This window comes from Brevibacterium sp. Marseille-P9724, from assembly GCF_902500275.1.
GTDB lineage: Bacteria > Actinomycetota > Actinomycetes > Actinomycetales > Brevibacteriaceae > Brevibacterium.
Map to the genome: position 1 here is coordinate 1 of NZ_LR722995.1, position 115343 is coordinate 115343.

General features: G+C 63.2%; 102 protein-coding genes and 2 tRNA genes (1 of these 104 running past the window's edge). 44 read left to right on the plus strand and 60 right to left on the minus strand.

The genetic code is table 11. From position 1 onward, the window contains the following. Window positions 1-165 precede the first annotated feature (165 nt). Window positions 166-549 carry a MerR family transcriptional regulator gene (locus GC119_RS07665; RefSeq protein ID WP_062019803.1) on the minus strand — a complete coding sequence of 128 codons (384 nt, stop codon included), beginning with the start codon at window positions 547-549 and terminating at the stop codon, window positions 166-168. Between the two features lie 196 nt (window positions 550-745). Between GC119_RS07665 and GC119_RS07670 the strand changes: the two genes are divergently transcribed. Further along, window positions 746-2269 carry a SulP family inorganic anion transporter gene (locus tag GC119_RS07670; protein ID WP_151952828.1) on the plus strand — a complete coding sequence of 508 codons (1524 nt, stop codon included), beginning with the start codon at window positions 746-748 and terminating at the stop codon, window positions 2267-2269. 94 nt (window positions 2270-2363) lie between these two features. Here GC119_RS07670 and GC119_RS07675 read toward each other — a convergent pair whose 3' ends face one another. Then, window positions 2364-2606, minus strand: a complete 243-nt coding sequence (locus tag GC119_RS07675; RefSeq protein WP_151952829.1) for an LLM class flavin-dependent oxidoreductase — start codon at window positions 2604-2606, stop codon at window positions 2364-2366. A 103-nt stretch (window positions 2607-2709) separates the two neighbouring features. Between GC119_RS07675 and GC119_RS07680 the strand changes: the two genes are divergently transcribed. Continuing rightward, window positions 2710-3837 carry a DNA recombination protein RmuC gene (locus tag GC119_RS07680; protein ID WP_151952830.1) on the plus strand — a complete coding sequence of 376 codons (1128 nt, stop codon included), beginning with the start codon at window positions 2710-2712 and terminating at the stop codon, window positions 3835-3837. 42 nt (window positions 3838-3879) lie between these two features. Here the strand turns inward: GC119_RS07680 and GC119_RS07685 are convergent, their stop codons facing one another. Continuing rightward, window positions 3880-4935, minus strand: coding sequence for a 4-hydroxy-3-methylbut-2-enyl diphosphate reductase (locus GC119_RS07685; protein ID WP_151952879.1), 1056 nt, complete (start codon window positions 4933-4935; stop codon window positions 3880-3882). Between the two features lie 119 nt (window positions 4936-5054). Here GC119_RS07685 and xseA point away from each other — a divergent pair, with 119 nt between their 5' ends. After that, window positions 5055-6377 (plus strand): exodeoxyribonuclease VII large subunit, encoded by a 1323-nt coding sequence (xseA, locus tag GC119_RS07690; protein ID WP_151952831.1) that lies wholly within the window; start codon window positions 5055-5057, stop codon window positions 6375-6377. Beyond that, window positions 6370-6612 (plus strand): exodeoxyribonuclease VII small subunit, encoded by a 243-nt coding sequence (locus GC119_RS07695; protein WP_151952832.1) that lies wholly within the window; start codon window positions 6370-6372, stop codon window positions 6610-6612. Before xseA ends, GC119_RS07695 begins: the two co-directional genes overlap by 8 nt. A gap of 73 nt (window positions 6613-6685) precedes the next feature. Here the strand turns inward: GC119_RS07695 and GC119_RS07700 are convergent, their stop codons facing one another. Further along, window positions 6686-7255: a DUF4245 domain-containing protein gene (locus tag GC119_RS07700; protein WP_151952833.1), complete on the minus strand. Its 570-nt coding sequence runs from the start codon at window positions 7253-7255 to the stop codon at window positions 6686-6688. 99 nt (window positions 7256-7354) lie between these two features. Between GC119_RS07700 and glpX the strand changes: the two genes are divergently transcribed. Genes glpX through GC119_RS07715 form a run of 3 tightly spaced genes read left to right on the plus strand, consistent with a single transcriptional unit; the run spans window position 7355 to window position 10538 of the window. Beyond that, window positions 7355-8485 (plus strand): class II fructose-bisphosphatase, encoded by a 1131-nt coding sequence (glpX, locus tag GC119_RS07705; protein WP_226829362.1) that lies wholly within the window; start codon window positions 7355-7357, stop codon window positions 8483-8485. Further along, window positions 8485-9138: a carbonic anhydrase gene (locus GC119_RS07710; protein WP_151952834.1), complete on the plus strand. Its 654-nt coding sequence runs from the start codon at window positions 8485-8487 to the stop codon at window positions 9136-9138. The genes glpX and GC119_RS07710 overlap by 1 nt, the downstream gene beginning before the upstream one ends. Continuing rightward, window positions 9135-10538 carry a class II fumarate hydratase gene (locus GC119_RS07715; protein ID WP_151952835.1) on the plus strand — a complete coding sequence of 468 codons (1404 nt, stop codon included), beginning with the start codon at window positions 9135-9137 and terminating at the stop codon, window positions 10536-10538. The genes GC119_RS07710 and GC119_RS07715 overlap by 4 nt, the downstream gene beginning before the upstream one ends. 175 nt (window positions 10539-10713) lie before the next feature. On the opposite strand, the gene uppS is transcribed toward GC119_RS07715, so the two are convergent. Continuing rightward, window positions 10714-11517: a polyprenyl diphosphate synthase gene (gene uppS, locus GC119_RS07720; protein WP_070777432.1), complete on the minus strand. Its 804-nt coding sequence runs from the start codon at window positions 11515-11517 to the stop codon at window positions 10714-10716. A gap of 157 nt (window positions 11518-11674) precedes the next feature. On the opposite strand from uppS, the gene trhA reads away from it, so the two are divergent. Continuing rightward, entirely contained in the window at window positions 11675-12460 is a 786-nt protein-coding gene (trhA, locus tag GC119_RS07725; RefSeq protein WP_070777405.1) for a PAQR family membrane homeostasis protein TrhA, read from the plus strand. Window positions 12461-12534: 74 nt separating this feature from the next. On the opposite strand, the gene GC119_RS07730 is transcribed toward trhA, so the two are convergent. Both GC119_RS07730 and mca read right to left on the minus strand, forming a co-directional pair. Further along, entirely contained in the window at window positions 12535-12861 is a 327-nt protein-coding gene (locus GC119_RS07730; protein WP_151952836.1) for a hypothetical protein, read from the minus strand. After that, window positions 12861-13859, minus strand: coding sequence for a mycothiol conjugate amidase Mca (gene mca, locus GC119_RS07735; RefSeq protein ID WP_070777429.1), 999 nt, complete (start codon window positions 13857-13859; stop codon window positions 12861-12863). Before mca ends, GC119_RS07730 begins: the two co-directional genes overlap by 1 nt. 93 nt (window positions 13860-13952) lie before the next feature. Here mca and GC119_RS07740 point away from each other — a divergent pair, with 93 nt between their 5' ends. Further along, window positions 13953-14360 carry a DUF4307 domain-containing protein gene (locus tag GC119_RS07740; protein ID WP_070576618.1) on the plus strand — a complete coding sequence of 136 codons (408 nt, stop codon included), beginning with the start codon at window positions 13953-13955 and terminating at the stop codon, window positions 14358-14360. 90 nt (window positions 14361-14450) lie between these two features. Then, window positions 14451-14942, plus strand: coding sequence for a transcription elongation factor GreA (greA, locus tag GC119_RS07745; protein WP_070576621.1), 492 nt, complete (start codon window positions 14451-14453; stop codon window positions 14940-14942). Window positions 14943-15037: 95 nt separating this feature from the next. Here the strand turns inward: greA and GC119_RS07750 are convergent, their stop codons facing one another. After that, a complete protein-coding gene (locus GC119_RS07750; protein ID WP_070576624.1) occupies window positions 15038-16348 on the minus strand; it encodes an AI-2E family transporter in 1311 nt (436 codons plus the stop codon). 121 nt (window positions 16349-16469) lie between these two features. Here GC119_RS07750 and GC119_RS07755 point away from each other — a divergent pair, with 121 nt between their 5' ends. The 3 genes from GC119_RS07755 to GC119_RS07765 all read left to right on the plus strand — a co-directional run bounded on the left by GC119_RS07755 (window position 16470) and on the right by GC119_RS07765 (window position 20064). Next, the gene (locus tag GC119_RS07755; protein WP_151952837.1) at window positions 16470-17417 is read left to right on the plus strand and encodes an SGNH/GDSL hydrolase family protein; all 948 of its coding nucleotides are present in this window, start codon (window positions 16470-16472) and stop codon (window positions 17415-17417) included. Further along, complete coding sequence (locus tag GC119_RS07760) at window positions 17414-18106, plus strand: Maf family protein (protein WP_151952838.1); 693 nt, start codon at window positions 17414-17416, stop codon at window positions 18104-18106. The genes GC119_RS07755 and GC119_RS07760 overlap by 4 nt, the downstream gene beginning before the upstream one ends. 173 nt (window positions 18107-18279) lie before the next feature. Then, complete coding sequence (locus GC119_RS07765; protein ID WP_151952839.1) at window positions 18280-20064, plus strand: acetyl/propionyl/methylcrotonyl-CoA carboxylase subunit alpha; 1785 nt, start codon at window positions 18280-18282, stop codon at window positions 20062-20064. Window positions 20065-20224: 160 nt separating this feature from the next. On the opposite strand, the gene GC119_RS07770 is transcribed toward GC119_RS07765, so the two are convergent. After that, window positions 20225-21649 (minus strand): NAD(P)H-quinone dehydrogenase, encoded by a 1425-nt coding sequence (locus GC119_RS07770; protein WP_070576635.1) that lies wholly within the window; start codon window positions 21647-21649, stop codon window positions 20225-20227. Window positions 21650-21924: 275 nt separating this feature from the next. On the opposite strand from GC119_RS07770, the gene GC119_RS07775 reads away from it, so the two are divergent. After that, window positions 21925-22173, plus strand: coding sequence for a WhiB family transcriptional regulator (locus GC119_RS07775; protein ID WP_019175610.1), 249 nt, complete (start codon window positions 21925-21927; stop codon window positions 22171-22173). A gap of 135 nt (window positions 22174-22308) precedes the next feature. Here GC119_RS07775 and GC119_RS07780 read toward each other — a convergent pair whose 3' ends face one another. Together GC119_RS07780 and GC119_RS07785 are read right to left on the minus strand one after the other, a co-directional pair. Continuing rightward, a complete protein-coding gene (locus GC119_RS07780) occupies window positions 22309-23787 on the minus strand; it encodes a sensor histidine kinase (RefSeq protein ID WP_151952840.1) in 1479 nt (492 codons plus the stop codon). Then, window positions 23784-28700 (minus strand): NAD-glutamate dehydrogenase, encoded by a 4917-nt coding sequence (locus tag GC119_RS07785; RefSeq protein ID WP_226829364.1) that lies wholly within the window; start codon window positions 28698-28700, stop codon window positions 23784-23786. The genes GC119_RS07780 and GC119_RS07785 overlap by 4 nt, the downstream gene beginning before the upstream one ends. A 69-nt stretch (window positions 28701-28769) precedes the next feature. Between GC119_RS07785 and GC119_RS07790 the strand changes: the two genes are divergently transcribed. Beyond that, a complete protein-coding gene (locus GC119_RS07790) occupies window positions 28770-29237 on the plus strand; it encodes a DUF2505 family protein (RefSeq protein WP_083304262.1) in 468 nt (155 codons plus the stop codon). Window positions 29238-29306: 69 nt separating this feature from the next. Here the strand turns inward: GC119_RS07790 and GC119_RS07795 are convergent, their stop codons facing one another. Genes GC119_RS07795 through GC119_RS07805 form a run of 3 tightly spaced genes read right to left on the minus strand, consistent with a single transcriptional unit; the run spans window position 29307 to window position 31619 of the window. Then, window positions 29307-29723 carry a DUF6912 family protein gene (locus GC119_RS07795; RefSeq protein ID WP_070576646.1) on the minus strand — a complete coding sequence of 139 codons (417 nt, stop codon included), beginning with the start codon at window positions 29721-29723 and terminating at the stop codon, window positions 29307-29309. Between the two features lie 4 nt (window positions 29724-29727). After that, on the minus strand, window positions 29728-31002 hold the full coding sequence (locus tag GC119_RS07800) for an AAA family ATPase (RefSeq protein ID WP_070576649.1): 1275 nt from the start codon (window positions 31000-31002) through the stop codon (window positions 29728-29730). Then, a complete protein-coding gene (locus GC119_RS07805; protein ID WP_070576652.1) occupies window positions 30999-31619 on the minus strand; it encodes an SAF domain-containing protein in 621 nt (206 codons plus the stop codon). Before GC119_RS07805 ends, GC119_RS07800 begins: the two co-directional genes overlap by 4 nt. Before the next feature lie 145 nt (window positions 31620-31764). Here GC119_RS07805 and GC119_RS07810 point away from each other — a divergent pair, with 145 nt between their 5' ends. Continuing rightward, window positions 31765-31983, plus strand: coding sequence for a helix-turn-helix domain-containing protein (locus tag GC119_RS07810; protein WP_070576656.1), 219 nt, complete (start codon window positions 31765-31767; stop codon window positions 31981-31983). 6 nt (window positions 31984-31989) lie between these two features. Here GC119_RS07810 and GC119_RS07815 read toward each other — a convergent pair whose 3' ends face one another. Continuing rightward, window positions 31990-32481, minus strand: a complete 492-nt coding sequence (locus tag GC119_RS07815; RefSeq protein WP_070576659.1) for a hypothetical protein — start codon at window positions 32479-32481, stop codon at window positions 31990-31992. Between the two features lie 128 nt (window positions 32482-32609). On the opposite strand from GC119_RS07815, the gene GC119_RS07820 reads away from it, so the two are divergent. Both GC119_RS07820 and GC119_RS07825 read left to right on the plus strand, forming a co-directional pair. Beyond that, window positions 32610-33422, plus strand: a complete 813-nt coding sequence (locus tag GC119_RS07820; RefSeq protein WP_151952841.1) for a LysM peptidoglycan-binding domain-containing protein — start codon at window positions 32610-32612, stop codon at window positions 33420-33422. Continuing rightward, window positions 33419-33859: an Rv3235 family protein gene (locus GC119_RS07825; RefSeq protein ID WP_070576666.1), complete on the plus strand. Its 441-nt coding sequence runs from the start codon at window positions 33419-33421 to the stop codon at window positions 33857-33859. The genes GC119_RS07820 and GC119_RS07825 overlap by 4 nt, the downstream gene beginning before the upstream one ends. A 76-nt stretch (window positions 33860-33935) precedes the next feature. On the opposite strand, the gene secA is transcribed toward GC119_RS07825, so the two are convergent. The 6 genes from secA to mtrA form a co-directional block, all read right to left on the minus strand. Continuing rightward, on the minus strand, window positions 33936-36611 hold the full coding sequence (gene secA / locus GC119_RS07830; protein WP_070576669.1) for a preprotein translocase subunit SecA: 2676 nt from the start codon (window positions 36609-36611) through the stop codon (window positions 33936-33938). Between the two features lie 215 nt (window positions 36612-36826). Continuing rightward, window positions 36827-37495: a ribosome hibernation-promoting factor, HPF/YfiA family gene (gene hpf, locus GC119_RS07835; RefSeq protein ID WP_070576672.1), complete on the minus strand. Its 669-nt coding sequence runs from the start codon at window positions 37493-37495 to the stop codon at window positions 36827-36829. A 50-nt stretch (window positions 37496-37545) separates the two neighbouring features. Beyond that, a complete protein-coding gene (locus GC119_RS07840) occupies window positions 37546-38256 on the minus strand; it encodes a ComF family protein (RefSeq protein ID WP_151952842.1) in 711 nt (236 codons plus the stop codon). 2 nt (window positions 38257-38258) lie between these two features. Further along, window positions 38259-39947, minus strand: coding sequence for an LpqB family beta-propeller domain-containing protein (locus tag GC119_RS07845; protein ID WP_070576678.1), 1689 nt, complete (start codon window positions 39945-39947; stop codon window positions 38259-38261). After that, on the minus strand, window positions 39944-41662 hold the full coding sequence (mtrB, locus tag GC119_RS07850) for an MtrAB system histidine kinase MtrB (protein WP_070777078.1): 1719 nt from the start codon (window positions 41660-41662) through the stop codon (window positions 39944-39946). Before mtrB ends, GC119_RS07845 begins: the two co-directional genes overlap by 4 nt. Then, window positions 41659-42339, minus strand: a complete 681-nt coding sequence (gene mtrA, locus GC119_RS07855; protein WP_070576684.1) for an MtrAB system response regulator MtrA — start codon at window positions 42337-42339, stop codon at window positions 41659-41661. The genes mtrB and mtrA overlap by 4 nt, the downstream gene beginning before the upstream one ends. 120 nt (window positions 42340-42459) lie before the next feature. On the opposite strand from mtrA, the gene GC119_RS07860 reads away from it, so the two are divergent. Genes GC119_RS07860 through GC119_RS07880 form a run of 5 tightly spaced genes read left to right on the plus strand, consistent with a single transcriptional unit; the run spans window position 42460 to window position 47858 of the window. Beyond that, window positions 42460-43518 (plus strand): hypothetical protein, encoded by a 1059-nt coding sequence (locus tag GC119_RS07860; RefSeq protein ID WP_070576687.1) that lies wholly within the window; start codon window positions 42460-42462, stop codon window positions 43516-43518. Further along, the gene (locus GC119_RS07865; protein WP_151952843.1) at window positions 43515-44189 is read left to right on the plus strand and encodes a DUF4129 domain-containing protein; all 675 of its coding nucleotides are present in this window, start codon (window positions 43515-43517) and stop codon (window positions 44187-44189) included. Before GC119_RS07860 ends, GC119_RS07865 begins: the two co-directional genes overlap by 4 nt. Beyond that, the gene (locus tag GC119_RS07870) at window positions 44186-45388 is read left to right on the plus strand and encodes a DUF4350 domain-containing protein (protein ID WP_070777076.1); all 1203 of its coding nucleotides are present in this window, start codon (window positions 44186-44188) and stop codon (window positions 45386-45388) included. Before GC119_RS07865 ends, GC119_RS07870 begins: the two co-directional genes overlap by 4 nt. Then, complete coding sequence (locus GC119_RS07875; RefSeq protein WP_151952844.1) at window positions 45385-46566, plus strand: AAA family ATPase; 1182 nt, start codon at window positions 45385-45387, stop codon at window positions 46564-46566. Before GC119_RS07870 ends, GC119_RS07875 begins: the two co-directional genes overlap by 4 nt. Continuing rightward, window positions 46566-47858 carry a DUF58 domain-containing protein gene (locus GC119_RS07880; RefSeq protein ID WP_151952845.1) on the plus strand — a complete coding sequence of 431 codons (1293 nt, stop codon included), beginning with the start codon at window positions 46566-46568 and terminating at the stop codon, window positions 47856-47858. Before GC119_RS07875 ends, GC119_RS07880 begins: the two co-directional genes overlap by 1 nt. A gap of 78 nt (window positions 47859-47936) precedes the next feature. On the opposite strand, the gene GC119_RS07885 is transcribed toward GC119_RS07880, so the two are convergent. Beyond that, window positions 47937-48932, minus strand: coding sequence for a stage II sporulation protein M (locus tag GC119_RS07885; RefSeq protein WP_070576701.1), 996 nt, complete (start codon window positions 48930-48932; stop codon window positions 47937-47939). 53 nt (window positions 48933-48985) lie between these two features. Between GC119_RS07885 and GC119_RS07890 the strand changes: the two genes are divergently transcribed. Further along, window positions 48986-49807, plus strand: a complete 822-nt coding sequence (locus tag GC119_RS07890; RefSeq protein ID WP_070576704.1) for an RDD family protein — start codon at window positions 48986-48988, stop codon at window positions 49805-49807. Between the two features lie 39 nt (window positions 49808-49846). On the opposite strand, the gene manB is transcribed toward GC119_RS07890, so the two are convergent. Further along, entirely contained in the window at window positions 49847-51295 is a 1449-nt protein-coding gene (gene manB, locus GC119_RS07895; RefSeq protein WP_070576707.1) for a phosphomannomutase/phosphoglucomutase, read from the minus strand. After that, window positions 51292-51609 (minus strand): DUF3499 family protein, encoded by a 318-nt coding sequence (locus GC119_RS07900; protein WP_070576711.1) that lies wholly within the window; start codon window positions 51607-51609, stop codon window positions 51292-51294. The genes manB and GC119_RS07900 overlap by 4 nt, the downstream gene beginning before the upstream one ends. Window positions 51610-51673: 64 nt before the next feature. Here GC119_RS07900 and GC119_RS07905 point away from each other — a divergent pair, with 64 nt between their 5' ends. Continuing rightward, a complete protein-coding gene (locus tag GC119_RS07905; protein WP_151952846.1) occupies window positions 51674-52030 on the plus strand; it encodes a hypothetical protein in 357 nt (118 codons plus the stop codon). Window positions 52031-52129: 99 nt separating this feature from the next. On the opposite strand, the gene GC119_RS11215 is transcribed toward GC119_RS07905, so the two are convergent. Beyond that, window positions 52130-52573, minus strand: coding sequence for a WhiB family transcriptional regulator (locus GC119_RS11215; RefSeq protein WP_305366933.1), 444 nt, complete (start codon window positions 52571-52573; stop codon window positions 52130-52132). A gap of 348 nt (window positions 52574-52921) precedes the next feature. On the opposite strand from GC119_RS11215, the gene GC119_RS07915 reads away from it, so the two are divergent. The 5 genes from GC119_RS07915 to GC119_RS07935 are packed head-to-tail and all read left to right on the plus strand — an operon-like array spanning window position 52922 to window position 56854. After that, window positions 52922-53710 (plus strand): 2-phospho-L-lactate transferase CofD family protein, encoded by a 789-nt coding sequence (locus GC119_RS07915; protein ID WP_070576714.1) that lies wholly within the window; start codon window positions 52922-52924, stop codon window positions 53708-53710. Continuing rightward, window positions 53710-54738, plus strand: coding sequence for a coenzyme F420-0:L-glutamate ligase (locus GC119_RS07920; RefSeq protein WP_151952847.1), 1029 nt, complete (start codon window positions 53710-53712; stop codon window positions 54736-54738). The genes GC119_RS07915 and GC119_RS07920 overlap by 1 nt, the downstream gene beginning before the upstream one ends. A 33-nt stretch (window positions 54739-54771) precedes the next feature. After that, window positions 54772-55374 (plus strand): hypothetical protein, encoded by a 603-nt coding sequence (locus GC119_RS07925; RefSeq protein WP_151952848.1) that lies wholly within the window; start codon window positions 54772-54774, stop codon window positions 55372-55374. Window positions 55375-55416: 42 nt separating this feature from the next. After that, window positions 55417-56187: a CoA transferase subunit A gene (locus GC119_RS07930; protein ID WP_070576723.1), complete on the plus strand. Its 771-nt coding sequence runs from the start codon at window positions 55417-55419 to the stop codon at window positions 56185-56187. Between the two features lies 1 nt (window position 56188). After that, the gene (locus GC119_RS07935; protein ID WP_070576726.1) at window positions 56189-56854 is read left to right on the plus strand and encodes a CoA transferase subunit B; all 666 of its coding nucleotides are present in this window, start codon (window positions 56189-56191) and stop codon (window positions 56852-56854) included. 154 nt (window positions 56855-57008) lie between these two features. On the opposite strand, the gene manA is transcribed toward GC119_RS07935, so the two are convergent. From manA to GC119_RS07960, 5 genes are all read right to left on the minus strand, one after another. Next, a complete protein-coding gene (gene manA / locus GC119_RS07940; RefSeq protein WP_070576729.1) occupies window positions 57009-58241 on the minus strand; it encodes a mannose-6-phosphate isomerase, class I in 1233 nt (410 codons plus the stop codon). Between the two features lie 104 nt (window positions 58242-58345). Next, a complete protein-coding gene (locus GC119_RS07945; RefSeq protein ID WP_070576731.1) occupies window positions 58346-59794 on the minus strand; it encodes an LCP family protein in 1449 nt (482 codons plus the stop codon). Window positions 59795-59808: 14 nt separating this feature from the next. Beyond that, window positions 59809-60954: an acyl-CoA dehydrogenase family protein gene (locus GC119_RS07950; RefSeq protein WP_070576734.1), complete on the minus strand. Its 1146-nt coding sequence runs from the start codon at window positions 60952-60954 to the stop codon at window positions 59809-59811. An 11-nt stretch (window positions 60955-60965) separates the two neighbouring features. Then, a complete protein-coding gene (gene purE, locus GC119_RS07955; protein ID WP_070576736.1) occupies window positions 60966-61487 on the minus strand; it encodes a 5-(carboxyamino)imidazole ribonucleotide mutase in 522 nt (173 codons plus the stop codon). 13 nt (window positions 61488-61500) lie between these two features. Continuing rightward, complete coding sequence (locus tag GC119_RS07960; protein WP_151952849.1) at window positions 61501-62649, minus strand: 5-(carboxyamino)imidazole ribonucleotide synthase; 1149 nt, start codon at window positions 62647-62649, stop codon at window positions 61501-61503. A 107-nt stretch (window positions 62650-62756) separates the two neighbouring features. Between GC119_RS07960 and GC119_RS07965 the strand changes: the two genes are divergently transcribed. Next, window positions 62757-63269, plus strand: a complete 513-nt coding sequence (locus tag GC119_RS07965; RefSeq protein ID WP_151952850.1) for a GtrA family protein — start codon at window positions 62757-62759, stop codon at window positions 63267-63269. Here GC119_RS07965 and GC119_RS07970 read toward each other — a convergent pair. Together GC119_RS07970 and GC119_RS07975 are read right to left on the minus strand one after the other, a co-directional pair. Next, window positions 63228-64391: an alkaline phosphatase family protein gene (locus GC119_RS07970; RefSeq protein WP_151952851.1), complete on the minus strand. Its 1164-nt coding sequence runs from the start codon at window positions 64389-64391 to the stop codon at window positions 63228-63230. The genes GC119_RS07965 and GC119_RS07970 overlap by 42 nt on opposite strands. 90 nt (window positions 64392-64481) lie before the next feature. Further along, on the minus strand, window positions 64482-65069 hold the full coding sequence (locus tag GC119_RS07975) for a DUF5998 family protein (protein WP_070576748.1): 588 nt from the start codon (window positions 65067-65069) through the stop codon (window positions 64482-64484). 70 nt (window positions 65070-65139) lie between these two features. On the opposite strand from GC119_RS07975, the gene GC119_RS07980 reads away from it, so the two are divergent. Next, window positions 65140-67809, plus strand: a complete 2670-nt coding sequence (locus GC119_RS07980; RefSeq protein WP_151952852.1) for a GNAT family N-acetyltransferase — start codon at window positions 65140-65142, stop codon at window positions 67807-67809. 176 nt (window positions 67810-67985) lie between these two features. Beyond that, complete coding sequence (locus GC119_RS07985) at window positions 67986-70577, plus strand: DNA topoisomerase (ATP-hydrolyzing) subunit A (RefSeq protein WP_226829368.1); 2592 nt, start codon at window positions 67986-67988, stop codon at window positions 70575-70577. 52 nt (window positions 70578-70629) lie between these two features. Here the strand turns inward: GC119_RS07985 and GC119_RS07990 are convergent, their stop codons facing one another. Both GC119_RS07990 and GC119_RS07995 read right to left on the minus strand, forming a co-directional pair. Further along, window positions 70630-72000, minus strand: coding sequence for an adenylate/guanylate cyclase domain-containing protein (locus GC119_RS07990; protein WP_070576757.1), 1371 nt, complete (start codon window positions 71998-72000; stop codon window positions 70630-70632). After that, window positions 71997-72815, minus strand: coding sequence for a biotin--[acetyl-CoA-carboxylase] ligase (locus tag GC119_RS07995; protein ID WP_193215640.1), 819 nt, complete (start codon window positions 72813-72815; stop codon window positions 71997-71999). Before GC119_RS07995 ends, GC119_RS07990 begins: the two co-directional genes overlap by 4 nt. 76 nt (window positions 72816-72891) lie before the next feature. Here GC119_RS07995 and GC119_RS08000 point away from each other — a divergent pair, with 76 nt between their 5' ends. Next, on the plus strand, window positions 72892-74478 hold the full coding sequence (locus tag GC119_RS08000) for an acyl-CoA carboxylase subunit beta (protein WP_070576764.1): 1587 nt from the start codon (window positions 72892-72894) through the stop codon (window positions 74476-74478). Next, window positions 74475-74672, plus strand: a complete 198-nt coding sequence (locus GC119_RS08005; protein WP_070576769.1) for a hypothetical protein — start codon at window positions 74475-74477, stop codon at window positions 74670-74672. Before GC119_RS08000 ends, GC119_RS08005 begins: the two co-directional genes overlap by 4 nt. An 87-nt stretch (window positions 74673-74759) precedes the next feature. On the opposite strand, the gene GC119_RS08010 is transcribed toward GC119_RS08005, so the two are convergent. After that, window positions 74760-75929, minus strand: coding sequence for an MFS transporter (locus GC119_RS08010; protein WP_083304263.1), 1170 nt, complete (start codon window positions 75927-75929; stop codon window positions 74760-74762). A gap of 105 nt (window positions 75930-76034) precedes the next feature. On the opposite strand from GC119_RS08010, the gene GC119_RS08015 reads away from it, so the two are divergent. Continuing rightward, window positions 76035-77711 carry a DUF885 domain-containing protein gene (locus GC119_RS08015; protein WP_151952855.1) on the plus strand — a complete coding sequence of 559 codons (1677 nt, stop codon included), beginning with the start codon at window positions 76035-76037 and terminating at the stop codon, window positions 77709-77711. A gap of 71 nt (window positions 77712-77782) precedes the next feature. On the opposite strand, the gene GC119_RS08020 is transcribed toward GC119_RS08015, so the two are convergent. The 6 genes from GC119_RS08020 to GC119_RS08045 all read right to left on the minus strand — a co-directional run bounded on the left by GC119_RS08020 (window position 77783) and on the right by GC119_RS08045 (window position 84378). Next, window positions 77783-78142 carry a hypothetical protein gene (locus GC119_RS08020; RefSeq protein ID WP_151952856.1) on the minus strand — a complete coding sequence of 120 codons (360 nt, stop codon included), beginning with the start codon at window positions 78140-78142 and terminating at the stop codon, window positions 77783-77785. 1 nt (window position 78143) lies between these two features. Then, a complete protein-coding gene (locus GC119_RS08025; protein ID WP_070576778.1) occupies window positions 78144-78968 on the minus strand; it encodes a Bax inhibitor-1/YccA family membrane protein in 825 nt (274 codons plus the stop codon). A gap of 118 nt (window positions 78969-79086) precedes the next feature. Next, window positions 79087-80286, minus strand: coding sequence for an NAD(P)/FAD-dependent oxidoreductase (locus tag GC119_RS08030; RefSeq protein ID WP_070576780.1), 1200 nt, complete (start codon window positions 80284-80286; stop codon window positions 79087-79089). Between the two features lie 59 nt (window positions 80287-80345). Beyond that, on the minus strand, window positions 80346-81545 hold the full coding sequence (locus GC119_RS08035) for an NAD(P)/FAD-dependent oxidoreductase (protein ID WP_070576782.1): 1200 nt from the start codon (window positions 81543-81545) through the stop codon (window positions 80346-80348). 41 nt (window positions 81546-81586) lie between these two features. Further along, a complete protein-coding gene (locus GC119_RS08040; protein ID WP_070576785.1) occupies window positions 81587-82672 on the minus strand; it encodes an inositol-3-phosphate synthase in 1086 nt (361 codons plus the stop codon). A 122-nt stretch (window positions 82673-82794) separates the two neighbouring features. Further along, entirely contained in the window at window positions 82795-84378 is a 1584-nt protein-coding gene (locus tag GC119_RS08045) for a peptide chain release factor 3 (RefSeq protein ID WP_070576788.1), read from the minus strand. A gap of 80 nt (window positions 84379-84458) precedes the next feature. Between GC119_RS08045 and GC119_RS08050 the strand changes: the two genes are divergently transcribed. After that, window positions 84459-84845 carry a hypothetical protein gene (locus tag GC119_RS08050; protein WP_070576791.1) on the plus strand — a complete coding sequence of 129 codons (387 nt, stop codon included), beginning with the start codon at window positions 84459-84461 and terminating at the stop codon, window positions 84843-84845. A gap of 62 nt (window positions 84846-84907) precedes the next feature. Here GC119_RS08050 and hrpA read toward each other — a convergent pair whose 3' ends face one another. Next, a complete protein-coding gene (hrpA, locus tag GC119_RS08055; protein ID WP_151952857.1) occupies window positions 84908-89089 on the minus strand; it encodes an ATP-dependent RNA helicase HrpA in 4182 nt (1393 codons plus the stop codon). Between the two features lie 167 nt (window positions 89090-89256). Between hrpA and GC119_RS08060 the strand changes: the two genes are divergently transcribed. After that, window positions 89257-90186 carry an AEC family transporter gene (locus GC119_RS08060; protein WP_070777053.1) on the plus strand — a complete coding sequence of 310 codons (930 nt, stop codon included), beginning with the start codon at window positions 89257-89259 and terminating at the stop codon, window positions 90184-90186. A 78-nt stretch (window positions 90187-90264) separates the two neighbouring features. Next, a complete protein-coding gene (locus tag GC119_RS08065; RefSeq protein ID WP_070576799.1) occupies window positions 90265-91617 on the plus strand; it encodes a TIGR01906 family membrane protein in 1353 nt (450 codons plus the stop codon). Between the two features lie 81 nt (window positions 91618-91698). Here the strand turns inward: GC119_RS08065 and ppk2 are convergent, their stop codons facing one another. Then, complete coding sequence (ppk2, locus tag GC119_RS08070; RefSeq protein WP_070576801.1) at window positions 91699-92601, minus strand: polyphosphate kinase 2; 903 nt, start codon at window positions 92599-92601, stop codon at window positions 91699-91701. Between the two features lie 145 nt (window positions 92602-92746). On the opposite strand from ppk2, the gene GC119_RS08075 reads away from it, so the two are divergent. Both GC119_RS08075 and GC119_RS08080 read left to right on the plus strand, forming a co-directional pair. Beyond that, a tRNA-Leu gene (locus tag GC119_RS08075) sits at window positions 92747-92820 on the plus strand. 255 nt (window positions 92821-93075) lie between these two features. Then, on the plus strand, window positions 93076-93594 hold the full coding sequence (locus GC119_RS08080; RefSeq protein ID WP_151952858.1) for a hypothetical protein: 519 nt from the start codon (window positions 93076-93078) through the stop codon (window positions 93592-93594). A gap of 221 nt (window positions 93595-93815) precedes the next feature. Here GC119_RS08080 and GC119_RS08085 read toward each other — a convergent pair whose 3' ends face one another. The 9 genes from GC119_RS08085 to mfd form a co-directional block, all read right to left on the minus strand. Continuing rightward, a complete protein-coding gene (locus GC119_RS08085; protein ID WP_151952859.1) occupies window positions 93816-94127 on the minus strand; it encodes a hypothetical protein in 312 nt (103 codons plus the stop codon). A 405-nt stretch (window positions 94128-94532) separates the two neighbouring features. Further along, the gene (locus GC119_RS08090) at window positions 94533-95891 is read right to left on the minus strand and encodes an NAD(P)/FAD-dependent oxidoreductase (RefSeq protein ID WP_070576813.1); all 1359 of its coding nucleotides are present in this window, start codon (window positions 95889-95891) and stop codon (window positions 94533-94535) included. Between the two features lie 24 nt (window positions 95892-95915). Continuing rightward, the gene (locus GC119_RS08095; RefSeq protein WP_070576896.1) at window positions 95916-97160 is read right to left on the minus strand and encodes a S8 family serine peptidase; all 1245 of its coding nucleotides are present in this window, start codon (window positions 97158-97160) and stop codon (window positions 95916-95918) included. A gap of 11 nt (window positions 97161-97171) precedes the next feature. Further along, on the minus strand, window positions 97172-98125 hold the full coding sequence (locus GC119_RS08100) for a Ppx/GppA phosphatase family protein (protein ID WP_070576816.1): 954 nt from the start codon (window positions 98123-98125) through the stop codon (window positions 97172-97174). Continuing rightward, window positions 98122-98622, minus strand: a complete 501-nt coding sequence (locus tag GC119_RS08105; RefSeq protein ID WP_151952860.1) for a DUF501 domain-containing protein — start codon at window positions 98620-98622, stop codon at window positions 98122-98124. Before GC119_RS08105 ends, GC119_RS08100 begins: the two co-directional genes overlap by 4 nt. Further along, window positions 98619-99035, minus strand: a complete 417-nt coding sequence (locus GC119_RS08110) for an FtsB family cell division protein (RefSeq protein ID WP_070576822.1) — start codon at window positions 99033-99035, stop codon at window positions 98619-98621. Before GC119_RS08110 ends, GC119_RS08105 begins: the two co-directional genes overlap by 4 nt. A gap of 288 nt (window positions 99036-99323) precedes the next feature. Then, window positions 99324-100604, minus strand: a complete 1281-nt coding sequence (gene eno / locus GC119_RS08115) for a phosphopyruvate hydratase (RefSeq protein WP_070576826.1) — start codon at window positions 100602-100604, stop codon at window positions 99324-99326. Between the two features lie 54 nt (window positions 100605-100658). Beyond that, complete coding sequence (locus GC119_RS08120; protein ID WP_151952861.1) at window positions 100659-101399, minus strand: MazG nucleotide pyrophosphohydrolase domain-containing protein; 741 nt, start codon at window positions 101397-101399, stop codon at window positions 100659-100661. Beyond that, window positions 101396-104941, minus strand: coding sequence for a transcription-repair coupling factor (gene mfd / locus GC119_RS08125; RefSeq protein ID WP_151952862.1), 3546 nt, complete (start codon window positions 104939-104941; stop codon window positions 101396-101398). The genes GC119_RS08120 and mfd overlap by 4 nt, the downstream gene beginning before the upstream one ends. A 131-nt stretch (window positions 104942-105072) precedes the next feature. Here mfd and GC119_RS08130 point away from each other — a divergent pair, with 131 nt between their 5' ends. Then, window positions 105073-105765 (plus strand): rhomboid family intramembrane serine protease, encoded by a 693-nt coding sequence (locus tag GC119_RS08130; RefSeq protein ID WP_151952863.1) that lies wholly within the window; start codon window positions 105073-105075, stop codon window positions 105763-105765. A 1-nt stretch (window position 105766) separates the two neighbouring features. On the opposite strand, the gene pth is transcribed toward GC119_RS08130, so the two are convergent. The 5 genes from pth to GC119_RS08155 all read right to left on the minus strand — a co-directional run bounded on the left by pth (window position 105767) and on the right by GC119_RS08155 (window position 109834). Next, the gene (gene pth, locus GC119_RS08135; RefSeq protein WP_151952864.1) at window positions 105767-106348 is read right to left on the minus strand and encodes an aminoacyl-tRNA hydrolase; all 582 of its coding nucleotides are present in this window, start codon (window positions 106346-106348) and stop codon (window positions 105767-105769) included. Window positions 106349-106441: 93 nt separating this feature from the next. Then, window positions 106442-107101, minus strand: coding sequence for a 50S ribosomal protein L25/general stress protein Ctc (locus GC119_RS08140; protein WP_151952865.1), 660 nt, complete (start codon window positions 107099-107101; stop codon window positions 106442-106444). Between the two features lie 197 nt (window positions 107102-107298). Further along, window positions 107299-108273 carry a ribose-phosphate diphosphokinase gene (locus tag GC119_RS08145; RefSeq protein ID WP_070576842.1) on the minus strand — a complete coding sequence of 325 codons (975 nt, stop codon included), beginning with the start codon at window positions 108271-108273 and terminating at the stop codon, window positions 107299-107301. After that, window positions 108270-109718 carry a bifunctional UDP-N-acetylglucosamine diphosphorylase/glucosamine-1-phosphate N-acetyltransferase GlmU gene (glmU, locus tag GC119_RS08150; RefSeq protein WP_070576845.1) on the minus strand — a complete coding sequence of 483 codons (1449 nt, stop codon included), beginning with the start codon at window positions 109716-109718 and terminating at the stop codon, window positions 108270-108272. Before glmU ends, GC119_RS08145 begins: the two co-directional genes overlap by 4 nt. Window positions 109719-109762: 44 nt before the next feature. Next, window positions 109763-109834: transfer RNA gene (locus GC119_RS08155), tRNA-Gln, on the minus strand. Between the two features lie 74 nt (window positions 109835-109908). On the opposite strand from GC119_RS08155, the gene GC119_RS08160 reads away from it, so the two are divergent. Continuing rightward, entirely contained in the window at window positions 109909-110304 is a 396-nt protein-coding gene (locus GC119_RS08160) for a hypothetical protein (protein ID WP_151952866.1), read from the plus strand. Between the two features lie 103 nt (window positions 110305-110407). Then, window positions 110408-112804, plus strand: coding sequence for a DNA helicase PcrA (pcrA, locus tag GC119_RS08165; RefSeq protein ID WP_151952867.1), 2397 nt, complete (start codon window positions 110408-110410; stop codon window positions 112802-112804). Window positions 112805-112813: 9 nt separating this feature from the next. Here pcrA and GC119_RS08170 read toward each other — a convergent pair whose 3' ends face one another. The 3 genes in view from GC119_RS08170 to purN are tightly spaced (at most 22 nt apart) and all read right to left on the minus strand, a layout consistent with a single transcriptional unit that may run on beyond the window. Then, on the minus strand, window positions 112814-113173 hold the full coding sequence (locus GC119_RS08170) for a hypothetical protein (RefSeq protein WP_070576851.1): 360 nt from the start codon (window positions 113171-113173) through the stop codon (window positions 112814-112816). A gap of 20 nt (window positions 113174-113193) precedes the next feature. Beyond that, on the minus strand, window positions 113194-114744 hold the full coding sequence (gene purH, locus GC119_RS08175) for a bifunctional phosphoribosylaminoimidazolecarboxamide formyltransferase/IMP cyclohydrolase (RefSeq protein ID WP_151952868.1): 1551 nt from the start codon (window positions 114742-114744) through the stop codon (window positions 113194-113196). Between the two features lie 22 nt (window positions 114745-114766). After that, on the minus strand, window positions 114767-115343 hold the 3' portion of the coding sequence (gene purN / locus GC119_RS08180) for a phosphoribosylglycinamide formyltransferase (RefSeq protein WP_151952869.1). 32 nt of this gene lie beyond the right edge of the window; only the last 577 of its 609 coding nucleotides appear in the window; the start codon falls outside the window, past its right edge; its stop codon occupies window positions 114767-114769.

Consider the following 115343-nt stretch of genomic DNA (forward strand, 5'->3'; position numbering starts at 1 on the left):
TCGGCATCGGGCGCTGGCTCGTGGTCTCCGTGGGTCTCGCCGGGGCCGGCTACGGGCTCTTCGCATCCGTCCGCTCGGCCGCCGGTCTCGTGGAGACGTGGAAGGGCCGCGGGTTGCCGAAGTGGCCTCGCTGGCACAGATAGCGCATCGTGTGTCTGCTTCGACTCAGTCCGAGGAGTGCGCGGCGAGCAGGCCGATGAACTCGTCAGCGGCGTCAAGCTGCTTGGCAAGCTTCGCGCGGCGTTCATCCGCGTCGGTGCGGAAATCGTTCAGCGCCCGCCGGGCGCTCTCGGCGGCAGCACCGACGCCATCCGCGCCGTCGAGCGCCCGGAGCAGGTCGCCCATCTGATCGAGCGAGTATCCCAGTGGCTTCATGCGCCGGATCAGCAGGAGTCTGCCGAGATCGCCCTCAGTGTAGAGCCGGAACCCGCCCTCGGAGCGTCCGGAGGGCGTCAAGAGTCCGATCTCGTCGTAGTGGCGGATCGTGCGCTGCGACAGAGCTGTCCGCTCAGCCAGCTCTCCGATGTGCATCATTCCCGCTTCGGGCACGGAGGCCTCCTCATCTCATCGTCTCAGTTCGACACAACTCTCACGTTACGTTAGTGTTGACTCTCGTGTCCACATGAGCTGGACATGCCTCCGCCGTGGCGATCTATCACCAGGCGAAGCCGCGCGTTGTCGCGCACCACCAGACATTCTCCGCTCTCGGCCTGAGAGCGCCGCCCTGAACAGATGGAGGTACCGCATGGCCGTGCCCACTGCGACCAAAGAAGACAAGGGTCGGTACCGGCCCGAACCGTCGGTGCTCACCGCACTGAAGACCCCGCGCATCCTCACCCGCGAAGTTCTCGCAGGCCTGGTCGTGGCGCTGGCGCTCATTCCTGAGGCGATCTCGTTCTCGATCATCGCGGGCGTCGATCCACGTGTGGGCTTGTTCTCCTCATTCGTGATGGCAGTGTCCATCGCGTTCCTCGGTGGCAGACCCGCCATGATCACCGCGGCGACGGGCGCTATCGCTCTCGTTATCGCCCCCGTCGCCCGCGACTACGGCTTGGACTACTTCATCGCGACGGTGCTTCTGGCTGGGGTCTTCCAGATCCTCCTCGCCCTCTTCGGAGTCGCCAGGCTCATGCGATTCATCCCGCGCAGCGTCATGGTCGGCTTTGTCAACGCGCTGGCGATCCTCATCTTCATGGCACAGGTGCCCGAACTCATCGGCGTGCCCTGGATGGTCTACCCCCTCGTCGCGGTCGGGCTGCTGATCATGGTCTTCATGCCGAAGATCACCAAGGTCATACCGGCCCCACTGGTCTCGATCGCTCTGGTGACCGCCGCCGTGGTCGTCTTCGCGATCAACGTACCCGCTGTCGGCGACAAGGGTGAGCTGCCGCGCAGCCTTCCCGAGCTGTTCATACCGAATGTGCCGCTGACATGGGAGACTTTCACGATCATCGCGCCGTTTGCCCTCGCGATGGCGCTGGTAGGCCTGATGGAATCGATCATGACGGCGAAGCTCGTGGACGATGTGACCGACACCCACTCAAACAAGACCCGGGAGAGCTGGGGGCAGGGCGTCGCGAACCTGCTCTCCGGCCTGTTCGGCGGCATGGGCGGCTGCGCGATGATCGGGCAGACCATGATCAACGTGAAGGTGTCCGGGGCCCGCACCCGCATCTCGACGTTCCTCGCAGGTGTGTTCCTCTTGGTCCTCATCGTCGCCCTCGGCGACATCGTTGCGATCATCCCCATGGCGGCGCTGGTCGCGGTGATGATCATGGTCTCCGTAGGTACCTTCGACTGGCACTCCATCAAGCCCTCCACCCTGCGCCGGATGCCTAAGAGCGAGACGACCGTCATGGTCATCACCGTCGCCGTCGTCGTCGCCACCCACAACCTCGCCGTCGGTGTCGTCGTCGGCGTGTTCGTCGCCTCTGTGATGTTCGTGCGCCGCGTCGCCCACCTCATCGACGTAAAGCGTGAGATCACTGAACATGATGGCGCTCGGATCGCGCATTACACAGTCGAGGGTCAGCTCCTGTTCGCCTCCAGCAACGACCTCACCACCATGTTCGAGTACGCCGACGACCCTGACCGAGTCATCATCGACCTCACGAGATCCCACATCTGGGATGCCTCCACCGTCGCGGCGCTCGACGCAATCGCGACCAAATACGAACAGCACGGCAAGGCGGTCGAGTTCGTCGGGATGAACGAGTTCACGACTGCGTTCCACGCCCGGCTCACGGGAGGACTCGGCAACGGTCACTGACAGGGGCTCGGGTGGGCCAGTCGGTCACGTTGGGGGCAACCGCGGCGCAGCCGCGGGCGGCAGCCGCTATCCAACGTCACAACCCCGATATGCGCTAACGCAGGTCGATGACACCGGTGCCGACTTCGATCTTGCGCGTCTTGGCCGCAATCGTCGCCAGCAGCGGCATGGGCGAACCCGACTGCGGCGCAAAGTGGTGAACACGGAAATAGGCGCCGTTGACACCAAAATCGTCAGCACCCTGCGCGATATCAACCGCGTCAGTGAGCATCTGTTTGGCATCAAGGTCACTGCCCGGCGCGTAATGCCCGAAGCTGAGGAATCCAAAAGACTTCATGCCGGCCAAAGAAAGTTGAACCTTTGACTATTCCCCGTGGATTGAATCTGATCCGAAAACAGCTGTCCCTGGTTATGTCAGTGCCTCAGTGCACACTGAGGACATGACTACAGCAGCACTCATAACCGCCGTCGTCGCAGCGATCGTCTTCCTTGCGCTCGGTGCTGTTATCGGCTACCTGTTCGGATCAGCACGCACCCGCTCGGAAATGTCCACCAGGCTTGCTCGAGCGGAAACAGCCCGGCAGCTTCTGACTGACCGTTCCGAAGCACTGGAGGCTGATGCGCGCCTAGCCGGTGAGCTCACCGGTGCCGTCGGACCACTTGCCGCCGGGGTGCGCCGGCTGCAGGAAGACCTCACGGAAACAGAGCGTCAGCGCATCGAACAGATGACCAAGCTGAGTGAACAGCTCACTCACCTCAGCCAGCAGAATCGGGATCTTCGCGAATCCACCGGACGGCTGGGCCAGGTGCTCAACGCAACCTCATCCCGCGGTGCGTGGGGTGAGGTTCAACTGCGCAGGATCGTCGAATATGCAGGCATGCTTCCACACGTCGACTTCGACACTCAGGTCAGCGTCACCACAGCAGATTCCGCGCTCCGCCCCGACATGGTCATCAGCCTGCCCCACGGCGGGACCATCGTCGTCGATGCAAAAGCACCGCTGTCAGCACGCCTGCGGGCAGAAGAGAACGGCAAGCCCGCCGCAGACGAACACGCGCGCGCTTTTCTACGGCACGTCGACTCGCTGGCATCAAAGGAGTACTGGAAGCAGTTCGCCGCTTCCCCCGACTTCGTCGTCTGCTTTGTGCCCAGCGATTCTCTCCTGTCAGAGGCCGCGACCGCTTACCCACAGCTCATCGAACAGGCAATGTCGCGCAATGTCGTCATCGCCTCCCCTTCGACCCTCCTCGTGCTGTTGAAGACCGCGGCCATGGGCTGGAGGCACGAAGCCATCAGCAGCTCCGCAGAAGAAGTCCTGCAGTTGGGCCGAGAACTCTACGACCGCGTGGGGACCCTTACCGGTCATGCAGCTCGGGTCGGCACCGCACTGCAGCGAGCGGTCGGTGATTACAACACGTTCATCGGGTCCTTTGAAAGCCGGTTCCTGGTGACCGCACGGAAGTTCACCCACACTGGCCTGAGTACCGAGGACATCGATGCCCTCCCCGGTCTCGACGCCGCCGTGCGCAAACCCAGCGCAGACGAACTCAGCCGGCCAGATCACTGATCTGGTCGGCTGAGCGGCAGGCTGTGTGAGGGTTAAGAAAGGTCAGCGCAGGTCGTGTTCGCGGTCCGCGCCGTCCTTCTTGTTCGACGTCTTGTGGCCAGCGGCCTTGAGGTCCTTGCGCAGTTCGCGCGGCAGCGAAAACATCAGATCCTCAGTGGCGGTCTGCACTTCTTCAACATCCGTGTAGCCGTACTCGGCCAGCAGCTTGAGCACACCCTGCACCAGAATGTCCGGGACAGAAGCACCGCTTGTCACACCGACGGTGGCGACACCGTGGAACCACTCTTCGTCGACCTCACGGGCGAAGTCCACCCGGTGTGCGGCCTTCGCTCCGGCTTCCAGCGCAACTTCGACAAGACGCACTGAATTCGACGAATTCGCCGAACCCACAACAATCACCAAATCCGCCTGGGGTGCGATCTTCTTCACCGCAACCTGACGGTTCTGCGTGGCATAGCAGATGTCGTCACTCGGCGGGTCCTGCAACTGCGAGTAGCGCTCGCGCAGAATATCGACCGTTTCCATTGTTTCGTCGACCGACAGAGTGGTCTGCGAAATCCAAATGAGCTTCTCGGGATCACCCAGATCGACCGCGCGGGCTTCATCTGGGTTCTGCACGAGAACAATATCGTCGGGCGCTTCCCCCATCGTGCCCTCGACCTCTTCGTGGCCTTCGTGGCCCACAAGCACGATCAGGTACCCCTCTTTGGCAAAGCGAATGGCTTCGCGGTGCACCTTGGTCACCAGAGGGCAGGTGGCGTCAATCGTTTCCAGATTGCGCGCAGCCGCCTTGGCGTGCACCTCCGGAGAAACACCGTGGGCAGAGAACACCACGCGCTTGTTTTCGGGAACATCATTGGCGGAATCAACGAAGATCGCGCCGCGCTCGGTGAGAGTCTCAACAACATGGCGGTTGTGGACGATCTCCTTACGAACATAAACGGGCTCACCGTAGTGTTCAAGGGCACGTTCAACGGCGATCACAGCACGATCAACGCCCGCACAATAACCGCGGGGAGCCGCCAGCAGAACCTGCTTAGCGCCCTCGGGCTGTCGAATTTCACTCGGCTCTTTGCGCACACGAGGCATGGCCGGCATAGGAACGCTCACAGTACTCACACCACCATTGTAAGAAAGCGCCTATGAGAATTCGGTGTCAGCACCGGACGCTAGACTTCCCGACAACCCCAAGCGACGACAACAGAAGCGGAGACGGCGTGGCACAGCGCATCAGCGGAACCCCGGGAACTCTCGGCGCAGACACCCCGCGTCCGCTGCCCGAAATGGCAGGCGACACCACCGCGGACAACCCGTGGCCCCTTGCTCTTCTGTCACGCAAAATGAAGGAATACATCGACCGCATGTCCACCGTGTGGGTCGAAGGGCAGGTCATCCAGTTCAACCGGCGCGGCCGCGTCAGCTACTTCACGCTGCGCGACCTCAACGAAGAAATGTCGCTGCCCGTGCAGGTCTTCAACGACGTCCTCGAAAGGCTCGAATCTCCCATCGAAGAAGGCTCCCATATTGTCGTGCAGCTCAAAGCCGACTTCTGGGGCAAAGCCGGACGCCTGTCAATGCGAGCACGCGACATCCGCCCGGTAGGTCTGGGTGAACTCCTGGCCCGCCTAGAGCGCCTGCGGCGCCAGCTGGCCGCAGAGGGCCTTTTCGACTCGGCGGCCAAACAGCCGCTGCCGTTCCTGCCGGGCAGAATCGGCTTGATCACCGGACGCAACTCCGATGCCGAAAAAGACGTTCTGCGCAATGCGGCACTGCGCTGGCCTGCCGTGCAGTTCGAAGTGCGCAACACAGCTGTCCAGGGCACAGCAGCGGTCGGGCAGATCGTCAGCGCACTGCGGGAACTCGACAGTGACCCAAGCGTTGACGTCATCGTCATAGCCCGCGGCGGAGGCAGCATGGAAGACCTCCTGCCCTTTTCAAATGAAACGCTCATACGCGCAGTCTCCGAAGCTGCGACACCTGTGGTTTCTGCCATCGGCCACGAAGCCGACAGCCCCATCCTCGACGAAGTCGCCGACCTGCGCGCGTCCACACCGACCGACGCCGCCAAACGCATCGTGCCGGATGTCCACGAAGAGAACATGAAGATCCTCCAGGCGCGCGCCCAACTGGACGGAGCGCTGGAAAGGTTCATAGCCCGCGAACTGACAGCGCTGGAATCCGTGCGCTCCAGACCGGTGCTTGCCGAACCGCAGCAGATGATCAGCACGCGCCAACAGGATGTCGAAAGCTGGCGTGAACGCGCCTGGCAGCTGGGCAGTGCGGCAGTTCAGTCCGGCTTGGCCGAAGTACAGCACCTGCGCACTCAGGTTCGTTCGCTCTCACCGCTGAACACCCTTGCTCGCGGATACGCCGTGGTGCAGAAGGCAGACGGCGCCGCCGTGCGCACAGCAGAAGAACTCGCGCGCGGCGATCACCTGACCATCACCGTCGAACGCGGCGTCTTCACCGCCGACGTCACCGAAATCACCAATACCGACGGCCCCGGACGGCCCACAGAAGGAAACGATTCACATGACTGACAGCAACACTGCACCGACCGATCTCCAAGAGATGAGCTACGAACAGGCTCGCGAAGAACTCGTCACGGTGGTTCGCACGCTCGAAGGCGGCAATCTGCCACTGGAAGAATCACTGCGCCTGTGGCAGCGGGGAGAAGAACTCGCAGACAGGTGTCAAGCGTGGCTCGACGGTGCCCGCGAAACCCTCAGCAAAGCCCAGGCCAAACGCGAAAACGGCGCAGAAGCAGCTGAATAACAACCGCGATCGACGGCAACGAGCCGTTCGCTGATCCTCAGTCACCGCGCTGGCAATCAGCCTTGGGCCGACCTCAGCTGTTCAGATGCTCGACTGCCTGCTCCGCATAGGCGTGATAGCTCTCCCACCGGGCTGATCCCTTGAAGACGATCGTCGTACCACCGATCTTGCCGACAAGCGCCTGCTGGGTGAGGTCCTTCGATTCGTATTCAGTGAACGTCACCCCGTCGATCTTGGATTCCCCGCGCTCAACAGCACCGTCGAGAACAGAAGTCAGCCAATCATCGTCGCCCTGAGACTGCCGCACAGAAATCCACTGATCCTGCGGACCGACCATCGACACGTACCACGTGTCGGTCTCCGGCCGACCCATCTTGGTGAAGTGAGCGTCGTTGGCTTTCCAGTCCTCAAGCAGCTGCGGGGTGTAGACGCTGAAGCCGGCGTGATCTTCGGCTGTCTTGCCAATCGACGTGACATCGACATCGCGCGTGGGGTCGCCCTTCGGCTGCGGAGCGAGCATAAGAACAGCGAACACAACTCCGAAGCAGATGACCAGGGCGATGATCATGTTGACCCAGTTCGACTTCAGGCGAATCTGGCGCATTTCTTCCCGCGAACCGGGAACGGGCTTCTTCTCAGACACGCCCCCTATTGTCTCTGAGTGCAAGACCGAGCGCACACCCACCCGCCGCTTCGCCCAGCTGAGTTCGCTGTGTCACAGCCGGGTGGCACAATAAGCTGTATGAGCACCAGCGAAACACCGGCAGACAACCCGACTGTCAAAAACCACCACAACGGCGGGCGGGCTTCCGCCCCTCCCCAAGCCGTCACCGACGAATGGACCCAGCGCCTGCGCACACAGGCCGGAGAACCCGACCGCAACCTCGCTCTCGAACTTGTCCGCGTCACAGAAGCCGCCGCAATCGCCGCAGCCCCGTGGGTAGGCCGCGGCGACAAACTCGCCGCTGACGGCGCTGCGGTTGCCGCTATGCGCAACGTCATCTCCACCGTCACCATGAACGGAACCGTGGTGATCGGCGAAGGCGAAAAAGACGAAGCCCCCATGCTGTACAACGGAGAAGCCGTCGGCAACGGCGACGGTGCTCTGTGCGATGTCGCGGTTGACCCCATCGACGGCACAACGCTGACCGCCAAGGGCATGCCGAACGCCATTTCCGTTATGGCGGTTTCCGAAGACGGCTCCATGTACGACCCTTCGGCAGTCTTCTACATGGAAAAGCTCGTAGTCGGCCCCCAAGCTGCCGACTACGTTGACCTCCGCCTGCCGGTGGACGAAAACATCCGGCGCGTTGCCAAGGCCAAGGGCAACCCCGGCAACCCGTCCGCCGTCACCGTCGTCGTCCTCGACCGCCCCCGCCACAAAGACCTCATCCAGCAGATCCGCGACGCCGGGGCACGCGTCAAGCTCATCTCTGACGGCGACGTCGCAGGCTCCATAGCCGCCTGCCGGCCCGGCACCGGAATCGACATGCTCATGGGCATCGGCGGAACCCCCGAAGGCATCATCTCCGCGTGTGCGATCAAAGCGCTCGGCGGTGTCATTCAGGGCCGCCTGTGGCCGCAGGACGAAGCTGAACGCCAGGGCGCAGTCGACGCTGGTCTCGACGTTGACCGGGTGCTCAGCACGGACGACCTCGTAACCGGCGACAACACGTACTTCGTCGCCACCGGAATCACCGGCGGCGACCTCCTGAGCGGCCTGCGCTACGAAGGCAAGCGCGTTGTCACCGAATCACTCGTCATGCGCTCGAAATCCGGCACCGTCCGCACCGTCATGGCCGAACACCTCTTGGAGAAGACCCACTCCTACGAAGAAGCGGCCAAAGAAGCCGCTGAGCGAGGACTGGTCTGATGCCCGCACGCGATATGACTCCGCAGCAGGCGCTTGAACACCTCATGGAAGGCAACAAGCGCTTCGTTGCCGACACTCCGTCGCACCCCAACCAGAACTCCAAGCACCGCAGCACGCTGACCGACCACCAGCACCCGTACGCAACGCTGTTCGGCTGTGCCGATTCTCGCGTTGCCGCCGAAATGATCTTCGATGTCGGGCTGGGCGAAATGTTCGTCGTCCGCACCGCCGGCCAGGTCACAGACGCGGTCACCATCGGCAGCCTCGAGTATGGTGCATCCAACCTCGGCACTCCCCTGCTGATCGTGCTCGGCCACGACAGCTGCGGTGCGGTGACAGCCGCGGTCGAATCCCTCGAAAGCGGTGAAACGCCCAACGGATTCGTCTACGACGTCGTCTCACGGCTCCTGCCGACCGTCATCCACGCTCGCCGGGACGGCTTCGACGACATCGGCGGCGCTGTGCACCAGAACACCGTCGACACGGTGCACCTGCTGTACGAACGCTCTCAAATCCTCAAAGAGCTGGTCGACTCAGGCCAGCTCATGATCGTCGGCATGACCTACAAGCTCAAGGACGGCCGCGCGAAGATCGTCGCTCAGATCGGCGGCGAAGCGGCCACAGACAAGCAACTCACGGAGGCAGCACAGTGACAGAATTCCGCATCGAACACGACACCATGGGCGAAGTCAAAGTCCCCAAGGACGCCCTCTACGCCGCACAGACCCAGCGCGCCGTAGAGAACTTCCCCATTTCGGGCAAAACCCTCGAAACCGCCCACATTGCAGCTCTCGGCCAGGTGAAGAAGGCCGCAGCCCGGGCCAACCAGGAGCTCGGCGTTCTTGACGCCGAACGCGCCGACGCGATCGCCCAGGCAGCTGACGAAGTCATCGCCGGCAAGCACAACGGCGAATACCCCATCGACGTGTTCCAGACAGGTTCGGGAACCTCGTCGAACATGAACACAAACGAAGTCCTTGCGACCCTCGCCACCCGTATCCTCAAGGACAAGGGCATCGAGGTTCACCCCAACGACCACGTCAATGCCTCGCAGTCGTCCAACGACGTCTTCCCCACCTCGGTGCACGTTGCCGTCACCGGCGCACTGGTCAACGACCTCATTCCGGCTATGCGCACGCTTGCCGAATCGCTGGAGAAGAAGGCCGAAGCCTGGAAGGACGTCGTCAAGGCCGGCCGCACCCACCTGATGGACGCAACCCCTGTCACGCTCGGCCAGGAATTCTCCGGCTATGCAGCACAAGTGCGCATCGGCATTGAGCGCATCGAAGCCTCGCTCCCCCGTGTAGCCGAAGTCCCGCAGGGCGGCACCGCCACCGGCACCGGCATCAACACACCCGATGGCTTCTCCAAGCGCGTCATCGAACTGCTGGCAGAACAGACCGACCTGCCGATTACGGAAGCCCGCAACCACTTCGAAGCACAGGCCAACCGCGACGGCCTCGTGGAAGTCTCCGGCCAGCTGCGCACCATCGCCTACAGCTACATGAAGATCAACAACGACCTGCGCTGGATGGGTTCGGGCCCCAACACGGGCCTGGGCGAAATCCACATTCCCGACCTCCAGCCCGGTTCGTCGATCATGCCCGGCAAGGTCAACCCGGTCATCTGCGAAGCAGCAATCATGGTTTCGGCTCAGGTCATCGGCAACGACACCACCATTTCGCTGTCCTCGACCAACGGCGCCTTCGAACTCAACGTCGGCATCCCGGTCATGGCTGCGAACCTGCTGGAATCCATTCGCCTGATGGCCAACACCTCGACCGTCATGGCCGAAAAGATGATCGACGGTCTCACGGTCAACGAAGAGCGCGCCCGCTTCCTCGCCGAAGCATCGCCTTCGATCGTAACCCCGCTGAACAAGGTCATCGGCTACGAAGCAGCTGCGGCAATCGCCAAGCACGCTGTGGCCGAAAAGATGACGGTCAAGGAAGCAACCATCGACCTGGGCTACGTCGAGAACGGCACCATCACGGAAGAAGAGCTCGACAAGGCTCTTGACGTGATGACCATGGTCGGCAACTACAACCGCTGACCCACTTCTGGGCAAGCCGATCTCGGCAAACTCAGACCTGACAGCAGATCAGGCGCCCACCGGCTTTGCGTGAAGCCGGTGGGCGCCTGTCTCGTGCAAGCTGGGCTGTCCTGACTCCAGGGGATCTTGGGCGCTGTCAGGGGTCGACGCTGGGTGAACAGTCTGGGTGTCCCCGTCAGCGACCAAAGCGCCGCGAACGGTTCGAAAAATCGCGCACCGCACGCAGAAAGTCGGTTTTGCGAAAAGCCGGCCAGTAGGCTTCGCAGAAGTAGAACTCCGAATAGGCGCTCTGCCACATCAGAAAACCAGACAGCCGCTGTTCGCCCGAAGACCGGATGATGAGGTCCGGGTCCGGCTGCCCCTTGGTGTACAGGTGCTCTGACAGCTTTTCTTCGGACACATCGTCAATTGCGCTGCTGAGATCACGGCCGGATTCAAGTTCGGCTTTGAGATAGGAACGCACAGCGTCGATGATTTCAGCGCGCCCGCCATAGCCGACGGCGATGTTGACCGCGACCCTCGACGCTGTTTCAGACGCTCCGCAGGATCGTTCCTGCGCCGCCTGCAGTTTGCTGCGCAGGGCACAGGGAAGAAGCTCGAGGTTTCCCACAAGGTTGACAGAGTACCACTCGGTATCGGCGATTTCGTCAACGAGATCGGCGATGATCTCGGTCAGCGCCGCAACTTCTTCTTCCGCCCGGGCCAGATTCTCCTTGGACAGGACGTAGAGAGTCACCATCTCTACACCGACTTCATCGCACCAGCCCAAGAACTCAATGATCTTCTGCGCACCGGCCCGGTGACCCTGTTCAGTCGTTGCGCCGAATTCGCGCGCCCAGCGGCGGTTGCCGTCGGTGATGACGCCGATGTGCCGTGGAACCGCGGTATCGGGCCGCAGCGCATTGACCATGAGCCGGTTGTACAGCCAGTGCAGCAGGCCCGTAGATGAACCAGCACGCGGTGTTTTCGGTGCTTTCATCGTTCGGCCTTTCTCCCTTGCGGACGGTTCATGCTCATCGTCTTCCACTCGTGGCATCCGCGGTGTGTTTTTGGGTGCGTTCTTAATCTAATAGATAGCAGGGATCGCTTTGCGGGATCCCCACCCTTCTGTCAGTCCTGAAACCTAGGCTTCCCCCATGAAGCATTCGACCGCCGCCTCCGCCGTTGTCCCGGACGATCTTGCCCACGGAGAAACACTGGCCTCCAGTCGGCGAGAGTCTGTCTCGCGCAGCCGCATTGTGCGCCGTCGGCGAGCTTTCCTGCGCACCGAACTGGGCCGGTTGGCCGGACAGAAGAAAACGTCGTGGCGCGGGTGGATTCACGTCGGAGCTTTTCCACTGGCTGTCATCGGCGGGCTTGCCGCAGTCATTTTGGGTCCCACAGTTCCAGTCCGCCTGGGTGCGGCCGTCTTCGCCCTGACGGGCATGCTCTTGTTCGGCACTTCGGCGGTGTATCACCGCGGGCCGTGGCGTATGCGCATCCGCCTGCTCCTGCGCCGGTTCGACCACGCCAATATCTTCCTCATCATTGCCGGAACCTACACCCCGCTGGCGCTGCTCCTGCTGCCAAGTGACAAGGCGCTGATCCTGCTGACCGTCATGTGGGTCGGCGCGGCCGCTGGTGTTGCCTTCAGACTCATCTGGACGTCAGCGCCGCGAGCGCTTTTCGTGCCGGTCTATGTGGGCATCGGCGTCGCCGGTGTGGGCTATGTGCCCCACATGTGGATTGAGAACCTCGCCGCGGGGATCCTCGTGGTGATCGGCGGTGCGTTCTACATTGCCGGTGCTGTCATCTACGGGCTCAAGCGCCCCAACCCTGTGCCGGGTGCTTTCGGCTTCCACGAAATCTTCCACGCCTGCACCGTGGTGGGCTATGGCTGTCATCTGGCGGCTATGCTGACCGCCTCCGTCATGGCCATGTGAAAGGTCTGGGGTCGCTGCAGTCGCAACGGCCCCGGACGTTTTCGGCCGATCGCTGACGAGGCGCCTGCCGGCTTTCAGTCCTGTGTTCGGGAATCTTCTTCGGGTTCGGGTTCCTCGCTGGCGTCGTCCTGCTGGTCTTCCGGTCCTTTCCAGTCGGGACGGGCCGCCTGCTGTCCTTCGAGGTCGCCGTCTTTGCGCAGCGGAATGGTGTATTCGACCCGTGCGCCGTCACGTGCGCGGATGCGGCGGATGCGGCGAACTGCGTCGCGCATGAGGAAGATCGTCGCGACCACGACTAGGGCGGTGGCGACAAAGCCTATTGTGCCGGGTGTGACGAGCACGGGGTCTGGCATTTTCGGCGGCTGGTTTTCTGCCGCGGCGAAGACGATGAGGTTCGGCATCATTCTCCTTGGGGTTTGTGGGCGGGTTCGACGATCTCAATTCCTGCCTCACGCATGGCGGCAGCCAGATCTCCCGGCTGCACAGTGGTGCCGTTATCGAGCGTGATTCCCTCAAACAGGTCGTGTTCGGAGAAGTCGCCGAAGTCGCCTTCCCTGCCGGTGTTGTCGACAGCGAGTTCGAACTCTTCTGTTGGCCAGTACTGCTGGGCCAGCATCTGCACTTCAGAAAAGAATCCGCTGTTGGGATCGATCTGGGTGGCGTGCGCGCGCAGGGCTTCGGCCGCAGTTTCCAAAAAGGCGCCGGCGGGAATCGAGGCGGTCAGCCGGTAGTCGCGCTTGTCTGCCGATGTGCGGATCCGCTCCTGCCGTTCTTCGCTCAGCGGTGATTCAACGCCGAGAGCGGTCATAACGCTGTGGATGCGCATCCACTTGGCCGGGGTGAGGTCCATGTTGTAGTAGACCTTCGGCACCTGCCATGCGCCACCCAGCTCTGGGTTGCAGTCAGCGTCGGCAGCCATCCGAACTGCCAGCATTGTGGCTTCGTGGGTGCGGATGTGGTCCGGGTGAGGGTATCCGCCGAGTTCGTCATAGGTGGTCACCACGTGGGGGCGCAGTTGGCGGATGAGGTGGACCAGGGGTCGGGCCGACACTTCGGTTGGGGCCGTCCAGAACGTTCCGTGGTCGATATCGTCAAAACCGCCTTCTGGCAGGCCCGAATCGACAAAGCCGATCCACTTGTGCTGGGCACCCAGACGCTGTGCGGCGCGAGCCATTTCATCGCGGCGCAGACCCGCGATGTCGCGGATGGCGGCAGGACTTCCGTCCAGAGCGGGATTGAGAATCGACCCCGCTTCTCCACCGGTCATCGTAGCGATTGTGACGTCCGCTCCAAGTGTTGTGTAGAGCGCCGTCGTCGCACCTCCCTTGGACGATTCATCATCAGGGTGAGCGTGCACGGCAAGCATGCGCAGCTGCGAATACGGCGCGGTTGATTTCACGTAGACCTCCATGAGGGCGCGGGCTCGCTCCCGGCGGAAATGACTCCTCTAGACTAGTACGTCGAACATGAACGCTTGGCAGAAAGGTCGGCTGTGAGCGAAAGGTACGGGGGGCGTGCACCCGGCTATCGAGGTGCACAGCTGAACAGACGCACGCTGCTCATCATTGCCGGCATCATTGCTGTCCTGATCACAGCCGGAGCTGCCTTTTTCGCCTTTCGACCGGCGGGCGCACCGACTACGGCATCCGATGTCGCCTTTGAAGCCGTCGATTCCAATCGGGCGATCGTGGAATTCAACATCCGGCCCGACCGCAGCCGCGATTCTGTGTGCTCTGTGGTTGCGAAGAACGACTTCGAGGCCGTGGTGGGATACCGCGAGGTGACGATCCCCGCAGCACCTGACACCGCCTCGTCAGACCTGTTTCATCAGGAAGTCAGTGTCAACACAACCCAGCTTGCAGTGCAGGGGCACTTAGAAACCTGCTGGTTTGTCAGCTAAAATGACGTGATAACCATCCCGGGTCCTCTGCGGACCCGGGATTTCACTTAGACATGCGCTGCACGGTGCAGCGCCTAAGGAGGAAACATCATGGCTGAAGAAAACGTCGGCGACAAGACGTGGCTGACCAAAGAGGCCTACGAGCGCCTGACAAAGGAACTCGAACACCTCCAGGGCCCCGGCCGAGCAGAAATCGCGGAGCGCATTGACGCTGCGCGCGAAGAAGGCGACCTCAAGGAAAACGGCGGCTACCACGCTGCGCGCGACGAGCAGGGTCAGATGGAGGCCCGCATCCGCCAGCTCGAAGAGCTGCTGCGCAACGCCGAAGTCGGCGAAGCGGACGCGGACGACAAAACCGCAGGACCCGGCAAGCTGATCGTCGTTGAGATGAACGGCCGAAAGATGGAGTTCCTGTTGGGTTCGCGCGAAATCATCTCGGAAGAAGACAAAGTCGAAGTGTTCTCCGAACAGTCGCCTCTGGGCCAGGCGGTCAACGGGGCGAAGGTCGGCGACGACGTCGAATACGAAGCCCCCAACGGCAGGAAGATCACTGTCACCGTGAAATCGGCGAAGGCGTACTGATCACCTGACACGCCGGAAGGCTCAACCTTTCTGAAGACGAAGACGGCGGGAGCAGACACTGTGTCTGCTCCCGCCGTCTTCGTCTTCAGCCCGACTCACCCGGAGGCTTCACTCTGTTTGAAATCGGAGATGATGACAGTGCGCCTCTGACTATCGGGGGTTCTGGCCGCAACACCCGGTGAGGTTTCGCCCGGCAGGTTCGGCCCCTCCCCGGACGCGATCACGCCTTCGCGCCGAGCATCGGCGAGCATCTGCTGGGAGGACAGTTCGGCCAGGTATCCAATAGCCGCAGACACGGAGGCGACAAGCGGCACAGCGAACAGTGCGCCGACAATGCCGAACTGATAGGAGCCGACGGTCACAGCAAGGACAACGGCAAGCGGGTGGACCGACACGGCCTTGCCCATGAGGAACGGCTGCAGCACGTTGCTCTCCACCTGCTGCACCAGCAGAACGATGCCGAGCATGACGATCGCGTGCACGAAGCCCTTGGCCACGAGAGCCAAGAGGACCGCGATGATGCCCGTGGCGACAGCACCGACAAACGGGATGAATGACGCCAGGAAGATCAGCACAGTCAGCGGGATGACAAGCGGCACACCCAGAATGAGCGCACCGATGCCGATGCCCAGAGCATCGACCGCCGCAACGATCACCTGGATCCGGGCGTACTGGCCCAGTGCCATCCAACCTCGGAAGGCGGCACCCAGTGCCGGTTCCCGTGCCGGAACCGGCAGCAGGCGGGTGATCCAGCGGGTGATCCGGCTGCCTTCGAGCAGGAAGAAGAAGGTGGCGAACAGCGAAATCAGCAAACCGGCGAAGAACGTGCCGACACTCGAAGCGGCGCCGAGAACACCCGTTGCGATCTTGCCCTTCTGAGCACTGAGAAATTCATTGACCTGCTGTGTTGCATCGGCAACAGTCTGCGCGATCACCGTCGAATCCAAGCCCAGCGGGTTCGACTGAATCCAAACGGCAATAGCGTCGACACCCTTCATGGTGGTCGACGTCAAGTCGATGATTCCGGCGACAAGCTGCTGGCCGACGAGCGCGAGCAGACCCGCTACCACCAGGATGAAGCTCAGAAGCACCGTCGCGGCGGCGGCCGTCCGGGGCCACTTGTGCCGAGCCAAGAAGTTCACCAGCGGCGTCAACAGGGCTGAAATCAGCAGAGCGACAAGCAGCGGAATGAGAACGTATGTGATCTTCGACAAAAGCCACAGCAGAACGGCCACCGCCGCCAATACAACCAGCGAGCGCCAGCTCCAGGCCGCAGCCAAGCGCAAACCGCGTGACACAAAGGGAACATAGCTTCGCGACTGCAGCCGGTACGCATCTGCCAGCGCGGGATCCGTCAGCTGCTCGGCAGCTGCCCCCGGCTGGTCTTTGGGGCTCTTCTTCGTCATGGGACCAGGCTATATCCTGTGCGCCCTTCAGCGCTCACGCCCGGCCGAACCGACGGCACTTACCGCAAACACGCTTTCGCGCGGAAACAGACCCTTCGTCGAGGGCAGATAGAGTGGGATCGTGAAGAACAGCTGGAAAGCGATACTCGCAGTCGGAACCACAGCCGGTGCCGCTGCAGGAGCCGGAACGGGAATCCTGCGGGCTCAGTCCAAACGAGTCCGCCGTGCATTCCGCGCTGATGCGCAGCGGCGCAAATATCCCCACGCTGCCGTTGTGTGCGACGACGGGACCCGAGGCCCTCTCAGCACCGAGGACAGCGAACTGCCAGCAGTTGCCGTCATTGGGGATTCGTGGCTGTCGGGAATCGGCCTGGAGACCGCTGATGACCACCCCGCAGTGCGCATTGCCCGCGGTTTTTCGGCCTTGACGCAGTCACCGGTCCGCCTGCGCAGCCTCGCTGTTCCCGCTGTCGGAGCGACCGCGATCGCCGCACAGGTCTCAGAGCTCTTGGCCGATCCGACCATGGAGCGCACACCCGGAGGCTCCCAGCTTCGCCTTGCTGTCATCTCAATGGGCACCGCCGATGTCGTCCACCCGGTCAAGGGCACCATCGGCCTGCCGATTCTCACCAACGCCATCAACCGCCTGCAGGTCGAAGGCAACTACAGGGTGCTCGTTCTGACCACACCCAATCTCGGCAGCCTGCCGGGACTGCGCAATCCTGTGCGCACGGTCCTGCGCCGCTCGTCGCGTGTTCTTGCCGGGTCCCAGACCGTTGCGGCCCTGTCGACGAACGCGGTCCCCATCAGCCTCACCCACTTGCTCTCCGGGACATCGCGTATGAGCCTCCTGGCCCCAGAGGGTCGCTATCCGTCGCGCTTCGGCAGCGCCCAGATCGCCTCGGCAATTGTCACAACAGCTGCCCGGGTCATGGATTTTCCCACTGCGATCGCACAGCAGTCCCAGCCGTCGTCCACTCCCCCGGCACCCACATCTGCCTTGCAGAGGCAGGCCGCCCGGGCGCCTAGGAGCTGTGCATCTGCAGAAGAACAGGACAGCGCCGAATGACCGCTGTGATCCTCGCGTCCGGGTCGCCTTCCCGACTGTCGATTCTGCGAGCCGCCGGCATAGAGCCGACCGTGATTGTCTCCGGTGTTGACGAAGATGCGGCGCTGAGCCTCGCTGCGCAGAAAGCGGGCCGCGAACTCACCACCGCCGAGCAGACAGCCGTTCTGGCATCTGCCAAAGGCCGTGCGGTCATCAGCGAACTCACTGCTGAAAATCTGCCGGGCAAAGCGGGAGAACCCGTTGTTCTCATCGCCTCTGATTCCATGCTTGAGCTCGACGGGCAGGCCGTCGGCAAGCCCCACACCCCGCAGCGCGCCCGCGCACTGTGGCGGACAATGGGCGGACGCACAGCTCACCTGCACAGCGGAATATTCATGGCCCGCCTGGAATGTCCGACCGGCGGAAGCGCACCGAGAGTCGAAGACTTCACGGAGGCCGTGGGATCGACGCTCATCACAACCGCTGAACTCACAGATGCCGAAATCGAGGCCTACGTGGGAACCCAAGAGCCTCTCGAGGTGGCTGGCGGGCTGACAATCGACGGCTATGGAGCCGCTTTCGTCACCCGAATCGAAGGCGATCACACCAACGTTCTGGGCATGTCAGTACCCCTGCTGCGCGATATGTGCCGACAGCTGGGCGTCGAATGGCACTCCCTGTGGAACCGGGCCTCCGGTGCGAGCGTCTGATCGCGGCTGAAGGCGGGTGTCACGGCCCGGGCAGAGTAGGCCAGCCCACAGCAGACACGCACACCCAATGCTTGCGCCAAAAGCTTTTCCATTCATTTTGTCACCAGCACACAAACCATTAGTGCTCATCACTAGATTTGCTGTGTCTATCCCCGACCCTCTCAGGAGAGCGAATGTCGCCGACCTTTTCCGCAACGGTGAAAACCAAGCCGTTCACGCGGGTGCTCATCGCCAATCGCGGTGAAATCGCCCTGCGGGTTGTCCGGGCGTGCCACGATCTCGGTCTGACCGCGATCGCCGCCTACACAACACCCGATTCGGACGCCGACTTCGTCCGCTACGCTGACGATGCCTGGCTCATGCCCGGCAGCGGTGCGGCTGAAACCTACCTCGACATCGACTCCATCCTCACAATCGCCGAACGCTCCGGCGCTGAAGCCGTCCACCCCGGCTACGGGTACCTGGCAGAAAGCCCCGAATTCGCCCAGGCGGTCATCGACGCGGGCCTCGTGTGGGTCGGACCTCCCCCGGCAGCCATCGCAGGCCTTGCAGACAAAGCCAACGCCCGCGCTGTGGCGCGTGAAGTCGGCGCACCCACCACGCGCGGATCCAACGGACCGGTGGAGAGCGTCGACGACGCCCTCGCCGTAGCCGACGAGATCGGCTACCCCGTTGTCATCAAAGCCGTGCACGGCGGCGGCGGGCGCGGCTTCCGCACGGCGGCCAGCCGGGCCGAACTGCCCCACGCATACGAATCCGCCGGCCGCGAAGCCAAAGCCGCTTTCGGCCGCGACGACGTGCTGGTCGAACAGCAGATCCTTCGTCCCCGCCACATCGAAGTCCAGGCGATCGCCGATGCCGCCGGGCGTGTCCTCATCGGGTCGACGCGCGACTGCACTCTGCAGCGCCGCAACCAGAAGATCATCGAAGAAGCCCCTGCACCGTTCCTCAGCGACGAACAGGTTGCCACTCTTGAAGAGGCAACCACGAACATTCTGCACGCCGTGGGCTATGTGGGCGCTGCCACCTGTGAGTTCCTCATGGGCGACAACGGCACGCTGTCGTTTATGGAAACCAACGCCCGTATCCAGGTCGAGCACACCATCACGGAAGAGGTCGCGGGCATTGACCTCGTCGCATGGCAGCTGAAGATCGCCCAGGGCGAATCTCTGCCCGAATCCTTCCCCGCCCCCCGCGGCCACGCCATCCAGTTCCGCATCAACGCAGAAGACCCCGCCCAGAACTTCTTCCCCGCAACCGGCAAGATCACCGCTCTGCGCGAGCCTGCCGGACCCGGCGTGCGCATGGACTCCGGAGTGGAAGTCGGCCGTTTCGTCACCTCGGACTTCGACCCCATGCTCGCCAAGCTCATTGTGACCGGCGAAGACCGCCAGCATGCACTCGCCCGCGCCCGCCGCGCACTGAGCGAATACGTACTCGAAGGGGTCGCAACGCTTCTGCCGCTGCACCGGGCCTTGGTGAACGAGCCGGCTTTCGCAGACGACTTCTCTGTGTCGACCGAATGGCTGCAGACCGAGTACGTCCCGAACTTCGACATCCCCGCTTCAACGCAGGCCGACCAGGGTGCCGAAAGCAGCTCGGTCGATGTTGTCGTCGAAGTCGACGGGCACCGCCTGACCGTCAAAGTTCCCAAGGAGCTGGCGGCGGCCGGCAACACAGCCGCTGCGACCGAACGCCCCGCCCGTCGCCTGCGCCGCAAGGGCTCACGGCGGGCAAGCGAATCGGCTGAGCTGGCAGCACCCATGCAGGGCACCATCGTGTCCGTCGAGGTGGCTGCCGGCGATTCAGTGTCCGAAGGTCAGACGCTGGCTGTCATCGAGGCCATGAAGATGGAGCAGCCCCTCAAAGCCGCCCGCGAAGGCGTTGTGAGCGACGTTCTCGTGGAGGCTGGCGCTTCCGTCAAGTCTGGAACAACACTCATCACCTTCGCTTCCTAAGCTCTGCCCGCTGAGTCTGCGCCCGAGGTCGGCAAGGCACCTGATGCCGCAGGCAGCAGTTGAATCGCAGGGCCACAGACAGCAGCAGAGCCGCACTTTGTGTGCGGCTCTGCTGCTGTCTGCTGTAACCGCCGCTGCGGTACGGCTCTGCGGCTGAAACTCAGAAGTCCAAACCTGCCGAGTGGTGCAGGCGGCGGGCGGCTTCTGTAATCGACCCGGACAGCGACGGGTACACGGCAAAGGAAGCTGAGAGCTGATCGACGGTCAGGCGGTTCTCAACAGCAACCGTGATCGGCATGATCAGTTCGGATGCCTTCGGGCCGACGACAACGCCGCCGAGTACGGAACCTGATCCGCGGCGGGCGTAGATCTTCACGAAGCCGTCCTTGATGCCCTGCATTTTTGCCCGCGCGTTGGTCGGCAGCGGCTGCAGCAGCTCTTCGACATCGTGGCCGGCTTCGGCCATCTCCGCCTGAGTGAAGCCGACCGTTGCGATTTCCGGTGCCGTGAAGACGTTGGAGGCCACATTGCGCAGCTTCAGCGGCATAACGGCGTCGCCGAAAGCGTGCCACATGGCAATGCGGCCCTGCATGGCGGCAACCGAAGCAAGCGGCAGCACGGGTGTGCAGTCACCCGCAGCGTAGATGCCCGGAACTGTTGTGCGCGAAACCCGGTCAACCACAATGTGACCGGAGTCTTCGAGTGCGATTCCGACGTTGTCCAAGCCGAGGTCATCGGTGTTGGGGATGGAGCCGACCGCCATGAGGCAGTGTGAGCACTTGACCTTGCGGCCATCTGCCAGTTCCACCGTCACACTGTCGCCGTCGCGGGTGACTGACGCCGCCCGCGAACGGCTGAGCACGTTCATGCCGCGGCCGCGCAGAGCGTTTTCGAGCACTTCGGCGGCGTCCTGGTCTTTGCCCGGCAGCACCTGGTCTCGGGAGGACACGAGGGTGACTTCGCACCCGAGCGCCTGATAGGCCGAGGCGAACTCGGCACCCGTCACACCGGAGCCGACAACCACGAGGTGCTCGGGCAGTTCATCGAGATCGTACAGCTGCTTCCAGGTGAGGATCCGCTCGCCGTCCGGCTTGGCGGAATCGAGTTCGCGCGGGTGCGCGCCGACGCTGAGCAGAATAGTGTCGGCTTTGAGCTGGTATTCGGTGCCGTCGGTTTCGGTCACGTCGACAAGATCGGGCCCGGCCAGCCGTCCGCGGCCCTTGATGACTTTGACACCGGCTTCGTGCAGTCCGTGCTTGATGTCAGTCGCCTGAGCGTCTGCAAGCCGTTTGATTCGCGCATTGATTCTGGCGAGGTCGGCACCCAGGACGGAGTCGTCTGAGTCTCCGGACTGAACGAGGCCCAGGTGCGAAGCCGATTCCATCTCAACCATGAGCTCGGCAGTTGCGATCAGCGATTTCGAGGGAACAACGTCGGTCAGAACTGCCGAACCGCCGGTGCGGTTGCTTTCGACCAGCATGACTTCACCGCCCATCTGAGCGGCGACGAGAGCGGCTTCGTATCCGCCGGGACCACCGCCGATGATGACTACACGGTTCTGCGAGGGATCAAGCACATTCTTCACAGGTGCATTATGGCAAACGCCCGGGGTGGCCTAACTGACCGGTCCGCGCGTTCCCGGCAAACAGCTCCGACCATCACTCTGCGGCCAACCTGAGTTGTCATGGAGTTCACACAAGAAACCCCTTGTGCACGAGTGCGCCATATGTGACCCTTGAAACAGGCTGTGAGCTACAGGCCATTCGAAGCACCCTCGCTCCCTTATTCAACACCTGGAACAGGTGCGCTTCGTCGCCCTCACCAGCCGCCTGCCTAACGGCAACCGTACGAAAGGACACCATGGACTGGCGCCATCGCGCAGCGTGCCTCAATGAGGACCCGGAACTCTTCTTCCCCATCGGAAACACAGGGCCGGCCCTGCTCCAGATCGAAGAGGCCAAAAGTGTATGCCGTCGTTGCGAAGTTGCTGAAACCTGCCTGCAGTGGGCCCTTGACTCCGGTCAGGACGCCGGTGTGTGGGGCGGTATGAGCGAAGACGAACGCCGTGCCCTCAAACGCCGTGCAGCCCGCGCACGCAGAGCACGCTGACAACAGACAAAGCGAGCGGGGACTGAGGTTTCAGTCCCCGCTTCTGCATTTGCACGCAGCTGCTCTCAGAGTTCCTTCGCTGCTCATCGTGATCCTCTGATGCTCTCAGAGTTCTTCCGCCCCGCGCAGGTGTCGCTACGAACCTTCGCGCAGCGGGACGTCAATGACTGCTTCTGTTCCCCCGCCGGGGCGCGGCCGCCACTCAATGGTCCCATCCAGGTTGGTTGTGATGAGCGTGCGGACAATCTGCGTTCCAAGGCCGGAGCCCGGTCCGCGCTCATCTGAGATCCCCACCCCGGTGTCAGCGACGATCACCTCGAGGCGGTCGTCGTAGCGGCGGGGTGTAACAGTCACCGACCCCTCAACCGTCTCTTCGTCGTCAAAGCCTCCGAAGCCGTGTTCAACCGCGTTGGTGACCAGTTCTGTCAGCGCCAGTGCAAGCGAAGTCGAATCAGCCGAGCTGATCGGCCCAAAGCTGCCGCGTCTGCTGACGGCCACCCGGATGTTCGGCGAAGCCAGCTCGGGGGTCAGGCGCAGGCCCTTGTCGACGATCTCATCGAAATTGACTTCCGTTTCTATTCCCTGCGACAGCACGTCGTGGACAACCGCGATCATCTCAACCCGGCGCATAGCCTCCGACAGCGATTCTTTGGCATGCGGAGATTCTGCCCTCCTCTGCTGCAGGCGCAGGAGAGCCGACACTGTCTGCAGGTTGTTCTTCACCCGGTGGTGCACTTCGCGAATCATGGCGTCACGACTGAGCAGATCGCGTTCGCGCCTGCGGATCTCCGAAACATCGCGCAGCAGAACCAGCGCACCCGTTCGCACACCGCCGCGAGAAAGGGGAATAGACCGAAGCGACACTGCTACCCGGCCGGCTTCGACCTCCGTTCGCCACGCGGCCCGACCGGTGAGTACCAACGGCAGCGCCTCGTCGACAGGCCGCTGCTGTTTGATCAGGCCCGATACGATCTCAGCCAGGTAGCGGCCCTCGATATCACCTTCGTGCCCCAACCGGTGCAGCACCGAAATCCCATTGGGCGAAACATACCGAACCCTGCCCTCGCGGGCGAGAACAGCCAAACCGTCGCCCACCCGAGGTTCACCTCGGCGAGCAGCCGAGGGCGCCTCGGTTCCAGGGAAAGAGCCTTCGGCAACCATCGCCATGAGAGTCGATCCGCACAGGCGATAGTTCCGCTCCAGACGGCTCACGCCCCCGCGCCGCACGCCCTGAGTGTGGCGGGTCATCAGCGCAATCGTGCGCCCGTCGCGCCTGACCGGCACAGCTTCGACCTCCGCCAGATCGCACTCGTCTTCGTGGGAGGCCACAATCCGGTTCTGCGCGTAGGCGCGGGACAGCAGATCGTGCACCCCGGGCTCAGCGCGTTCGCCCACCTGGTCGCGGTGAAACACAGTCGCCCCGGTGGTGGGCCGACAGTGCGCGATGATGCGGAAGCTCTCGTCGCCGTCGACGCTTTCGGGAACCCACAGCACGAGGTCGGCAAACGACAGGTCGGCTATGAGCTGCCAATCCCCCACCAGCAGGTGGATCCACTCAATGTCTTCCTCACCGCGAATCGACGGGGCAGCCTGCAGCTCCTTTGAGAAGGTCATCGGACTTCAGACTGGAACTCGGTGGAGCGGACGACCGAGCGCAGCATGCGCAGCAGAACCGAAATCGGCGCCTGGCCCGGGTCGTCAATCCTGTTGATCTCCTCAATGAGCCCTACCACCTGCTCCATGCTCGTGCGGTTGGTGTACTCCCACTGCTCCATGCGCTCCACTGCGCGGTCTTCCAGCGTGGGCGCGGTGGTGTGTGAGACATCGAAAACAGACACCACGATGCCGTGCAGGGCCTGGTAGAACTCATCGCGCGTTGCAGCGCGTGCCAGTGCTTTCCACCGGCTGCTGCGGTCGAGCCTGCCGATCATCTTCAGAAGCGAAGCCGCTTCGAAGCGGGCCGACATGCCGTAGTAGACGGCCGCCACGTCAAGGGCCGGGCGGTCCACGCGGCTGGCGATCTGCACGATGTCCAGAAGTGAGAACTCATCGAGCAGCCCGGCAGCCCGAGCCGCGACGTCCTCCGGAACACCCTCATCGACGTAGGCCTGCTTGTTCGCTTGGTAGTCGGACAGGTCCTTGCCCTGCAGCACCGACGGCATGAGCTCACGCAGCTGAGCGACGGTCGCCTGGTAGTACTCGAGGGCCCTGAGCACATCGAATTCGCCGGGAGCCTGCTGAATGAGCCAGCGCGAAGCGCGGTCCAGCAGTCTGACGGCGTTGTACTGCAGGCGCTTCTGCACATCAACGGACACCCGGTTGTCGAGTGTGCGGATGTCATCCAGGTGCGCCTCAAGGCTGAACAGCTCATTGACGACGGTGTAGACGCGCGCCGCGTGCGCGATTGTCGTTCCGGTTTCCTCCAGCAGGCGGTAGAGGTAGCTGATGCCGCCGAAGTCCACGATCCTGTTGACGAGGTTCGACACCGCGATCTCGCGGGCCAGCGGATGAGATTCGATGATGTCGGAGAAGCGCTCAGCCGCTGATGGTGGGAAGTAGCTTGCGAGGTACCGGCGCATAAACGCCTCATCCGGCACAGCGGAATTGAAGATCTGGCTGCCGGCATCCATTTTGACGTAGGCCAGCAGAACGGCGGTTTCCGGCGTTGTGATGCTTCCACCCGCGTCGTGGCGCTGGGTCAGTTCGGCGTCTGTGGGCAGCGCTTCGACTTCGCGGTCGAGCCCGGCGTGCTCTTCGAGGTAGGCCATGAGCCGTTCGTGTGTCTGCGTCATAGACCGGGCGTTCCACGCGGCATCGCCGAGCGCGGCGTTCTGCGCGTAGTTGTGTTCGAGCACCGACCGAGCGACGTCGTCCTGCAGCGAGCGCAGCAGCCCGCTGCGGTCTTCGCGGGCCAGTGAGCCTGCCGCAATGGCCTGTTCCAGCAGCAGTTTGATGTTGACCTCGTGGTCGGATGCGTCGACGCCGCCGGAATTGTCGATCGCGTCGGTGTTGATGCGCACCCCGCTGCGGGCGGCTTCGACGCGGCCGCGCTGAGTGCAGGCGAGGTTTCCGCCCTCCACCACGACGCGCGCCTGCACGTCGGAACCGTTGATGCGGATGGCGTCGTTTGCCTTGTCGCCCACGTCGAGGTCGGTTTCTTCCGACGCTTTGAGGTAGGTGCCGATGCCGCCGAAGTACACGAGGTCGACCGGAGCGCGCAGGACTGCGCGGATGAGGTCATCCGGCGAGGTGGAGCCCGGCTCAATCCCAAGGGCCTCGGCTGCCTCCGCACTGACCGTGATGGCCTTCGCACTGCGGGAGAACACGCCGCCGCCGGCGGAGATGAGCTCTTGCGAGTAGTCCTTCCACGATGAGCCGGGAAGATCGTACAGCCGCTTGCGCTCCTGGAAAGAAGCGGCAGCGTCTGGGTTCGGGTCGATGAAGATGTCGCGGTGGTCAAACGCAGCAACCAGGCGGGTGTGGGGTGTGCGCAGCATTCCGTTGCCGAAGACGTCCCCGCTCATATCGCCGACACCGACGACGGTGAAGTCATCTTCATCCGTGTTGACCCCGAGCTCACGGAAGTGGCGTTCCGTGGACTTCCAGGCACCTCGTGATGTGATGCCCATTTCTTTGTGGTCGTAGCCGTTGGACCCGCCGGAGGCGAAGGCGTCGCCCAGCCAGAAGCCGCGGGCTGTTGAGATCGCGTTGGCGACATCGGAGAAGCGGGCGGTGCCCTTGTCGGCGGCGACGACGAGGTAGGCGTCTTCGCTGTCGTATACAACAGTGCGTTCAGGGCTGACAGCCGTGCCGCTGCCGTCGAGGTTGTCGGTGATGTCCAGCAGTGCGCCTATGAACTCTTCATAGGCGGCCTGACCGGCGGCTGCGCGGGCTTCGGGGTCGCCCACCGGCAGCCCCTTGGGGTAAAAGCCGCCCTTCGCACCGGCGGGAATGATGAGAGCGTTCTTGACCATCTGGGTTTTGGCCAGGCCGAGAGCTTCCGTGCGGAAGTCATCGCGCCGGTCCGACCAGCGCAGACCGCCGCGAGCCACAGCGCCGAAGCGCAGGTGCACGCCTTCAACCCGCGGCGAATATACCCACGTTTCGATCTGCGGGCGCGGCAGCGGCAGGAAGCCGAGCTCTTCGGGCAGCAGTTTGAACGCGAGCGCCGTGGGCAGGGCGCCGTCGGCCGGGTGGTAGAAGTTGGTGCGCACCGCGGCCCGAATAAAGGCCAGCATGGAGCGTACGATGCGGTCCTCATCGAGGGTTGCCAGACCGCGCAGGCCTGCCTCCACCCGGTTATCGTGCTCACTGACCGCAGTTTCGCGATCACCGGAGAACTCGGGGTCGAACTTTGCGGAGAACAGGTCGACCAGGCCGCGGGCCAAGTCGGTGTTCGCTGCCAGCACGCGGGCAATGTAGCTGTCGGAATAGGCCACCGAGGCCTGCCGCAGATAGCGGACGATCGAGCGCAGAAGTTCGACTTCGCGCCAGTTCAGGCCCGCCAGCAGCAGACGGTCGAGGTTGCCGTACTCGCGCTCTTCCATCCACCCGGCCAGGTAGGCATCTTCCAGCCGGCCGAAGTCGGCCTGCGTGATGGGTGTGGGGAACTCGATGCCGAAGTCATACAGGTAGCGCTGCGTGCCGTCGCCGAGTGACAGGCGGTACGGACGTTCGTCGATGATGTCCCCGCCCATGGACGACAGCAGCGGCAGCATAGTCGACAGCGATGCGGGCTTGCGCTTGTAGAACAGCATGCGCACCCGGGTCAGTTCGGCGTCTTCCGGCAGTGTTTCCGGGTCGATGCCGCTTTCGCGCAGATGCTCGGAGTCCGGTTCGAACCGCATGAGTGCGCTGCCGAGCCGTTCGCACTCTTCAAAGCGGGCAATGTCAGTCAGAGCATCGTGCGGCGTGTAGGACTCTTCGTAGGCTCCTGGGAAAGCATTGCCCCACAGGGCGACTCGGGCTTGGTCGCTGTGGGATACGCGCGTGCCGGAAGGGGCGAGGAATTCCTGCACGTCTTCGCTCCAGGACCGCACGGCCCCGCGGATCCGGGCGGCGACTTCTGCGGAGTCGACCGCGGGCAGCGGCTCACTGCGGGCAGCCCGGGCGGTGAAGTGCAGACGAGCCAGCGCCGAAGAGCTCAGCTGGACGTCGAAGTCCACGCTCTCAGCCCGATAGCGCTGACGCAGAACTCGCTCTACACGTTTGCGGGAGGCCGTGTCGTAGAGGTCGCGCGGAACATACACGAGCACGGAGACGAAGCGTTCGTAGTCGTCACGGCGGATGAACACGCTGGCTTCGCGCTTCTCCTGCAGATTGACCACCGGCAGGACGACCTTTTCGATGTCCTCGACTGACGACTGCAGGATTTCATCACGCGGGTAGCTTTCAAGCACCGACAGCAGTTCGTCGCCCGAATGCGATTCGCGCGACATTCCGGAACGTTCGATGATCTCTCGGGCTTTGCGGCGGATGACGGGAATGTCAAGGACTGACGAGGTGTACATCGACGAGGTGTACAGGCCGACAAAGCGCTTTTCGCCCACGATCTGCCCGTTCTCGTCAAAGGTTTTCACCCCCAGGTAGTCCATGTAGTCGGGGCGGATGATGTGGGAGCGTGAGTTCGCCTTTGTCAGGACGAGAACGTGACGGTCCTCTGCATGTGCCGCAACGGCTTCTGACAGAGGTGAGGTGGTGGCGCTGCGCATAGCGGAAATGCCCAGCGCGGTGGCTTCAATGGGTTCGAGAACCGACTGGCCGTCGATGTTCTTCAGCCGGTACTCGCGGTAGCCCATGAAAGCGAACCGGCCGTCAAGCCACTCCAGGAGTGCCGCGGCTTCGCTCGCTTCGTCTTCGAGGTCGTCTGCCGGCGGATTTTCGCGCAGCCGCTGAGCGATTTCCCGAGCTCGGTCCCGCATGGCCGGATAATCGCCGGTGGCAGCGCTGAGCATGCTGACAACACTGGCGAGAGTCTCCTGCAGCTGGGCGAATTCCTCTTCAGGGATCCGGTCGATTTCAATGTGGATCCACGATTCGACGTTCGTCTGCCCGCCGTCGCCTAGTTCAGCCGAGATGATCGGCAGGGCCGATGTATCGGTTGTGGTCTGCTGCAGCTGTGCCGGGTCAATGACCTCAAGCGTGCCACCGGTGCGCACGGTCCGCAGGATGGGGTGGTGCACAGCCCGGATGGCGTAGCCGAGGCTGGAGACCTTATTGACAATCGAGGACAGGAGAAACCGCTTGTCGCCGACGACGATGTCGATGATGGTGCGATTGCCCGTGTAGTCAGGATCGTCAGCGTCAGGGTTGTGAATGTCAATCTGCGGTGCTTCGCCGTCGAAGCGCCCGGCAACACCGAAGTGGTAGTCGAGGGTGGCCGCGAGCACTTCCGGACCGTACACCTCGAAATCGCTTTCGGTGACATTCGGATAATACGCGCTGACAAGGGCTGCTGATCCGGGATTGCCGGACAGCTGCTGCCAGCTCTGTGCGATTTCGGCGGTGTAGGCCTGCGTCACGCTCATCACCTCATGAGTGGTCTAAAGCTTTCGGTACCACTCTAGGTCGTCAACGACGATCGGTATATTTGCCGAATGAAGAAAATCCGAGTGAGTGAACGACTCCGGGCCGAAACCACCTCAGTGCGCTCGATCCTGGCTTCCCCGCACAGCTGGCAGACAGCAGAGGGCTCCACCGCGACGGCCGAAGCCGGTGATGCTGGAACGGTCGTGCGGGCCCGTGCTTCACTGGCCTCTTTTGACCTTCCCGATGCGGCAGCCGCCTTTGTGAGCAAAGCCGCCAACCTGGAGCAGACGATCACAGTGCCCGACGCATTCCCGGATGAGCCGGCCGCCTACGCGGCTGAGATCCCGGGTGTGCCGCTGCGGATCACCGCCGATGTCACGGCTGAGGGGCTCGGCGATGGGCATTCGCTCATCACGGTCGACGCCGAGGCGGAATCGTCAGTCCCGCTGCTGGGCGGCATGATCGAAGAAGCCGCGGCAGCCGCCGTCGAACGGGTTTTCCGCGACCGGCTGGCCTCAATCGCCAAAGCCGGCTGAGGTTCTGACCGACGGGCGGCTTCTCAACCGGCGAGCGGAAGTCTGAGGCCGACTGATTGAGACCGGCGGTCAGGCGCGGAAGTCTGCAAGCAGGTGGTCGATCTCAGACGGCGCATACCACAGCAGGTCCTGCTCGATCAGCTCATCTTCCGTGCTGCTGTGCCGTAAGTGCTCATCAACATGAAAGCTCACAACGGCGGCCGCGGGAAGACTCGCTGTGCTCACCGCGATCTGATCATCCACGTTCGAAGCTCCGCCCACCTCAACATCGGCAGCCGCCACAATCCTGGCGGTGCCGCTGGAAGCCGCAGAAGCGGCTGCCGCTGTCGCCGCAGCTGTCATCGCGCGCCACTCGGCATAGTCAAGGTCATCCCCGCGCAGGGCCGCGGCCGAATCTGTCAGGAAGAACACGGTTCGCTCCCCCAGGTTCGGCCAGGCGGCAGCGAATTCTTCGAAGTCACAGGCTGTGTACACGCGCTTCTTCATACGCCTATTGTCCAATGGCGCTGGGCTCAACAGCACCGGCCCCGGTATCGCGGAGTGATGAACGCAGCAGATCGGCAAGCCCCCGCCGGCGGTTCCGTCCCGTTCGCCTGCGGGCAGCCGGTGCCAGTCCCAAGGTCCTGGCGAAGTCCCACAGGGCGATGCTCAGAGCACTCTTCGGCGAGGCCTCGATGATTGTGGTGCCGGAGAGGACAGCACGGTCGAGCGCATCGCGCGCATCCGGCAGAAGAACCGGAGATTCACAGCCGACAAAGCGCATCAGCGTCTGCTTGATCCGCTGCTCGGGATCGGCCCCGACAGCGCTTTCGCGCACACGATTGACCACGGTGTGCAGTTTCTTTGCCCGTCGAGCCCGCTCACTTCCGAGGACATTCATCAGTCGCACAAGCGCCGGCGGTTCCGCCGCGCCGACCACGATCAGGTCATCAGCGGAATCAAGTACCGCCCGGGTTGCCGCATGCCGGTCGTAGAAGGGATCCGCGAGAGGATCATCCGGGTCGATGCGGGCCGCAACATCGACAATGACAGCCGAATAGCGTTTGGCAAGCTCCTCCAGAACAGCTGTCAGCGCTGCGGCCCGCACCTCCGGCCACCGGTCAGCGCGACTGAGCCCGGTCACAACGTCAAAGCCCGGCCGGACACGCGCAGTGCAGCGCGAGATGACGGCCTCGTCAAGAGATTCTGCACTGCGGCACAGCGCAGCAATCTTCGACGCGTCGTCCAGCAGCCCCAACATCACCGCCTGAGAGGCGTGCACCGTGTCAGCGTCCACCAGAATCGTCGAAGCCGCCCGCGAACTGATGTCGGCAAGTGCTGCCGCAAGCGTGGACCGTCCAGGCGCACCGTCAGCGCCCCACACCGCGACGATCCGCCCCGGACTTCCGCTGTATACCGGGGCAGCCGTCGGCGGTTCGGGAATATCAGCCGGTTCGGCAAGCGCGCAGGCGCGCACCGCATCACACAGGGCTTCTGCCGGACAGCCGGCCTCCACCTCGGCAGCCACGCCCCAGTCGGACACCAGCCCCGAACCGTAGCCCAGAATCCGAACGCCCAAACGCCGAGCCCTGTCCCGAAATTCGGCGTCCACGCCCGGAAAATAGCGGCTGACCACATAGACTTCGGCCGCACCGGCCGACATCGCGGCAGCCAGTTCGACCGCATCGGCAGGACGGGAGCGGACCGCAATGTCGCCTGCGGCAGAAAGCGCCGCCGCCGCGGAGCTTTCAAACTCGACATCGACCGCGACAACAACTGAAATCATGGGCTGTCCTTCGGAATCGACACCACCGACAGGTGATCTTCTGCCGCAATCGCCTGCAGAACCTTCTGCAGGCTGTCATTGGGCACAAAGACCTCGACACTCACCCCGGAGTTGACCGCAAAGCCCCCGCCCTCACGCTGAACAGAAAGAACTGCGGCATTGCGCAGAACAGCCTGGGGCTCTCCCCTGTCCTTGCGCATGTCGACTGCCCACACATCAACCCGGGAACCGGCCTTCACATCTGCCGGCAGGGACTGCTGGAGCAGCAGGGAAACCCGACGACCGCCCAGGCTGTCACCGGAACCGACCTGAGAGGTCGGCACGAGGTCCCCGGCAGCGATAGGGCTGAGAACAGTCTGGCCGATGAGGTCGTCATCAGCAGCGCGCTTGTAGCCGCCGCTGTCTTCTGGCAGACGAACCTCAACCGGACGGATGTTCTCGCGAGTGATGACAGTTCCCGGTGCCAGCGGTTCCGCAGCCGCCCACACCGTCGTGGTTTTCGCAACGCTCGTCACGACAAACCACGTGGCGACAACAGATGCGACAAGTATGAGAACAGCTACGAGAACGCGCGGATCGCGAAGCTTGGGAGCGCGAAAGCGAGGTGCAGTGTGCATCAGATCTCCATTGATCGATTTTTCTGCCGTTACATGTATTTTGCTACCATTTGATGCAGTTTGCGGGATATTCTTCTTTGAATATACACGGACGCACCATCCGTGCCCACCCCCTGCGCTTCACCACCAGTCAAAGGAGCTCAGAATGGTCGTCGAAACCCGTTTCCTCCCACTCACCGACGTTGCAGAGATGCTCAGCATTTCGACCGCCGGAGCGCGCAACCTCGTCCGCTCCGGCGAACTGCGGGCCATCAAGGTCGGCGGCCGAGGCCAGTGGCGCGTGGAGAAGTCAGAAATCGAAAACTACATTCAGCGCATGTACGCCCAAACCCAGCAGGAGATCGAAGCCGGCACCGACATGTGATCGCCGCTAGCGCAGAACCCTGACCACAGAGATCCGGCGCAGAGGCACCAGCTCAAAGACTCCCCGCCTGCGCAGCTGCAGGTAGTCTCGGGCCACAGCGTGCAGCAACCCTTCAAGGCTCGCCCCGGCGGTTTCAACGCGCACCTGTGCCCGCTGCGCACACCACTGCCCCAGTATCGACCGCGCCGAACGCCAACGTCCCTGCGCCGCGTGTTCGCGCGGTCTCAGAGCAGCCCCTTCAACCGCTGCAAGCATCACGAGAACTTCGCCCTCAAGACAGCAGCACCCCTCGCCGACAGACACCAGTGTGCCGGAAACAGCGCCGGAGGCAGTGCGCAGATGAACGTGCTGACCGACGGCACCGGCCAAGCGCTCAACAAAGGTGACCTCGTAGAAGCTTTCAGCAACAAGGTCACCGTATTCACCCTCGCGTTCGCGGGCTGCCTCAGCGGCAGCCTGGCCCTCGAGATCGGCAAAAAGCTCATCAAAGCGGTCCATGAATACATTGTGCCGCGAGTCACAGAATCCAGCCATTGAGCAAAAACTTTAATCGAAGTTATTCGAACATCGTTGCACTTTAGTTCCTTTGATGTATTTTAATATCAGCTGATCACAAAGGAGTGACTATGAAGCCAACCGAACTTCACCTGGGAGCGTCCGCCCTGCACCTGCTCATCTGCATCGCGCTGCTGACAGCAGGGCCCTCTCTGGCAGACCGAGCCCTGAACGCAGACATCGGCGCAGCAGCAGTCGTGACAGCCCTGTGCGCGGCCGCACTCGCCGGACTTCGCCTGCAGCTGTCCCTGGCACTCATCGCGGCCGCTCGCGCCTTTGACCTCATCGGCCTGCCGGGTGCCGCAGCGCTTGCGGCCGGAGCACGCAGAGTCGCCCCCGCCGCATTGAAAGCATCGGCAGCTTCCATGACGGCAGTCGTTCTCGCAACGAGCACAGCCCACGCCGCACCAAGCCAATCCGCACCTGCGCAGAGCTCATCAACAGCACCCCAGACTGTCGGCGCACACAGCGCAACACCACCTCCCCACTGGCCGACAACACCGCCGGGAGACACCCCCTATCTCGACACTCGCACCGACGCTCCGGCAGACCCCAGCTGGCCGACACAGCCGCCTGAGTCGAGTTCGCCGGGCTCACAAGCGCCAGATTCACAAGCGCCGGAAACACCGACGCGCAGTTCACAGCCAAAGGAGAGTCCACGTGAAACTCGCGAAACGGCAGAGGCGAAGACCTCGCACAAAGCCGGCGCGCCCCATCGCGTAACAGTCGCAGAGGGCGACAGCATCTGGAAGATCGCACTCGCTCACCCAAAGCCCGGACAGTCAACAGCTGAGCGCGTCAATGCCATCAGTCGCGCCAACGCAGACGTGCTGAACGGCAACCCCGACCTCATCTATCCCAACACCGAACTGGAGCTGCCATGACCGCCGAACCGCTCACCCTGACCCGACCCGCCGGAACCCGCGTTCGCGCACCGAAGAAACCTCTTCCAACGCCGAAAGAGCAGACAGCTGCTGAAAAACAGCGCGAAGCGGAAGCCGCAGCCGCCTTTGTCCGCTCAATCGTCACCGCTTTGACCGAAGTCGAATACGGCGTGCGGACCCTGCAGTCCATTGAACGGTGGCTCGCCCCGGAAGTCCGCAGCGCCATCGTATCCTCACTGCGAGTGCGCCGGACCCTGCGCGCCGAACAGCCTGTGGACTACATCCGGGGAATCGGCCGCCCGCGCCTGAGCAGTCCCGCACCGAACGTCATAGAGGCCGCTGTCTCCATCGCACTGAGGCCCCGGACGAAAGCGTGTGCGCTGCGGTTGGAAAAGAACCGCGGGCGATGGATTGTCCGCGAATATCTGACAGGCTGACACAACAGGGACGGCCTGCTCATAAACCGAGCCTCGCGCTGCAGCGCGAGGCTCGGTTTATGAGCAGGCAAAAGACTCAGCGGCGCCTTCTCCTTCTGCGGCGCTCAGCGCGGTTGACACCGCCGCTGTCTTCATCCGCAAGGCCTTCAGAGCGCTTCTCACCTTCGCCGGGCTCGCTGGGGCCGGCCAGCGTCAGCTTCGGCAGCGTCGTGCGCAGCGCGTCGGACTCGACTTCGACCTCGTCGCTCTGGACCGTCTTGACCTGCACCTGCAGTTTGTTGACAAGGCGCGTGGCGTCTTCTTTGATGCCGTCCTGCATCCTGGTGAACATCTCAAAGCCCTCGCGCTGATACTCCACGAGCGGATCGCGCTGGGCCATAGCCCGCAGACCGATGCCGTTCTTGAGGTAGTCCATTTCGTACAGGTGCTCGCGCCAGCGCTTGTCAATAGTGGTCAGCAGAACGCGGCGCTCCAGCTGGCGCAGCGCTTCCGAACCGAGTTCGCGTTCGCGCTTTTCGTAGGCAAGTTCGGCATCCGCCTGAATTTCTTCGAGGATCTTTTCGCGGCTAAGGCTGCCCTTGCCGCCGGCGTCCTCGTAGAGATCTTCCGGGGTGATGGAAGTTGCGTAGAGATCCTGCAGGGCAATGAACAGCTTGTCCATTTCCCAGTCTTCGGGATCACCCGCCGTTGCACCGTCAACGTAGGCGCGCAGAACATCGTCGCGGAAGTCGTGAATCTGGTCTGCGAAGTCGTCGCCTTCGAGAACGCGCTGGCGTTCGTCGTAGATCACCGTGCGCTGGCGGTTGAGAACGTCGTCGTATTTCAGGACGTTCTTGCGCTGTTCGGCATTGCGCTGCTCAATCTGGTTCTGCGCGGACAGGATAGCGCGGCTGACGAACTTCGATTCGAGCGGTTCGTCTTCGGGAGTGTTCGCAAGGGCGAGTGCCCGTTCGGCGGCACCGGCTCCGAACAGGCGCATAAGGTGATCCCGCATAGAAAGGTAGAAGCGCGATTCACCGGGGTCACCCTGACGGCCGGAGCGTCCGCGCAGCTGGTTGTCAATACGGCGCGATTCGTGGCGTTCAGTGCCCAGAACATACAGCCCGCCGAGCTTGCGGATTTCTGCTGCGGCTGCTTCCACCTGTTCTTCGGCTGCTGCGAGGACACCCGACCACTGGGCTTCGTACTCTTCGGAATGCTCAGCCGGATCGAGGCCCCGCCTTTCCATTTCCGCAACCGCAATGTGCTCGGCATTGCCGCCGAGCATGATGTCGGTACCGCGCCCGGCCATGTTGGTGGCGACCGTGACGGCCCCCTTGACACCCGCCATCGCGACAATCGATGCTTCACGCGCGTGGTTCTTGGCGTTGAGGACCTCGTGGCGAATGCCCCGCTTGGCCAGAAGCGATGACAGGTACTCCGACTTTTCTACGCTCGTCGTGCCGACGAGCACCGGCTGGCCCTCTTCGTGGCGTTCGGCGATGTCTTGGACGACAGCGTCGAACTTCACTTTTTCGTTGCGGTAGACAAGGTCGGGCTTGTCCTCCCGCAGCAGCGGCTTGTTCGTGGGAATCGGCACCACGCCGAGCTTGTAGGTCGAGTTGAATTCGGCCGCTTCGGTTTCGGCGGTGCCGGTCATGCCCGCCAGTTTGTCGTACAGGCGGAAGTAGTTCTGCAGAGTGATCGTCGCGTGCGTCTGATTCTCAGCCTGGACTTCGACGTTCTCCTTGGCCTCCAGCGCCTGGTGCAGGCCTTCGGAGTAGCGGCGGCCGGGCAGAATACGGCCGGTGTGTTCGTCGACGATCATGACTTCGCCGTCAAGCACAACATAGTCCTTGTCGCGCTTGAACAGCTCCTTGGCCTTGATCGAGTTGTTGAGGAAGCTGATGAGCGACGTGTGGTCTTCGTCGTAGAGGTTGCCGATTCCGAGATAGTTCTCCACCCGCTCGATGCCCGGCTCGAGGATGCCGACTGTGCGGTTCTTTTCGTCGACTTCGTAATCGCGGTCAAGTTTAAGGCGCTTGACGATCGTGGCGAATTCGCCGAACCAGCGGTTCGCGTCGCCTTCTGCCGCGCCCGAAATGATCAGCGGAGTGCGTGCTTCGTCAATGAGGATCGAGTCGACCTCGTCGACGATCGCGAAGTTGTGGCCGCGCTGAACCATGTCGGCGACTTCCAGCGCCATATTGTCGCGCAGATAGTCAAAGCCGAATTCGTTGTTGGTGCCGTAGGTGATGTCAGCCGCATACTGTTCGCGGCGCTGGGCAGCCGGCATATTCGACATAATGCAGCCGGTTTCCATTCCGAGGAACCGAAAAACACGCCCCATGAGGTCAGACTGGTAGCTGGCCAGGTAGTCATTGACCGTCACGACGTGCACGCCTTTGCCCGTCAGAGCGTTGAGGTACGAAGGCGCTGTCGCAACGAGAGTCTTGCCTTCACCGGTCTTCATTTCGGCGATGTTGCCCATGTGCAGAGCCGCACCGCCCATGAGCTGAACGTCGAAGTGCCGCAGGCCCACCGTGCGCGCTGAAGCTTCGCGAACTGCCGCAAAAGATTCGGGAAGCAGCTTGTCGAGGCTTTCGCCGTCGGCAACGCGAGCCTTGTAGCGGTCTGTTTCTTCGCGCAGCTGCGCGTCTGTCATAGCGCTGTACTCGTCAGACAGATTGTTGATCGCCGTGGCGTAGTTCCGGAGCCTCTTCAGGGTGCGTCCTTCGCCAATCCGAAGCAGCTTCTCAAGAATGTGGGCCACGTTTCTCCTCTGTCCGTTTCAGCGCAGCGAATCTCGACATGCGTCAGATAAGTCTAACGCGCAGACGTACGGCTGTCGCGCGGCCAACCCGCGGCAGCGCCCGTCAGAGTTTGCTCAGCGCTTCGCGACCGGCGGTCGCAGTGCAGCCGGAGCAGACAAGAAGCGCGGCGGACGCCCGGTGGCATCCGCCGCGCACAAGCTGCAGAAGTGGAGTATCAGCTGCTCTGCGAGTCTTCCAGCGCAATCACGCCGTAGCTCCATCCCCGCCTGCGGTAGACAACCGAGGGCTGGGAGGTGTCCTGGTCTATGAACAGGTAGAAGTCGTGCCCGACCATCTCCATGCGGTTCAGAGCCTCTTCGATGCCGATCGGCTCAGCCGGGAAGGTCTTCTCGCGCAGCACCACCGGAGAATCACCCTCGGCCCGGATGCGGCCGTTGGTGGGGTCTGCATCATCGACGTCTTCTGCCTCATCCACAGCCGGTTCGCTGTCTTCGGCGGGCGCGGGAGCCGCGGGCGCGTCGACAACCGGCATGTCAGCAAAGACTTCGCCGGTCGATTGGCGGCGGTGTCCGCCCTTGCGCGAGATCTTGCGCCGGTCGCGAGCACGGCGCAGACGCTCAAGGAGCTTCGCCCACGCAAGATCAAGCGCTGCGTACTTATCGGAAGCGTGCGCTTCGGCGCGCAGAACCGCTCCCCTGCTGAAGACGGTGATCTCCACGCGGACGGCTTCGTCCGGGCGGCGCACGCTTTCTTCGTGGGTGATGTTGACTTCAACGGCCTGGGCATCAGGACTGAGCTTTTCAGCCTTGGAGATCTTGTCCTCGATATGAGTGCGGAAGCTGTCCGAGATAGCAAGACCGCGTCCCTTGACGACGATGTCCATTGTGCTCTCCTTTGACGTCGGAAAACCATCAAAAACGATGGTCACCTTCATTAAAGCGCATTCGGCACCGGCTGACGAGAACTCCCCCGTGCGATTCCGATAACCGCGAGTCCATCCGGTGTGCACCCGGCGTTCATCAGCGCCCGAGTCGTCTCGGCACCCGTGGCCCCCGTGGTCGAAATATCGTCGACGACGATGACCTTTGCCCGCCGGTTCCAGTCGCCGACCAGGCTCGCGTACTCACGTGCAACGGCGTGGGTGCCCTCGACATTCGCCTTCCGCGCCGCACTGCCGAACCCCACCTGATCACGGTGACCGCTGACGGTCAGCACTTCCGCGCACCCGGCACTCACACCGTCGGATCGCAGCATCTGCGTCGCAGATTCAGCACACGCTGCGACGTGATTGCCTCCTCGTCTGCGCACCGCCGCCGGCGAAGAGGGCACCGGCACGAGGATCACAGGGCGACCATCCACCGGGCTGTCCTGAAGCGCGTCGACAACAGCACGCGCCAGCAGCAGACCCAGGACTGCCACGATGTCGCGTCTGCCGTGCTCCTTATACGCCACGAGCACGTGCCGGAGCACACCGTCGTACACGCCCGCACCGCTGACAGGCAGTCGGCCAAAGCGCGGCTGACTGCGCAGCACAGGACCGTCAAGGGCCTCTATGCAGTCCCCGCACAGCGACACGGTCTCAATCCCACACCCGGCGCACACGCGCGGCAGGAGCAGATCGGCGATGTCGGACAGCAGCTTCACAGTCAGCCCGGGTACATGGGATTCCAGGCCTTTGCCCCGACAACCCTCTGCCACGTCCCTGACGTATACGTGTACACAACGCCGTTGTCAGAGCCGACCCGCATGCTGCCGAGGTCCCCGGCTGCTGAAATCGTCAGCCCGTCGGCAATTGCTCCCAAGCCCACGGAGGGCCCGCCAGTCCACAGGCGATGCGCGTTGGCCGCGGCTTCATCTTCCGACAGCACCGCCAGGAACGAGCTTCCGGCCCAGCTGAAGTCCAGCACCTGTCCGAATTTCTGGCCGACCGGCAGCGGATCACCCGCGCTCAAACGATCGGGCTTGCCTTCGCGGGAGCGGACAATTCCCACAACGTCGATGCGAGTGCCCCCAGCACCGGAAGACAGCACAGCCAGCCGACTGCCTTCACGGGACACCGCGATTCGCTGTACCGTGCGATCTTTGGCAAACGGCATTGCCATTGACACGAGTTCTCCGGTTTTGCCGACAGCCCGGATCTCCGCCGACTTCGCTTCGACCGTGTACACCCATTCGAAGCGGTCGACGCTTGGGCTCACGAAGCCGTGTCCGGTGATGAGGGTTTCGACATCTTTTTCTGCGCTGAAGCGCTCAATCTGCTTGCGGTTTTCGCTCGTGTAGTAGTAAGACTGACCGTCATAGGACTGAGCCGGAAGAACTTTGTCCGACACTTTCGGCGAGTTTTCAACCGGGTCAAAGGAATTGCCCGCGACCCTCGCGATCCTGCCGCTGGAAACCACCACGGCGGCTGCGTCCACCGGCAGGTCAGCAGACACATCGGAACCCGAGGTGATGTTCGACTGGGGTGTTTGGACGCGAACGTCCGAAATCGAGGTGTTTGCGCGCATGGTTTGGGAAATCTGCGAATACAGGCGTTTGCTCGTCGTGTCATCGAGATCGCCGACTTCCTGGGACAGGCCGACGTCGACCGTGCCGCCCTCAGCGGTAACGACGGAGGGTTCGAGTGTGGTTCCCTCCGGCACGGCGGAGATGACTGCGCCGCGCAGATGTTCCCCGGGGCCCTTGAGCAGCTGGCGGGCCACTTCCGTCAGCGTGCCGTTGCCGCGGACAAACCACCGAACGTCCGGCACGAGATACGAATAGTCCTGCGTGAAGAAGTACAGCGGGTAGGCCTGGAAGATCCGGTTGAAGTTCGCTTCGGACAGCACGATGCCGTCGGGAGCATCCGAAATCCGCCATTCGCCGTTGACCTGGCGCAGGCTGAACTCCAGCTTCGTTTCAGTGCCGGAGGGGCTGTCGCGGTAGACGTGGGAAGAGTCGAGGGAAGCCTGCACGGGAACCGCAAACGACACATTGCGCGAATTGGTCGTCACAGAGGCCGTGAGGCTTTCAAGTGACAGGCCCGCTTCGACAATCGACACGTTTTTGAGCGGACTCCATTCACCGGCAAGGTCATCGGTCAAAAAGGAACGGGCCACCGCGAAGCTGCCGGATGAGCTCGAACCGGCAGCCAGGAAGCCGCGCACGATCGAGGCGGGGCTGGCCCCCGGTGCAGGACCGTCTGGGTCTGTGCGGGACTGGACGTCGTTCTCGGATTCCTCCACCGCGGCCGTTCCGATCTGCCCTCCGTGGGGAATGGTGGCGCATCCGGCTGCGCTGAGAGTCAGCAAGAAGGCGCTTGCAGCAGCCGCGAACCGTCGGAGGCGACTGGTCATGACTGTTCTCCGTCCTCATCTGCCGCATCGGCCGGTGATGCGGTTTCGACGACAATCGGTATCGACCCCGTCTGCACGCGCACAGAACCGTCCGAGGTTGCCGGCCCGGCAATGAGCGCGGGCCCGTGTGCGGGAGCATCCGCGGGAGGCAGCGGAAGCGGGGACGATGTGATTTCGGTTCCCTGCCTGCGCGGAAGGGTCAGGCGGAAGCAGGCGCCGTCGCCGGGACTTCCCCACGCTTGGAGCCAGCCGGCGTGCAGGTGCGCGTCTTCCAGCGCAATCGCCAGGCCCAGGCCGGTGCCGCCGAGTGTGCGCCGGCGGGACGGATCTCCGCGCCAGAACCGGTCGAACACGTGCTCGACCTGCTCGACGGTCAGCCCAACACCGTGATCGCGGACGCTGATCGCGCAGGATTCTGCGTTCGCGGCCACATACACATCGATGTTCTTCTTTTCGCCGTGTTCGATCGCGTTGACGACGAGGTTGCGCAGGATCCTGCCGATGCGGATCTGCTCGACTTCCGCTGTCACCGGCGTCGACGGCGTGTGCATGACGATCTGACTGCCCGCCTGCTCAGCCACGATGGTCAGCCCGTCGACGACGTTGGACACGATTTCGGTGATGTCCTGTTCCTTGGTCTCAAGTTTGACGAAGCCGGCGTCGTGCCGGGACACTTCGAGGAGGTCGGACAGGAGCAGTTCAAAGCGCTCCACCTGCGATTTCAGCAGCTCAACGGAGCGCTGTCCGGTTGTGTCGAGTTCGTCTTTTTCCGCGTACAGCATTTCCGTGGCCGCGCCGATCGTGGCCAGCGGTGTGCGCAGTTCGTGAGAGACATCGGATACGAACTGGCGCTGTAAGACGGTGAGCTCTTTCATGCGCACAATCTGATCCTGCAGGGTGTCCGCCATGTCATTGAAGCTTCGGCCCAAGGCGCCGAGCTCGTCATGGCTTGTGACTGTGACGCGCTCGTCGAGGTCGCCGTCGGCCAAGCGCAGTGCGGCCCGTGCTGTTGAGCGAATCGGCGAAACGACAAGCCCGGTGACAAGCCAGGCGACGGCCACGACGAGGACGACCATGACGATCCCCGCGACTGTGAGCGCACGCTGAATGAAATTGAGCGTATTCTGCTCCTCCTGCAGGTCGGCGACGACGTACAGGTCGAATTTGCCGCTTCCCGGCAGAGAAACAGACTGTGCTACCACAATGCCGGGCGAGCTCTTCTGCCCCGGCAGGGTGATCGACTGGTACGTCTGGGTTCCCACGGGAGTTTCCTGTGCTTTGGTGAGAAACGCCTCGTCGAGTTCTGATGGGCGCACGGGCTCCTGGCCGTACGGAAGGGCGATGATCGGCGCGACAGAACGTCCGCGATCCCGCGGTTCCAGGGCAATGCTGCGCAGCGGAGTAGACGATCTGACCATCATGGAGCGCAGCTGGGTGTTCACGGTTTCGCTCAGCTGGGCAATGCCCTCGGATGTCGCGGTGGATTCAAGCTCCGAGGCATAGCCTGCCGTTTGGGAGGTGATCGACTGGAGTTTGGCTTCAAACAGGCCGCGGGCGATTTCCCGCGACACGTACGAACCGACCAGCAGAACCGCCGCAATCGACAGGATGAGCGTCAGCGCAACAACGCGCACCTGCAGGGAGCGGCGAAACAGCCGAACGGCGAGCAGATAGGCTCGCAGCCCCAGCCGACGGGCGGTCGTCCAGAGTCTCACGCAGCGTGACCGGCCCGATAGCCCACACCGCGAACGGTGACGACGATTTCCGGGTTTTCAGGGTCGCGCTCGATTTTGGAGCGCAGACGCTGTACGTGCACGTTGACCAGGCGAGTATCCGCCGAGTGCTGATAGCCCCACACTTCTTCCAGCAGCTGTTCGCGTGAGAACACCTGCCACGGTTTGCGGGCCAAGGCGGTCAGCAGGTCGAACTCCAGGGGGGTGAGCGAAATCGGCTCGCCGCCGCGAGTCACGGTGTGGCCGGACACGTCGATCGTGACGTCGCCGACGGTCAGGTGCTCAGGCGCGGTCGGTTCGCTGATCCGCAGCCGTGCGCGCACCCGGGCGATGAGCTCCTTGGGTTTGAACGGCTTGGGCACGTAGTCATCGGCCCCTGCTTCGAGGCCGGCGACAACATCAACCGTGTCGGATTTGGCGGTGAGCATGATGATCGGAACATCGGATTCCCTGCGGATCTCGCGGCAGACCTCCATTCCGTCTTTGCCCGGCAGCATGAGGTCAAGGAGCACGAGGTCGGGTTTGGATTCGCGGAATGCGCCGAGAGCTGCATCGCCCGTCGCGCAGAAATCAGGTTCAAATCCTTCTGACTTAAGCACAATGCCGATCATCTCAGCCAGCGCTGTGTCGTCGTCTACCACAAGAATCCGTGCGTTCATAGCCTTTATTGTTCCCTACCCACCAAAGGTTTTCACTTCGGCCCGCCGATTTTCGCGCAGCCTGATCACGGGAAGCTGTGGAATGATGGGCTGGTCAAAAGCTCATCACGCAGGAGTGAAGTGTTCACACAGAACAGCCCCGACTGGGGTCTGACCGTCGACTGGTCGACGGGCCAGCGGGTTCCGGCCAAAGCCCGCCGCAGGCCCCAGTGGTCTCCCCCGCCTGTCCCGGGGATTCTGCCCAAACGCCCGCTGGGCTTCTTCGAAGTGCTCGATGGCGGCTTCCGCCTGATGCGCAGCCTCCCCGGACTGACCTACGGCAGCGCCGGCATTGCAGCCGGGCTGGCAGCGAGCGTGTTTGCACTCGCCGGGGCCATCACGTGGTACTTCGGGCACAGCTTCTTCACCAAGCTCCTCGACTCATCCGAGGAGGCTCTGAGCGGTCTGAGCTTTGTGGTGCAGATCGGCGCGGGAATCGTCGAATACCTCACCCTGGCTGCTCTCATCGTCTTCAGCGGACTGGCGAGCATCGGCGCCCGCGAAGCATTCTTCGGCCGCACAATGTCACTGCGCCAGGGGTGGCAGCACCTCCGGGGATCCCGCCGAACGCTGTTCGGCGCTGCACTGCTGATGGGCACGGCCCACCTGATTGTGCTCGCGGTGTTCCTTGCCGCAGCAGTTCTTGCCGGCGCAGTGGGCGGAACTGTGATCGGCCTGACCCTGGGAACGGCTCTCGTCCTTGTCTGGTGGGCGCTGACGGTGTTCTTCGGCATTCGCCTGAGTCTGACGGGATGCATCATCACCCAGGAGCGAGTGGGGATCTTCTCCGCAATCGCCCGGTCCTGGAAGATGACCGGCCGCGGCTTCCTGCAGGTGGCAGGCCAGACCGTGTTCGGCTTCTGGCTGGCCAATCAGGTCATCGGCATCATCGCCACACCGGCTTTCATCTACTTGGGAGGCGTCATCGGCGTGCTCTCGATTCTGATGCTCGGCGGCAGCGAGCTCGAGGGGCCGATTGTCGCCGCTGTTCTCGGCACCATCTTCACGGGGCTGTTTCTGGCAATCGGCGTTCTCCTCTACGCCTACCGGGCGGCACTTCTGTCAACCGTCTACTTCAACCTGAGGATGCGCACAGAGGGCTATGACCTCGTCCTCCTGGCAGAAGCGGAGGAAGTATGAGCCGACTGCAGCAGCCCACCCCGGAGCAGGGCCGGGAGTGGGCCGAACGCGAACTGTCTGATCCGCGCTACAGCGAGGTCGACATTTCTTTCTTCGGCAAGATCAAGCGCATGCTCGACCTGTTCTTCCAGAGGCTCGCGGACAGCGTTGAAAGTGCCCAGTCTCCGTGGTTCATCATCGGCGTCATTCTGTTCACAGCAGCCGTTGTGGGCTTCGTCATCTGGCGGATTCGCCGCGGCACCGACGACGACTTCTCGAAGCAGCTTTTCCAGATGGACGCCGAATTCAGCGGCGTCGAACCCTGCGTGTTCCGCAAACTCGCACACGAAGCGGCCGAGAACGGCGATTGGGCGGACGCCGCTGCCAACCAGATTCGCGCAGTCTTCGCAGAGCTGAACAAGAAGCGGATCATCGACGTCGAGGCCGCCTCGACCGCAGCGGAACTGGCAGCCGCGGCTTCCGCGGCAGTGCCGGCTATGAGCGACAAGCTGAATCAGGCCGCCTCGCTGTTCGACCGGATCGTCTTCGGCAGCCACTCCGCAGACGAAGCCGACTACCGCTTTGCCGAGCAGATCGACTCCGCAGCTCAAGCGCTGCGCGCGCCCGCTCAGGAAACAGCTGACGCGGCTGAAACTGCCGACTCTCGCAATTCCCAGCAGGTGAGCGCATGAGCGCCGCACTCGACGTCGCGGTCCGCGGCACGCGTTCAGCCGGCCCCGGACGCAGCCTGAAGTCTCTCGGCCGATCAGCCGGCCTGTGGCTCGTGCTGGTGGCTGTTCTCCTCATGGCCAGTGCGGCCATCACACTGACCTCCGCGGAACGAGACGAAAGGCGTTCCGGGCACTACGACAGCTTCGCCGCAGACGGCACCCACGCCTACGCCAAACTCCTTGAGGACCACGGCGCCAAGCTTAAAAAGACCGAAAACTTCGACACGGCCGCAGAAGCCGCTGCCACGCCGGGCACGACGGTCGTCGTCATCAACCCGGACGACATATCCGTCGACAGCAGGCAGAAGATGACCGCGGCAGCTCAAAAAGGCGGCCATGTGATCCTTTCAGCCCCGTATGACATGGGCGGCTGGGGAAACACCATCCACCCGACAGAGGAATTCGCGGCCCCCGACGACGTTGCGGGTTCCCGCGAACCCGCCTGCGATTTCCCCACAGCCCAGAAGGCGGGCCCGGTCAGCGCACCCTTCAATCATTACTACTCGACCCACAAAGACTCGGTGAAGTGCTACTACCGCCCCGACATGGGCAAGCAGGCCTCCGGCCTCGTCCAGGCTCCGGTCGGCAAGGGCACTATGACGGTGCTGGGCAACAGCAGTTGGATCGGCAACGACGAGATCGCCCTGCACGGCAACGCATCACTCGTCATGGGCCTTGTTGCGGATGCAGATTCCGTCGTCCTGTTCTGGCCGAATCCCGATGACTTCATCGACTCCGATATCCAGGAGACCCAGGATTTCGTTCCCCAGTGGGTGTACTTCGCAGTCCTGTGGATCGGCGTGCTCACACTGGTGGCTCTGCTGTGGCGCGGACGCCGCTTCGGCCCGTTGGCGGCTGAGCACCTGCCGGTGACTGTGCCGGCAAAGGAAACCGTGACCGGACACGCGGGTCTTCTGCAGCGTGCCGGAGCCCGACCAGAAGCCCTGCGGCCCATTCAGCAGGCCGCGATCATCGCACTGGCCCGCAAACTGAGCATGTCCGCTTCGGCTCCCGCGGATGACGTCTGCCGCGCGGTCGCGGCCAAACTGGGCGAAAGCCCACAGCGCATTGAACACCTTCTGCTGCACGCAGAACCGACATCAGACGCAGAACTTGTCAGCCTGGCTCAGGCCATCAGCGAACTCGAAAGGCGACTATGACAAACCAGCACGACCCCAGCGCTCCCATCCCGGACATGCCGGAAAACCAGCCCGGCACACAGCAGCCCGGCGCACAGCCGTCCGGTTCGGTACCTGCCCCCGCCGGCTCCGCCTCGGCAGCGGCTGCCGCCCAGCAGAACCCCCAGGCGAGCGCTCAGCAGACCCGTGTCCAACCCGCCTCGTCGCTTGTTGACCGCCTGGCCCAGGACCACCAGCTGACGGACGTCGACCACGAACTGCGTGCCCGCTTCGGCGCTGTCAGCAGCGCCACGGCCAACGCGGTCGTCGGTCAAGGCCACGCCACGCACGCTCTGCTCATTGCGCTGCTCACGGGCGGTCACGTGCTGCTGGAAGGTGTTCCCGGTGTCGCCAAAACGCTGCTGGTGCGCGCCCTGTCGCACGCTGTTGAGCTCGATCACGCGCGCATCCAGTTCACCCCGGACCTCATGCCCAGCGATGTGACAGGTTCGACCATCTACGACGCCAAGACCGGCGACTTCGAGTTCCGTCCCGGCCCGGTGTTCACCAACATCCTCATCGCCGACGAAATCAACCGCACCCCGCCGAAAACCCAGTCAGCGCTGCTCGAGGCAATGGAAGAGAAGCAGGTGTCGGTCGACGGCAACACGTACTCCCTGCCGAAGCCGTTCCTGGTTGCCGCAACTCAGAACCCCATTGAGTACGACGGCACGTATCCGCTGCCGGAAGCTCAGCTGGACCGCTTCCTGTTCAAGGTCCAGATGAACCTGCCGCAGCGCGATGCTGAGCTTGACATCCTGCAGCGTCACGCCGGCGGCTTTGCCGCAGACAAACTGGCCGATGCCGGTGTGACCCCGCAGATCGACGCCGAGGGCATCCTCGCCGCCCGTGAGCGCGTGGCAGATGTCTACTGCGCCCCGGAAGTGCTCGGCTACATCGTCGACCTGGTGCAGGCCACGCGCCAGGCCCCTTCGCTGGAACTGGGTGTGTCTCCCCGAGGTGCTACGCGTCTTCTGTCTGCCGCGCGGGCTCACGCGTGGCTGTACGGGCGAGCGTTCATCACCCCGGACGACGTCAAGTTCCTCGTGCCGATCTCCTTCCGCCACCGTGTGCGCCTCAACCCCGAAGCGCACATGGACGGTCTCGACGTCGACGATGTTCTCGAATCGATCGTGTCGACGGTTGCGGTTCCGCGCTGATGGTTCTCACGTGGCGCACCATGGTCTTCGCCGGGATCGTCGGCGTAGGCGTTGTTGCCCTGCAGACGACCACGGCCGCGCTCATCGGCATCACGGTGCTGCTGGTAGGCATTGTCGTCGACCTGATCATCACGCCGTCCCCGCGCAGGATTGAGGCGGCGCGCACTCCCGGCGGCAAGGTTCGTCTGGGCCAGGAAACGTGGGCGGATCTCACCCTGCACAATCCGACCAGGCGCACGTACAGGCTGTACCTGCGCGATGCGTGGTCGCCCAGTGCCGGTGCAGAGAACAACCGGGACCGCTGCCGTCTTGCCGCGGGGGAGTCGCACGTGCGCCGGCAGACGCTTAAGCCCACGCGCCGCGGCTGGCTGTCAGCTGACAAGGTCACACTGCGCAGCTTTTCGGTCTTGGGGATTGCCGGCCGTCAGGTGTCATTCGATGTTCCGGCCCAGGTTGCGATCACTCCCCCGTTCCTGTCGCGGCGCCACTTGCCGTCGCGACTGCACCGCCTGCGCGAAATGGAAGGCCGCACGGCACTCATGGTGCGCGGCATGGGAACCGAGTTCGATTCGCTGCGCGAATACGTGCCGGGTGATGACGTGCGCTCGATTGACTGGCGGGCCACGGCGCGCGCCCAAGAGGTCATGGTCAAAACGTGGCGGCCCGAACGCGACCGCCGCGTGGTGATCGTCATCGACTCCGGCCGCCTGGCGGCGAAGCGCTCGGCTGAGGGCACCCAGTTCGACACGTTCGTCGAAGCCGCCATGCTGCTGACGGCTTTGGCCGGATCAGCCGGCGACCGAGTTGACGTGATCGTCGCCGATGCGCGCATCCGCACCGCTTTCGGCCCCCTGGCCAGGGAAAAGGCCATTCCGCGCTTCGACGAAGAGATCGCGGACGTCTTCCCCAGCCTGTACGAGTCCGACTGGCAGGTCATGGCCTCGGAAGTCCTCAAGCGCTGTTCCACGCAGGCGCTCGTCGTGTTCCTCACGCCCCTGGATGCCATCACCATTCAGGAGGATGTTCTGCCCTCGCTGCCGCTGCTCAAGCGCGGCCATCAGATTGCCTTCGCCTCGGTTTCTGATCCGCAGCTGCAGGACATGGCCGACGAGGTCTATTCACCAGCTCAGGTGTACCGGGCCGGTGCGGCACAGCGGGAAATGCTCAATCAGCGTGCGCTGAGCCGCGCAATGTCAGCAAGCGGCGTGTACTCGCTGACGGAACCCGAAGAGAAGCTCCCGCCGGCGCTTGCGGACCTCTACATCCGGCTCAAGGCGCAGGGGAAGCTCTGATGAGCGGCACCTCGTGAATTGACGTACGAGGTGCCTGCCGCCGTGGTCAGCAGACCACGGCTTTGACTGTGGTCAGGCTTACTGGACGGTGACGGTACGGTAGCCGGCGCGCTCCTCTTCGAGGTCCCCGTCGAGACCCGCGAGGTAGGCGGGACGGCCCAGCGCAATCGTGTAGGCGACGATGCCGATGGTGAGTACGGCTCCGAAGATCATCTTGATTCCGAAAGGCATGTAGGACGGGGTGATGAAGCCCTCGATGAGGCCGGACAGGAACAGGAAGATTACGAGCCCCATGGCAACTGTGATGAGCGAACGGCCCTCTTTGGCCACAGCCTGACGCCGCGTCATGTTCCGCGGAATGATCCAGGACGTGAAGATCTTCAGCCCTGCGGCAGCGGCAATGAGGATGCAGGTGATCTCCGGGACACCGTGGGGCAGGATGAACTTCCAAAAGTCCTCCGCATAGCCGGCGTCATACATGATGGCCGCCGTCACACCGGTGTTTGCGGCGTTGCTGATGATGCCGGCGATGACATAGAACCCCGTGATCCCGAGCACCACCCACTGCACGGCAATCCAGGCGTTGTTGACCCACACGCCCACGGCGAAGACCGAATTGGGGTTTTCACGGTAGTAGGCGACGAAGCCGCGTTCGGCAATCTCGCGCCGCGCTGCTGGCGGCAGCATGTAGTCAAGCAGACCGGGGGTCGTGGCCGCCCAAATGTGCGCGCCCACGGCAACACCGGTGAACAGCACGAAGACGCCCACAAAGTACCAGCGCAGCGAATACAGTGCCGCCGGCAGCGACTGCCCGAAGAAGCGCATGGCCGTCGACTTCGCAGAACCGGGAACAGAGCCGAAGTGAACCCTCGCCTGCAGAACAACCCTGCTCAGGTAGACCGCGACGTCTGATTCCGGAGCGACCGTCTGCAGGTGCGACAGGTCTTTGTTGGCCCTGCGGTACAGGCGGTTGAACTCTGCCACCTCGGGGCCGGACAGGCGAGACTTCTTCGAAAGGCGCTGCAGCTCTTTCCAGTCCGGCGAGTTCAGTGCGGCCAGCAGAATGGGATCCATGAAGACCAGATTAAGGCATCTTGACCCGGCGGCGAATATGCGAGGATATAAGGGTGAGCAGACTCGTCACCGGTGAGGCCATCAGCCTGAGCATCCGCCCCGCTTCCCTCATGGCGCGGGCTGGCTCGTGCGCCATCGATTTCCTGATCTACATGATCGTCAACATCGCCTATCTCATCGGGCTGGCCTACTTCCTCGGCAGAATCGGCACCTACCAAAGCGAAATGCTTGCCGGGACAATTGCGTTTCTTGCCACAATCTTCACGATCGTGGGCGTGCCCTGCATTGTCGAGTACCTGACGCGAGGCCGTTCGGTCGGCAAGCTCGCCCTCGGCCTGCGGATTGTCCGCGACGACGGAGGCGCTCTGGCTTTTCGCCACAGCCTCATCCGCGCGCTCCTGTGGCCGTTTGAGATCCTGGGCTCCGGCGGCGGCGTTGCGGCTCTCGTGGGCCTGTTCTCTGCAGACACCAAGCGCCTGGGCGACCACCTGGCGGGCACCATCGCCATCAGCGAACGGGCGAAGCTGCCCGCGGCGCGCACCAATCACGTCAAACCCGAACTGGCGGCTTGGGCGCGCAGCGCCGATATTTCGCCCATCCCTGCACCCCTGCAGCACCGCGCCGCGCAGTTCCTCACCACGGCGCACATGCACACAGAAGAATCCAGGTGGGCCCGCTCGGTCGAAATCGCCGATGAGCTCAACAACTACGCTGCCCCGGCACCCCCGATGGGCACCCTGCCCGAAGAGTTCATTGCCACGATCGTGGAGTTCCAGCGCTGGGAGGGCTACCGGCGCGCACAGAAGGCGCAGAAGGCCAAAGAGGTCTTCGCCAGCCGCATGGACAGGCTGCCGCACGGCTTGCGTCTGCAGTAGGAACTGCTCCGCGCCGTCGCTGCGCGCCCCGGGTGCGGCTTAGCGGCGGATAATGGCCAGAGCGGCAGCGACGAGTTCGTCTGTGTGCTGCTGGCTTGAGGCTTCCACGTTCAGCCGCACCAGCGGCTCCGTGTTGGAGGTGCGCACGTTGATCCAGAAGTCCTCACCGTCGAGTGTGATCCCATCGAGCCGATCAATCGTCACCGGGCCGAACTCACCGCGTTGGCCGGCCTCGGCCACGGCGTCCAGCACGGCCTGCTGATCTTCCACCCGCGAATTGATTTCACCGCTCATGGGTCCCGGCGCATAATCGGCGGCGAGCTCGCTCAGCGGCTTCCCGGAATCGTGAACGGCTGCAAGAACGTGGCCTGCGGCGAGCAGACCGGAATCCGCCCCGAAGAAGTCGCGGAAGTAGTAATGGGCGGAGTGTTCGAAGGCGAAAACCGCGTTGTTGGCTCGCATGGCCTGTTTGATGCCCGAATGCCCCACGGGCGTGCGCACCGGTTTTCCGCCTGCTTGTTCAACCCATCGCACTGATGAACGCGAAGTGAGCAGATTGTGCAGCACAACCGGCTGCTCGTCAGACCGAACCCGGCGGATTTCATTGACCGCGGTCATCGCCCCTATCGCTGAGGCCGAAACCGTGTCGCCGTTTTCGTCTACGAAGAAGCAGCGGTCGGCGTCACCGTCAAAGGCCAGACCGATAACCGGCTGGTTCGATTCCCTGCTGGCTGCGACAACGGCTTTCTGCAGGTCGACCAGGTTGGCCGGGTCAAGCGGATTGGCGGGGTGGTGTGGGAATGTGCCATCGGGCTCCATGTACATGCCGCGCACGGTGATGTTCAGTGCATCGAGGCCTGCCGCACTGCCGAGCACCTGCGGAACAGTCAGCCCGGCCATACCGCTGCCGGCATCGACGACGACCGTGATGTCCCCCACCCGTCCCAGGCCCGTGAGGGTGCGGATGCGCTGGGCAAAGCCCTGTACAACCCGATGCGCAAGCTCTTCGTCGACACCGAACGCACTGTCGACAGCCGTCGTAGAGGCTGTGCTGTTCGGCCGCTGCGGTGCGGAGTCCAACAGCTCCAGCGCCGCGCCCAGGAGGTCGGCTCGCGACACTCCCGATGCGCCGGGGCCGCACACTTTGATGCCGTTGTATTCGGCCGGGTTGTGGCTGGCAGTCACCATGAATCCGGGAAGACCGAATTCGCCGGAGGCGAAGTAGAGCTGATCGGTCGATGCCATGCCGATGTTGCGCGGCTGTAGTCCTGCCTGCTGGCTGCCGGCTGCCAGCAGGTAAGCAAAGCGCGGTGAGGTTTCCCGCATGTCGTGGGCGATGAGGATCTGCGAGCTTCCCCATTCCTCCCCTGCGGCGCGGGCGACGGCCCAGCCGAACGCGAAGATGAAGTCGTCGGTGAGTTCTTCTCCGACAAGCCCGCGGACGTCGTAGGCGCCGACGGTGCGGCGTTCACGTGCAAATCGGTTCATGTGTCCTCGATGATCGTCAGGTGCCCGCGTTTGCGCCCGTCGGGCGCTTCGGGTTCGGCTTCGCGAACGGCGTCTGCGATTGCCAGGAGGTCATCGCGGGTCCGCTCAATGGGCGGTCCCTCGGTTTCCAGGCGAATGATCTGCCACTCACGTGGCGGGGTGATCCTGTCGGAGTGAACTTCGCACAGGTCGTGAGCTCCCGGTTCGGGCTGCTGGGAAAGAGGACCGATGACGATGCACGCCTCGGAATGAACATAGGTCAGCGTGCGGTTGGCGGGCAAGGGACAGCCGAGCTTGGAACAGGTGCGAAACACACAGGCAGTGTAGTACAGCCGCAGCTGCTCTTGATCGTCTACGCTGGGCCGGAAGGGAGGGCCCGTGTCCAGGCATCGTGATTTCCGCGGTTCGACTCTGCCGCCGCACGCTCCAGCGTCTGCACCCCGTTGGGAGCAGCTGGAGCGGGCTGGGGCGGAGCTCCTGGCTGAACTGCTTACTGCCCGAGGCGTCGGCGCCGCAGACTATGAGCTGCGGTTGCGCTGGGTTCCGCCAGCGAGCCAACAGGGGCTGACAACATCGATGGGGCTTGCCGCTCTTGCCTACGAGAGAACACAGGAAAGCCCCGGAATCATCGAGGTGAACTATCTTCCGCTGCGCGCACTGGCACCCACGGCTGAACAGCGGGGCCAGATTCTCGATGCGGAGCTGACCGAACTGGTAGAGCTCATGTTCGGCTGATGCCTGTTGTTGAGCACAGGCCGCGCCCGCCGGGGCTGGTCAGGTTTGACAAAAGGGGCGACGGCCTGCGCCTCGCCCCTTTTGCCAAATCCGTGGAGTTCACACGACCTGCTTCTTCACACGTCGCCGTTCCCGTTCTGACAGCCCGCCCCAGATTCCGAAGCGCTCGTCGTTCGACAGCGCGTATTCGAGACATTCTGCGCGGACCTCGCAGGAAGCACACACCCTTTTGGCTTCGCGGGTGGATCCGCCCTTTTCAGGGAAAAAAGCCTCTGGGTCCGTTTGGGCGCACAGGGCCTGGTCCTGCCAGTCAAGACCTCCGTCGCCTTCGCCCAGCAGAAGAGCCAGCGGACTGATGCTCGAAATGCCTGCATCGGGTCCACCGGAAATCGGCTTGAGCTCGGTAGGATCGACAGACAGCGGGTCCGGAACGAAGGACGGGGATGAGTGCGCGGGATCAACGAACCAGTCCTCAGCCGCGCGCTCGGTGACGCTGGGAGCCGGACGTTGCGGAGAACTCTTGTATTTGCGCGCTTCTGACACGTGCTTCCCCTTTCTACGACCGTCCTTGCGGGACGTGCCGTAGTTAAATTACACGTGTGTCATTCCGCTTTAGTCAAGCGCACTCGTGTTATTTCGCCCACTCGACCCCCAATAATAGAACGGATGTTCCCACCTGGCGAGCAGTTGAAACACAATATATGGACGCCCTTCCGTTCCCGTACCACAATCTGTAGGGTGGGTGAAGTTTTTTCATGAATTTTCATTTTTTCTTCGTCTCGAAGCCCGAAAAGACGCCAGATCGGCGGAAAACAGCGCCGTTGCGACACGCCCAAAAGAACATCCAGTGCCGATTCGGCGCGCGCTGACGCCGGATGACATGATGACCTCATGAAGATCACCGTCCTGCCCGTCACCGACGGACTCACCCATGTGATCGCCGATGTTCGCCAGGCGGGAATGCAGCACACCGCAGCTGAGCTCACGGTGGTTGCATCTACGCTCACCGATGTCACCGTCCACGGACTGCGATTCTGCCCCGACATCGACGCCTGCCTTATACCCCCGACCTCCCCCGTGCCCGGCGGGGCAGCCGCTGAACTGGCCGCATTCCGGGTAGATGCGGAGTGGTTCTCCATGAACGACCGTCAGCTGGCAGCAGCCGTTCTGCGCAGCCGACTCATGGGCTTAGGCTACGGGCTGAGCGCAGTCACGCAGGCTATGACCAAGCGCTACGCCCCGGACTTCACGGTCCTGCCCCTGACCGACACCGCGGTCGAAACCATGGCCGTCGTTTCCGGCCCGCAGTCTGACGAAGCCTGGCCGGCCCGCCGCTACATTGCACAGCGCCGCACCGACGCCAAGCGCATTGTCCGCTCCGGATTCGACGACGCCAAGGCGGCGCCGGGTGTTCTCAAGTCGATTCGCGAAGCCGATGTCGTCATCTTCGCCGTCGACGAACGGCCTGAATTCACGGCGGCACCGGCGCTCAGCCTGCCGGGGATGGTGGACGCGCTCTCAGGCACCCGCGCCCGGGTTCTGACAATCGGCGCTGATCGGCTGGACGAAGAAACACGCGCCCTGCTCGGCGGTGAAGAAGCCGATGCGAAACTTGAGGAGCTCCTTGCCGAGGCCGCATCAGCGCGCCCCGAGGACGGACTTTCCACGGTGTGGGGCTGATGGCACGCACATCGCTTGCCACGGCATTCGGAATCGCCGCGAGCTTTCCGCCCAACCCTTTGGACACGGACCGTGCTGCAGCCCTGATCGCTGCCGACATCGACAGGGTTCGCGTGGAGATCCGCGACGATGACATCATCGCCGTGCGCGCAGACTTCGTCTCGACATGCCAGGGCCGGGTGCTGCAGGCAGGCAGCCCGGAGGTCGAGGCGAGCACCGCGGCAAGCACGCGCACGCTCGTGGCATCGCGGTCGTTCAACGGCGCACCCGTGCGCCTGACGCTCACAGTCAACGGCACCGTGGAATTCAACGGCGGTCACCGCACATCGGGCGAGGCGGTGATCGCACCGGTGCACAAGCCGCACCGGTGGGCCGCCGATGCCTGTGCCTGGCTGCGCTCCTATTTCTTGGCCGATATCGGGGTCGTCATCTTCCAGGACCTCCCCCACCCCTTCCGTCACGGACAGCGGGCGGCGAGCCTCGCCTCGTACGGGGTCGTCGGCCAAAGGATCGCCGACCACGCGGCCGGGACCGCAGCGCTGACAGCCGAGGATTCAACACTCGCGATCATTCGCGCACACAGCAGCCGCCCCGTCGTGTCGGACGCGGCCGCCGAACGTCCCGCTGAGAGCTTTGACGAAGTCGGCGGCCTGGCCCCGTGGTTCCGCCTGGGCTGGGTTGAGGCGTGCCAGAGTGCTCTGGGCGCCCACCCGGAGGGCCTGAGGCCGCTGTCCGGCACACACCACGAGGACATCCTCGCCCACGTCAGCCGCGCCATTGCGACCGTCCGGTCCGGACCGGCTCGCGTACCCGGGGAAGAATGTTGGCGCTTTCTGCCCATGGGCTCCGGCGCCCGCGTGCTCATCGAACCGGCCACCAGTGCCGCGGTGACAGACCCTCGCGCCGCATTGGGTCTTGGAGCCCTTGTCGAGCGCTTCAATTCAGCCCTATGGGTTGAGGGCCTGGGCGCCGACACCGAGGTGCGCACCGACGGCGGCGGTGCCGATGTGCGCATAGTCGTGCCCTGATCAGCCCTGTTTGCCAAACACCCCAGGAGGACCGTGTTCGCTTCGTTCATCGCTCAGCTCGCCGCCCGCTCTGAACCGGCCGTCCGCTGGTCTGGACCGACAGGACACCTGGAGCTGACCGGCGCCGTCTTCGCCAACTGGATCTATAAGTCCACCGCTCTGTGGGAGGACTTCGGCGTGGCCGGACTTGTGGTCGTCACAGACGGCCATCTGCACTGGAGGGCTGCGGCCGGCCTGCTCGCAGCATCCGGCATGGGTCTGCCGGTGTCCGTACTCGACCCGGACACGCCGGGTCCCGATCACCCTCACGCCGCTCTTGTGCCCGCAGGTCTGGAGAATGCGGAGGCCGCTTTCGCCGCCGACGAGGTATTCGTCTACGCCACAGAACCCCTGGCACTGACCACCGATGTGCCCGCAGACTTCCTCGACTTCATCACGGAGGTCCGCTCCAGGCCAGACGTGGTGCCGCTGGCTGAAACACGGCAGCTGCGTTTGGACTTTCCGGGTCGGCAGCTGCGTGTTCCGGTCCCGACCGAGCCGGGACCTGACGCTGTTCTTACGGCCGCGCCGACTGACGATGAGGAGCTCACGGCCGCGCTGCGAGCTCTGCTGGGCGCAGTCCTCACCCTGGGCTGAACGCTTTCGGAAGGCCTCGGCGGCACGTGGTAGGTTTTCAGCATGGACAAAGAAGTTTCATCACCCGCTGAGGCGGTTGCAGACATTTTTGACGGCGCCAGCATTGCCGTAGGCGGCTTCGGAGTCGTCGGAATTCCCGAATATCTCATTCGCGCACTGCGTGATCAGGGCGCAAAGAACCTCACGTGCGTATCCAATAACGCGGGCACCGACGGCCGGGGCCTTGGCATTCTGCTTGAGAGCAAGCAGATCAGCAGAATGATCTCCTCATACGTCGGCGAAAACAAGGAGTTCGCCCGCCAGTACCTGTCCGGAGAGCTCACCGTCGAACTCACCCCGCAGGGCACCCTGGCAGAAAAGCTGCGGGCCGCCGGTGCAGGAATTCCCGCTTTCTACACCATCACGGGCGCAGGAACCCAGGTGGCCGAAGGCGGAATGCCGTGGCGCTACGACTCTGACGGCAATGTCGTCGAATCCTCCCCCGCAAAAGAAGAGCGCACGTTTGAGACCTTCGGCGAAGAGCAGACCTATGTTCTCGAAGAATCTCTGCCGTGCGATTTTGCTCTGGTCCACGCGGCCAAGGGCGACCGTCACGGCAACCTCGTGTTCAACAAGTCTGCGCAGAACTTCAACCCGCCTGCCGCCCAGGCCGGGCGCATCACAATCGCCCAGGTCGAAGAACTCGTAGAGCCGGGCGAGATCGACCCCGCGGATGTTCACCTGCCGGGAGTCTACGTCCACCGGGTGGTCAAGCTCAGCCCGGAAGAAGCCGCTGACAAGCCCATCGAAAAGCTCACGGTGCAGGAGGACTGACATGGCACTGACACGCAACCAAATGGCTGCCCGCGCCGCTCAGGAACTCGAAGACGGCAGCTACGTCAACCTCGGCATCGGGATGCCCACCCTGGTCCCGAACTATGTTTCCGACGATGTCCAGCTGGTCCTCCAGTCCGAAAACGGCCTGCTGGGCGTGGGCCCCTACCCCACACGCGAAACCGTCGACCCGGACCTCATCAACGCCGGCAAGGAGACTGTCACCATGCGCCCGGGCGCGGCCTATTTCGATTCGGCGCAGAGCTTCGGGATGATCCGCGGCCGCAAAATCGATGCGGCGATTCTCGGAGCCATGCAGGTCGATGAGAAAGGCGACATCGCCAACTGGATGATCCCCGGCAAGATGGTCAAGGGCATGGGCGGGGCAATGGACCTGGTGCACGGCGCCAAATCCGTTTTCGTCATCATGGACCACGTGGCTCGCGACAGTTCGCCCAAGCTGCTGACCAAGTGCGAACTTCCGCTGACCGGCAAGGGAGTTGTTGAGCGCATCATCACGGACCTCGCCGTCATCGACGTCACGCCTGATGGCTTCAAGCTCGTTGAGCGCGCCCCCGGTGTCACGGTCGAGGAAATCACCGAAAAGACGCAGGCGAAGCTGATTGTCGAAGGTGACATTCCCGAAATGCAGGTTGCCGAGGTCTGAGCCTGAACAAAAGCTCCCAGCAGCAACAGAAACACCCGATAGCCGTCACTGCTATCGGGTGTTTCTGTTGCTGCTGGGTGTCGGGGTGTCTCCGAACGAGGTGAGGGGCGGTCATCACGACCGCCCCTCACCTGTGTTTATGCGCTGGGGTTCGTCAGCGGCCCAGACCGCCGACGAACAGGGCTCCCTGACCGGTGAACGCGGCGGGCGCTTCGTCAGCTCCGATGAAATAGGCGTCCCCTGGCTGCAGCTGCTGAGTGCCGTGGCCGGTGCTCACCTGGAACGAACCCGAGGTGCACAGGACGATTGTGGGGCCCTCTTCGCCGAGCTGCAGGTTGTCTGCGCAGCTGATGACCTGCAGTCCGAAGTCACGGCAGCCGGTGTCCAGCCTGCCGCTGTTGTCAGCGTGCTGAATGTGCGGTTTCTGGACTTCAAAGCGCACCAGGCGCTGCAGTTCCGGAATGTCGATGTGCTTGCTGGTGAGGCCACCGCGAACGACGTTGTCTGACGACGCCATGATCTCGACACCCAGACCGCGCAGATAGGCGTGCGGGATTCCGGCTGACATGGCCAGTGCCTGGCCGGGAAGCATGCGCACCATGTTGAGCATGAGCGCAACCAGCGCCCCGGCATCCGAAGGGAAGTCGCCGTTGGTCATCCGCAGGATCTCGACGGGGTCGATATCGCAGCCGATGCGCGAAGCGCACTCAGGTGAGGCCTCGGCAATGTCAGCGGCGGCCAGACGGTCAGCGACGGCGCCGAAACCGGGTGTGCCCAGCAGAAGGTTCATGGAGTCCCGCAGCGGGTTCTCACCGGCCAGGACTTCGCGCCACGTGAGCAGTGCCGCGTGGGTTCCCGGCACCTCGGCATCCAGCAGGCGATCAACAGTGGCGGCAATCGCGCGGGGTTCGCGGAAACCCGTGAGCGCATCAAACGGAGACAGCGCGTAGATGAGTTCGGGCTTGTGCCACGCGTCGCGATAGTTTCGGTGCGGCGAATCCAGCGGAATGCCGGCGGCGTTCTCACGCGCAAAGCCCTCCTGGGCCTGTTCGAGGTCAGGGTGCACCTGGATGGACAGGGCTTTGTCCGCTGCGAGCAGCTTCATCAGGAACGGAAGGCGGGGACCGAACGTCTTCACGGATTCTTCACCTAGAACAGCCGCGGGGCTTTCTGCGATGATGTCAGAGAGAGTGCGCGGAAGAACCGCGACCCCGTAGGCCTGTTCGGATGCGGGCGAGGACCACACGACCTGCGACGGACGGGCTTCGTGGGCACCGAACCACATTTCGGCGATGGGTTCGTCAGTGGGAGCCTGTTCGAGAAGGGCGGGAATGGCGGTGGTCGAACCCCAGGCGTAGTTGGCCAGTGAGCCTTGTAGCTTCAACATCTTCTCCTTGCAACCTTAGCGTCCGGCCACAGTAGAAGTCCACAGTGAACGCCGTGGCCGCGCAAAGCGACATCAGAGTGAAGCGAAGGTTACATTCGGATGATTCACTTGGGCACCGAGCAGATGGAGCTCGGCTTCGGCTTCTTTTCGGAAGCGTGCGCCGGTGCTGGTCCGAAAAGGCCGGGGGCAGCCTGTTCGTCCTCTTTCTTGGACTTCTCAATTCCGTCTTTGACCAGCTGTTTGGTCACCGTGAAGTCGGGGTGTGAGGGTGTGACATGAGGCGGTGTGAGCTCAACCGAGAGCATCTTCTGCGACTTCGCCTTCATGCCGAGGTTGATGAAGTCATCGGCCTGACGCTGCGGGACGTCAGTGGAAACGACATCCGGTGCTGCAGCGGCGAGTTTTGTAAAGCGCGTCATGAGGGTTGCCGGATCCATCTGCCGCAGCATGGCTTCCTGCACGCAGCGCTGGCGCACCATGCGCTCATAGTCAGTGGCGAACTCGCGCGAACGGCCATACCACAGGGCCGTGCGACCGTCCATCTTGATGTTCTTCCCCGGCTCAATCCACTCTTTGGGCGGGTAGTGCTTGCCCGTGGCCGGATTGATCGGCCTGGAGATCGGCACCCGCACTTCCGAATTCAGGCGGATTCCGCCCATGGCGTCGATGAGCTTCTGGAAGCCCTTGAGGTCGATCATCGCGTAGAACTGGATTTCCAGACCCGTCACGCCCTCGAGAGCTTCGACGGTTCCCTGCACACCTGCGGGAACATCGCCCTTGTATTCGTCAGCGTGCTTTTCGGCTTCCTGGTAGACCGCGTTGATGAGGCACGCGTCACCGCAGTTGTAGCCCTGTGGGAAGTGCTTCTTCAGCGGCGAAGAATTGGGAAACGGCACGTTCTGAGTATTGCGGGGAATGCCGACGACCACTGACTTGCCCGTCTTGGCGTCCATGGACACAACCGTGAGGCTGTCGGGGCGGATGCCTTCGCGGCCCTTGCCCGCGTCGGAGCCGAGCAGAGCCACGTTGTAGCGGCCGTCCACCGGCTTCTTCATCTTTCCGGAGGCAAACAGCTGAGACATCAGCGACCGCTGCGCGTTGACCGTCACACCGCCCCACGCGGTGCCCAGCCCCACGAGCAGAACTGCAGCCAGACCGACAGCCAAGAACTTCGGCCGGGTCTTCTTGCTCAAGCTGACAACCCGCACCCTCCGCATGGTGTCCAACAGGCACACAATCCAGTTGATGCCCGCCGCCAGCACCACCACAAGCGCCAGGACCAACAGGATGGGGTCGGTGCCGATCGTCAAGAAGAAGCTGCGCTTGAACAGCCCGACGATGATGGCCGCCAGCAGCAGAACCCACGTGCCGAGTGTGATGCAAAGCGCTGTTCGGGTGAACTTCCGCGAAGCGCCGAGCACACTCTGTACGGAACCCGGCATGAGCGCAGAGCACAGCAGCAGCCACCACCCGCGGCGGTCCCGGACATACTCCGGGCTTCGCTTGGGATTGCGGATGGGGTCTGCGTACTGAAGCTGTCTGCGCTGGCTCATGCGGGAATCGTCTCTCAGCCCAGGAGCTTGCGTCCCATGACAAGACGCTGAATCTGGTTGGTGCCTTCGTAGATCTGCGTGATCTTCGCATCCCGCATCATGCGCTCAACGGGGTGATCGACAACGTAGCCGGCGCCGCCGAGCAGCTGAACCGCGTCAGTGGTGATCTCCATGGCGACATCCGAGGCGAATGCTTTCGCCGCGGCGCCGAAGAAGCCCAGATCGTCATCATCGCGCTCTGACTTCGCAGCCGCGGCGTAGGTCAGCTGGCGGGCGGCTTCGAGCTTCATGCCCATGTCAGCGACCATGAACTGCACCGCCTGGAAGTCGGACACGGACTTGCCGAACTGCTTGCGGTCCTTGACGTAGGCGATCGCATAGTCGAGTGCGCCCTGGGCAACGCCGAGAGCCTGCGCGGCAATCGTCACGCGGGTGTGGTCGAGGGTGCGCAGGGCGATCTTGAGGCCTTCGCCTTCGGCACCGATGATGCGGTCGCCCGGGATGCGGCAGTCTTCGAAGAACAGTTCGCGCGTGGGGCTGCCCTTGATGCCGAGCTTGCGCTCCTTTTCGCCGAAGGTGAAGCCCTCATCGTCCTTCTCCACAACGAACGCGGAGATATTGCGGCCCCGCGGACCGTCAGGATCAGTGACGGCCATGACGGTGTAGAAGTCGGAAACGCCCGCGTTGGTGATCCACGTCTTGACGCCGTTGAGCACCCAGTCGTCGCCGTCGCGCTTAGCGCGGGTCTTCATGCTCGCGGTGTCCGAACCCGCTTCGCGTTCGGACAGACCGTAGGAGAAGCCGTGGCCCTGGGCCAGCTGCGACAAGTACTTCTTCTTGATCTCTTCACCGCCGCCGAGGATCACCGGCATGGAGCCGAGCTTGTTGACCGCCGGGATGAGAGACGACGACATGCAGCCGCGGGCCACTTCTTCGATCACGATGCAGGTTGCAAGGGCATCTGCGCCCACGCCGCCGTATTCTTCGGCCACGTGCGGGGCGAAGAAGTCGGTGGCCAGCAGGGCATCGTGTGCTTCCTGCGGGTAGCGTGCCTCAGCGTCGACTTCGGCTGCGGCGGGGGTGATTTTGTCTTCGACAATAGAGCGCACCGCGGCGCGGATCTCTTCGTGCTCGTCGGTGAGCCTGTAAACATCGAACATTGGATTCCCTTTCAGCTGTGCTCTTCGAGCCGGCGCTTGAGCGCGCGGCCCTTCTCTTCAGCGGCACGCCCCAGTTCGAGGCGATAGTCGTCAAGGCGTCGGCGCAGAGCCGCAGATTCATCGTCGCGCCCGGCGCTGATGATCCTAGCGGCAAGCAGACCTGCGTTCTTCGCCCCGCCGATCGACACGGTTGCCACCGGAACGCCGGCGGGCATCTGAACGATCGACAGAAGCGAGTCCATGCCGTCAAGGTGCTTCAGCGGCACCGGGACGCCGATCACCGGCAGGGACGTGACAGAGGCGAGCATGCCCGGAAGGTGGGCGGCGCCTCCGGCCCCGGCGATGATGACGGAATATCCCGCCTCGTCGGCCCGAGTGCCCCAGTCGATCATGTCGTGGGGCATACGGTGGGCGGAAACGACTTCCGCCGTGAACTCGATGCCGAGCTCTTCCAGGATGTCGGCGGCGGCACTCATGGTGGGCCAGTCAGAATCGGACCCCATGACAATGCCGACTTTCGGCGTGGTGCTCATGTCTGCTCCTCCGTCAGGGCAGGTCGGGATGAGGGTTGGTGTCAGTCCCGGCAATGAAGTGCGCCGCGTGGCGAGCGCGCGCCAGAACCGCTTCGACGTTCTCACCGCTGAGGTTGACGTGTCCGAGTTTACGGCCGGGACGCACGTCCTTGCCGTACATGTGGACCTTGATCTGAGGGTCGTGGGCCAGAACGTGCAGATAAGCCCGGTAGAGGTCTTCGCGGTCACCGCCGAGGACATTGGCCATAACTGTCACCGGCGCCTTCGGCGCTGGATCGCCCAGCGGAAGGTCGAGAACGGCCCGCAGGTGCTGTTCGAACTGGCTGGTGATCGAACCGTCCTGGGTCCAGTGGCCGGTGTTGTGCGGGCGCATGGCCAGTTCATTGACCATGTAGCCGTCAGCAGTTTCGAACATCTCCATGGCCATAACGCCCGTCACTTCGAGCGATTCGGCAACAGTGAGCACGTCAGCTGTGATCGCCGCTGCCTTGTCCGAGTCGAGCCCGGGTGCGGGTGCGACCGCTTCTGTGCAGATGCCGCCTTCCTGCAGGGTTGCCACAACCGGCCACACGGCAGTCTGGCCCATGGGCGAACGGCCGACCATAACGGACAGCTCGCGTGTGAAGTCAACGGCCTCTTCTGCCAGCAGCGGCCCAGTGCCGAACCAGTCGGCAGCCTCATCGGCACTGCTGATGAGCTTGACCCCGTGGCCGTCATAGCCGCCGCGGGGAGTTTTCACGATGATCGGCCAGCCGATGTCATCGCCGAAAGTCTGCAGGGACTCGGTGTCGGCGACTTCGCGCCACCTGGGGTTGGGCAGGCCCAGTTCGTCCATTTTGGCGCGCATCTTGAGTTTGTCCTGGGCGTAGACCAGTGCGTGGGGCCCGGGATGGACGCTGTGTCCGGCCAGGGTCAGCGCTTCGAGGTGCTCGGTAGGCACGTGTTCGTGATCGAAGGTGATGACGTCGACCGTTTCGGCGAATGCGCGAAGCGTGTCGAGGTCCTTGTAGTCCCCGACGGTCACCCGGCTTGAAACCTGCGCGGCAGAAGACCCTTCGGCCTCTGACAGAACATGAAACGCAACGCCCAGAGCTTCGGCCGCGGGCGCCATCATGCGCGCCAGCTGACCGCCGCCGATTACACCAATACGTGGAAAAGACACGCTTTCACTCTAGCGGGCGCCGCCTGGCGGAACTCTGAGTGACCCGCACCCAATGTCGCCCAATGCCATCGGGCTGGATGCCGGTTCTCGCGGCCTATAGTTGGCCCGTGGGCAAGAAAAGACGCGAACTGGTCAAAATCAGCCGCTTCACGGCTGTCGGGACCGTCGCCTTCCTCGTCGACGTCGGCATTTTCAATCTGCTCATGCTGACGGCCCTTCAGGGCCGCCCCGTGTTGGCGAAGACCCTCGCGGTGCTGTGCGCAACAGCGGTTTCCTGGATCGGTTCGCGACGATGGACCTTTGCCGACCAGCAGCCGCGCTACCGGCCCGCGTTCGAAGGCGTCCTGTTCTTTGCCGTCAATGCCGCCGGAATGGGCATTGCGCTGCTGACCCTGTGGATCTCCCACGATCTTCTGGGCTTCACATCGCTGCTTGCCGACAACATCGCCGGCAACGGCATCGGACTGCTGCTGGGCAACATCATGCGCTATTTCGCCTACCGGTCCTGGCTGTTCCGCGGCAAGGCGAGCAAGCGCGAGGTGCTGACAGACACCTCGTCAGTGCCGGAAGGCGCGAACTCAGCCTTCGAGCACAAGCAGCGGGATGGAAAGTTCGGCTGAGCTCACTCCCCCGTGGTGTCCCAGCAGGCTCAGAGCCGACGGCGAATCAGTGCGCGAATCAACGACGGCGGCTGTTTCGTCGCACACCACCACGAGGTCGCCGATGCGAGCGCGGAAGGCTTGTGCGACTTCCCCGAACCAGCCTTCGCGGATCGCTTCGTCACGAGTCATGACGCGGCCTCTGCCTGCCAGGTGGGCGCGGAATGCCTCCGCCGTGTCATCGCTGGCACCGGCCCGGGTGTACAGGTGTGCCGCGCGCGGCTCTCCCCCGACTGCAGCCAGCCCCGCGGTGAGGTCGGGGTGTTCGGCCAGGTCGATGCGGTTGCGGTGGGCGACGTCGACCATGCCGTGATCGGCGGTGATGATCATCGTCATGTCCGGTCCGAGTGCTGCGGCCAGGCTGCTGAGCATCTGGTCGACCTGTTCGAGCTGTTCGATCCACTGGTCGGAATTCCAGCCGGCCTGGTGTCCGGTTTTGTCGAGTTTGCCCCAGTAGAAGTAGACGAGCCGACGTCCAAGGGCGCGCATTTCTTCGTGTGCGTGGCGGACCCGCTGCTCCCAGGAGTCCGAACCGCGGAAGCGTCCCCCGCGCAGGGTTGCGGCGTTGAGTCCCCCGCGGGAGAACTTCGGCTCTCCCAGCTGCACAACGTCCAGCCCGGTCGCGGCAAGCCTTTCGAACAGTGTGGTGTCGGGGGTCCACCGGCTCGGGTCGACTTCGCTGGAGCCGGTCAGCTGATTGAACACCTCGCCGCTTTCGGGGTCGAGGAGCCTGTAGCCCATGATGCCGTGCCCGCCGGGCAGCATTCCCGTGCCGAGCGAAGACAGCGAGTTCGCGGTGGTCGACGGGAAACCAGCGCTGCCGGGCCGCAGGTGCTGTCCCACCGAACGCAGAAACGGCGTGTAGGCCCGGCGGGCGCGCAGCAGCTCCAAGCCCATTCCGTCGATGAGCACGACGATCACCACGCGCGCCTGGGCTGCACTGCCGCTGAGGATGGTCTCGGTGCGCAGGCGCTGATCGACCGACAGCACGCTCTGGGCATCCAGTGCGGCTGCCGCGGCGGGAACGATGTCCGACAGCAGCGGGCTGTTCGCGTAATCCGGCGGGTGGAGCTGTTGTGTCACGCTGGGCTTTCTCAGTTGTGTGCGGCTGTGTTGTCTGACGAGGCGGAGCTTCGGTTCCGCACTGCCGTGCGGTTGGAGGAGTTCTTGCGCTTACTGCCGCTGGGTGCGGGCGGCGTGGATGACGCGGCGCAGCGTGTGGGCGAAGCTGACGGTCGCGTCGACGGCCTGCTGGCCTTCTGCCTGAGCGGATACGCGCAGCGCCACGTCTTCGCTGAAGCTGCCGCCGCTGAAGCCGTGGTCAACATCGCATTCGGGGTTGCCGCAGGTTTCGGGGAACACCTCCAGGCGACTGCGTGCGCCCCAGGACATGATGAGCTGCACTTCCACCGGGCTGTCGCCGGGACGGTAGTGGGCGGGATCGGCGTAGGTTGCGAAGATCGCCGGGGCGGCGAGCCGATCAAGTGCGACTTCTTCTGTGCTGCACAGGGCGCGCGGTTCGCTCCAGCCGGGCTCAGGGTGCGGTTCGTCGTCAACCCGGGCCAACACCAGCCGGGTGGGGGTGAGCACGAAAACGCTCACCAGCCGGTGGATGGTGTCGAGGTCCATGTGGGTGTCGGTGTAGACCAGGTGGTCGAGCACGGGTTCGTCCAGCAGGGCTTCTGCTATTGCAGTCGCTGCGATCTGCGGATAGTAGCCGGCGTCTTGGATGTCGGCGATGAGTCGCTGTGGAAGGTCCATCCGACCATTGTCTACTGCCACCCGCGCGTAGGGCTAGGCGGGAGCGTCTGCGGGGCCTAAGCTGGGTGTTATGAGCGCCTATCCACAGTCCTGGGAAGCCGACGTTGTCCTCCGCGATGGTGCGACGGCGCGTCTGCGCCCGATTCTGCAAAGCGATGCCGACGGTGTGCAGGCCATGCACTCCCGCCAGTCGGCCGAATCCATCTACATGCGGTTCTTCGCCCCGATCAAGCAGATCCCGGAGAAGGACCTCGAACGGTTTGTCACTGTCGACTACCGCGACCGCGTGGCCTTTGTCATGACGATCCGCGACGAGATCATCGGCATCGGCCGCTATGACCGCCTGGATGAGAATTCCGCCGAGGTCGCATTCAACATTGCGGATGCCCACCAGGGCCGCGGCATCGGCTCGATTCTGCTGGAGCACCTGGCCGCCGCGGCCCGCGAAATGGGCATTGACCGCTTTGTTGCCGAGGTTCTGCCGCAGAACCGGCCCATGCTGCAGGTGTTTGCCGCAGCCGGCTATGAAATCACCCGCGAATTCGATGATGGGGTTGTGGCTGTCGCCTTTGACATCGACCCCACTGAAAAGTCCCGGCAGGTGCTCGCTTCGCGTGAGCACCGCGCTGAGGCTCTGTCGGTGCGCGGCATTCTGCACCCGAAGTCGATTGTGGTCTTCGGCGCTTCTCGCAGCCGCGCCTCGATCGGCAATCTGCTCCTGCGCAATCTGACCGCCGGCGGTTTCCGCGGTCGGCTCAACATCGTCCATCCGAAGGCCTCCGAGGTTGCGGGGCTGCCCACCGTGTCGAGTCTCGATGACATTGAGGGCGACATCGACGTCGCCGTGATCGCGGTGCCGGCGGCAGCTGTCCCCCAGGTTGTCCGCGACTGCGCAGAACGGGGTGTGAAGGGCGTTGTTGTGATCTCCTCCGGTTTTGCCGAGACTTCCGAAGACGGCGCACGCCTGCAGGAGCAGGTGCTCACAACCGCGCGCACGTGGGGCATGCGCCTGATCGGCCCGAACTCTTTCGGCGTGCTCAACTCCGACCCGGATATCGAACTCAACGCCTCGCTGTCGCCGTTCCTGCCCGATCCGGGACACGTGGGCGTGTTCAGCCAATCGGGCGCTTTGGGCACCGCAATGCTCGCGGCAGCCCGCGAGCGCGGCATCGGCATTTCGACCTTCGTATCCGCCGGCAACCGCGCAGACCTGTCCGGCAACGACATGATGCAGTACTGGCAGGAAGATCCCGCCACGAACGTCGTGTGCCTGTACCTCGAATCGATCGGCAATCCGCGCAAGTTCTCGCGCATTGCCCGCCGGGTCACCCGCAATAAGCCCGTCATCGTCATCAAGTCCGATCTCACCGGCGGTGAGCTTCCGCCGGGGCACGCGGTGCGCGTATCGTCCCTGTCGGCCAGCGCCATGGATCAGGTTCTTGCGCAGGCCGGTGTTATTCGCGCCCGTTCGGTCAGCCAGATGTACGACATCGCACAGGTGTTCGACACGCAGCCGCTGCCGGCCGGCAAGCGCGTCGGCATTGTGGGCAATTCCGCGGCCCTGTCCACACTCGTTGAGCAGTGCGTCCGCGCGGAGGGGCTGAAGCTCGGCACTGCCCCTGTCTCCCTGCACCCGGAGGCCACGGTTGACGACTTCGAAGCTGAACTGCGGCAGGTGTATGCCAACCCGCACGTGCACTCGGTCGTCGTCATAATCACCCCCTCTCCCAGTGTTTCGTCATCGCAGATGGCGCAGGCCATTGCCGATGCCGCCGCACAGTCGGGCAAGACGACCGTCGCCTGCTTCCTCGGCGTGCACGGCAAGGACGAAATGCTCACGTCCTACACCCGGTCCGAAACCGGCGAGCGCACGAAGCACGTCGTGCCTTCCTATGGCGGCCCCGAAGCAGCCGTGTGGGCGCTTGCCCGGGCCACCGAGTACGCGGTGTACAAGAAGTCCGATCACGGCCACTATCCGATCTTCACGGATCTGAAGAGCCGCAGGGCCCGGCAGATCATCGAAAGCAGCCTGGCGGAAGCCGATTCGCCGCGGGTGACCATGTCTGATGAGGCCGCGCACGCTCTTCTGGACGCCTACGGCATCGAGGTGCTGCCGTATATCTCGACGGCTACGGTCGAAGAGGCCAAGGAAGCGGCGGCGAAGATCGGCTACCCGGTAGCGCTTAAGGCTGTGCACAAGAAGCTGCGCCACCGCTTTGAGTTCGGCGGAGTGCGCCTTGCCATTCAGACCGAGGCGGAGCTCGTGGGCGACTGGAACGGCATCGCGGACGTCATTGCGCAGTCTCTTGATGACGATGATGACCGTCGGATCGACGTGCAGGCTATGGCTCCGGCGGGCGTGGGGTGTGTCATTCGGGCCGGTGAGGACCCGCTGCTGGGTCCCATGGTGTCGTTCTCAATCGCCGGTGACTCCACTGAGCTGCTGGACGACGTTGCCCACAGGGTCGCTCCCCTGACCGATCTCGACGCCCGCAACATGGTGCGCACTCCCGGAGCCTCCCCGCGCCTGTTCGGCTACAAGGGGCTGCCGGTGGCCAATGTCGAACCGGCCGAGGAGATCCTGCTGCGGCTGGCCGCGCTGGTTGATGACTTCCCCGTCATCCGCAGTGTCGAAGTCCGTCCCATCATGATCACCACCGACAAGAGCTACCTCTTGTCGGCCCGCATTCAGCTTGCGGCTGATGCCGACCGCATGGACACCCTGCGCCGTAGGATGTGAGCCGGCCAAGGCAGCCGGGAGCCGAAGCGTGAGCGCGCCAGACGGCGCGGCGACCGTGAAATAAGCGGCTTTCGCCCAGCTGAGCGCTACACTGACCTCCGGATGGCACAGCAGCTGCACAAGGAGGAAGCCGAGTGACCGACGGTCAGATCGTCGATATTGACGTCACCCAGGAAATGGAGACGTCGTTCTTCGAATACGCGTACTCGGTCATCTACTCTCGTGCTCTGCCGGATGCCCGCGACGGTCTCAAACCCGTTCAGCGCCGCATCCTCTATCAGATGTCGGAAATGGGGCTGCGCCCCGAGCGCCCGTACGTGAAGTCTTCGCGCATCGTCGGCGATGTCATGGGCAAGCTCCACCCCCACTCCGACACCGCGATCTATGACGCTCTTGTGCGCATGGCCCAGTCTTTCGTCATGCGCGTCCCACTGGTCGACGGCCACGGCAACTTCGGTTCGCTCGACGACGGCCCCGCAGCCCCCCGGTACACGGAGGCCCGGCTGGACCAGGCGGCCATGCACATGCTTCGCAACCTGGACGAAGACACCGTCAACACGGTTCCCAACTACGACGGTTCGCTCACCCAGCCCGAAGCCCTGCCCAGCGCACTGCCGAACCTGCTGGTCAACGGTGCGTCCGGCATCGCGGTCGGCATGGCCACCAACATGGCCCCGCACAACCCCGGCGAAGTCATAGCCGCCGCGCGGCACCTCATCTTCCACCCCGAAGCGACCCTTGATGAGCTCATGCGGTTCGTCCCGGGCCCGGACCTGCCGACCGGCGGTCGGATCATCGGCCTGTCCGGTGTGCGCGATGCCTATGAGACCGGCCGCGGCACCTTCCGCACCCGCGCGACCGTGAAGTTCGAGAACATCACCCCGCGCCGCCGCGGCATCACCGTCACCGAACTTCCCTACCTCGTCGGCCCCGAAAAGGTCATCGAGAAGATCAAAGACAACGTCCAGGCCAAAAAGCTGCAGGGCATCAGCTCGGTTGACGACTACTCTGACCGCAAGCACGGCCTGCGCTTGGTCATCGGCATCAAGTCCGGATTCAATCCCGAAGCCGTACTCGAAGAGCTCTACCGGCTGACCCCGATGGAAGACTCCTTCGGCATCAACAACGTCTGCCTGGTTGACGGCCGCCCGCGCACCCTGGGGCTGAAGGCCCTTCTGGAAGTCTTCATCGCCCACCGAATCGAGGTCATCCGCCGCCGCAGCGAATTCCGCCTGCAGAAGGCGCTCGACCGTCTGCACCTGGTTGAGGGCCTGCTCATTGCGATCCTCGACATCGACGAAGTCGTCCAGCTGATCCGCTCTTCCGATGACGCCGCACAGGCGCGCACACGACTCATGGAGGTCTTCGAGCTCTCGGAGATCCAGGCGACCTACATCCTCGACCTGCAGCTGCGCCGCCTGACGAAGTTCTCACGCATCGAACTCGAAGCTGAACGCGATGAGCTGCAGGCCACCATCGAAGACCTCCGCGACATCCTCGGTGATGAGAACCGGCTGAAGACGCTCGTGTCCGATGAGCTCGAAGAGACCGCGAACGCTTTGGACACCGGCCGTCGCACGGTGCTCGTCGAAGGCAGCCTCAAAGAGATCAAGGCCGCAGGGCGCAAGAAGGGCCAGAACCTGCAGGTGGCCGACGAACCCTGCTGGGTGCTCATGTCGACCACCGGCAAGATTGCCCGCACCGCAGCGGCAGGGGAACTGTCCGCCACCGGCCGCAGAGCCGCCAACGACGCTCTCATTGCGCAGATCCCCTCGAGCACCCGCGGATCCCTGGGCGCTTTGACGAACAGGGGGCGGGTCCACAAGGTCGACATCATCAACCTGCCCGCTCTGCCGGACCAGGCCACCCGCCCCGTGCTGTCCGGCGGTGTGAAGATCACCGACTTCATCGAACTCGACAAGGGCGAGCACGTCATCGCGCTCATCGACCCCACTGCCGAGGTGGTGCTCGGCACCCGCTTGGGCGTGGTCAAACGCGTTGCCGCCGGTGAGATTCCGAACAACCGCGACGTGTGGGACATCATTGCCCTCAAGGGCAAGGACACGGTGGTCGGCGCAGGCCAGCTTCCCAACCTCGATGACGGTTCCGCCGTGTTCATCACCCAGGCGGGCAATCTGCTCAACTTCACTCTCGACGGTGTGCGCGCACAGGGGCCGGGTGCCGGCGGTGTTGCAGGCATCCGCCTGCCGAAGGACGTTGAGGTCATCAGCTTCAGCGTTGTCGACCCCGCCGAAGACAACCGGGTTGTCACAATTGCCAAGGGTGTGAACTTCAACGGCGAGGAAAGCGAGTCCGTCAAGGTTTCCCTGCTGGCTGACTTCCCCTCGCGGGGACGCGCCACAGCGGGAATGCGCAGCCACCGCTTCCTCAAGGATGAAACTGCGCTCGTCACCGCTTTTGTCGGTCCCCATCCGCAGGCGGCGGCCAAAACCGGCGGCGCACGGGCTCTGCCGGACGAGCTCTCGCGCCGCGACGGCTCAGGGGCTCCCCTAGAAGGCCGGATCGATGCGATCGGCTCTCTCCCGCGCACCGGAATTGCCGCAGATCCAGCCGCAGCCCATGGCGCCTCGGCGGCGGATGCGACCGAATCCGAGGCCGCCGGTGACGCACCGGCGGTCAAGAGCACCCCGAAGAGCAGCGCGGGCGCACCTGATTTCAGCGACGACGACCGCTACAGCCAGATCGGCAGAGAAAAGGACGACGACAGCGGCGTCATCGTTTCCGACGACAACGACCAGCTGTTCTGACTCTCCGGCCGCTGTGAAGCTCAGCGCCCGTCTACTGCGGCGGGAGCCTGCGTCAGGGTTCGACGTCGACGATCATGCACGGCGCTTGGCCGCGGTGCATGTCGACGACCGTGACATCGCCCAGTCCCTGCAGGCTGACGGTGCGGCGATTGGAGAAGTCATAGGCTTCCGTCTGCGAAATGACAGACGAGGTTTCCCAGTCGGTTGTGATGGTTCCGGGTTCGCCGATCGAGGTCAGGCGGGCGGCCAGGTTGACGGTCGAACCGAAGATATCGCCCAGACGAGACAGCACTTTGCCCCACGAAAAGCCCACTCGCGCTTTCGGAAGCTCGGGATCCTCCGTGATGCGCTCCATGAGCCGCACCGAGATCTCCGCTCCCGAACGCGGGGTTTCGGCGGCAAAGAAGACTTCGTCGCCGACGGTTTTGATGACACGACCGCCGCCTGCGGTCACGATGTTGTAGCACAGGGTTTGGAAGCGCTTGACGAGGCTGGCCAGCTGCCGTGGCTCCATCTGCTGGGACAGTCGGGTGAAGGACACGAGGTCGACAAAGCCGATGCCGCGGGCCAGCGGCATGGCTGAATCGTAGAATCCGGGCCGGCCTGCGTTCTTCCCGCCGGGACCTGCGTCATCACCGAGATTGACGTTGAGCCGACCGAACACGTTCGCCATGTTGTGCTTCCACGCGTACAGCATGACTTTTTCCAAAGACGGCAGGATCTGCTCAAACAGGCTCAGCGCGACGGCGCGGGCCTGGCGCTCGTCCAACCTGCGCGATTCGGCGAGATATTCAACAACCGTCTCCATCTGCCACACCACCAGACGGTCAGTGGTCTGACCGATGGCGCGGGCAAGCGCGACCGCGGTTTCTTCGTCCACCATGTTGCGAGCCACGAGGTCGGCCATTTCCGCCAGCGCGTTGACGTCGCGAATGGTGAACGCGGGCGTGCCCTCTTCTGCGATCGGCAGGCCGAGTGCGCGCCAGAACTTCTTGGCGGACACGCTGGACACCCCCGCAAGCTGGGCAACTTCGCGCCGCGTCAGAACTCGCTTCCCGCCCAGCAGCTGCTCTTCGAGCAGCGATGCTGCCGTGCGCAGACGCTGCATTCGCTGCTCGATGAGCTCCGGATTGTTCAGCAGGTCTGGCAGCGGTTCTGTCTGCGGGGTGGGGTCATCCGCGAGTCCCTGCGAAAAGTCCAGCCGATCGCGCAGCTCGGAAACGGCGCTGTCATCAGAAGAGCGCGCATTTGCGCGCGCACGCTCTTCTTGGAAGCTGGAGCTGAACTCGTCGGATGATTCTGCTATTCGCTTGATTTCCTCTGCTGTCGTGGCGTCGCGATTCCAGGGTGCGTCAGGCGGAGAGAAAACAGTGTGCTCGCTGATCTGCGGCAGAGCTTGAGTGCGCGGATCAGGTTCGGTCATACCAGCCTCGCGTGGACGACGTCCCCGGCGGTGACCGTCTGCAGGCCCTCGGAGGTTTCAATCACAAGGCCGCCGTGGGCATCGAGCCCCACCGCCCGCGCTGTGAGGGGTTCCCGGCCGGGCAGTTCGACCCGAACGTCGCGCCCAATGGTTGCCATGGAATCGGACATGTCCGCGCAGAATTCTGCTGTGCCGACGGCCGGACGGCTGAACGCCGAGTCCAGGGCCTCGCGCAGGCGGCTGACAACAGCGGCCAGGAGCACTTCGCGGCTGAAGTCGAAGCCCTCAACGAGCAGCGACGTGGCGGTCTCAACCGGAAGATCGTCCTGTGCGAGGTGCACATTGATGCCGGTGCCGATGACGACTGTCTTTGCACCGTCAGCTCCGATGACGATCCGAGTGAGGATGCCGGCGAGCTTGCGGTCGCGGATGAGAACGTCGTTGGGCCATTTGAGTTCGGCCGGAACTCCCTCTGCGCGCAGAGCGTCGACAACAGCGCGGCCCGTGATGAGCGGAATCCATCCAAGGTCGTCCGCTGCGACTGTCGGCGGCACTGGAACGGCAATGGAGAAGGTCAGACAAGTGCGCGGCGGCGTCGTCCAAGTCCGCGCCAAGCGGCCACGGCCGGCCTGCTGGTGGTCCGTGCCGAGAATGCTGAAGGGCGCTGCGCTTCCGCTTTCTGCCGCTGCGGCGAGATCGTCGTTGGTCGAGCCGGTGTTCTCCGTCCAGGTGATGTCCGGCTGCGGCAGCTGGCTTTCACGGGTCCAAGCGTCGCTGAAGAGGTTGAGGTCAAAGGGAGAAACGCTATCATGCACTACATCACTGTAGGCCGTTTTATCCACCGGATACAACACCGACCCACCGTGTGAGAATCCCCGATAGTCTAGTGCCATGAGTCCTTCTACCGCACCGCAGACGACAGCGCAACGGCTGGCCGCTTTCATTGAGCGCCGCCGCACTGCGCACACACCCAATCCCCAGGCCGCTGAGCGCCAGCACAATCGCGGCAAGCAGACGGCCCGCGAACGCATCGCCGAGCTGCTCGACCCCGGTTCTTTCCAGGAGATCGACGAATTCGTCCGTCACCACAGCCACCAGTTCGGCATGGAGAACAAGCGCCCCGACGGCGACGGCGTGGTCTGCGGTCTGGGCACAATCGACGGCCGCACCGTTGCGGTATTCGCTCACGACTTCACGGTGCTCGGCGGTTCGCTGGCCGAAGCCAACGGGCGCAAGATCGTCAAGGTGCAGAAACTCGCACTCAAGATCGGCTGCCCCATCATCGGCATCAACGACTCCGGCGGGGCCCGCATTCAGGAGGGCGTGGGATCGATTGCCCTGTTCGCCGAGATCTTCCACTGGAACGTCCAGTCCTCCGGTGTCATCCCCCAGATCAGCCTCATTATGGGCCCTTCGGCCGGCGGTGCCGTGTACTCCCCCGCCCTGACCGACTTCACGATCATGGTCGACGGCACCTCGCACATGTACATCACCGGTCCCGACGTCATCAAGACCGTGACCGGTGAGAACGTCGGCCACGAAGAACTCGGCGGAGGCTACACCCACAACTCGGTTTCGGGCAACGCGCAGTACCTGGCGCAGGATGAAGAGGACGCCCTGAACTATGTGCGCGACCTCCTGTCGTTCCTGCCGTCGAACAACATGGATCCCGTGCCGAACGTCCCGGCTCCGGCGAATCTCGAACTGACGGAAGCCGACAACGCACTCAACACGCTCGTGCCGGATTCCGCTTCGCAGCCCTATGACATCCTCGACGTCGTCACGACCGTCTTGGACGACGGCGAATTCCTGGAGACCAGCGAGCTTTTCGCCCCAAACGTCGTCACGGGCTTCGGCCGCGTAGAGGGCGAAACGGTCGGCATCATCGCCAATCAGCCCATGCAGATGGCCGGCACGCTCGACATTGACGCTTCGGAGAAAGCCGCCCGCTTTGTGCGCTTCCTCGACGCGTTCAACATCCCAATCCTCACCTTCGTCGACGTTCCCGGCTTCCTGCCCGGCACCGATCAGGAGTACAGCGGAATCATCCGGCGCGGCGCAAAGCTCATCTACGCCTACGGCGAAGCAACCGTGCCGTGTCTGACGCTCATCACCCGCAAGGCCTACGGCGGCGCGTACTGCGTGATGGGGTCCAAACAGCTCGGCGCTGACCTCAACTTGGCGTGGCCGTCGGCGCAGATCGCCGTCATGGGCGCACAGGGCGCGGCGAATATCGTCTACCGCCGCACTCTGAAAGAGGCCGAGGCTGCCGGAGAAGACGTCGAAGCCAAGCGGGCCGAGCTCGTCCAGGAATACGAAGACGCTCTGCTCAACCCCTATCTGGCGGCCGAAGAGGGCTACATCGACGCCGTCATTGCGCCGTCTGAAACCCGCGAACGGATTGTCCGAGGCCTGCGCGCTCTGCGCAACAAGCACGTGCAGGCACCCGCCCGCAAACACGGAAACATCCCGCTGTGAGAGAAAAGCCGAAGACCGGAACACCGAAAGAGCAGCGGTTGGCTCGCTCAGCCGCTTTCGCCGCCGTCATGGCGCTGCGCCATTCCGCAGGCTCCGGCGACAGCCTGCGTTTGCCGGACGCGGGCTACAGCAGTCCAGTGCGCCGCATTCGCGCATCCCGCACCGGGACCTGGGCACGGCGCCAGCGCTCCTGACCCTCTGGACGCGTGCTCTGACAGCACTTCTGAGAACACCCCCGATGAGACTCGCCTTCATAGACCCGAGCTCACCTGGGGGTGTTCTCAGCTTTTCCGGCCGCGCCTGCTGGCCCAGTAGACCACCAGCCCGGCCAACACGATGAACGCGGAAACTCCGAACATTCCCCGCTGGCCCAACACAGGCTCCAATGCGCCCAAAACCACTGACCCGAGTGCCGTTCCGGAATCCAGCATGATGAAGAACGTCGACATGACAACTCCGTAGCGGGCAGGCAGCGCATCAGCAGCACACGCTGCCTGCACTGCAGGAAGGAGCGACCCGAAGCCGGCTCCCACGAGCGCACCAGCAACGATGATCGCCGGTGCGCCGTGCGCAAACGTGAGCACAGCGAGCGATGCCGCATAGATGAGGATGGCAGGGTAGATCACCCAGCCGTGGCCGTACTTGTCCTGCAGACGCCCCACAAAGGAACGGCAGATGAGCATAGCGGCAGCGAGTGCAACAAAGAACCAGCCTGCCGCCTCGGGCGCCCCGACAGCTTCTGCATAGGATCCCAGGAAGGCCATGATGACCGAGTACACGAGACCGGCGGCGAACATCACGGAAGCGGTTTTCAGCGTGTTCAGCTCGAGGAGCGAACTGGGTGTCAGCCGCCACTTATCAGCCCTCTGTTCCCGGCTCGGCGGGCTCTCCGGCAGAGTCAGCAGCAGTGACAGCAGTGAGGCGACAACGGCGATTGCTGCGCAGATGTAGAACAGCGGCTGATACCCGTGCTTCGCCGAGATCGTCACTGCCAAGAACGGGCCGCTGGCCATCGCCAAGGACGTCGCCATACCGAAATAGCCCGTGCCCTCGGCCCTGCGGTGCGGCGGGATGACGGTCTGCACTGCCGCGGAGGTTGCCGTGTGGTTGAACCCGAACGCAAAGCCGTGCAGGAAGCGCACCACAATGAACAGGTCAAGCGAGGCGGTCGGAATGTACAGCAGAGACAGCGCTATTTGGGCAATCGAGGACAGCAGAATGGTTCGGCGCCTGCCCACGAAGTCCAGGTACTTGCCGGCGGGAACACGGGACACCACGGCACCCAGAACGAAGGAGCTCGAAGCGAAGCCGGCCGCCGCATGTCCCGCACCAAACGAAATCACCGCATATGCCGCCATGGAGGTCAGCAGCAGATAGAACACCAGTGATCCCATGAGACTGATGCTGAAAGCGAGGACGAAGTCTTTGTTCCACAGTCTGCTCGGGGTCACTGCCGCATGCGCCTCCTATACGCCATTGAGAAAGTCGGCGCACAATCACAGTCCGCCGACTGTGCAATAGTAGGCTACGGCGTTTCCGCCGTTTACAGTGGGATTATGACTCATCACCCGCGAACCCCTTCGGCAGTCGACGCTGTCGCCGAAGAGCACGCCCGATCCCTTGTCGAACTGTGCCCCTCGCTGTCCGTCACCGCCGGCCTTGACGGAGACCGCACGCGCTTGGATCCCCAGAGCAAAGAGGCTGCTGACCAGCTCGATGCGCTCAACTCCCGCACGCTGCGCGAACTCGACAGAGCAGAACAGGAGTCGCAGAACCTCGATCGGGTGGACGTCGTCACACTCGATGCCATGCGAGAGCGCTTAGGCTGTGAGCGCGACCTGCACGCCGCCGGTCTGAGCTTCGGACAGCTCAACGTCATCGCATCGCCTCCGCAGAGCGTGCAGATGCTCTTCGACCTTGTGCCCACCGGCACTGAAGATGACTGGAAGGACAACGCCGTCCGGCTGTCGCAGGTGCCCAGAGCGCTGACCGAATACCGGCACGCGCTGAGCCAGGCCGCTCACGACGGTCGCCCACCGGCGCTGCGCCAGGTCAGGCGAGTCATCGACCAGTGCCGTGATCACGCAAAGCCCGGCGGCAGCTTTGACCGCTTTGCGAAGCAGGCGGCAAGCTCTGCCTCGAGAGCACTGTCGGCAGAGGTCAGCACGGCCGCAGACGGTGCGCGGGAGGCATATGATTCCCTTGCCGATTTCCTCAGCGACATCATCGCTCCCCTGGCCTCAGAGACGGACGCCTGCGGGCGCGAAGACTACGCTCTGTTCTCCCGGGAGTTCCTCGGGGCGGAAATCGATCTCGACGAAACCTACGCATGGGGTCTAGAACAGCTGGCGGCCATCGACGCGAAGCAGCGGCACGTGGCAGACGAACTCTACCCCGGCTCCACGGTTGCGGAGTGCTTGAACAGACTCAACGCCGATCCGCAGCGCCAAGTGCACGGCCTGGATGCCCTGCGCACCTGGATGCAGGACAAGGCCGACCGGGCGATTGACGCACTTGCCGGGGTGCACTTCGACATTCCCGAACCGGTCAGGAAAATCGAATGCATGGTCTTGCCCGACGGTACGGGCGGCATCTACTACACCGGACCGACCGACGACTTTTCGCGTCCCGGACGCATGTGGTGGTCAGTCCCAGCCGGTGTCGAAACATTCAACACGTGGCAGGAGCTCACAACCGTCTATCACGAGGGAGTACCCGGTCACCACCTGCAGATCGGCGGAGCCGCGCACATGGCTGACAGCCTCAACACGTGGCGTCGCCACCTGTGCTGGGTTTCCGGCCACGGTGAGGGCTGGGCTCTGTACTCCGAAGCGCTCATGGCCGAACTGGGCTTCCTGGATGACCTGGGCGACTACATGGGCATGCTCGACTCACAGCGTCTGCGCGCAGCCCGCGTGTGCCTCGACATCGGCGTGCACCTGGGCCTGCCAGCGCCCGAATCGATTGGCGGCGGGACGTGGAATGCCGGTAAAGCGTGGACGTTCCTCACCGACAACGTGGCGATGGAGCGCAGCTTCCTCGCCTTTGAACTCGACCGCTACCTCGGCTGGCCGGGGCAGGCACCGTCCTACAAGGTAGGCCAGCGCCTCTGGGAACAGACACGCGACGCCGCAAAGGACAACGACCCGAACTTCACGCTCAAGGATTTCCACATCAAGGCCCTGGCAATCGGCTCAGTCGGGCTCGACACCCTCAAGCGCGCTCTCACCTGAACCGTAAAATCACCGGGACCGCACAGCTCACGTGCCGTTGCAACACGGCCGAGGTGCCGCTGAGGTGCAGTTCACAAACTGCGCCTGAGCTGTTCGGCAAGGGCCAGTGCTGCTGCCGTGTGGTCCTCGTTCGCTCCCCTGCGCGGCTGTGCCGCTTCCAACAGAGCGAACAGGCGAAACGGAAGCTGCGCCTCGTCAGCCTCCCAGATTTCGGGGGCACCCGGAGGAGGGCCCGTCAGAGTGCACAGCTGACGCACAGCGGCTTGCACCAGCCGGCGACGATCCAGCTTTTCCCCATCGGGCACCTGAGACCATGCGTCGACCGTAAGCGATGCCAGCCGGACACGAAGACGGCGGACCTCGGTTTCGAGGTCCGCCGCTTTCTGTCGGTGCTGTTCGCTCACCGGGCAGGCTGCGAACACATCAGTCATGTCAGTCCTGACGGAAGTAGGACAGCAGACGCAGGATTTCGACGTACAGCCAGATGAGAGACACCATGAGCGAAAACGACATGGTCCACGAGTAGCGTTCGGGAATGCGGTTCTGCACACCGGCTTCAATTGCCTGGAAATCGGTGATGAGCGTCAGCGAAGCCAGCACTACGGCAACAACGCCGATGATGATGCCCAGCGGGAACGACATGCCGAACAGTTCGATCTGCACATTGCGCGCTCCGCCGCTGCCGGTGAACAGAACGAAGAAGAAGTTCACCAGCGAGAACACCGCGTAGCCGCCGACAGCCAACATGAGGAACTTCATGCCCTTCGCACCGAAGCGGATGACCTTGAACTTGAACAGCGCAAACATCACGGCGAAGACACTGAGCGTTGCAAGCACCGCCTGGATGACAATGCCGTCGTAGGCGGTTTCGAAGATCTTCGAAATGCCGCCGAGGAAAACACCCTCAACAGCGGCGTAGGCCAGGATGAGGAACGGGACGGGCTCGCGCTTGAACGCATTGATCAGGCCCAGAACCAGGCCGATGAGCACGGCGGGCAGCGCCAGGGCGGGCACAACCCATCCGACGATCGCGCCTACCAGCAGAATGCCGAAGCAGGCCAGAGACTTCATGAAGACGTCGTTGTACTGCATGGGGCGTTCGGCTGCCGGGGCCTGTGGCTGAGCGGGCTGGCCGGGGCCGGCATTGCGGTTATCTGCCGACGGGGCCATGTACATGGAGTTGAGCTGGTCGGACGAAGGGGTCTGGCGGTCTTTAACACCCTCGTTGAGGGCCCTGTTCATCAGCGGGTTTGCCATGAGACTCTTTCTAATCGCTTCCGTTGCACGGGAGTTTACAGTCTGTGATGTTTCAACAGCAAAGTGCCGCCGCAGAATTCCCCTGTTCGAGGATTCTGCGGCGGCACTCAGAAAAGCATCACTTGAGGGTGCGCTTGACGATCTGTGCGATCTGCTCACCGGCACGCGGCCCGTGGGCAATTCCCCACATGCCGTGACCTGCAGCGACGAAGCTGCGCGGCGACAGGGCCTCGATCTTGGGCGGACCGGTGGGGCTGACCGGGCGAGGACCAACCCAGTGGTCGGTGGTGTTCTCCAGGTCAATGCCCTTCATGTACTTGCTGGCCACGCGCTTCATCGATTCGATGCGCTCCGGGCGCAGCGGGGCATCCGGGTCGAGGAACTCCATGGTTCCGCCCACGCGCACACCGCCGCGGTAGGGGGTGAAGACCACGCGCGTGGTAGGCAGGTAGACCGGGGTGGTGGGAAGGTACTCGGGGTCGACCTGAGCGGTGAACGAATAGCCGCGGCCTGCGGCCATTCCGATAGTGGCCTGCTTGCCGTGCAGTTTGTGCAGCAGTTCATCCGACCACACGCCGGCAGCGATGACGACGCCGTCGAAGCTGTAGCTGCGTCCCTGAGCGTCGACCAGTCCGACACCGTCGGCACCGACGTGGCCGGTGACGATCTCCGCATCGGTCACGATCTTCACACCCAGCTTCTCAGCGGCATCGGCAATCGACTGCACAAAGGCCGGCGGATCAATGTACGCCTGGTCCTTGACGATTGCTCCGTGGGTGACGAGATCGGTGAAGTACGGCTTTTCACGCGGGTCGAAGGTCTCAACGACAGAGGGGACACCGGCGTCGCGGTTGATTCCGGTTTCTTCGATGAAGTGGTTCAGTTCAGCTTCCGAGCCCAAGCCGACGGTGAAGTCGGAGTGGTTGAACTTGCCTTCGACGCCGAAGTCCTTGAGACGTTCGAAAGATGCGATGGAGTCTTTGAGGTCCGGTGCGAGCTCGTCGACTGCGCGCTTGAACTTCGTTTCGGTCATCTGCAGCGCAAACGTCGTGAGGAACTTCCACAGCTTCGGGTTGAAGGGCTGCGGCAGGGCCAGCGGGGCATCTTTATTGGTGACGGCGTCAATGCCGTTCTTCCATTCGCCCGGTGCCGACAGCGGGAAGGTCATCGACGGGCAGATGAAGCCGGCGTTGCCCCAGCTGGCGCCGGCGGCAACACCCCTGCGGTCGAGTACGGTCACATCGTATCCGGCGTCAGCCAGGTTCAGTGCACTTGCCAGGCCGACCATTCCGGCTCCGACTACTGCAACATGCGTCATAGTCTCCTCCTTGACTATAGGAACGCGAGGGGACGCTCTCCCCTGAGAATTCTAGTGTGTCAGCGGCCCAGCCGGTCCGTGATGAGCTTGGCGATGATCTCACCAGCCCGCGGGCCGAGCGTGATCCCCCACATGCCGTGGCCGGACGCCACAAAGGTGCGCCGCGATACGGTTTCGACGCGTTCGCTGCCATCCGGGCTGACCGGGCGGGGACCCATCCAGTGGTCGGTGGTGTTCTCCAGGTCGATGCCGCGGACCAGCGGGCGCAGCGCCTTTTTGATGGAGTCGATGCGCGCAGGGTTCATCGGGGCGTCCGCCGGCAGGAACTCCATGGTTCCGCCCACGCGCACGCGGCCGCGATAGGGGGTGACGACAACGCTCACGGAAGGGAAGCGAACCGGTTCGGTCGGCAGGAACTCGGGGTCGACCGAGGCGGTGAACGAGTAGCCGCGGCCTGCAGCCATGCCGATCCGCGCCTTCTTGCCGTGGAGAGTTTCCAGCAGGTCATCCGACCACACGCCGGCGGCTACGACAACGGCATCGCCGCTATAGGAACGGCCCTTGCGATCAACGAGCCCAACGCCAGTGTCGCCTTCATATCCGGAGACGACGTCGGCGTCTTCGATGATGTTCACACCGGCCGTACGGCAGGCTTCAGCGAGCGCCTCCATATAGGCGGGCGGATCGATGTATGCCTGGTCGCGCACCTGGGCGGCATGGGAGATCTTGTCGGAGAAGAACGGCAGGACGTCCGGGGATACAACGTCGACTTCGCCTTCGAGGCCGACTGCGTTGCTTTCTGCCATGCCCGCTTTGAGCCCTTCGAGGCCGTCAGCAGATTCAAAGCCCATCGTGAACGTGGCACGCGTCAGCGAAGCCTTCACGCCGAGCTCTTCCATTCGGCCAAAGGCCGCGAAGGCGTCTTTGAGGGCGGGGGCTTCGGCGCGCACCGAAGCGGCGTAGCGCTTCTTCGTCATCTGGGATGCGAACTTCGCCAAGAACAGCGCCAGGCGCGGCGAGAACGGCTGAGGCATGGACAGCGGTGCGTCCTTGTTCAGCATCATGTCGAAGCCGTTGACCCACGCGCCGGGAGCCGCGAGCGGCTTCGTCATCGGCGGAACAACGAAGCCGGCGTTGCCCCAGCTGGATCCGGCGGCTACGCCGCTGCGCTCCAGAACGGTCACATCACAGCCCTGATCGGCCAGGTGAAGTGCGCTGGAGAGCCCGACGAATCCGGCTCCGACTACGATGACGTGCATTGACTACCTCTCCTCGGAGTGTTCTGTGTGTGCTTTGCTGATCAGCTGTCGGCTTCGCCGGCAATGAAGGCTTCAACGGCCGCGTGTGCGGCTTGGTCGTTCTGCTGGTGCGGCGGGGACTTCATGAAGTACGACGACGCCGAAATGAGCGCACCGCCGATCCCCCTGTCCAGACCGATCTTGGCAGCGCGCACGGCGTCGATGATGACGCCTGCGGAGTTCGGCGAGTCCCACACTTCTAGCTTGTATTCCAAAGACACCGGGGCGTCTCCGAAGTTCCGGCCCTCCAGGCGGACGAATGCCCATTTGCGGTCGTCCAGCCAGCCCACGTAGTCCGAAGGTCCGATGTGCACGTCGCGCTCAGCAAGTTCAGCCGAGGTGTTCGAGGTGACCGCCTGGGTCTTTGAGATCTTCTTGGACTCCAGGCGCTCGCGTTCGAGCATGTTCTTGAAGTCCATGTTGCCGCCGACGTTGAGCTGGTAGGTGCGGTCGAGGATGACGCCGCGCTCTTCGAACAGGCGGGCCATGACGCGGTGGGTGATGGTCGCACCGATCTGGCTCTTGATGTCATCGCCGACGATCGGCACGCCCGCCTCTTTGAACTTGTCGTCCCATTCTTTGGTTCCGGCAATGAACACCGGCAGGGCGTTGACGAAGGCGACCTTCGCGTCGATTGCCGCCTGCGCGTAGTGTTCGACGGCCTTCTGCGAGCCGACGGGCAGATAGCACACGAGAACGTCGATCTTGGCATCACGCAGAGCCTGCGCAACGTCGACGGGTTCGGCGTCGGATTCGGTGATGGTTTCGCGGTAGTACTTGCCAAGCCCGTCGAGGGTCGGGCCGCGCTGCACTTCCACCCCGGTGTGAGGGATGTCGGTGATCTTGATGGTGTGGTTCTGGCTGGAGTAAGCAGCTTCGGAGATGTCCTTGCCGACCTTGTCAGCGTCGACGTCGAAAGCCGCGGCGAATTCGATATCGCTGATGTGGTAGTCGCCGAACTGCACGTGCATGAGGCCCGGAACCTTCGATTCGGGATCTGCGTCCTTGTAGTATTCAACGCCCTCAATGAGTGACGTTGCGCAGTTTCCCAGGCCCGCGACTGCTACGCGGATCGACGTGTTTCCCACTTGTGCTAGCTCCTTATTGCAGAAATGACTGCGGGCAGAGTCCTAAGCGCAGCCACGCGATCAGGACTTAACACTGCCCGACGACTTATTCTAAACCCCCGCCGCGATGCGCTCGCAGACGGTCAGGTGACAACGAGGGGCTCAAGCGTGATGCCGGGGTTTTCCCTTTCCACTCCGCCCAGGCGCCACCGGTCGGAGAACAGTGCCAGCAGCGTGCCGTCGGAGCGTTCGAGCACTTCGACGCTGCGCTCTTTGGCCAGTTTCGGAATATCGTCTTTCACTGTGCGGCGGGCCAGCGTGTACGGCAGGGACTCCAGCCTGCACGGTGAATTGAATTCGCTGACCATGCGGTCTTCGACGACTTCGAACTGGATGGGGCCCACGGCTCCGAGCACCGGCGCTTGGTCTCCGCGCAGGTCGGAGCGCAGCACCTGGATGACGCCTTCGTGGTCGAGCTGGTCGATGCCGCGGCGGAACTGCTTGTACTTCGAGGGGTCTTTCGCGCGGATGACCATGAAGTGCTCCGGACTGAAGGACGGGATCGGCGGGAACTGCACGGCTTCGTCGACGTAGAGGCTGTCGCCGACGCGCAGGGCCGATGCGTTGACCAGGCCCACAACATCGCCGGGATAGGCGGTTTCCACGGAGTCGCGGTCGCGGCCGAATACGTGCTGGGCGTGTTTGGTTGCAAACGGCTTCTTGGTTTCAGCGTGGGTGACGACCATGCCGCGTTCGAAAACACCGGAGCAGACGCGAATATAGGCCAGCAGGTCGCGGTGGTTGCGGTCCATTCCAGCCTGCACTTTGAACACGAAGCCGGAGAACGGCGCTTCGACGGGGCGCGGTTGGCCGTTGCGGTCCAGGCGGGGCTCAGCTGAGGGTGCCCGGTCGATCAGCGTGTCGAGGATTTTGGCCACACCGAAGTTGAGAACGGCCGATGCAAACATCACCGGGGTGTGCTTGCCCGCCCGGAACTCGTCGTAGTCGAAGTTCTGCTCTTCCAGTTCCAGCAGCTCAGATTCTTCGACCGCTGTTGTCCACACATCGCCTTCAACTTCTTCGGCTCGCCCAGGGGCCATGGTTTCAGACCCCGCGATCGTCGCCCCGCCGTCGGTGCGAGTGAACTTGGTGTACTCCCCCGTTTCGCGGTCAAGCACGCCGCGGAAGTCACCGGAATCGCCGACGGGCCACGTGAGCGGGGTGGGCAGCATACCGGTCTTCTGCTGGATCTCGTCCATGAGCTCCAGCGACTCCAAGCCGGGGCGATCCCACTTGTTGATGACCGTCATGATGGGGATGCTGCGGTGAGAGCAGACTTCGAAGAGCTTCATGGTCTGCTCTTCCATTCCCTTTGCGGCGTCTACCAGCATGATCGCGCAGTCGACGGATGACAGCACCCGGTAGGTGTCTTCTGAGAAGTCGGCGTGTCCGGGGGTGTCGATGAGGTTGACCACGCAGTCGCGGTATTCAAACTGCAGCGCGGCGGATGAAATCGAAATTCCGCGGTCCTGTTCCATCTGCATCCAGTCGGACACGGTGGCGCGGCGGCCGGCTTTGCCGTGGGTGGCGCCGGCCTGGCCGATGGCGCGGGCGTGCAGTGCGAGCGCTTCGGTCAGCGTTGATTTGCCGGCGTCCGGGTGGGCAATGACGGCGAATGTGCGCCGTCGGGCGGCTTCTTCGCGGATGGTCTGCGGGGTCGGAGTCACTCGGCCAGTCTAGGACAGCCCGCTGGGGGCTGCCGCGGAAGGTCGGCTGCGCCTCGTACCGTTTTCCGTAGGATGGTGCCGTGGCCAAGAGGAACAGAACCAGCAGACAGCGCACCGACAGTGCCGAGTATTCGGTGGCGGCACGTCCCGTCAAGCACGGTCGGCAGACGCTGTGGGTATTCATCGCCTCGGCGGTCGTATCTGCGGCACTGTGCGTGCTGAGCATCAGCATGTCGCTGATGGCCGCGCACTTCATGCAGCCCATGCAGCAGCTGGGCGTGCCCAACAGCCAGCTGCTGGGCATGTGGTTTTTGGCTTCCGCCGGTTGGCTGATGACGGCGGCCACGATCATCGTCTATTGGATAGCACTGACTCGCAAAGGCGACAAAAAGCGCATCCGCTGGGCGATTGCGGCGGTCTGCACCGCCGCGGTCTTCCCGGCTTCCTGGATCCTGTTCTACATCTGACTCACGAGGCGCCGCCGACCACCGGCCTCCCCTGCGGAGCCGCTGGGCTTGCCCGGGTCCGCCTACAGTTTTGCCAGCGCTTTGGCGATCCGCTGTTCGGATACTGCGTGCGCGGTTCCAATGTGGGGTGCCCACAGTGATACCCGCAGCTCTTCGACGTCCCACAGAATCTGCTGCCATTCGGCGGGCAGAACAGCGCTGAAGCGCGCAGCGTCTTCCCTTGCCGCGCTGCCGAGCGCGCGGTCGATTTTTTCATCAATCTGGGCGCACACCCGTTCGATTCGGTCCATGAACTGGCGGTCGCGGCTGGCCTGTGTTCCGAGTTTGTCCATCCGATTCTGAGCGGCTTCGAGGTAGGCAGGCACGCGCATAACCCAGTCCGGTGCGACCGTAGTCAAAAAGCCCGGGCGCAGGAGTCTCGCCAGGTGGGTCTGTTCGTCTGCGACGGAGGCGAGCACGCTCAGCGAGCGGGTGTTTTTGATTGTCCGCTCAATATCGGCTGCGAGCGTGTAGGTTCGGGTCAGAGCCTGGTAGACCCTGTCAAGTTCGCCGGTGATTCGACCGGCCGTTTCGCGCTGAAGGGCTTTGTACTCTTCTTCTGTTCGGGGGTGGTCACCGCTGCCGGGTGAGGCCGGTGCGTCGGCGCGGTTCAGGCACTGCGCGGTGCGCACCACCCGGCCGACGGCGGTGAAAACCGCGTCTTCCAGCGGGTCGGAGTCCTTGGTGCGGCGGGCGCCCAGCACAAGCTTTGCGGTGTTGTCGAGGCCGTCTTGGCAGTATCGGGCGGCTTCTTTCTGGTTGAGGCTCAACAGCCGGGTGACTCCGAGAATCGTCGTCTGGTGCGCCCACGTCTGGTCTGCTGAATAGCGCAGCGTCACCGAGGTTCCCTCGTCGACCAGTGCGGGGAAGTATCGGCGGCCGTCAGCTTCGACCGGCTGGGGGAAGGCACCGAAGTCCCAACCTCGGATCCCCTGCCGAGGCGCCGGCACCGCGGTCTTCGTCTTCGCCTTGGTCGTGTGGGCGGGGGCGGCAGGGGCGGGGGTGGTCTGCCTGTCGGCTTCCGCATCTGCGTTTTTTGCCTGCTGCTGAAGTTCCGCGAGGCTTTCTCCGCTTGCGAGGGTTTTTCTGCCGCGGCGGATGACGAAGCTCATCCGCAGGTGGGACGGCAGCCGGGCAAGGTCGAAGTCATCCGGTGTGACGGTGATCGGCACGCGGTCCATGAGTCCGCCTCCGCCGGCGCGGGCAGTGAGTTCGGCGGCCAGCGCTTCGAGGGCGCGGCCTGCTGGGCGTGCCAGCAGGCGCGTGTCGTCTTCCGGCCCTTGAACGGCTGCGAGGATGTCAGCGGCAACATCGGGTGCCGGGACGAAGTAGGTTCTTTTGGCCTTCGGCAGGGAGCGGATGAGTGCCGTGATGTACTCCAGGCGCAGTCCCGGCACCTGCCATGAAAAATCGTCGGCATCGACGCTGCGCAGCTGTGCGGGGCTGAGGAACACGGTCACTCCGTCGCGGCGGGATCCGGGTTCGTAGGCGTAGCTGAGGCGCACGCTGCTGCCGTCGGCCAGGTGCACCTGCAGCGGGTAGTCGTCGGCAGCGCTTGCAAGGTCGGTCCCGTCAGCGGCCAGCAGCGAATTCGGGTCGATGTTGAGGAAGTCGGACTCTTCGGCCCGTTTGTGCTTCCACCAGCTGTTGAAGTGCCCGGCGGACACAATATTGCCCGGCAGACGTTCGTCATAGAACTCAAACAGGACGTCGACTTCAGCGAGCAGTCGGCGGTCGCGCAGGCGGCTGGCGAGCGCTTCGGCCTTTTCCAGGGCCTGGGCGTTGTGAGCGGCAAAGGCGTGTTTTTCGTTCCAGTCGCCTTCTATGAGCGCGTGGCGGATGAACAGATCGCGTGCGGCTTCCCTGTCGATTCTGCCGTAGTTGATGCGCGCGTCTGAGATCAGCGGCACCCCGTAGAGGCTCATCCTGTCGTACGCCAGGGCTGCTGCTGAGCGGGATGACCAGTGGGGCTCTGAGTAGCTGTGGGTGATGAGGTCACCGGCTGCGCGGACAATCCACTCGGGTTCTACTGCGGCGACGGTGCGGGCCCACAGTCTGGAGGTCTCAACGAGCTCAGCGGCCATGACGAAGTCCGGATTGGCGCCGAATACGCCGGATCCGGGAAAGATCCTGAACTTGGTGCCGCGGGTGCCGATGTAGTCCTTGCCCTCAACGGTACGCGCACCGATCGTGTCGAGCATGCCGGTGAGCAGGCTTTCGTGCACGGCCTGTTCCGTTGCCGTGTAGGGCCCGCGCCTGTTCGCCAAGCGCTTCTTGCGGCGGCCGCGGTGAGCATCTGGCTGCCCGGTCTCACTGGGCCTGGTGCCGAGTTCACTTCCGGGCTTGTCGATGTGTTTGCCGATGTTGCCCAGCATCTGGCGGATCTGGTGGACGAGGTCCTGCCATTCGCGCACCCGCACAAAGTGGATGAACTCGGACTTGCACAGCTTTTTGAACTTCGAGGTTGAAAGCTCATCAGATCTGCGCTGCACGTAGTTCCACAGGCGCAGCACTGACAGGAAATCGGATGTCGGATGGTGGAAGCGCTTGTGCTTTTCGTCTGCTTCCTGCCGCTGTTCCGTGGGGCGTTCGCGCGGGTCCTGACTCGACAGGAAGGCCACGATGACTGCGGTTTCCGGGCCAACCCCCGCCTCGATCCCGGCGAGCACCATGCGCGCAAGCCGGGGGTCCAGCGGCAGTGCGGCTAGCGTGCGGCCGAGTTTTGTCAGCGTGAGGGTGCCGCCGGCTTCGCGCAGCGCGCCGAGCTCGACGAGTGCGTTCTTGCCGTTTTTGACTGCCCGCGTTTCCGGTGGGGTGAGGAACGGAAAATCGAGGATGTCCTTTTCGGTGCGCACAAAACCCAGCTGCGCCATCATGAGCAGCACACTGGCGAGGTTGGTGCGCAGGATCTCCGGATCCGTGTATTCGGGCCGGGCGTCGAATTCGCCCTCCGAGTACAGCCGGATGGCAATGCCGCTGCTGGTGCGGCCGGAGCGGCCCGATCGCTGCCGGGCGGAGGCCTGCGAAATCGGTTCGATCGGCAGCCGCTGCACCTTGGTGCGAGTGGAGTAGCGGGAGATGCGCGCCGTACCGCCGTCGATGACGTATTTGATGCCGGGGACCGTCAACGATGTTTCGGCAACATTGGTTGCCAGAACAATCCGGGGTGTCGAGTGGGGTGCGAAGACTCTCTGCTGCTCCCCTGCTGACAGTCGGCCGTACAGCGGAACGATTTCCCAGCTGCGCCGCTTGGTGCGCATGTGGCCTTCGAGCTCTGCCTGCGCGTCGCGGATTTCTGCTTCCCCAGACAGGAATACGAGGATGTCGCCGGGTGCTTCCCCGGCAAGTTCGTCGACGGCTCGCAGCAGACCGCCCATGAGCGCATCAGCGTCTGGCACGTGCGGCACTGCGGCGCGCGGCTCCTGCTGTTCTTTGTCGAGCAGTTCGCCGTCAGCTTCGCGGTCGTCTGCGAAGTCTTCGTCAACCGGTCGGTAGCGGATCTCCACCGGGTAGGTGCGGCCGGACACCGACACGATCGGCGCGTCTCCGAAGTGCTCGGCAAAGGACTCCGGGTCGATGGTGGCCGAGGTGATGATCACCTTGAGGTCAGGCCGTTTCGGCAGGAGCCTGGCCAGGCAGCCCAGCAGGAAGTCGATGTTGAGGCTGCGTTCGTGGGCTTCGTCGATGATGATCGCGTCATAGGCCTCCAGACGCTTGTCGTGCTGGAGTTCGGCCAGGAGAATACCGTCGGTCATGACCTTCACGCGGGTGGCATCAACAACGTCCGAGGTGAAGCGCACCTGATAGCCGACTCCCTCACCGAGTTCGGTGAGGGTCTCTTCTGCCAGTCGGGCGGCCACCGAGCGGGCGGCAATGCGCCGCGGCTGAGTGTGTCCTATCAGCCCGTTGATGCCGTAGCCGAGCTCCAGCAGGATCTTCGGCAGCTGAGTGGTTTTCCCCGAACCGGTTTCACCGGCCACAACGACAACCTGGTTGTCTTTGATGGCCCGCGCGATGTCGTCGCGGCGGCTGCTGACGGGAAGTTCGTCCGGATACTCAATGTGCAGTTGGGTCCGCGAGCGCGCCTGGCGCAGCCGCTGTGTGCTTTCGGCGCGTTCAGCAGCGCTGCCGCGATCAGAGCGACGCTTCCCGCGGCGGCGCGAAGCGCGGCGGGAACCAGGGTGTGAAGACGAAGCGTCAGACATATCCCCACAACAGTAGCCGGATCTCACCTCGTGGTGAGCGTGCGGGCTGACCGGCACATGACGCGGCGGCCTCCCGGCACCTCACAGGTCCGTCCGGTGTTCGGGACATCTGCGCGCACTGGGTGAGACAGGCGTAGAGTGACGACTGATCGAAGAAAGGACATTCTGTGCTCGGCGCTCTCGAAGGCTTCGCCGTCATCGGCTTCATCATCTTCGTGGGCTTCCTCTTGGGTCGCAGCGGAGTTCTCGGCTCACAGGGGCAGAGGGTTCTGGCCTCCACTGTCTTCTACGTGTCCACTCCGGCGCTGCTGTACGACTTGATTGCCGAAGCTCCGCTTCAGCGGATCTTCTCCCCCGCGATCTTCGCCACGGCGGGTTCGGCAGCGCTCGTCGGCGCGGCAATGTTCACGTTCTCGTACTTCAAGAACCGGTCTCTGGGTCGGGCGGTGATGACCGGCTGGTCAGTGTCGTATGTCAACATCGGCAACCTGGGAATTCCGATCGCGATCTACGTTCTGAAGTCCAGTTCGTACGTTCCGCCGATTATGCTGTTCCAGCTGGTGATCCTCGCACCGCTGGGCATGGTGTTTCTCGACATTCACCAGGCCAAGCGCGCCGGGACTCTCACCCGCTGGTGGACTCCCCTTCTGCAGGTGATCTGCAACCCGATTCTCATCGGCGCGGCCGTCGGCCTGTTCTTCGCTCTCACCGGTCTGCGTCTGCCCCAGGTCATCCACGATCCCGTGTCGATGATCGGCGCGACCTCCGTTCCGCTGACCCTGCTGGCGTTCGGCATTTCCCTCAAGGACGGTTGGGTGCTGCCGGCCCGCGGAACACGTACGGATCTGACCCTCATCACGGTGGTCAAACTTGCCGTTCAGCCGCTCATCGCATGGCTGATCGGCGGCCCGCTGCTCGGCTTCACCGGCGTTGACCTCTTGGCCATCGTCGTCACATCCGCCCTGCCGACAGCTCAGAACGTCTATGTTTACTCCATGCGCTATCGCATGGCAGAAACGCTCGTGCGCGATGCCGTGTTCGTCACAACGATCCTCGCGTTTCCCACGATTGTACTGTTGTCCGCAGTGCTGTCTTAAGCCCCCGCACGCCCGCTGTAGGTGCTGATTGCGCGTGTCATCCAAGCGCTGGCGGCCCACAGTTGGCACCATGGTTCTGTGGCTGAAAAATCGAACACTCCAGAAAGCTCCGACGACCTCGTGTCCAAGCGGATGAAGACCGCTGAGAACACGCAGGCCGACGCTGCCGAGCGCAGCGAAGATTCGCGCAGTGCCAAATCGGTCGACCGGCCCGAAGAACTCGGCGACACCGCGCAGTACGAGGCGTATCCGCCGGTGCGCCGACAGGAGCCGCGAGTCCGCAGGCCCACCGCGCTGTCGGAAGAAGAGTGGCGCTACCTTGGCGATCGGGGGGCCGGTCGCACAGCCAAAGCCGAACAGACGCCGGTCGAACTGCTCAGCCAAACGCGCCTGTACCGCAAGTTCACGTTCTTCGATGTTGTGGCAACCGCGTGGGTCATCCTCGCCGTTCCCTTCATCACGCTCGCGGTGGCAGTCCGCACGGTGGCCTCCGGACTGTTCCTGAAGTTCGAGTACTTCCACCGGCCCGGCTTCCCCGCTGACGAATTCGGCTTCAGCGACTCCGACCGCCTGCACTTCGGGTCCTACACCGTCGACTACCTGTACAACGCCGACTCCAAGCGGTATCTGGCCGATGTCGTCGCCGGCAACGGCGTGCCCGTGTTCAACGAGGCCGAAGTCGCACACATGGCGGATGTCAAGGGTCTTGTCCAGATCCTCACGCTGGTGGCGATCATCGGACTCATCGGCGCTGTGCTCGCCGGTCTGTATCTCAGCCGCCCCCACGGACCGGGCCTGCGCATCGGCGTCCGCTTCGGCGCTGTCCTCACCCTCGTGTCGATTCTGGTCCTGGGAGTCCTCGCCCTCGTCAGCTGGGACGGCTTCTTCCGCGGCTTCCACAGTCTGTTCTTCTCAGCGGGCACGTGGGAGTTCTACATCGACGACTCGCTCATCCGCCTGTTCCCGCAGACGTTCTGGATGGACGCCGGCATTGCCTCCGGTGCCATCATCCTGCTGGCATCGGGCCTGCTCATTGGTCTGTCGTTCATCGGCCACGGTCGCCGCAAGAAGGCTCGCGCAGCCGTGAAATCGCTGCGCGAGCGCCAGAACAACTACAACCGCCAAAGCGAAGCTAAGAACAAGAAGCAGCGCAAAGCGAAGAAGAAGACACAGGGCAAGGCACAGCCGGCGAAGAAGACGGAAACTGTCGCACCGGCCCCGAGCTCCGCGGCCACTGCACGTGATGACAAGCGTCAGAGTGAAGACCAGCCGACCGAGGAATACACTCCCGAAGACATCACCTCGACTGGAAAAGACGCCCACAGCGCACAGAAGAAGAAAGAGAAGAAAAGCGGCCTGCGCAAAAAGGACGCCGACTACTCCCTGAGCAAAAAGCCCGCCGAACCGTCTGAGGTACAGCAGAAGGACTGACCTTCGGGCAATCACACGCATGAGGCGGGGTTGGAGATTTCTCCGGCCCCGCCTCGTGCATCTGCGGCAGCTGCGTTCAGATCAGTCGCCGACAGCTTCGATGCCGCGCATGACGATGTTGGAGTCGGGCGCGTAGACGACGCTGGTGTCCTTGTCGTCGTAGTCGACGGTATTGAGGAAGTAGCGCATGGCGTTGAGACGGGCGCGCTTCTTGTCGTTGGATTTCACCGAAATCCACGGTGCGTGGTCCGTGTCGGTGCGCAGGAAGGTCTGCTCTTTGGCCACCGTGTAGTCATCCCAGCGGCCGAGTGATTCCAGGTCCATCGGCGAGAGCTTCCACTGGCGCACAGGGTCAATCTGTCGGATGGCAAAGCGGGTGCGCTGTTCAGCTTCCGTCACCGAGAACCAGAACTTGGTCAGGTGGATGCCCGATTCGACGAGCATGCGCTCAAATTCCGGCGCCTGGCGCATGAAGACTTCGTATTCGTCGTCGGTGCAGAAGCCCATAACGCGCTCGACATTGGCCCGGTTGTACCAGGAGCGGTCGAACATGACGATCTCCCCGCGCGTGGGCAGGTGTCGAATATAGCGCTGGAAATACCACTGACCCGCTTCTTCTTCTGTGGGTTTTGCCAGTGCCACCGTGCGGGCTGAGCGCGGATTGAGGTGCTCGGTGAAGCGCTTGATGGTTCCGCCCTTGCCGGCGGCGTCCCTGCCTTCGAACACGATGACATTGCGCAGACCGTTGTCTTCGGCAAAGTACTGGTACTTCAGCAGTTCGATCTGCAGCTTGTACTTTTCGATCTCGTAGGCTTCCCGGTCCATCAGGGTGTCGTACGGGTAGCCTTCGCGCCAGGTTTCGACGGCTTTGCCCTCGGGGCTGATCAGGTGGGGGTCAGGAGTGTGCCCATCCACTACCGTGTAGCCTTCCGTGCGCAGCTTGTCAATGTACTCGCGCAGGTTCTCTTTCGGATGGGGGTGCATTCTGGCTCCTTCGCTCGGTTCTCGTGTCCACTCTACGCACCCAGATTGACGACAGATGAACGGCCGGACCGGGCGGCGCTCGGTGCTGTCCTGCTAAGCTCGATGAAGCCGTGCGGGCCCGTACCCGGGCCACATTCGCACAACTCCCCCTATAGCCCAATCGGCAGAGGCAGTCGACTTAAAATCGATTCAGTGTGGGTTCGAGTCCCACTGGGGGGACTTTCTGTATCCGCACAGCGCATGCGATCCCACACCCGACAGCCGGATTCTGCGCCTTAGCAACAGCTTCTACGGCGACACTTTCCGGCTAAGGGGAGTTTTCCTGCGGCTAAGGGGTGGATTCCGGCTAAAGGGTGTTTTTGTTGCTAACCGGTGTGCCGCTGCCGAACCACACCAGCGCTGCCAAAGTTTGTGCAAAATGTGGGCACGAAGCACTCAGTTGCGGACATTGAGGCCAAGAAAGGGAGGTCAGCAATGAGCAGGTCAGACAGCAAGGCTCGACTGATTCAGGCGATCTCGGCGTCACTGCACGATGACTTCTCTGATGCACTCAAGATTGCGGACGACATGTCGATTTCTCTGGTCATAGAAGTTCTGGAGGAGGAAATCGCTCCTGCCGATTCCACGCTCTGCCACCGCTTCATTGAGCAATGGCTTGAGTGCTTCGACCCTGTGCAGAGGCTTGCGGCCTCAATGGAGGTGTCTCACCTGTACGTCTTGGATCTGGTGGATATTCCGCACGCTGAAGACATCATCTTGTCGCGCACATTAGACAACGGCGCGGGTGCAATTGAGGTCTTGAGGTGCGAAATTCTGTCTAATCGAGATTTGGGGCGAAATCCGGACTCTAGTTTTGGATTGAAGTTTGTGAAGGCTCTCGAGGCCGAGGTAAGTGCGCCCTTGGAGACAGCCATCGACAGATTGCATTCACATTCTGAGCAACTCGGTGTGCTGATGCAGCGCGCGGACGAAGAAGCCGAAGACCAGGGTTAGACGCATCTCCTTTCAGATGGCGAGTTGGCGTAGAAGGACACGGAAGCAAAGCGCCTCGTCCGAAGGTGTCAGACATGCGTCCTCCATTCATGCCGCACGAACGCGCGCAGTCTGTTCCCGCCATGTGCCCCTGACGGTTTAGGGGAAACTCAACTTTTGGGTATAAGAAAACCCACCCAGATAACTCGGGTGGGTTCACTATCTTTATCTGCTGTATGTGGTTAAGAGACAGGCTCTGAGGCAGTCGCGTTCTTCTTCGCTCGGATTTCGTCCTGCCACTTCATGAACTCGTCAAACTCTCGCCCAAGATCAAACCGCTCCGGAAGCTCGCGGAACTGTTCAACCAAGTGATCCGGCCAGAGAAGACCCTCACCACAAGCCTGCGCGTACAGTCCCATCAGTGCCGCGTGCGTCTCGTTGTACTCAATAAGCGAATCAATATCTGACAGATCTTCATCCGTGAGATGAAGTTTCTCGACAAGGAAAGCTCTAGCGTCGTCAGTAAGCTTGTCTAATTCATCTGGCCTGCGCATCGACACCTCACCTCTGACTATTCCAGCCTATGAATACTGGACACACGAGACTGACCAGCTGTATACAAGCCAGCGGCCCTGCACCCGCTGTAGTCATCAACAACACCAGCCTAGCTTGTCACCCACCGCCCCACACCCGGTAGCCGGATTCTGCGCTTTAGCAACAGCTTCTACGGCGACATTTTCCGGCTATCGGGAGTCTTTTTGCGGCTAAAGGATGGATTCCGGCTAAAGGGTGTTTTGTTGCTAACCGGTGTGCCGCCGCTGCCGAGCCACCACCCCACACCACACCCGGTAGCCGGATTCTGCGTCTGAGGAACAACATAAGGCGGGGCCACCGGATGTCGGTGGCCCCGCCTCGTGAGTGATCAGGCAGGCTGGCAATCAGCCTTTCAGATCAGCGCGTCACTTCTTGGGTGCGGGCTTTGAGTTAGCGGCTTCGACAAAGTTCTTCCGCGGCACGTCGAGGTCCTTGACCGGGGTGAGGTCGCGGCCGAGAATCAGGTTGAGTCCCCAGTTGACGAACACGCGAACCTTGCGGTCAAAGGATGGAATGGCGTAGCCGTGGTAGGCGCGGTGCATAGCCCAGGCAACGGGGCCGCGCAGTTCGGTCTTGCCCATCTGCGAAACACCCTTCCACAGACCCATGCCGGCGACAACGCCGAGTGACTTGTGGTAGTACTGCTTGAACTCGGTTTCGCCGCGCAGCGAAGCCAGCAGGTTTGCAGCCAGGACCGGGGCCTGCCGGACGGCGTGCTGAGCGTTCGGCACGCAGAAACCGCCGGGGCCGTCACCGGTGAGGTCTGGAACAGCAGCGTTGTCACCGGCAGCCCAAGCGCCTTCGACAACGCCGTTTTCATCTTCGACCCGCAGGTCTGCGCGCACCGTGACGCGACCGCGATCATCCAGCGGAAGGTCAGAGTCGACCAGCAGCGGATTGGCCTTGACACCGGCGTTCCACACAATGGTGTCGGCGGTGAACTGTTCGCCGTTGGAGAGCTTGCAGACCTTGTCGGTGCAGTCTTCCAGGAAGGTTTCGAGGTACACGTCGATGCCGCGAGAGCGCAGGTGCTCGACAACCCAGCGGGCCTGGGCTTCGCCGACTTCCGGCATAACGCGCGGCATGGCTTCGACCAGGACGAAGCGCACGTCGGCATCGGTGAGGGTTTCGCGTTCGCGAACACCGGCGCGGACCATGTCTTCGAGTTCTGCAAGGGCTTCGATGCCGGCGAATCCACCGCCGACGAACACGAACGTCAGAGCCTTGCGGCGCTCTTCGTCGTCTTCCATGAGGGCAGCTTCGTCAAGGCGGTTGAGCACGTGGTCGCGCAGGGCGACGGCTTCTTCGATCCGCTTGAGTCCGATGGCTTCGTCAGCCAGACCCGGAATTGGCAGTGCGCGTGCCACAGCACCGGCGGCCAGAACAATGTAGTCGTAGTCGAGTTCAAACGCTTCGTCGCCTTCGGGTTCGATGGTGACGAACTTTTCAGCGTGGTTGATGTTGCGGACGGAGCCGATGACGACCTCTGCGCCCTTGAGGTTGCGGCGCAGAGGGACGATGGCGTGGCGCGCTTCAATCGAACCGCCGGCAACTTCCGGCAGGAACGGCGCGTACGTCATGTACGGGTTCGGGTCGACAACGGTGACGGTTGCTTCTCCGCGACCGAGGTTCTTCAGGAGGTTCTGGGCTGTGACGAGACCCAGGTAACCGCCGCCGACGATGAGGACACGAGGACGTAGTTTGCTGTTGCGAATCAAAGCCATGCCCCCAGTCTAGACCCAAACGGCTCAGTGCTTGCGACCGCGGTTGCGAAGGCCCGCGGCCACGCCGATTCCGGCTGATGTCGCGCCTGCGGCAAGCAGGATGGCCAGCACCGCGGGACCGCTGCGGGCATCGCGGGGCTGCACTTCTGTCAGTGTTCCGCTGGCATGGGTTGCCGGGGCCGAGGTGGAGTCTGGTTCGTCTTTTTTCTTCGATTCTGCTTCTGCTCGCCTGTGCATGTGAATCCACTCACTGAGCGCTTTTTCTGCTGACGGCGCTTTGTCGATGTCCGCTTTGAGCGCTTCGACGGGGCGTATGCGCCCATAGCCGACCGTGGTGTCGAAGTCATCGCCGGATGTCACTCCGTCGTGGTCTTTTACGGCCGCGGCGGTTGAGCGCAGTGCTTCGGCGGTCTGATCAGCCGTGTACTCGGGGTGGGCCGATCGGATGAGGGCCGCTGTTGCGGCGACGATCGGCGCAGCGAAGGAGCACCCTTCGGCTGTTCCGTAGTTTCCTCCGGTCAGCGGGACGGGAATGCCCTGGGACGGGGCCATGAGGTCGACGTCGACGCCGGGGGCTGACGACTGTTTGTCGACCTTTCCATTGCGGCCGATGCCGCCGACCCCGATGACACCGGGCACGGTTGCAGGCGACCACACGCGTTTGGCTCCCTGCGAGGCGTTGCCGACACAGGCGATGACGAGCGCGTCCTTTTTGTAGGCGTGCATGAATGCCTTGTCCCACGATTCGGGCCAGGCCGGGTCGTCCCATCCCAGTGACATATTGATGACTTTGGCGCCGTTGTCGGCAGCCCATTTGACCGCATCGGCGGCTTGGTCGCGGCTGTCGGATTCGTCGGGTGTGTCTGAGCCCAGCCAGATGGAGGCCGACATGATGCGAGCGTCCGGGGCGATGCCCACCGGCCCAACGCCCTTGCCTGTGCCTGCAATGACACCGGCGACTGCTGTGCCGTGGTGGATTGTCTCTTGGGGGCCGACCGGTGTTGTGCCGTCCTTCTTCGCCCCGGAGAAGTCTTTTGCAGCGACCACGCGGTCTTTGAGGTTTTCGTGGCCGTCATCGGTTCCCGAATCGATGACGGCGACTTTGACGCCTTTGCCGGTTGAGGTCTTCCATGCCTCTTCCAGGCCGAGGTCTTCGGCAAACCACTGACCGGCGCTGGGTTCGACAGCTGCGGCCGGCTGGACTGTTCCGGCGCTGAGGACCACAGCGGTGACGGCCGCCGTGGCCGCGGCTCGCTTGATAACCGACACGGCCAGCATGGTCAGGCCGACCGCCGGGCCAGGTCGATGGCGATGCCGTCGAGAATGTCTGCCTCCGATGTGATCAGCGGAATGCTGTGACCTGCAGCCTGTTCGATCCTGTGGACCAGCCGGCGGTACACAATCGCCCCGCCGACGATCACGTCGACGCGGCCGGGGTGCATGTACGGCAGCTGTGCACGGTCTGCCGAGGTGGCCGCAAGCAGGCCCTCGACTGCCCGGTCTGCCTGTTCGCGGCGCAGCTGCGCACCGTGGATGACGTCCGGCTGATAGGCGTCAAGGCCGAGTGCGGCGGCAGTGATCGTGGTGATGGTTCCTGCCACTCCCACGAGTGCTTCTGCGGATGCGATGTTGACGTGCTTGGCTGCTTCATCGAACGCGGCGTCGACATCAGCTTCAACAGCTGCGATGTCGTCTGCGCTCACGGGGTCGGACGTGATGTGGCGTTCGGTCATGCGCACGCAGCCGATGTTCATCGAATACCCCGCTTCTACGGCCCCCGTGCCGACGACGAGTTCGGTGGAGCCTCCGCCTAGGTCCATGACGAGAACCGGCTGGGGCAGTCCCGCGTCAATGCGCGAACCGACACCCGCGGTCGCACCGAGGAAGCTCAGCGCCGCCTCGTCATCTCCGCTGATGACCTCCGGGGTGATGCCCAGACGCTGCTGCACGCCGGCAAAGAACTCGTCGCGGTTGTCGACATCGCGGCTGGCCGAAGTGGCAGCGAATCGAACCGGCATGGGGCCGTGTTCGCGAATGAGCGCGGCAAATTCCTCGCAGGCGGCAAAAACCCTTTCGAGTGCCTCGTCAGCGAATCGGCCGGTGGCATCAACGCCCTGGCCCAGGCGAACAATCCGCATGCAGCGGACCACGTCGACAACGCTGTTGCCTTCGACATCGGCAATGAGCAGGCGAATGGAGTTGGTTCCGCAGTCAACGGCGGCCGCGCGGGTCATCGGGCGACCTCGGGAACGCCGTCCATGAGCGACAGTGCGCGGTCACCGATCGGATTGATGCCGGGCCCGGCGGCCAGCGAGTGGGCGACGAGTGCGTGCAGGCACTTGATGCGGGTGGGCATGCCCCCGGCGGAGAAGTCTTTGATCTCCTCGACTTCGGCAATTCCGGCGTCCAGACCGATCTGCCTGCGGTCTTCCAGGTAGAACCGGTGCGCGGCACGGTAAGCCTCAGCGAGTTCGGGCAGTTCTGACAGCTGCGCGGTCCATTCGGTCATGATGCCGCTGGATTCCAGTCGGGAACATTCCCGCACGTAGTCCGGGTGCGTCAGGTAGTACACCGTGGGAAACGGCGTGCCGTCTTCCAACCGCGGGGCGGTTGCCACAACCAGCGGCTCACCGGCCACTGAGCGGGCAGCCACGCCCAGCATGCCGCGGGGAAAGCGGCCCAGCTGCTCTTCTACGACAGCGCGGTCCTGCTCCGAGCTTGAAAACTTCACTGATCCTCCGTTGCCATTCCCACTGTCGACATGTACTCAGCAAGTTCTTGATACCAGGGCCGGTCAACCTGCCCCTTATTGGCCTGACCTGTCGCAGTGTCTTCGCGGTCTTCGCCGACAACGATATACAGCGTTTCGCCTTCTTCTGCGTACAGGTGCTTTTCACGCGCGAGCTTCTTGATGTGCTCGGGGTCGTCGAAGTCTTTGCGACGCTTTTCGAGCTGGTCTATTTCCGTTTGCGTCTGGCTGTTCTGCTTTTCCAGCGCCCGGATCTGCTGCGTCTGACGAACACCCGCGCTGACCGAGGGCAAGAAGCCGACGGCCAAAAGCACGAGGATGATCGAAAAGACGGCAATACGAGCCGCAGACCAACGAGAACCGCCGTTTCTGCGCCGTTTGTCTGCGCCGCTCATATGCACCTCATTCGTGCGTAGGGGAAGGGAAGAAGCACGAATATGACAAGTCTGCCGTGTCAGTGCCAGATGTTACGAGAAGCGTTCCTGGCGTGTCGGCATGATTCGGTTCACAGTCAGTGCTATCACAGGCGGCACTCAGGAACGGAAGCAGAGACATCACAGCCAAGCCGTCGTGGGCGGGCAACGCGGACGGACCAGGACAGAAGAAGAGCGGGGTGTGTTTCCACACCCCGCTCACACAGCGGCAGGCTCAGCGCAGCCGAGCGGCAGAGGACAGCCGAAAGGTCATCCCTGGAAGCGCGGGAAAGCGCCGCGGCCCGCATAGCGAGCAGCGTCACCCAGGATCTCCTCGATGACCAGCAGACGGTTGTACTTGGCCACGCGCTCCGAGCGCGCGGGGGCACCCGTCTTGATCTGCCCGGCGTTGACGGCAACCGCGAGATCCGCGATCGTCGTGTCTTCGGTTTCACCGGAGCGGTGGGAGATCATCGTGGTGTAGTTGTTCGACTGCGCCATCTGCACGGCGTCGAACGTTTCGGTGAGCGTGCCGATCTGGTTGACCTTGACCAGCAGTGAGTTTCCTGCACCTTCGTCGATGCCGCGAGCCAAGCGCTCGGGGTTGGTCACGAAGAGGTCGTCGCCGACCAGCTGCACGCGGCCGCCGAGCTTTTCGGTGATGGCGATCCAGCCGTCCCAGTCGTTTTCATCCAGCGGGTCTTCAATCGACACCAGGGGGTACTTGTCGACGAGATCGGCATAGTAGTCGGCCATCTGCTCGGCGGTGCGCTTTTCGCCTTCGAAGCTGTACACGCCATCGGAGAAGAACTCCGATGAGGCCACGTCGAGGGCGAGCGCAACGTCCGAGCCCGGCTGGTAGCCGGCGTTCTTAATCGCTTCGAGGATGAGGTCGAGCGCCTCTGCGTTCGAACCGAGGTTCGGTGCGAATCCGCCTTCGTCGCCCAGACCTGTGGACAGGCCGCGGTCCTTGAGCACGCTCTTGAGCGCGTGGTAGACCTCGGTGCCCCAGCGGAGTGCTTCGCGGAAGCTCGCCGCTCCGATGGGGGCGATCATGAATTCCTGGATGTCAACGTTGGAGTCCGCGTGGGATCCGCCGTTGAGGATGTTCATCAGCGGCACCGGCATGATGTGTGCGTTCGGTCCGCCCAGGTAGCGAAACAGCGGCAGGTCAGAAGAGTCTGCCTGTGCGCGGGCTACTGCCAGCGAGGTTCCGAGCATGGCGTTTGCGCCCAGGCGCGATTTGTTGTCGGTGCCGTCAAGGTCGATGAGGATCTGGTCGACGATCCGCTGTTCGTCGGCTTCTTCGCCTTCGATGGCGTCGTTGATCTCGCCCAGCACCGCTTCGACCGCTGCGAGGACGCCTTTGCCGTCGTAGCGTTCGGGGTCGCCGTCGCGCAGTTCGACAGCTTCGAACTCGCCGGTCGAGGCTCCCGAGGGAACACCTGCTGTGCCGACGGAGTCGTCTTCCAGCAGAATCTCAACTTCGATCGTCGGGTTGCCCCGCGAGTCGAGGATCTCTCGGGCGTTCGCGGCATCAATTCTTGCCATCTGGGTACTCCTTGTTGTTGTCGTCCCGGCGCACTCCAAAGGTGCGCTTTAAGTCTATCCGCGCTCGTGGGCGCTGCGGCCCAGTGTGGCCTTTTCTGCGGCTTCCGTAGCAGCACGCAGGGCCTTTTCGGGGTCCACTCCCCTGCTGTGCGCCTCTTGCACCAGGGCCAGGAGTTCATGTCCGATCCGCTGTTCTTCTGCCGAGGCGCCGGGCGGGTTCTGCAGCTGCCTCCCCATTCGCTGGGCTCGGTCGATGACCGCGGCCGCGCGTGCCAGTGCGGGCATGGTCCGCGGCAGCGAATCGAAAGAGCTTTTCGCCGCCTGGCGGCCTTCGGCTTTGCGTTCGCGGGCTTTTGTCCGCTCGTACATGTCTTCGACTTCCTCCAGCGTCCACGGTGCGGTGGAGTCGAAGACGTGCCGGTGGCGGCGGACGATTTTGTCTTTCAGCAGCTGTTCGACTTCGGCGAAAGAAGTCGGCGGTGCGGCCTGTCCCGTCGGCCGAGTGTGCGGTTGGGGTGCGTCGATCACGGCAGCGTGAAACAGCACCTGGTAGAGAACATCACCGAGTTCTTTTTTCAGCTCTGCCAGACTCTGCGCGTCCTGGGCCTCACTGTGCTGCTGGATGGCTTCGAGCAGTTCATAGGTCTCCTCCAGCAGGAAAGGTGCCAGGCTCTCGTGCGTATGGGCAGCCGCCCAGGGACAGCGCGCTCGCAGCAGGCTGAGCACTTCGGCCAAGGTGAGTCCAGCGGGATCCACGGGATCCCAGCAAACCGGTTCCGGCGCCTCGTCAGTCATGCGGCCTCATCCAGCGGAAATACCTGATCCAGCAGTGTGCGGCACCACTCCAGCAGATCCGAACCGGTGAGTTCGCGCTTGTCGAAGCCTTTGCCGGGGCGGACCGGTTTGGGCACGAGGATCGAGCGCAGCGCCGGTTTGATGAGCGCTTTCGGATACAGGCGCTTAAGCCTGACCACCTGCCATTCGGCCAGTTCGGCCGGGCCGAAGCGGATCATATTGCCCTGCGTGACGATGTCGCTGATGCCGGATTGGCGAGCGCGAATCCGCAGGCGCGCCACGTCCGCGAGCACCGCAACTTCGTCCGGGTAGGGGCCATAGCGGTCGGTGAGCTCTTCGAGGACTTCCTGCAGCGCCTCTTCTGTTTCGGCGGCGGCGAGTTTGCGGTAGGCCTCCAGGCGCAGTCGTTCGTGTTCGACGTAGTCGGTCGGCAGGTGGGCATCGATGGGCAGTTCGACCTTCATGGGCGGCAGCTCTTCTTCACCGTCGCCCTTGAAGTCAGCAACCGCCTCACCGACCATCCGAATGTAGAGGTCGAAGCCGACACCCTCAATGTGGCCGGACTGCTGACCGCCCAGCAGATTGCCGGCACCGCGGATTTCGAGGTCCTTCATGGCCACCTGCATGCCCGCACCCAGTTCCGTGTGGGCGGCAACCGTCTGCAGGCGGTCGTGAGCGGTTTCGGTCAGCGTGATGTCACTGGGATACAGGAAGTAGGCGTAGGCGCGCTCACGTCCACGGCCCACACGGCCGCGCAGCTGGTGCAGCTGGGACAGACCCATGCGCTCTGCGCGGTCGACGATGAGCGTGTTGGCGTTGGAAATGTCGATGCCGGTCTCCACGATCGTGGTGCACACCAGAACGTCGTAGCGCTTTTCCCAGAAGTCGACGATCACCTGTTCGAGCTGGGTTTCGTTCATTTTGCCGTGGGCTACGGCAATGCGGGCCTCGGGTACGAGCTCCGCCAGATGGCCGGCGATCTTCTCGATGTCCTGGACGCGATTGTGGATGTAGAAGACCTGACCTTCGCGCAGCAGTTCGCGGCGAATTGCTGCGGCAACCTGTCGGTCTTCGTACTTGCCGACGTAGGTGAGCACGGGATGGCGCTCTTCCGGAGGGGTTGCAAGAGTCGACATTTCACGGATTCCCGTGACCGCCATTTCCAGGGTGCGGGGAATCGGAGTTGCGGACATGGCCAGTACATCGACGTTTGTGCGCAGCGCTTTGAGGGTCTCCTTGTGTTCAACCCCGAAGCGCTGCTCTTCGTCGATGATGACAAGGCCCAGGTCTTTGAAGCGCACTTCGCCCGAGAGCAGCCGGTGGGTTCCGATGACCAAGTCGAGTTTGCCCTCTTTGAGGTCGTCTTTGATCTTCTGCACTTCCGCCGGGGTTTGGAAGCGCGACATGGCCCCAACTGTGACGGGGAAGCCGGAGTAGCGTTCGGAAAAGGTGTCGTAGTGCTGCTGGACCAACAGTGTTGTCGGCACGAGCACCGCAACCTGTTTGCCTTCCTGAATGGCTTTGAAGGCCGCGCGCACAGCGACTTCGGTTTTTCCGTAGCCCACATCACCGCAGATCAGCCGGTCCATGGGAATCTGCTTCTCCATGTCCTCTTTGACTTCGTCGATGGTGGTCAGCTGGTCCGGCGTTTCGTCGTAGGGGAAAGCGTCTTCCAGTTCCCGCTGCCACGGGGTGTCCGGGCCGAAAGCGTGGCCGACGGTTGCCCTGCGGGCCGCGTAGAGGCGGATGAGCTCACCGGCGATCTCCTTGACGGCTTTGCGGGCCTTCTTCTTGGTGTTCGACCAGTCCGAACCGCCCATCTTGTTGACCTTGGGGTCTTCTCCGCCGACATAGCGGGTCACCTGGTCCAGGGCGTCCGAGGGAACGAACAGACGGTCACCGGGCTGGCCGCGCTTCGAGGGCGCGTATTCGATGACGAGGTATTCGCGGGTGTGCTGGTCTTTGCCGCGCCCGGTGGTGCGCTGCATGAGTTCAACGAAGCGGCCCACGCCGTGCTGGTCGTGGACGACATAGTCACCCGGCTTGAGGTCGAGCGGGTCGACCTGGTTGCGTCGCCTGCGGCTGGGCAGGCGGCGCATGTCCCGGGTCGAAGTGGCTGCGGCACGACCGAGCACCTCGGCTTCTGTCAATACGGCGATGTGGTGCTGATCGAAGACGAAGCCGGCGTAGGCTGCCGCCGTTGTCACGAGAATTGCGCCTTCGGCCTTGTCGGCTAGGTCAGGTTCGAAGCGCGCCGGGAGGTCGGCTTCGCTGAAGACCTCCACCAGGCGCTCGCCCGGCCCCTTGCCCTCTGTGAGGACGTACACCTGCCAGCCGTCTTTGACGTGCTGCCCGACATCGGCCAGCACCGCCTGGACATCACCGGAATAGCCGCGCGGTTCACGCGCCCCGATTGTCAGCACCAGACGGTCGGACTCGAGTTCGTCGTCGATTGCGAAACCGCCCAGGTCCCACCACGAAAAGCCGCGATCCTGTGCTGCCTGCTGCACCTCGGCATAGTCTGCGAAGCTGGCGGCAGACAGGTCGACGGGGCTTTCTGCACCTGCGGCAGCCGATGTCCAAGCTGCGGCCAAAAACTCTTCGGTTGTGGCAACGAGGTCGGCGGCACGCGCCTCGACCTTCTGCGGTGCTGTGACGAACACGGCGGTGTTCTCCGGCAGGATCGACATGAGCGGCTCCATGCCGTCGGCCAAAACCGGGGCGAGTGACTCCATGCCCTCGACCGCAATGCCGTGGGAGATCTTCTGCAGCAGATCGGCTGCCGCGGGGACTTCGGGAATCAGATCGGCCGCGCGGCGGCGCACGTCTTCTGTCAGCAGCACTTCACGGCAGGGCGGGGCCCACAGCTCATACTGGGCGCCGTCGACGGTTTCGAGCGAACGCTGGTCGGCAACTGCGAAGGGACGGATCTCTTCAACTTCGTCCCCGAAGAACTCAATGCGCAGAGCGTGATCGTCAGTCGGCGGGAAGACGTCCAGAATTCCGCCCCGCACAGCGTATTCTCCGCGCCTGGACACCATGTCCACACGGCTGTAGGCCAGACCCGAAAGCCGTTCGGCCAGCTCTTCCAGATCGGCTTCGCTGCCCACTTTCAGGGCAACCGGCTCAAGGTCGCCCAGGCCCTTGACCAGCGGCTGCGTGACAGCGCGAATGGGTGCAACGACCACCGAAAGGGGGACATCGCCCGGGTGGGCCAAGCGGCGCAGCACCGACAGACGCTGGCCGACGGTGTCCGAACGCGGCGAAAGCCGTTCGTGCGGCAGGGTCTCCCACGACGGAAACATCGCAATGGAGCGCGGACTGAGGTGATCGGCCAGAGCATTGACGAGCTCGTCGGCCTCGCGGCCTGTCGCGGTGATGACAAGAACCGGGCGCTTCTGTGCGGCGGCCGCCGTGATGTGCGGCCACAGGCCCTTGACGGCTTGGATTGCACCGCTTCCGTGCTTTTCGCCGACCGCGTCGACGACGTCGGTGAATTCAGACAGCTCGGACAGGGCAGAGGAAATACCGCGAACAGACACCCCCACAGTCTAAACGCCGCGACTGCCCGGTTCGCCCCGTGTGCGGAGGCTCTTCCCGCAGGCGGTCAGTTCCTGTTCTCAGTCGATTCCCACCCCAGCGCGTTCTCATGCGTCTTTGACACCATGGAACTATGAGTTCACAGCAGACGCGCGGCGTCACCCTGACGGTCCCCGCGCACTACTTCGCCCCGGTTGTGATGCTTGCGCTCATGTGGATCATGCGCGTGGTCAGCACGGTCGTGCCCGGCAGCGTGCACGCCCTCGGCGTGCGCGCATGGAGTCCGTCGAGCCTGTGGGCGATCGCCACATCGCCGTTCGTGCACGTCAGCTGGTTCCATCTGCTGTCGAACACGGTTCCGTTCCTCATTCTGGGGCTCATCGTCGCTTTTGACGGCGCCAAGCGCTTTGCCGCCGTCACCGTGGCCTCAGCCGTTGCCGGCGGGCTCGGGGTGTTCTTCCTCAACCGGCCCGGCACTGTGACGGTCGGGGCTTCCGGCCTCGTGTTCGGCTACTTCGGCTACCTCGTTCTGCGCGGCCTCTTCGCCCGCGGCGGGCTGCGCAAAGTCATCTACCTTGTCGTCGCCATCGTCGTAGCCGGACTGTACGGGGTCTCGATGGTCATCGGCTTGATCCCTCGTGGCACCTCGATGTCCTGGCAGGGTCACCTTTTCGGCCTCATCGGCGGCTGCGCTGCTGCATGGGCGCTCGGCTCTGCGGCAAAGCCCAGGTCGGGGCAGAACGCCCAGCACCTCACACAGGCCCAATCGCAGCAAACCAGAGACCCTGAGCTCGATCAGCTGCTGCGCGACCTCGATATTGAATAGCTCAGGCGCGTGACCGGCCGTGGTAGCGCTGCTGCGTGTCCGTCAGCCCCAGTCGCACGAGGTCTTCACAGGCATCCGCCAGATCGCTGATGAACAACGGCAGATCCGCGGCTTCAGAACGTGAAAAGGGGCGAAGGACGAAGTCTGCGGTGTCCATGCGCCCGGGTGGGCGGCCAACCCCTGCGCGCAGCCGCAGATAGTCGCGGGTCCCAATGTGCTGGGTGATGGAGCGCAGGCCATTGTGGCCGCCCTCTCCCCCGCCGATCTTGAGTTTGATGCTGTCGAAGGGAATGTCGACGTCGTCGTGGATGGCAATGATCAGCTCGGGATCGACACCGTAGAAGTCGGCCAGTCCGCGCACCGCGATTCCGCTTTCGTTCATGTAGGTCATCGAGCGCATAAGCACAGCTTTGTCACTGCCGAGGCGGACGGTGTCGGCAAAAGCCCGGTGTTTGGTTTTGCCCAGAGCACCGCCGGTGCGGCGCAGCAGTTCGTCGACCACCATGTAGCCGATGTTGTGCCGAGTGCGCTCATAGCGCGAACCAGGATTGCCCAGGCCGACAATCAGCCGAGTTCCAGACATCACCGTTCTCCTCGAAAAAGTTCGCAGTGCTCAGGGTCGTGTATGTGCGAAAGGCCCCGCACAGCGGCGGGGCCTTCCACAGATATCAGCAGATCAGTCTTCGGACTCTTCTTCTGCTTCATCGCCGGCTTCTTCAGCGTCGTCGCCGGCTTCTTCGGGCTCGTCAGGCTGAGCGTCAGATTCGAGTTCGGCTTCGAGTTCCTCGGCAGACATCTCCTGCGAGACGTTGACAACCATGAGCTCTTCGTCGTCAACCAGTTCGATGCCGCCAGCGAGCTTGACGTCGCCCGCGTAGATGTGGTCGCCGGCTTCGCGGCCTTCGACCGAAACGACGAGCTCTTCCGGCAGGTCGGTGGCGTCTGCGAGAACGCGAACCGTGGTGGCTTCGAGCGCAACGATAGTTTCGGGAGCCGATTCGCCTTCGATCGTGATGGGGACGTCGACCTCGATCTTTTCGCCCTTCTTGACCTTGATGAGGTCAACGTGGACGATCTCGCGGCGCACGGGGTGACGCTGCACTTCGCGGGCAACGGCAAGCGACTTGAAGCCGTCCTCGTCGTTCTTGATTTCCAGAAGTGCGTTCGGGACCTTCATCGCCATCATGATGTCGTGGGCGTCGATGGTCATCTGAACAGGGTCGATGCCGTGACCGTACATCACAGCGGGAACGCGACCGGCGCGGCGCGCCCGGCGGGATGCGCCCTTGCCGTGCTCTTCGCGCGGTTTGACGTTGAGAACAAAATCAGCTGCCATTGTGTCTCCTTCGTGGTGAATACAATCCCACGGCGGACGCAAGATAACCCGCGTCGATAACGGGAGTCTGAGCTCCCCTCGCCGAGGCAACCACACAAGGATACACTACGGTCTGCCGAAGGCTGAAATGCCGCAGACCGTACGCGGTGCCGAAACTCCGGCGGTCCGCGCTTTCGGGACTCAGCGCCGAAGCCTGCTCAGATGTGGAACAGGCTGGTGACGGATCCGTCTTCGAAGACTTCGTGCACTGCCCGCGCCAGGAGCGGGGCGATCGACAGTTCGGTGAGCTTGCCGAACTTCTTGTCATCATCAATCGGCAGGGTGTTGGTCACAATGACCTCTTCGGCGCAGGAGTTTTCCAAACGCTGCACTGCCGGACCGGAGAACACAGCGTGAGTGGCAACGATGATGACGCCCTTAGCTCCGGCGTTCATGCAGGCGTCAGCGGCCTGCACAATGGTGCCGCCGGTGTCGATCATGTCGTCGACGAGCACGCACATGCGGCCTTCGACGTCGCCGACGACGCGGTTGGCCTTGGATTCGTTCGGCCTATCGATGTCGCGTGTCTTGTGGATGAAGGCCAGCGGCACGCCGCCAAGCGCCTCTGACCAGTTTTCGGCCACCTTGATGCGGCCAGCGTCCGGCGAAACGACGGCCAGGCGACTGTCGTCGTAGTTCTCCTTGACGTAGCCGGCCAGTGTCGGCAGGGCGACCAGGTGGTCTACGGGACCGTCGAAGAAGCCCTGGATCTGCGATGTGTGCAGATCGACCGTGATGATGCGGTCAGCGCCGGCGGCCCGGAAGAGGTCGGCCATGAGTCGAGCGGAGATCGGTTCGCGGCCGCGGTGCTTCTTGTCTTGGCGCGCATACGGGAAGAACGGGGCGATCACGGTGATGCGCTTGGCGGATGCGCGCTTGAGCGCATCGAGCATGATCAGCTGCTCCATAACCCATTCGTTGATGGGCGTGCAGTGCGACTGCAGGACGAAGACGTCGCTGCCGCGCACAGATTCTGAATAGCGGACGTAGATCTCACCGTTGGCAAACGGGCGGATTTCGGTTTCCAGCAGGTCCGTGCCGAGGTTCTCAGCAACATCGGCTGCCAGTTCCGGGTGTGAGCGCCCTGTGACCAGGACGAGTTTCTTTTCGCCGGTTGTTGTAATCTCGTTCACTTGCCCTCAGACTCCTTAGCGCGCTCTGCGGCCTCTGCAGCAGCTGTTCCGGGCCGGTTCTTCTGAACCCAACCTTCGATGTTTCTCTGTTCAGCGTATGTGATGGCCAGTGATCCCGCGGGCACGTCCTTGCGGATGACGGTGCCGGCTCCCGAATAGGCACCGTCGCCGACGGTCACAGGGGCAATGAACATCGTGTCCGAACCGGTGCGGCAGTGGGAGCCCACGACGGTGCGGTGTTTGGTCTGTCCGTCGTAGTTGACGAACACAGAAGAAGCTCCGATGTTGGAGTGGTCGCCGATTTCGGCATCCCCAACGTAGGTCAGGTGCGGCACTTTGGTGCCGGTTCCGATCTGCGCGTTCTTGGTTTCGACAAAGGTTCCGATCTTGCCGTTCGAGCCCAGTTCTGTGCCGGGCCGAAGGTAGGCGAACGGGCCGACCGAGGCGCCCTCGCCGATGACCGCGAGTTCCCCGTGAGTGCGGATGACGCGAGCCTCGGCCTTCACCTCGGTATCGGTGAGTGTGGTGTCCGGGCCGATCACGGCCCCGGTGCCGATGTCGGTCGCGCCGTGCAGCTGGACGTTCGGCAGGATCGTGACGTCGGGGCTGAGCGAGACATCGGAGTCGATCCACGTGGTTTCGGGGTCTATGACGGTCACACCTTCGCGCATCCAGCGCTCAACCGTGCGGCGATTGAGTTCACGTCCCAGCTGCGCCAGCTGCACGCGGTCATTGGCGCCTTCGACCTGCCACAGGTCGTCGGTGACCATCGCTGCGACTGACGAACCGGCATCGCGGGCCAGCCCGATGACGTCGGTGAGGTATTTTTCGCCCTGCGCGTTGTCGGTGCTGACCTGTTCGAGGGACGACCGCAGAACCGAGGCGTCAAAAGCGTAGATGCCGGAGTTGATTTCGGTGATCCTGCGCTGGGCTTCGTCAGCGTCTTTTTCTTCGACGATCCGCTCAAGCGCACCGGCGGAGTCGCGGATGATGCGACCGTAGCCATGCGGGTTGTCCACGTGAGCGGACAGAACCGTGACCGCGTGGGAGCGCTCTTCGTGGAAGCGCACGAGGTCTGCGATGGTCTGCGAGGTCAGCAGCGGGACGTCGCCGTAGGTGACGACGACGGTGCCGCGCAGGTCCTGGGGCAGCTGGGTGAGCGCACATTCTGCTGCCCGGCCGGTGCCGGGCACGCTGTCCTGGTCGGCGACGATGATCGACTGCTCAACAGCCTCAGTCACCTGGTTCAGATGGTCTGCCACGAGGTCGCGCTCGTGTCGCAGCACGACCACGAGGTGTTCGGGGCCGACTCCGGCTGCCGCGCTGACCGCGTGGTGGAGGAGGGACCGCCCGCCGATCTGGTGCATCACCTTCGGTGTTGCGGACTTCATCCTGGTTCCGGCGCCTGCGGCCAGAACGATGACAGCTGCGGGATGGTCAGCCATGCTGCTCCTCGGTGTTGACTGCGCTGCGGTGTTTTCCGCATCAGCTCCGCCCTTAGGATTCGAACCTAAACTGCACGGCTCCAAAGGCCGGCGTGCTGCCGTTACACCAGGGCGGATTGTTCCCAGTGGGATACGGCCCCGAGCTGACCCGCTCAGGGCGCTCTCATATCTTGCCACTAGAATCAAGGCTATGGAAATCGTTCAGAATATCCTCGTCATTCTCCACCTTATCGGCATGGCGATGATCGTCGGCGGCTACCTCGTCACGGTCAAAGCTCCGCGCGTTCTGCCCGGTATGCTCCACGCCGCCGGTCTGCAGGTCGTGACCGGCGTCCTGCTGTTCGGAATGTTGGAGATGCAGGGCAGCCCGACCATGTCGCTGCGCGCCGGCGCCGGCATCAAGATTCTTTTGGGCCTTGTCGCTCTCATTGCGTTCATCATCGGCAACAAGCGCGAAAAGGCCGCCGCCTCCGCTGACACTGTCCCCGATGGCACTGTCAAGACCGCAGCTCCGTCCGCCGCTATGGCTCACACCGGGTTCATTGCCGCTGTGCTCGCCGTGATCGTCGCAGTCTTCACTCTCTGATACCACCGGCTTCGGGGCGCCGTGAGCACGGCGCCCCGTTTTCTTTCTGCACGCACTGCGCGCAGGTCTCGCGTCAGCCCCTCCTGCCATACTGGGAAGCACCATGAGCTCACCGTTCGATTTCCTCAATCCGCACGCTTCCGCAGACAACGGCGGCACAGCCGCGCCCGTCCCGGCAGAGGACCCCGCCCCGGCAGACACTCAGGCGGTCGGGTCCTCGAACCCGGAAGAACTCTTGGCAGGGCTCAACCCTCAGCAGCGCAAGGCAGCCGTTCACCAAGGCGGTCCCCTGCTGATCGTCGCCGGTGCCGGTTCGGGCAAAACGGCGGTCCTCACACGCAGAATCGCCTACGCCCTGCGCACCGGGAGGGCTCACCCGGGACAGATCCTCGCAATCACCTTCACCAATAAGGCCGCGCGGGAAATGCAGGAGCGTGTGGAACAGCTCATCGGCGCGCAGGCCCGCGGCATGTGGATATCAACCTTCCACTCGGCGTGCGTGCGCATTCTGCGCCGCGAAGCCAAAGCACTGGGCCGCAACCCCAACTTCACCATCTACGATTCCGCGGATTCCCTGCGCCTGATCACCCAGGTGGCCCGCGAACTCGACCTCGACACCAAAAAGTTCTCACCGAAATCGCTGCAGCACCGCATTTCGAACGTCAAGAACGAACTCATCACAGCCGAGGACTTCGCCGCACAGTCAGCGAACAACCCCTATGATTCGACGATCGCGTCCGTGTACACCCGCTACCAGCAGCGGCTAGCCACCGCGAACGCCTTCGACTTCGACGACCTCATCATGGAAACCGTCCACATGCTCGGCGCGTTCCCCGACATCGCAGCCAGCTACCGGGCACGATTCCGCCACATCCTCGTCGACGAATACCAGGACACCAACCCCGCGCAGTACCAGCTGGTCCGCGCTCTTGCGGGCACTGATTCCGATGGCAACCCGGCCGAACTCACCGTCGTCGGCGATGCCGACCAGTCGATCTACGCCTTCCGCGGCGCAACAGTGCGCAATATCGAAGAATTCGAACAGGACTTCCCACAGGCGGCCACGGTTCTGCTCGAACAGAACTACCGGTCCACGCAGAACATCCTTTCGGCGGCCAACGCCGTCATCTCCAACAACGACGACCGCCGGGTCAAACGCCTGTGGACCGATTCCGGCAGCGGCGACATCATCACCGGCTGGGTGGCAGAGAGCGAACAGTCAGAAGCCCAGTTCATCGTCGACCGCATTGACTCCGTCATGGACGACAAGGGCCTAAGCTACGGAGACTTCGCGGTGTTCTACAGAACGAACGCCCAGTCCCGGGCAATTGAAGACGCTTTTGTCCGCTCAGGAATCCCCTACCGGGTTGTCGGCGGGACCCGCTTCTACGAACGCAGGGAAATCAAAGACGCGCTCGCCTATGTCCGCGTCATCGACAATCCGGACGACGACGTCAACCTCAGCCGCATCATCAACGTTCCCAAGCGCTCCATCGGGGATCGTTCCCTGGCACTTCTGCAGGCCTTTGCCTCGCGCGAGCAGATTTCCCTGTGGGCGGCCCTGCAGCGGGTTGACGAAGCCCCCGGCATGACCACCCGAACACTCGGCCCGCTGCAGAAATTTGCGGCACTCATGAACGACCTCATGACCTCGGCCGACGGTGCGCCCGCCTCGCGCGTGATCGAATCTGTTCTGGAGCAGACCGGATACCTGGCACAGCTGAGCGCCAGCTCAGACCCGCAGGATGAAGCTCGGGTCGACAACCTCGCCGAACTCGTCGCGGTGGCCGAAGACTTCCACGCGCAGCACCCCGAAAGCACACTCGGGGACTTCCTGGAGAGGGTGTCGCTGACAGCGGACGCCGATTCGATCCCAGATGCCGAACTTGGCGAAGTCACCCTCATGACCCTGCACACGGCCAAAGGGCTCGAGTTTCCCGTGGTCTTCCTCACCGGCTTAGAAGACGGCACGTTCCCTCACCAGCGTTCATTTTCGGATCCCACGGAACTGGCCGAAGAACGCCGCTTGGCCTATGTCGGTTTGACCAGGGCCGAACAGAAGCTGTTTGTGTCACGAGCTGAAACTCGCTCCATGTGGGGCCAACCGCAGTACAATCCACCCAGCCGCTTCCTGGGCGAAATACCAGACGAGCTCATCGACTGGGAATCAACGGGCACCCTGAGCCCCACGGCTGCGGTCGACCGCCAAGAAGCCGGCTCCGCCGCTCACGGGTGGTCGGGAACCCTGGGCCGCAGCATGCGCACGGGACGGCCCAGCCAGTCCGCTGCGAGCGTGGGCCGCAGCTTCCCCAACCGCATTCGTCCCAATCGCGAAGCCGTTGTCGTCGAAGCCGGGGACAAGGTTTCCCACGACTCCTTCGGCATGGGCACTGTTCTTGAAGTCTCCGGAAGCGGCGACAAAGCCGTAGCGACGGTCGATTTCGGTTCCGAAGGCACCAAACGACTGCTGCTGCGCTACGCGCCAGTCGAAAAGCTGTAGGCTCTGGGGTCAGGCTGACGGCAGGGTCAGGGCCAGAAAAACCAAGAGGGCCGCGGCCAGCAGCGTTGTCGCAGCATCGGTGACTGCGCTTCGGTTGACCCAGGTTTTCTGCCATGAGCTCGGAATGATCCGCAGCAGCCCAACAGCGCCGATTGTCGCGGCGAGCATAATGCCGCCCACGCGAACGTTCACCAGCGCACCGGCGCAGGACAAGGCGATGCCGATCAGCGTGTACAGGAGAACCCAGTCGCGCCGCACCGGGTTGGAGTAGCGGCGCTTCCAGTAGATCCACCGTTTGGAAATGGGACCGCGGCCGCCCTTGCGAGCACGGCTCGCACGGCGGCTGCGGGTTTTTCCGGCTTGTGCCATATCGTGTGGGCGACGGTCGATCAGTGGAAGAAGTGGCGCGTGCCGGTGAAGTACATCGAAATGCCCGCGGCTTCGGCAGCGGCGATGACCTCTTCGTCACGGATCGAACCGCCGGGTTGAACGACGGCTTTCACACCGCCGTCGATGAGCACCTGGAGGCCATCGGCAAACGGGAAGAACGCGTCCGAGGCCGCAACCGATCCCTGAGCGCGTTCAGCGCCTGCTCGGTCAACGGCGAGCTTCGCAGAGTCCACGCGGTTGACCTGCCCCATGCCCACACCGACGGCTGCGCCACCGGATGCCAGCAGGATCGCGTTGGACTTCACTGCGCGGCAGGCCCGCCACGCGAATTCGAGGTCGGCCAGTGTCTCTTCGTCCACGGCTTGACCGGCTGCCAGTGTCCACTGATCTGCACGGTCGCCGACAGCCTGCAGCGCGTCGCGGTCCTGCACGAGGAGTCCTCCGCTGACCTGACGGTATTCCATGGGCGGCACCGAGTAGCCGTCGATCTCAAGGATCCGCAGGTTCTTCTTGGTCTGCAGCAGCTCCAGCGCATCAGCGTCATAGCCGGGTGCAATGACCACTTCGGTGAAGATCGGCTTGATTGATTCGGCTGTGGCCAGGTCAACCTGACGGTTGCAGGCAATGACGCCGCCGTAGGCTGACAGCGAATCGGTGGCGTGGGCCAGTCGGTGTGCTTCGGCAATCGTGTCCGCTGTTGCGATGCCGCACGGATTGGCGTGTTTGATGATCGCAACGGCTGGGTCTTCGTGGTCGTAGGCGGCGCGCAGAGCCGCGTCGGTGTCCACGTAGTTGTTGTAGGACATCTCCTTGCCGCCGTGCTGGACGGCGTTGGCTACGCCGCCGGTGCCGGGTGACGCGTAGACGGCTGCTTTCTGGTGCGGGTTTTCGCCGTAGCGCAGGTCGTTCTTCTTCTCTGCGGTCATCCCGAAGAAGTCCGGTTCGGCATCTTCCCCGCCCAGCTGCTGGCCGAACCACGCCGCAACCGCGACATCGTATGCGGCGGTGTGTTCGAAAGCGGCCTTGGCAAGTTCGCGGCGGGCGGCAAGGTCGAACCCACCGGAACCGGCGGCCTCGATGACTTCTGCGTACCGTTCCGGGTCGGTCACAACGGCAACCGTGGGGTGGTTCTTTGCAGCTGCGCGCACCATGGATGGTCCGCCGATGTCGATCTGTTCGACGACGTCGTCATACCCGGCGCCCGAGGCAGCCGTTTCAACAAACGGGTAGAGGTTGACCACAACGAGGTCGAACTGTTCAACGCCCAGCTGCTCCAGCTGGTCCATGTGGTCGGCTTTGCGGGAATCGGCGAGGATGCCGGCGTGGACCTTCGGATGCAGCGTCTTGACGCGCCCTTCGAGGCATTCGGGGAAGCCGGTCAGCTGTTCGACTGGCGTCACTGGCACTCCTGCGGCTTCAATCCGCGCCGCGGTCGAACCGGTTGACACGATGTCGACACCCTGGGTCGTCAGCCCGGCTGCCAGCTCTTCGAGTCCGGTCTTGTCATAGACGCTGATAAGTGCTCGTCGGATGGGACGCTGGTCGTTCACTCTGCTCCTCGGTCAGGTTGCTTCACGGAGCTGACGGCGTGTACCCGGACACATGCCGTCCACTCACTTCGAGTGTGCCGTGCTCAAGAAAGCGCAGAAGATGCACAAGCTCGCGGCGCTCGATTGCTTTGATTCTTTCATGCAGGACCGTTTCGGTTTCATTCGGTTCGATCACAACGGGAAACTGCGCGATGATCGGTCCGGTGTCCACGCCCTCATCAACCAGGTGAATGGTGGTCCCTGTGACCTTGGCGCCGTAGTCAAGCGCGTCGCGCACCCCGTGAGCACCGGGGAAAGCCGGCAGAAGAGCCGGGTGAGTGTTGATGATCCGTCCGCCGAAGCGCGAAACGAACGAGGCTCCCAGGATTCGCATGAAGCCTGCCGAGACGATCCAATCGGGGCTGTAGCCGGCAACAGTCTCAGTAAAAGCCTGGTCCCATGCCGCACGGTCGGCGTAGTCCCGCGGGTGCGCACTGAACACCTCGATGTCGGCCGCGCGAGCCCGGTCAAGGACCGGCGCGTCTGCCAGATCAGAGCCGACGGCGACGATCTCGACGCCCGTGTTTGCAAGCCCGTCGATGACGGCTTGGACGAGGGAA

What these genes read in the sequence shown, in the direction of transcription:
- GC119_RS07790 (WP_083304262.1), top strand. Translation starts at nt 28,770, where the DNA reads ATGAAGAAAATCCGAGTGAGTGAACGACTCCGGGCCGAAACCACCTCA.
- GC119_RS07800 (WP_070576649.1), bottom strand. Translation starts at nt 31,002, where the DNA reads ATGATTTCAGTTGTTGTCGCGGTCGATGTCGAGTTTGAAAGCTCCGCG.
- GC119_RS07880 (WP_151952845.1), top strand. Translation starts at nt 46,566, where the DNA reads ATGGTTCTCACGTGGCGCACCATGGTCTTCGCCGGGATCGTCGGCGTA.
- GC119_RS07765 (WP_151952839.1), top strand. Translation starts at nt 18,280, where the DNA reads ATGTCGCCGACCTTTTCCGCAACGGTGAAAACCAAGCCGTTCACGCGG.
- eno (WP_070576826.1), bottom strand. Translation starts at nt 100,604, where the DNA reads ATGGCAAGAATTGATGCCGCGAACGCCCGAGAGATCCTCGACTCGCGG.
- GC119_RS07950 (WP_070576734.1), bottom strand. Translation starts at nt 60,954, where the DNA reads ATGTTCGATGTTTACAGGCTCACCGACGAGCACGAAGAGATCCGCGCC.
- GC119_RS08120 (WP_151952861.1), bottom strand. Translation starts at nt 101,399, where the DNA reads ATGACTGACGAGGCGCCGGAACCGGTTTGCTGGGATCCCGTGGATCCC.
- GC119_RS07785 (WP_226829364.1), bottom strand. Translation starts at nt 28,700, where the DNA reads ATGAGCGTGACGCAGGCCTACACCGCCGAAATCGCACAGAGCTGGCAG.
- hpf (WP_070576672.1), bottom strand. Translation starts at nt 37,495, where the DNA reads ATGGACATCGTCGTCAAGGGACGCGGTCTTGCTATCTCGGACAGCTTC.
- GC119_RS08030 (WP_070576780.1), bottom strand. Translation starts at nt 80,286, where the DNA reads ATGACGCATGTTGCAGTAGTCGGAGCCGGAATGGTCGGCCTGGCAAGT.
- GC119_RS07760 (WP_151952838.1), top strand. Translation starts at nt 17,414, where the DNA reads ATGACCGCTGTGATCCTCGCGTCCGGGTCGCCTTCCCGACTGTCGATT.
- GC119_RS07685 (WP_151952879.1), bottom strand. Translation starts at nt 4,935, where the DNA reads ATGCCGGCCATGCCTCGTGTGCGCAAAGAGCCGAGTGAAATTCGACAG.
- GC119_RS08025 (WP_070576778.1), bottom strand. Translation starts at nt 78,968, where the DNA reads ATGGCAAACCCGCTGATGAACAGGGCCCTCAACGAGGGTGTTAAAGAC.
- GC119_RS08140 (WP_151952865.1), bottom strand. Translation starts at nt 107,101, where the DNA reads ATGGCAGCTGATTTTGTTCTCAACGTCAAACCGCGCGAAGAGCACGGC.
- GC119_RS07930 (WP_070576723.1), top strand. Translation starts at nt 55,417, where the DNA reads ATGGACAAAGAAGTTTCATCACCCGCTGAGGCGGTTGCAGACATTTTT.
- GC119_RS08100 (WP_070576816.1), bottom strand. Translation starts at nt 98,125, where the DNA reads ATGACCCGCGCGGCCGCCGTTGACTGCGGAACCAACTCCATTCGCCTG.
- GC119_RS07825 (WP_070576666.1), top strand. Translation starts at nt 33,419, where the DNA reads ATGACCGCCGAACCGCTCACCCTGACCCGACCCGCCGGAACCCGCGTT.
- GC119_RS07975 (WP_070576748.1), bottom strand. Translation starts at nt 65,069, where the DNA reads ATGGACCTTCCACAGCGACTCATCGCCGACATCCAAGACGCCGGCTAC.
- GC119_RS07945 (WP_070576731.1), bottom strand. Translation starts at nt 59,794, where the DNA reads ATGAGCCAGCGCAGACAGCTTCAGTACGCAGACCCCATCCGCAATCCC.
- GC119_RS08085 (WP_151952859.1), bottom strand. Translation starts at nt 94,127, where the DNA reads ATGCGCAGGCCAGATGAATTAGACAAGCTTACTGACGACGCTAGAGCT.
- GC119_RS07845 (WP_070576678.1), bottom strand. Translation starts at nt 39,947, where the DNA reads ATGACCAGTCGCCTCCGACGGTTCGCGGCTGCTGCAAGCGCCTTCTTG.
- GC119_RS08110 (WP_070576822.1), bottom strand. Translation starts at nt 99,035, where the DNA reads ATGAGCGGCGCAGACAAACGGCGCAGAAACGGCGGTTCTCGTTGGTCT.
- manA (WP_070576729.1), bottom strand. Translation starts at nt 58,241, where the DNA reads ATGTTGAAGCTACAAGGCTCACTGGCCAACTACGCCTGGGGTTCGACC.
- GC119_RS07865 (WP_151952843.1), top strand. Translation starts at nt 43,515, where the DNA reads ATGAGCCGACTGCAGCAGCCCACCCCGGAGCAGGGCCGGGAGTGGGCC.
- GC119_RS07805 (WP_070576652.1), bottom strand. Translation starts at nt 31,619, where the DNA reads ATGCACACTGCACCTCGCTTTCGCGCTCCCAAGCTTCGCGATCCGCGC.
- GC119_RS07795 (WP_070576646.1), bottom strand. Translation starts at nt 29,723, where the DNA reads ATGAAGAAGCGCGTGTACACAGCCTGTGACTTCGAAGAATTCGCTGCC.
- GC119_RS07710 (WP_151952834.1), top strand. Translation starts at nt 8,485, where the DNA reads ATGCCCGCACGCGATATGACTCCGCAGCAGGCGCTTGAACACCTCATG.
- pcrA (WP_151952867.1), top strand. Translation starts at nt 110,408, where the DNA reads ATGAGCTCACCGTTCGATTTCCTCAATCCGCACGCTTCCGCAGACAAC.
- ppk2 (WP_070576801.1), bottom strand. Translation starts at nt 92,601, where the DNA reads ATGCACCCCCATCCGAAAGAGAACCTGCGCGAGTACATTGACAAGCTG.
- GC119_RS07875 (WP_151952844.1), top strand. Translation starts at nt 45,385, where the DNA reads ATGACAAACCAGCACGACCCCAGCGCTCCCATCCCGGACATGCCGGAA.
- GC119_RS07775 (WP_019175610.1), top strand. Translation starts at nt 21,925, where the DNA reads ATGGACTGGCGCCATCGCGCAGCGTGCCTCAATGAGGACCCGGAACTC.
- GC119_RS07870 (WP_070777076.1), top strand. Translation starts at nt 44,186, where the DNA reads ATGAGCGCCGCACTCGACGTCGCGGTCCGCGGCACGCGTTCAGCCGGC.
- GC119_RS07695 (WP_151952832.1), top strand. Translation starts at nt 6,370, where the DNA reads ATGACTGACAGCAACACTGCACCGACCGATCTCCAAGAGATGAGCTAC.
- mtrA (WP_070576684.1), bottom strand. Translation starts at nt 42,339, where the DNA reads ATGAACGCACGGATTCTTGTGGTAGACGACGACACAGCGCTGGCTGAG.
- GC119_RS08080 (WP_151952858.1), top strand. Translation starts at nt 93,076, where the DNA reads ATGAGCAGGTCAGACAGCAAGGCTCGACTGATTCAGGCGATCTCGGCG.
- purE (WP_070576736.1), bottom strand. Translation starts at nt 61,487, where the DNA reads ATGAGCACCACGCCGAAAGTCGGCATTGTCATGGGGTCCGATTCTGAC.
- GC119_RS07815 (WP_070576659.1), bottom strand. Translation starts at nt 32,481, where the DNA reads ATGGACCGCTTTGATGAGCTTTTTGCCGATCTCGAGGGCCAGGCTGCC.
- greA (WP_070576621.1), top strand. Translation starts at nt 14,451, where the DNA reads ATGGCTGAAGAAAACGTCGGCGACAAGACGTGGCTGACCAAAGAGGCC.
- hrpA (WP_151952857.1), bottom strand. Translation starts at nt 89,089, where the DNA reads ATGTCTGACGCTTCGTCTTCACACCCTGGTTCCCGCCGCGCTTCGCGC.
- GC119_RS07920 (WP_151952847.1), top strand. Translation starts at nt 53,710, where the DNA reads ATGGCACGCACATCGCTTGCCACGGCATTCGGAATCGCCGCGAGCTTT.
- GC119_RS08170 (WP_070576851.1), bottom strand. Translation starts at nt 113,173, where the DNA reads ATGGCACAAGCCGGAAAAACCCGCAGCCGCCGTGCGAGCCGTGCTCGC.
- GC119_RS08015 (WP_151952855.1), top strand. Translation starts at nt 76,035, where the DNA reads ATGACTCATCACCCGCGAACCCCTTCGGCAGTCGACGCTGTCGCCGAA.
- GC119_RS07915 (WP_070576714.1), top strand. Translation starts at nt 52,922, where the DNA reads ATGAAGATCACCGTCCTGCCCGTCACCGACGGACTCACCCATGTGATC.
- GC119_RS08020 (WP_151952856.1), bottom strand. Translation starts at nt 78,142, where the DNA reads ATGACTGATGTGTTCGCAGCCTGCCCGGTGAGCGAACAGCACCGACAG.
- GC119_RS07750 (WP_070576624.1), bottom strand. Translation starts at nt 16,348, where the DNA reads ATGACGAAGAAGAGCCCCAAAGACCAGCCGGGGGCAGCTGCCGAGCAG.
- GC119_RS08090 (WP_070576813.1), bottom strand. Translation starts at nt 95,891, where the DNA reads ATGGCTTTGATTCGCAACAGCAAACTACGTCCTCGTGTCCTCATCGTC.
- GC119_RS07980 (WP_151952852.1), top strand. Translation starts at nt 65,140, where the DNA reads ATGAGCGCCTATCCACAGTCCTGGGAAGCCGACGTTGTCCTCCGCGAT.
- GC119_RS07810 (WP_070576656.1), top strand. Translation starts at nt 31,765, where the DNA reads ATGGTCGTCGAAACCCGTTTCCTCCCACTCACCGACGTTGCAGAGATG.
- GC119_RS07730 (WP_151952836.1), bottom strand. Translation starts at nt 12,861, where the DNA reads ATGCCGAACCTCATCGTCTTCGCCGCGGCAGAAAACCAGCCGCCGAAA.
- pth (WP_151952864.1), bottom strand. Translation starts at nt 106,348, where the DNA reads ATGTCTGGAACTCGGCTGATTGTCGGCCTGGGCAATCCTGGTTCGCGC.
- GC119_RS07885 (WP_070576701.1), bottom strand. Translation starts at nt 48,932, where the DNA reads ATGGATCCCATTCTGCTGGCCGCACTGAACTCGCCGGACTGGAAAGAG.
- uppS (WP_070777432.1), bottom strand. Translation starts at nt 11,517, where the DNA reads ATGAAAGCACCGAAAACACCGCGTGCTGGTTCATCTACGGGCCTGCTG.
- manB (WP_070576707.1), bottom strand. Translation starts at nt 51,295, where the DNA reads ATGAACCGATTTGCACGTGAACGCCGCACCGTCGGCGCCTACGACGTC.
- glpX (WP_226829362.1), top strand. Translation starts at nt 7,355, where the DNA reads ATGAGCACCAGCGAAACACCGGCAGACAACCCGACTGTCAAAAACCAC.
- GC119_RS07670 (WP_151952828.1), top strand. Translation starts at nt 746, where the DNA reads ATGGCCGTGCCCACTGCGACCAAAGAAGACAAGGGTCGGTACCGGCCC.
- GC119_RS08130 (WP_151952863.1), top strand. Translation starts at nt 105,073, where the DNA reads ATGAGTTCACAGCAGACGCGCGGCGTCACCCTGACGGTCCCCGCGCAC.
- GC119_RS07990 (WP_070576757.1), bottom strand. Translation starts at nt 72,000, where the DNA reads ATGACCGAACCTGATCCGCGCACTCAAGCTCTGCCGCAGATCAGCGAG.
- GC119_RS07935 (WP_070576726.1), top strand. Translation starts at nt 56,189, where the DNA reads ATGGCACTGACACGCAACCAAATGGCTGCCCGCGCCGCTCAGGAACTC.
- GC119_RS07820 (WP_151952841.1), top strand. Translation starts at nt 32,610, where the DNA reads ATGAAGCCAACCGAACTTCACCTGGGAGCGTCCGCCCTGCACCTGCTC.
- GC119_RS07780 (WP_151952840.1), bottom strand. Translation starts at nt 23,787, where the DNA reads ATGACCTTCTCAAAGGAGCTGCAGGCTGCCCCGTCGATTCGCGGTGAG.
- trhA (WP_070777405.1), top strand. Translation starts at nt 11,675, where the DNA reads ATGAAGCATTCGACCGCCGCCTCCGCCGTTGTCCCGGACGATCTTGCC.
- glmU (WP_070576845.1), bottom strand. Translation starts at nt 109,718, where the DNA reads ATGGCTGACCATCCCGCAGCTGTCATCGTTCTGGCCGCAGGCGCCGGA.
- GC119_RS08160 (WP_151952866.1), top strand. Translation starts at nt 109,909, where the DNA reads ATGGAAATCGTTCAGAATATCCTCGTCATTCTCCACCTTATCGGCATG.
- GC119_RS08000 (WP_070576764.1), top strand. Translation starts at nt 72,892, where the DNA reads ATGAGTCCTTCTACCGCACCGCAGACGACAGCGCAACGGCTGGCCGCT.
- GC119_RS07675 (WP_151952829.1), bottom strand. Translation starts at nt 2,606, where the DNA reads ATGAAGTCTTTTGGATTCCTCAGCTTCGGGCATTACGCGCCGGGCAGT.
- GC119_RS08035 (WP_070576782.1), bottom strand. Translation starts at nt 81,545, where the DNA reads ATGCACGTCATCGTAGTCGGAGCCGGATTCGTCGGGCTCTCCAGCGCA.
- GC119_RS07985 (WP_226829368.1), top strand. Translation starts at nt 67,986, where the DNA reads ATGGAGACGTCGTTCTTCGAATACGCGTACTCGGTCATCTACTCTCGT.
- GC119_RS07680 (WP_151952830.1), top strand. Translation starts at nt 2,710, where the DNA reads ATGACTACAGCAGCACTCATAACCGCCGTCGTCGCAGCGATCGTCTTC.